The following is a 115,343-nucleotide window of genomic DNA, read 5'->3' on the forward strand; positions in this document are numbered from 1 at the left end:
TCCGCGTGTCGTACAGACGGCGGTTCGGGTACTTCTTGATCAGTCGCTGCTGTTCCGGCATTTCTCCGTCTCCTCGGCGGCGGTGTCTTCGCTCTGTGCGAAAAAATTATATCGCGCTGCGACATCGAAACCACGAAAAAACCCCGTCTTTCGACGGGGTTGCGTGATTTCGCGCATGACACGGCGCAACATCAGCACATGTGCAGGCCACCGTTGATGTTGATGGTCGCCCCGGTGATGTAGGCAGCCTTGTCGGAGGCGAGGTAGGCGCACAGGTCGCCGATCTCGTCCGGACGGCCGAGGCGCTTCATCGGCACGGTGTCGATGATGCCCTGGCGGATGTCTTCGCGGATCGCCATCACCATGTCGGTACCGATGTAGCCCGGGGCGATCGCGTTGACCGTCACACCCTTGGTCGCCAGCTCGGCGGCGAGCGCCTTGGTGAAGCCCAGCACGCCGGCCTTGGCGGTCGAGTAGTTGGTCTGGCCCGCCTGACCCTTGACGCCATTGACCGAAGAGATGTTGATGATGCGACCCCAGCCGCGCTCGGCCATCTTCGCAGAGACGTGGTGGGTGACGTTGAACAGGCTGTTCAGATTGGTGTTGATCACCGCATCCCACTGGCCCTTCTCCATCTTGGGGAAGAACTTGTCGCGGGTGATGCCGGCGTTGTTCACCAGCACATCGATCGGACCGACGTCGGCTTCGATCTTGGCGACCATCGCCGCGCACGACTCGTAGTTCGACACGTCGCCTTCGGCGGCGGCGAAGTCGAAGCCGAGGTCGCGCTGGGCGGACAGCCAGGCGTCCTTTAGCTCGAAGTTCGGCAGGCAGTTGGCCACGACCTTGAAGCCGTCCTTGGCAAGCGACTGGCAGATCGCCGTACCGAGACCACCCATGGCGCCGGTGACAAGAGCGATTTTCTTGGACATCTTGAAATCCTTCAGGAGCATTTGTAGAAACCGAGGCCGCCTGCGGGCCAGTACAGCCGGCACGCGCTTCGGTCGTGGATGCGGCAGCGCATCAGCCACCTCACGCGCGGATTATAGCCCCTGTTTCACAACTCATGTTGCGATGCAATAGCCCCATTCCCGCGCCCCGCGAGCACAAAAAAAAGCGCGCTCCACCGGAGCGCGCCACGTTGCGGAGCCGGAACCGGCCGCCGACGGGTCAGAACATGTGCTGGCCGCCGTTGATCGAGATGTTGGCACCGGTCACGAAGGCCGCCTCGTCGGAGGACAGGTAGGCCACCAGGCCGGCGATCTCTTCCGGCTTGCCCAGGCGAGACACCGGGATCTGCGGCAGGATCTTGGAGTCGAGGATCTCCTGCGGGATCGCCATCACCATCTTGGTGCCGATGTAGCCCGGCGAGATGGTGTTGACGGTGACGCCGTTACGCGCCACTTCCAGCGCCAGCGCCTTGGTGAAACCGTGCATGCCGGCCTTGGCCGCGGCGTAGTTGGTCTGGCCGAAGGCGCCCTTCTGGCCGTTGACCGAGGACACGTTGATCACGCGGCCCCACTTGCGCTCGACCATGCCGTCCATGACCTGCTTGGTCATGTTGAAGGCGGAGTCGAGGTTGGTGCTGATGACCGCATCCCAGTCGGCCTTGGTCATCTTCTTGAAGGTCATGTCGCGGGTGATGCCGGCGTTGTTGACCAGCACGTCGACCGGACCGACCTCCTTGACCACTTGCTCGACGCAGGCCTTGCACGAGTCGAAATCCGCCACGTCGCAGGGAACGGCCTTGAAGCCGTAGCCCATGTTGTTCATGGTCTGCAGCCACTCCTGGGCCTTGGTGTTGCCCGGGGAATGGGTCGTCACCACCTTGTAGCCGAGCGCGGCCAGCTTGATGCAGATCGCCTCGCCGAGACCGCCCATGCCGCCGGTTACCAGTGCAACTCTTGCCATCTTCTTCTCCTCTCCCTATGCGGGGTACTTTCGTAGTGCTGGACGGACCTTGAACACGACGGCAGCGACCGCCCGATCCGCTGCCGTCGAACACTGAAAACCTCCTCGTTCCGGGTCAGGAACGCTCCTTGACGTAGCGCCCCGGCGCCGGCTCGATCGGCTCGTACTTCGTGCTGCCCAGGCGTCCGCGCGCGGCCACCTCCTTGCCGCCATGGCCGCGCAGCCACTCGGCCCAGTGCAGCCACCAGCTGCCCTTGTGCTCGGCCGCGCTCTCGAACCATTCGTCGGGGTCGGCCGGGCGCACATCGGCGGTCCAGTAGCTGCGGCGATTCTTCGACGCCGGGTTGATCGCGCCGGCGATGTGGCCGCTTGCGCCGAGCACGAAGGTGGTGTCGCCGCCCAGCACGTTGCGCGCCAGGTAGGCGCTCTTCCACGGCACGATGTGGTCCTCGCGCGCCGCCATCAGGTAGGCCGGCACGTCGACCTTGCCGAGGTCGACCTTGTGCCCGAGCATCCTGAGCTTGCCCGGCACGCGCAGGTTGTTCTCGAGGTACATGTTGCGCAGGTACCAGGTGAGGAAGGGCCCCGGCAGGTTGGTCGAATCGGAGTTCCAGTACAGCAGGTCGAAGGCGACCGGCTTGTTGCCCTTGAGGTAGTTGCCGACCACGTATTGCCACACCAGGTCGTTGGCGCGCAGGAAGGAAAACACGTTGGCGAGTTCCTGCCCCTTGAGCACCCCGCCCTTGCCGATCGCGGCCTCGCGCGCGGTGACGCTCGCCTCGTCGACCAGGCAGCCGAGCTCGCCGGCGTCGGAGAAATCCAGCAGCGTGGTCATCAAGGTGAGGCTCGCCACCGGCTCCTCGCCGCGCGCGCGCGCCACCGCGAGCGCCGAGGTGAGGATGGTGCCGCCGACACAGAAGCCGAGCACGTTGGGCTTCTTGACGCGGGTGATCGAGCGCACCACCTCGAGCGCCGCGAGCGGTCCCTTGTCGAGGTAGTCGTCCCAGGTGTAATGGCCGCCGGTGTCGGGACGGGGGTTCTTCCACGACACCAGGAAGACCGTGAAGCCCTGCTCGACGACGAAGCGCACGAGCGAGTTCTCGGGCTGCAGGTCCATGATGTAGAACTTGTTGATGCACGGCGGCACGATCAACAGCGGCGTCTGCGCGACCTTCTCGGTCAGCGGCGCGTACTGGATCAGCTGCATCAGCTCGTTCTCGTAGACCACCGAACCCGGGGTCAGCGCGAGGTTACGGCCGATCTCGAAGGCCGCGTCGTCGGTCATCGAGATGCGCCCCTTCTCGAGGTCGCCGAGCAGGTTCTGGATGCCGCGCGCGATGCTCTCGCCCTTGGTCTCGACCGCGGTCTTGATGAACTCGGGGTTGGTCGCCGCGAAGTTACTCGGCGACAGCGCATCGATGTACTGGCGGGTGAGGAACTGCATGCGCGCCTTGGCGCGGCCGTCGGCGATCGGCATCGCGTCCGCCATCTGGCGCAGGAAGCCGGCGTTGAGCAGGTAGGCTTGGCGCATGTAGTCGAACACCGGGCTCTCGGACCACTCCGGCGCCGCGAAGCGCTTGTCGCCCGGCTCGGGCTGCACCACCGCGGGGCCTGCCGCCCCCGGCGTGCGCGCAAGCATGGACGACCACAGTTCGGCGTGCTTCTCGGCGAAGACCTTCTGCAGCGAGGCCATCACCTCGGTCTCGGGCATCGGCAGCTTCTGCGCCGCCACCCCCGAGGAATCCTGCATCGCCACATGCTGGCGTGCGAGCGCATCGAAGAAACCCTGCGCCATCGCCTGTCCCGCGGCGAGGATCGCCTGCATTCCCGGCGGCACCTGCTTGCCCGTCGTATCCGACATCCCTTTCTCCTGAGGCCGCGTCCGCCCGCTCCGGGCCGGGGCCGCGGTTTCCTGCCCTGTCCGTGATCCTCCGGCGCCGGCTCGCGGCGCGCGCTAGAATCCACCCATGTATCTGATCCCGATCGCCTGGCTCTACGTCGTCGTCCTCGTCGCCGCGGCGGAGGATTCGATCGTTGCCGCCGTCCTGACCTTCGTGTTCTGGGGGCTCGCGCCCCTGGCCTTGTTTCTTTGGCTGTTCGGCACCCCGGCCCGCCGACGTCGCCGCCTGCAGCAGGAGCGAGAAGCACTCGAACGCAACGATAGAGCCGAAACTGACGCCGATCAATAGCCGCAATCCCTAAGACGGTCATGCGAGACGGATCGCGGCAACGCCGCGCTCACGCGATCGCGCCGGGCCGCCCCTCCTCCAGCCAGATCAGCGCGGCGAAACGCCCGGTCGTCCCATCACGCCGGTAAGAATAGAAATGCGCCGGATCGGCCACGGTGCACACACTGCCGCCGTCGATCCGCCCCACGCCCGCAAGCGTGAGCCGTCGACGCGCGAGCGCGCAGAGATCGGCCAGCCACTTCCCCGGCACGCCACCCGCGACGAAGGCTGCGGTCGCGCCCGGGTCCGCACCGACGAAGGCCGCGCGCACGTCGTCCCCGACCTCGAAGGCCGTCGGCCCGATCGCGGGCCCGAGCCACGCGCGCACGCGCCCCGGCGTCACGCCCATGCGCTCCACGGTGCGCTCCAGCACCCCGGCGGCCAGGCCGCGCCAGCCCGCGTGGGCGGCGGCGACCACGGTGGCGTCGTCGTCGCAGAAAAGCACTGGCAGGCAGTCGGCGACCATGACCGCACACGCCCGCCCGCGCATGCGCGCCACGGCCGCATCGGCCTCGGGCACTCCGGCCGCGCGATCGGCGTCCGCCACCGCGCAGCCATGCACCTGCTCGAGCCACACCGGCTCGGCGCCGATCGCCGCACCCAGGCGTGCGCGGTTGGCCGCCACCGCGCGCGCATCATCGCCAACATGGCTGCCGAGGTTGAAGCTCGCCCATGGCGGCAAGCTTGCGCCGCCCTCGCGGGTGCTCACCACGGCCCGTACCCCGGGCGGCAGGCTCCACTGCGGGCACAGCAGGCCAGGGGCGAAAAAGCGGTAGCCGGGCGGCAGGCTCATCGCGGCGCTCCATGCAGCTCGTCCAGCAGCGCGGCGAAATCCGCCGCCAGCGGCACCTCCCAACGCATCGCCTCGCCGCTGCGCGGATGCGTGAGCCCCAGCCGGAAGGCATGCAGGGCCTGGCGCGGGAACGCATCGAGGCGCACATCGCCGCAGCGGCGCGCCCCATAAAGCGGATCGCCGACCAGCGCATGGCCGATGTGCGCCATGTGGACGCGGATCTGGTGGGTACGCCCGGTCTCCAGACGACATTCGACCAGGGTCGCACGCGGGAAACGCTCGGTGACGCGGTAATGCGTGACCGCCGGACGGCCGTTGCCGACGACTGCCATGCGCGTGCGCTGCGTAGGGTGACGCCCGATCGGCGCATCGACCGTGCCGCCGGCCGTCAGCGCGCCCTGCACCAGCGCGCGGTAGTGGCGCCCGACCGTGCGCGCCTGGAGCTGACGCACGAGCTCGGTCTGCGCGGCCAGCGTCTTCGCCACCACCATCAGCCCGCTGGTGTCCTTGTCGAGCCGGTGCACGATACCGGCCCGCGGCACCCCGGCGAGCGCGGGGTTGCGGTGCAGCAAGGCGTTGAGCAGGGTCCCGCTCCAGTTGCCGCTGCCGGGATGCACGACGAGGCCGACGGGCTTGTCGATCACCAGCAGGTCCTCGTCCTCGTAGACCACCGCGAGCGGGATGTCCTCGGGCAGCGCGGCGGTGACCTCGGGCGGCGGCGGCGCGTCGATCTCGACGCACTCCCCGCCGCACACCTTGCGGCGCGCATCGGGGCTCGCGCCATCGACGCGGATCCAGCCCTCCTTGAGCCAGCCCTGCAGGCGGCTGCGCGAATGTTGGGGGAGAAGCCGTGCCAGGGCCTGATCGAGGCGCAGCCCACCCAGTTCGACGGGAATCGTCAGCGCCTCCCACGCATCGGCGTCGTCGGCGGGAAGATCGGCTGGGAGGGCGGCTGGGATATAATCGGCGTGTTCATTCACGCGAGTGTCTTCGATGGCCAGGTTCACCCCCGGAAGTTTAACGGCAAAAGCCGCGCTGATTGGCGCCTTGCTGCTCGGCGGCTGCGGCCTCCTGCCCGAGCAGGTCGACGAGACCGCCGGCTGGAACGCACAAAAGCTGTATTCCGAGGCCAAGGCCTCGATGAGCGAGGGCGGCTACGATCGCGCGGTGACGCTATTCGAGAAGCTCGAGGCACGCTATCCCTACGGCCGCTTCGCCCAGCAGGCCCAGCTTGAGGTGGCCTACGCGTACTACAAGCAGGGCGAGCAGGCGCTCGCGCTCGCCGCGGCCGACCGCTTCATCAAGCTCCATCCCAATCACCCGAACGTCGACTACGCCTACTACCTCAAGGGCCTGGTCAACTTCAACGAAGACCTCGGCCTGCTCGCCGGCCTGTCGCGCCAGGATCTCTCCGAGCGCGACCCCAAGGGCGCACGCGAGGCCTTCGACAGCTTCCGCGAACTGGTCGAGCGCTTCCCCGAGAGCCGCTACGCCGACGACTCGCGGGCGCGCATGCAGTACCTGATCAACTCGCTCGCCTCGCACGAGGTGCATGTCTCGCGCTACTACTACAACCGCGGCGCCTACGTCGCGGCGATCAACCGCGCGCAGACCGCGGTGAATAACTTCCCGCAGGCACCGGCGATCGAGGAGGCGCTGTTCCTGATGGTCATGAGCTACGACAAGCTCGGCATGGCGCAGCTGCGCGACGACGCCGACCGCGTCATGCGCAAGAACTTCCCCGACAGCGTGTATTTCCGCGGTGGCCCGGAAGACACGCGGCCGTGGTGGCAGCTGTGGTGAGGGTCTGATCCCCCGATCATGCAGATCGGGCGGAGCAAGATGTAAAAAGGCGCCCTGCGAGGCGCCTTTTTACATTTCCAGTGCCGTCGCCGCGATGCACGCGTGCAGCTCTCCATCGCCGGATCGCGAGTCGCGTCGCTCCTGCAGGAGCACAGGAGCGACGCGACTCGCGCCGAGCGTGGACGACGCTCAGGCGCCGACCTTGGCCTTGAACTGCTGGCGATAGCGGTGCAGCAGCGGCTCGGTGTAGCCGCTCGGCTGGGCGCAGCCCTCGAAGATCAGCGCGCGCGCGGCCTGGTAGGCCACCGAGTCGTCGAAGTTCGGCGCCATCGGGCGGTACAGCGGGTCGCCCGCGTTCTGGCCATCGACCACCGCGGCCATGCGCTCGAGCGTGGCCTCGACCTGCTCGGCGGGCACCACGCCATGGCGCAGCCAGTTGGCGATGTGCTGGCTGGAGATGCGCAGCGTGGCGCGGTCTTCCATCAGGCCGATGTCGTTGATGTCGGGCACCTTCGAGCAGCCCACGCCCTGCTCCACCCAGCGCACCACGTAGCCGAGGATGCCCTGGCAGTTGTTGTCGAGTTCCTGCTGGCGCTCGGTCTCGCTCCACTCGGCCTTGGCCACCACCGGGATGGTGAGCAGGTCGTCGAGCAGCGCCTCGGCTTCCTTGTCGAGGTCGAGCTTCTCGATGTCCTGCTGCACCGCGGCCACGCTGACCTGGTGGTAATGCAGCGCATGCAGGGTGGCGGCGGTCGGCGACGGCACCCAGGCGGTGTTGGCGCCCGCCTTGGGATGGCCGATCTTCTGCTCGAGCATCGCGGCCATCAGGTCGGGCATGGCCCACATGCCCTTGCCGATCTGGGCGCGGCCGCGCAGGCCGGCGGCCAGACCGATGAGCACGTTGCGGCGCTCGTAGGCGGCGATCCACTTGCTGTTCTTGATGTCGCCCTTGCGCATCATCGCGCCGGCCTCCATCGAGGTGTGCATCTCGTCGCCGGTGCGATCGAGGAAGCCGGTATTGATGAAGGCCACGCGCGCCGGCGCGGCGGCGATGCAGGCACGCAGGTTGACGCTGGTGCGGCGCTCCTCGTCCATGATGCCGAGCTTGACGGTGTTGGCCGGCAGCCCGAGCAGCTGCTCGACGCGGGTGAACAGCTCGTCGGCGAAGCCGATCTCCGCCGGGCCGTGCATCTTGGGCTTGACGATGTAGATGCTGCCCTTGCGCGAGTTGCCACGGCGCTCGAGGTCGCGCTTGGCGATCAGCGTGGTGACCACCGCATCCATGATGCCTTCGGGGATTTCCTTGCCCTCGCCCCAAAGGATGGCCGGGTTGGTCATCAGGTGGCCGACGTTGCGCACGAAGAGCAGCGCGCGACCGTGCAGCTTTACCGGCTTGCCGTCGGCACCGGTGTACTCGCGGTCGGCGTTCAGACGCCGCGTCATCGGCTTGCCGCCCTTGTCGAAGGTGTCTTCCAGCGTACCGTCCATCAAGCCGAGCCAGTTGCGGTACACCACGACCTTGTCGTCGGCATCCACCGCGGCGACCGAGTCCTCGCAGTCCATGATGGTCGACAGCGCGGCTTCCATCAGCAGGTCGTTCACGCCCGCGGCATCGGACTTGCCGATGGCGCCGCTGCGGTCGATCTGGATCTCGATGTGCAAGCCGTTGTTCTTCAGCAGCACGGCGCGCGGCGCGGCGGCCTCGCCCTGGAAGCCGACGAACTTCTCGGCCTGCTGCAGGCCGGTGCTGGCACCGCTCTGCAGCTTCACCACCAGGCGGCCGGCCTCGACCGCGTAGCCCGCGGCGTCGGCATGCGAGGCACCGGCGAGCGGCGCGGCCTGGTCGAGCACCTGGCGGCCGAAGGCGATGACCTTCGCGCCGCGCACCGGGTTGTAGCCCTTGGTGAGCTCGGCGCCGTCCTTCTGCGGGATGGCGTCGGTACCGTAGAGCGCGTCGTAGAGCGAGCCCCAGCGCGCGTTGGCGGCGTTGAGCGCGTAGCGCGCGTTCATCACCGGCACCACGAGCTGCGGGCCGGCCTGCACGGCGAGCTCGTCATCGACGTTGGTGGTGGTGGCCTTGGCACCGGCGGGCACCGGCAGCAGGTAGCCGATCGAGGACAGGAAGGCCTTGTACGCGGCCATGTCGGCGATCGGCCCCGGGTGGGCGCGATGCCAGGCGTCGATCTCGGCCTGGATGCGATCGCGTTCGGCGAGCAGAGCGGCGTTCTTCGGTGCGAGATCGTGTACCAGCGCATCGAACCCGGACCAGAAGGCGGCAGCGTCGACACCGCTGCCCGGCAGGGCTTCTTCTTCAATGAAACGCTTCAGGTTCGCTGCGACCTGCAGACGCTGGACACTCACTCGTTCGGTCATCTTTCGCACTCACTGGCTCGGTTGTTGAGGAACACGCCCGCATGAAGGGGCGCATAACCTTTGAAGAATGCTTTCGATCGCGGCGTGGGTCAAGGGTGCGAAGCAAAAGTCCTCTATAAGACTTGCGCTATGGCTCGGCACGCCGCCAAAGCGGACACCATCGCATCGTCAGCCGCCCAAGTTCTGCATTTTATTGCAGAATACGCCCGCGAACTGCACTATTTGACATGCTGCCCGGTCGCGCATCAAGCGCGTACGCGCAGCGCCAGAAACGCACTCGAGGAGACAGACATGCAGATTCTTCAACCCGCGGGCTGGAAACGGCCGAAGGGCTACGCCAATGGAGTGGCCGCGAGCGGACGGATGCTGTTCGTCGCCGGCCAGGTGGGCTGGGACGCGGACGAGGTCTTCCGCAGCGAGGACCTCGTCGAGCAGATCCGCCAGGCGCTGCGCAACGTGCTCGCCATCCTGGACGCCGGCGGCGCGCGTTCGACCGACATCGTGCGCATGACCTGGTTCCTGGGCAGCGCCGCCGAGTACAACGCCCGCCTCGAGGAGATCGGCACGGTCTATCGCGACCTGATCGGCCACCACTACCCGGCGATGAGCGCCGTGCAGGTGGCTGGCTTCGTCGAGGCCGGCGCGAAGGTGGAGATCGAGGTCACGGCGGTGCTGCCGGACGATTGAGGAGGACGGACCGGGACGGGCGCAGCGCCGCCGCGGGCGGCGCACAACGCGCGGACGGGGCCTGCCGGGCCGCGCCCGCGTATCGAAGCATCACACCCCGAGGTGCTTGCGGATCAAGGCCGGCTCCTGGCGCACCTGTTCGCTCGGACCGTCGAACACCACCTCGCCCTTGACCAGGATCACCGAGCGGTTGGTCAGCGCAGTCACCGCCGAGTGGTTCTTGTCCACCACCACCGTGGCGATGCCGGTGTCGCGGATGGTGCGGATGACCTTCCAGATCTCCTTGACCATCAGCGGCGCGAGGCCCTCGGTGGCCTCGTCGAGGATCAGCAGGTCGGGGTTGGTCATCAGCGCGCGTCCGATCGTGAGCATCTGCTGCTCGCCGCCCGAGAGCTGGCCGCCGCCGTTGTCGATACGCTCGCCCAGGCGCGGGAAGGTCTCCATGACGCGCTCGAAGGTCCATTCGCGCCGCCCGTCCACGCCCGCGCGCGCCGCCATGACGAGATTCTCGCGCACGCTCAGGTTGGGAAAGATGCCGCGCCCCTCGGGTACGTAGGCCACCCCGGCGAGCGCGATGCGGTGCGGTTTGGCGCGCGTCATGTCGTCGCCGTTCACGCGCACCGTGCCGTGGCGCGGCCGCACCAGGCCGAGCATGCTGCGGATCAGCGTGGTCTTGCCCATGCCGTTGCGCCCCATCAGGCCGAGCGCCTCACCCTTGCGGATCGAGAAGCTCACCCCGTGCAGGATGTGGCTCGAGCCGTAGTAGGTGTGGAGGTCGCGCGCTTCGAGCAGCATCTCAGCCATGTTCATCCTCCCCGAGATAGGCCGCCTGGACGTCCTCGCTGTTACGGATCTGCTCGGGCGGTCCGGATTCGAGCACCGAGCCCTCGACCATCACGGTGATCGTGTCGGCCACCGCGAACACCGCATCCATGTCGTGCTCCACGAGCAGGATCGCGCGGTTCTGCTTGAGTTTGCGCAACAGCTCGACCATCTGCGCCGACTCTTCCGAGCCCATGCCGGCGAGCGGCTCGTCGAGCAGCAGGACACGCGCGTCGGTGGCCAGCACCATCGCGATCTCGAGCTGGCGTTGCTCGCCGTGCGAGAGCAGGCCGGCCTTGCGCAGCTCGCGCCCGCCCAGGCCCGCCTCGACGATCGCCGCCTGCGCGCGCTCGACGGTGTCGCGCGTCTTCATCGCATCGGTGAAGATCCGCCACGGCCGCGGCCTGCGCGACTGCGCGGCGAGCCGGCAGTTCTCCAGCACGGTGAATTGCGGAAAGATGTTGGTGCGCTGGTAGCTGCGGCCGATGCCGCGGTGCGAGCGTGCCGCCGAATCCAGCCCGGTCACGTCCTGCCCTTCGAGCAGGATGCGCCCCGCGGAAGGCGGCAGGTCGCCCGAGAGCATGTTGATGCAGGTCGACTTGCCCGCCCCGTTGGGGCCGAGCAGCGCATGCAGCTTGCCGCGCTCGAGCGTGATGCACACCTCGAGGTTGGCGGTCAGCCCGCCGAAATGGCGGGTCAGGCGGTCCGCCACCAGCATCGCCTCACTCATCGTCTTCTCCCCAATTGACCGTGCGGAAGATGCGTCGCGGCAGTCCGGCCAGTCCACTCGGCATGAACAGCACCGCGGCGACGATCACCAGGCCCATCAGCAGTTGCCAGTGCTTGGTCCAGTCCGAGAACATCTCCTGCAGGCCGATGAAGGCGAACGCGCCCGCGACCGCCCCCGCCAGGCTGCCGAGGCCGCCGAGGATGACCATCAGCAACACGTTGCCCGACTGATGCCACGACAGGTAATCGGGGGTCACGAAGCCGAACAGCACCGCGTACAGGAAGCCCGCCACCCCGGCCAGCGCACCGGCCAGGGTGAAGGCCGCAAGCTTGTAGCGCTGCGTGGCGTAGCCGAGCGACTTCATGCGGTGCTCGTTGCTGTGGATGCCGGCGAGCACGCGACCGAAGGGCGAGCGCAGCACGAAGGCCAGCAGCACGAACACCGCCACCATCGCGGCGAGGATGAAGTAGTACAGGTGCAGCGGCTCGTCGAGGTTGAACGGCATCCAGCCGAAGAGGCTGGCATCCGGCTTGACGTTGAGATAGATGCCGTCCGAGCTGCGCCCGAGTGCGGTGTCGTGGAAGATGTAGTAGGCCATCTGCGCGAAGGCCAGCGTCACCATGATGAAATAGATGCCCTTGGTGCGCAGCACGAACAGCCCGATGAAGAACGCCGCGGCGCCTGCCGCCAGCACCGAGGCCGCGAGCACGAACCACAGGTTGGCCGCCTCGTATTCGGGCGCGATCAGCGCGACCGTGTAGGCGGCGATGCCGAAATATGCGGCATGGCCGAGGCTCACCAGGCCGGTGAAGCCGACCAGCAGCGCCAGGCTCATCGCGAAGATCGACATCACGAGGATTTTCGCCACCAACTCGACATAGAAGCTGGATCCGATCGCCGGAAACAGCACCAGCCCTGCCAGCACGGCGAGCTTGAAAGACAGCACGACTCGCGGGTTCATCGCCTCACCCCTTCCTGAAGATGCCTTCGGGGCGCCAGAGCAGCACGACCGCCATCAGCAGATAGACCGCCAGTCCGGCGAGCTCGGGGAGCAGGATCGTGCCGAACGTGTCCGCGAACCCCACCAGCAGCGCCGCCACCAGCGCGCCCCACACCGAGCCGATGCCGCCGATCACCACGACCACGAAGGAGATGATCAGCACATTGCCGCCCATGCCCGGGTACACCGAGGAGATCGGCGCCGCGAGCATGCCGGCCAGCGCGGCCAGCGCCACGCCGAGCGCGAACACGGTGCGGTAAAGCAGGTCGATGTTCACCCCGAGCGACTGCACCATCTCGCGGTTGAACGAGCCGGCGCGGATCATCATCCCCAGTCGGGTGCGCTGCATCAGCCACCACAAGCCGACAGCGAGCGCGATGCACACCACCGAGATCACCAGCCGGTACACCGGATAGGAGAGGTTGTCGGAGAGCGCGATCGAAGCCGAGAACAGGTCGGGGATGGCCACGCCGTGGACGTCGTCGCCGACCGTGAGGCTGCGCAGCTCCTCGAAGATCAGGATGAGCCCGTAGGTCAGCAGCACCTGCTGCAGGTGGTCACGCTTGTACAGATGCACGAAGAGCAGCTTCTCGAGCAGCGCGCCGAAGCCGAAGGCGAGCGGGATGCCGAGCACGATCGCGAGCATCAGGTTGCCGGTCAGGCTGGTGAGCGCGAAGGCCAGGTAGGCGCCGATCATGTAGAAGCTGCCATGCGCCAGGTTGATGATGCCCATGATGCCGAACACCAGGGTCAGCCCGCTCGCCACCAGGAAAAGCAGCAGGCCGTACTGGAGCGCGTTCAGGATCTGGATCAGGAACGAGGTGAAATCCATGATTGAACCCTTCCCTCCCAGACATGCGGAACACGCCGGGATGCGATGGACAGACGGGTGGAAGCGGGCTGCGACGCGGAGGCGGAGGGCCCGCCACCGCCTCCGCGACGGAATCAGTTCATGAGCTTGCAGCCGCGCGCCGGGTCGGCGAGCTTGGGTGCGGCGACGCCGATCACCTTGTTCTGCCCGCCCTCGACCTTGCGCAGGTAGATGTCCTGCACCGGGTTGTTGGCCTTGGACAGGGTGAAGCTACCGCGCGGACTGTCGATGGTGGCGGCGCTCATCGCCTTCATGACCGCCTCCTTGTCGAAGGCTCCGGCCGGCGCGCCCGAGAGCCCCGCGGCGAGCAGCTGCGCACTGTCGTAGCCCTGCACCGCGAAGACGTCGGGTTGCGCCTTGTAGGCCGCGACATAGCCGCTGCGGAAGGACTTCTCCCTGGCGTTGTCGAGGCCGTCGGCGTAGTGCAGCGTGGTCAGCACGCCCTCGCCGGCGCCGCCCATGGCCTCCAGCGTGCCGTCGGTGAGGAAGCCCGGGGCGTAGAGCGGGAGGCCCGCCTTCAGGCCTGCCGCCTCGTAGTCCTTGACGAACTTCGCCGCCCCGGCGCCGGAGAAGAATACGAACACCGCATCCGGCCTGAGGTTGGCGATCTCGGTCAGGAAGGGCTGGAACTCCACGTTCGGGAAGGGCAGGTAGAGCTCCTTGACCACCTTGCCGCCGGCCTGCTCGAAGGACTCCTTGAAGCCGGCGACCGACTGTTCGCCGAAGGAGTACTTCCAGGCCAGGGTGACCACGTTCTTGTGGCCGCGTTCGGCGACCACCTTGCCCATCGCATTCGCCGGCTGCCAGGCCGAGAACGAGGTGCGGAACACATTCGGCGCGCACAGCGGACCGGTAAGCTCGTCCGCGCCCGCGTTCGGGATGATCATCAGGGTCTTGGAGTCACGCGCGACCTTGGCCATCGCCAGCGCCACGCCCGAATGCACGGTGCCGACCAGCACGTCGACGTTGTCGCGTTTGACCAGCTTGTTGGCATTCTCGGTCGCCTTGGCCGGATCGGACTCGTCATCGACGACGAAATACTCGACCTCGCGACCGCCGAGCTTGCCGCCCTGCTCCGCCACGTACTGCTTGAAGCCGTTGGTGATCGCGTTGCCGAGCGAGGCGTAGGTGCCCGTGTAGGGCAGCATCAGCCCCACCTTGACCTTGTCCGCCGCCTCCGCCGCGCCCTGCGCCAGCAACATGCCCAGGCCGAGCCCGAGCGCGCTCACTGCGAGGCGCAGCTTCCTGTCCTTTCCGACCATGTCCGTCTCCTCTCTTTTGATGGTGTGAACACGGGCGGCGCCCCCGAGCGCCGCCAAAGCACTAGATGCCGCGCAGCTTGAAACGCTGGATCTTGCCGGTGGCGGTCTTGGGCAGATCCTCGACGAATTCGATCCAGCGCGGATACTTGTAGGGCGCGAGCATGCCCTTGACGTGCGCCTGCAGCTCCTGCCGCATCGCCTCGCCGGGTCCGTAGCCGGGCTTGAGCACGACGAAAGCCTTGGGCTTGATCAGGCGTTCCTCGTCCTCGATGCCGACCACCGCCGCCTCGAGCACCGCCTCGTGGGCGATCAGCGCCGACTCGACCTCGATCGGCGACACGTAGATGCCGCTCACCTTGAGCATGTCGTCGCTGCGCCCGGAGTAGACGTAGTAGCCGTCGCGGTTGCGGTAATACTTGTCGCCGCTGCGCGTCCAGCCCTCGAGGAAGGTGGCACGGCTCTTCTCCGGCTGGTTCCAGTACTGCACCGCCGAGCTCGGCCCGGAGATCTGCAGTTCGCCCGGCTCCTCGGCCGCGGTGATCTCGTCGCCGCCCTCGTCGATCAGGCGCACGCGGTAGCCCGGCACCGGCGTGCCGCTGGTGCCGTACTGCACGTCGCCGGCGCGGTTGGACAGGAAGATGTGCAGCATCTCGGTGGAGCCGATGCCGTCGAGGATGTCGACCCCGATGCGCTCCTTCCAGCGCCGCCCCACGCCCTCGGGCAGCGCCTCGCCCGCAGAGGTGCAGGCGCGCAGCCGCTTCATCTCGCCCGCGGTCGGGCAGCCGGTGTGCGCGAGCATGCCGGCGTAGAGCGTGGGCACGCCGTAGAAGATGTCGGGCTGGTGCTCGCGCAGGCGCTTGAACACCGCATCCGGCGTGGGCCGCTCGGCCATCAGGATGGCGGTGGCGCCCACCGAAAGCGGAAAGGTGAGGCCGTTGCCGAGGCCGTAGGCGAAGAAGAGCTTCGCGGCCGAGAACACCACGTCCTGTTCGCGGATGCCCAGGACCTCCTGTCCGTACAGCTCGGCGGTATGGATGAGGTTGGAGTGAATGTGCACCGTGCCCTTCGGCGCACCGGTGGAACCGGAGGAGTAGAGCCAGAAACAGGGGTCGGTCGCACGCGTCGGCGCGGCATCGAGCTGCTCGGACTGCGCGGCGAGCAGCGCCTCGAGACCGTCGTCGTCGTCACCACCGGCGACGACCAGGCGCTCGAGCGTCGGCACGCGCCCGGGCAGCGCGGCGAAATTGGCCAACAGCGCCTGCGATACCACCGCCACACGCGCACCGCTGTCGGAGAGCATGTACTCGTAGTCGCGTTCGGTGAGCAGCGTATTGACTGCGATCGGCACCACCCCGGCCTTGATCGCGCCGAGGAACATCGCGGGGAAATCGATGCAGTCGAGCACGCACATCAGGACGCGGTCGCCGCGTGCCAGCCCGAGGGTGCCGAGCAACGCATTGCCACAGCGGCTGGCACGCGCCGCGAGCTGGTCGTAGGTGTAGCTGCCGGCATCGTCGATGTAGGCGACCTTGCTGCCGCGCCCGGCGACGAGGTTGCGCCCGAGCAGGTCGTCGGCGGCGTTGTAGGGATCCGGAATCACGATCCGGGGCGGCGTGCAGCCGTGATCTGCGGTGCTGAGGGTGTGCATCGTCCTGTCTCCATCCTGATCCCGGACCGTACCGACCGGCATGCACACGGAACGGTACGACGCGAGAGAACCTTGGCACGATCGCCGAGCGGACTGGCTGGGGTACCGCACAAGCCATCCAAAAAAGTGCACTAAAGTGCATCTTTCGGCGAGACATGCAAAAGAATACCCCCAATCCGGATGCTGTCAACCCTGCATCGCACCAAAAACAAGGAAATTCAATTATTTAGATAAAGTCTAAGGTGCAATATACTGCACTTGCCGCTATGCTTGAATGCACTCCCCGCACACCGGCCGGGAGCCTCCGATGTCACGCCGTTGACAGCGCATCGCCAGCGGCACCATAAACACGAATCTCCGACCTCCGCTCCGTAATGAACGACCAGAATCCGACCCTCGCAGCCTCCGACGCGCCTGTACCGGTCGCGCACCCGGCGGTGCGACCCGATCCGCGCAGCGACGGGGAGTTCCTGCTCGCGCTCGGCCGGCGCGTGCGCGAGACGCGCGACCGGCGTGGCCTGACTCGCAAGCAGCTGGCTCGCGACGCGGGGGTGTCGGAGCGGCATCTCGCCCATCTTGAGGCCGGCGAGGGCAACGTCTCGATCGTGCTGCTACGCCATATCGCCAGCGCATTGGGGCTGTCGCTGCCGGAGATGTTGAACCTGGGCGCCGAGGAGTCGGTCGAGCAGCGCCTGGTGCGGCGCATCCTCGAACAACTGCCGCGCCACCGGCTGGAGGACGTGGTCTTCCGGTTGATGCGCGACTACGGCCAGGAAGAGGCCGCGCGGCGCAACCGGATCGCCCTCATCGGCCTGCGCGGCGCCGGCAAGACCACACTGGGCCGCAGGCTGGCGGCCGAACTCGGCTTCCGTTTCGTCGAGCTCGATGCCGAGATCGAACGCGAGACCGGCATGCCCATGGGCGAGATCTTCGCCCTCTACGGCCAGTCGGGATATCGCCGCATCGAACAGCGTTGCCTGCGGCGCGCACTCGACAGCGGTGAACGCACGGTGCTCGCCACGGGCGGCGGAATCGTCTCGCAGACCGAGACCTACGACCTGCTGCTGTCGCGCTGTCTGACGATCTGGCTCCGCACCTCGCCCGAGGAGCACATGCAGCGCGTCAGCGCGCAGGGCGACCTGCGTCCGATGGCCGGTAGCGCGGAAGCGATGGAAGACCTGCGCCGCATCCTCGCCGCGCGTGAACCGCAGTACCTGCGCGCCGACCATGTGGTCGATACCTCGGGCCAGGGCGAGGACGAGAGCTTCCGCGCGCTGCGCGCCGCCGTGGAGGACCGCGGCCGCTGAGCGAAGGCGTCGCGCGTGATCGGCTTGATCGGCAAGACGTCGAGCCCGCCGGTCGCAAGCCTGTCGAGGGCATCCGCACCACCCGCACTCTCCTCGGACTCTCAACCCCGGCGCGCCAGCCACGCGATCGGCAACGAGTGCCGATCCGCACGCCGTGCCCAGGCCTCGCCCGTCGCCGCCAGCTGCCTGCGAACCGACCTGCTCGATCGGAGAACTGGGGAGTGAAAAGCTCCACGCGGGCAACACCCTGACTTGACAGGAAAACATGGCGGCACGTGACACAAAGAGCCATGAATGTCGGCGCTCAGGACGCTAAGACCCGATCGGCGTGGGCACGACACTCCAGACGCAAAAAAGCCAATCACCGCTAAGTGATTGGCTTTAATGACTTTTTTGGTTGCGGGGGCAGGATTTGAACCTGCGACCTTCGGGTTATGAGCCCGACGAGCTGCCAGACTGCTCCACCCCGCGTCGGAGAAACAGAACTATAAACGGTGAACTACGAGAAGGCAAGAACTTTTTGCGCCGCACAAGCACCGGAGGAATTCTGGTGCCGGCAATAGGAATCGAACCCACGACCTTCTGATTACAAATCAGCTGCTCTACCAACTGAGCTATGCCGGCAAGGCGGTGCGGATTATAGCGCAAGACGCCACTCAGCCATCGCGTCGGAGGAAACGCACGGGCAGCCCCTGCATGCACACGAACTTGCACGGATAACTGTTTATATATACAGTTGTTGCACAGTCGAAAAGCTCAGGAGACCACCATGCAAACCATCACTTCCAGGGTGCTGCTCGCACTCGGCCTGCTCGCCGGCCTGATGATCGGAACCGGCCATCCTGGCGGGGCGCTCGTGGTGGCGGTCGCGGCCGGGGCAGGGATCTGGATGGCGCGGGCCGACTCGGTACGGCGCGATCTGCGCCGAGCGTAGGCCCGCCCGGGTTCAGCGGCCGAACTTGCTCACCAGTTGCTGGAGCTTCTCGGTGCGGCGGCGTTCGGCCTCCTCGGCCTCGCGCTTCTCGCGCTGCTGCTTGGCCACCGCGGCGAAGCGTTCCTTCAGCGTGGTGGCCGCGTGCTGGCGTTGCTCTTCGGTAACCTCTCCGGAGGCGTTGCCGTCGAGGTCGAAGCGCTCGCCGCCACGCTCGACCGCCTTGAGGTACTTGGTCGAGGCGGTGTACATGCGCAGGGCGATGCGCAGGTTCTTGCGGTCGAAATCGGGAAAGCGGGCCAGGATGCTCGTGTCGATCTTCAGCGCCAACGGCTTGCTGTCGCGAAATGCCGGCGATTCGGCCTGCAGGCGTTTGAGGATGGCACGCGGTTCGATGCGCGGCTGCTTGGCCTGGTCCTGCGCGTTGGTGCTGAGGGGCGCGGGGGCGGCGGTTTCGGCTTGCTGAAGGGTCATTTCGGGGAGAACTCTGGTACGCGGATCGGTGTCTGAACAGCAGTCCGGAAACCTCGCGTCCGGAGCGGTGCCGCGAACTGTGCGAGTCGAGTGCTGTTCCGGCATTCTACCCCCGGTCCGCCGGGCTTCTGCCGGACGTGGTGATTTTTGCCACGGATCGCATCGGTCTGGCACCCAGGCATCGGATCGAACGGAACCGGCTTGCTGCCGCACCACACACCTCGGGGAAACATCATGGAAAAGCGCTGGCGCCGCCTGCCCGGCTCGCGCACCGAACCGGCAGGATTCGAACGCAAGGTGCTGGCGCGCCTGCCCATGGTCGCGCTCGTCGGCACCGCGGCCTGCGTGGCCGTGTCCCTGCTCGCCCGGCTGCACTGGTGGGGCGACGAGAGCATCGAGGCGGTGCGCGCGCTGCAGATGGTCGACATCTGGGTGCTGGCAGCGGTGATCCTGCATTGGACGGTGGTGTTCACCGTGGCGATCGGTGCCTTCATCGTGTTCGTGATGAAGGGCCCGGCCTACATCGCCGACCGCTACGAACTCCCGGACGCAGACGCCCCGCGCTGAATCCGCCGCGGGGCGTCTGCGTCCCTTGGTGGTGCCGCGATACGGCGCAAGCACTCAAGCCGCGCCGGGTGTGCGCCCGCCCTGCTCGGCCGCGGCGGGCGGGTGGTCGTCATCGACCTCTTCCCAGCCGGTGATCATCGCCTTGATGTGCGCGAAGATCGTGTGCCCCGTGGTCGTCAGATACACGTGGATGAAGAAGAACGCGGTGATCATGAACGCACCTGCGGTATGCACGAGCGCCACGCCCTCGAGCGAGAACATCTCGTCGATGCCGAGCTGCGCCCAGTTGCCATAGAACAGGTAAAGCAGGCCCGAGCCCCAGATCAGCGGCGAGATGAACGCAAGCAGCGCGAGATAGGCCAGGCGCTGCAGCGGGTTGTGCTTCTGCACCGTCGTCTTGCGGAAGGGATGCGGCATCTCCTTGAAGATCCCCACCGTGTAGTAGAGGACCATCGCCGACACGTTCTTCATCGACGGGACGTACTGCCGCCACTCGCCCGTGGTGAATTGCCAGAAGATCGTGAAGGCCCAGATCACCAGCAGCGTCCATGCCGCGATCGTGTGCGCATCCACGGCCTTCCTGAAGCCCAAAAGAGTATAGCTGCCGTGGATCTCGAAGCCGGTGATCATCATGACGATGATCAGCAGCGCCTGCGACCAGTGCCAGAAGCGTTCATAGCGCTTGTAGATGTAGATGCGGTTCGCGCTCATTTTCAGTGCCCCTTGCGACGGGTGAGGATGCGGGCGATGCCGTGGATCGAGCCGGCGCCGATCGCGCCGATGATCGCCAGCCCACCGAGGAGATCGACCCAGCCGTTGCGGTCGCGACCGGGCAGGTAGAGGTCGGTGATCCCGGCGAGGCGGCCGTCTTCCGAGCGGGTGTGGCAGTCCCTGCACTTGAGCGCGTCTTCCTTGGGCGCCACCATGTGGGTGATGAACCAGTTCATGCGCGTCTCGATGAAGCCGAACTGGCCGCTGTAGGGCAGGCCGGCGTAGTCCATGCCGGCCTTGATCGACTTGGCGTAGTCGAAGTTTCCCCAGAACGCGGTGTCGTCCTGGCCGTATACGTGGTTCACCACCAGAGTCTTGTTCACCGGGTCGTAGGGCTGCTTGCCGACCATCACCTTGAAGGGCCAGATGCGCGCGTTCGGGTCGCTCGCCGAGCCTTCGACGCGGTTCAGCTCGAGGATCTTGCTGTCGTCGATCTTGTCGGTGAGCGCGATCTGATGGACCACGCCGTTGTACCACTTGTAGGTCGGGCGCACGTTCTCGCCGTACTTGAAGTCGCCCTTTTCCGCCGAGTAGATCAGGTGGCCGTGGTCGTCCTGGATGAACAGCGGCTTGCCGTCCGGACCGCGCTTGCCGCCGGTCGACCAGTCCCACAGCACCTTGGTGGCGATGCCGCCGCGCGCGAACTCGGGGATGTGGCAAGTCTGGCAAGCCACTCGCCTGGCGTGGTTGTCGAGGCGCTCGTTCTTGTGCGGGCGAAGGTCGTGGCAGGACTCGCAGGTCGCGCGCTTGTGGTCCTCATGCTTCATGTCCAGGCCCTTGGTGTCCTTGGCGGTAGCCGCGTAGCGGCTGCCGGAGGGCTGGTGGGCGTTGAAGGTGTGGCAGTCCGCACAGCTCATGTTCTCGCCATCGGGCGACATGTGCACATCGACGTGTTTCGGCGGCTTGACCAGCGAGGAGTCGAGGTCGCCATGCTTGACCGCGTCGCCGCCACCGCCGTTGAAGTGGCACGCGCCGCAGTTGTGCCGCCCCGGCTTGCCCACCGCCTGCGCGATCCTGGCCAGGTCGGGCGGCTGCACGATCCTGCCGCTGCCCTTGGGCAGCTCGCGCGGCGCGTAGAGCGGATGGCCGGCATCGGTGGCGATCTTCTTGTAGGTCGTCGTCGTGTCGTGGCAGGCCAGGCAATCCACGTTGTTCTGGTTGGTGAAATCGTAGTTCTTGTCCGTCCACCCGTAGCCGGCGTGGCAGCTCGTGCAGCGCGGCTCGTTGGAAAGGATGGAGCCGCAGAAGTTGTTGGCCGCGTGCTGTTTGCCCAGCTTCTTGCCGGTGGTCGGGCTGATCGCCTCCCAGGTCCAGTGCACGCTCTTCATCACCTGGTGCCCGGCCTCGTTGTGACAGGCGAGACAGGCCTTGGTGACCTCCGGCCCGCTCTCGAACGGGCCCTGCAGTTCCTTGAACCTGCTGTGGTCCGCCGTGCTCGCCGCCTTGCCGCCGGCCGCAGCCACCGGAAGATCCCCCCCCTGCGGGCGTGCTTGCCGCACCCGCCATGATGCTCGTCGCGAGGATCAAGGCCCCGCCGATCCAGCGCCGCCAGTCGAATGTCCGCCTGCCCATTTTCCGTTCCTCCGCCGAGACGACCTGCTTTTCCAGTCTAGGCCAGCCAGAAATATAAGCATTTGATTAATATCTACGGATCGGCAGATCACCGGGGCTCGACTCCCTCCGTGCCCGCCCTCGGAACTTCCTCACCGAAAGCACGGGAAGTCCTGTCAGAATGCCGGAAACATGCGCCAGACCCAGGAATTTCCACCGCTCAACATGTCCACGCCCAGCAATCCCTCCGAGATCGCCCGCGAAACCCTGCGCCAGCTCGCGCTGCGCCGGATTGCCCCCACGCCGGACAACTACCGCAAGCTCTATCACGAGATCGCCGGCACCCGGCCCGACGACGACGCCCTGCCCGAAGCCTTCGTGCGCAAACTCGCCCGCCGCCTGCCGCGCGACAGCGCCGAGCGCCAGCGCCACGGCCACCAGCTCGACCAAGCGCTCGCCGACGGTCGCGACAAGGCCGCCGAGGCCGCACTCGAGCGCTACCTCGACAGCCTCAAGCTGGGCGAACCGCAGGCCTGGAACGAGCTCATCGGCAACCTGCTGCGCCAGTGGGAGGCGCGTCAGACCGGCTGGACCCCGGCGCGCAAGCGCGAGGCCCTCGACCGCGTGCTGGGCGCAGCCGACCCGGCGGCGCTGTACACCCGCCTGCAGGGCCTGCTCAAGAGCTGGACGCAGGCCATGACCGATGCCGATGCGCTCGCCGTCGAGGTGCCCGACGCGGCAGACGAACCCGACGCCAGCGCTTCGCCCCGTGCCGACGCAAGCACCGCAAGGCCCGCCACGCCCGCGCGCACCGCCGCTGCCGCGCACCCCCCTGCCTCCACTCCAGGCGTCGACTCCGCCACCATCGACGCCCTGCGCGAGCTCGTCACCATCAGCCTGGGCGAGGCCCTGCCGCCGCTGCTGGAGGAACAACCGCCGCTGCGCGAGACCGCCGCCACGCTGTGCGCCGAAGCTGCCAGTCGCAGCGAGGCCGCTGGCCTGCGCGAGGTCGGCACGCGCCTGCGCGCCTTCGCACACGAGCTCGAGCTGGCCGCCGCCGACGAGGCCGAAATCCGCGCCGGCATGCTCGAGCTGCTGCGCATGCTGCTTCGCAACATCGACGAGCTGGTGCTCGACGATCGCTGGCTCGCCGGCCAGATCGAGATGCTGCGCGAGATCGTCGACAGCCGTCCCGACCCGCGCAAGATCGACGACGCCGGCCGCCGCCTCAAGGAACTCATCCACAAGCAGGGCCAGCTCAAGCACACCCTGGCCCAGTCCCAGCGCCACCTGCGCGACATGCTCGCCGGCTTCGTCGACCAGCTCGCGCGCTTCTCCGAATCGACCGGCGCCTACCACGACCGCATCGGCCAGTGCGCCCAGCGTATCGCCCAGGCCAACGACATCACCGAGATCGGCCCCCTGCTCGACGAGGTCATGACCGAGACTCGCAGCATCCAGGACGAGGCACGCCGCTCGCGCGACGAGCTCATCGTCGCCCGCGGCGAGGCCACGGCGGCGCAGGAGCGCGTCGTCACGCTGCAGAACGAGCTCGAGGAAGCCAGCCGCCTGATGCGCCACGACCAGCTCACCGGCGCGCTCAACCGCCGTGGCCTCGACGAGATGTTCCAGACCGAATCCGCGCGCGCCCAGCGTCGCGGCACGCGGCTCGCCGTCGCGCTGCTCGACATCGACCACTTCAAGAAGCTCAACGACAGCCTCGGCCACAAAGGTGGCGACGACGCCCTGGTACACCTCGCCAAGGTCGTGCGCCAGCACCTGCGCCCCCAGGACGTGCTCGCCCGCTATGGTGGCGAGGAGTTCGTCATCCTGCTGCCCGAGACCGGCGACACCGACGCCCAACAGGCGCTCGTGCGCCTGCAGCGCGAGCTCACCCGCGAATTCTTCATGGCCGAAATGCAGAAGATCGTGATCACCTTCAGCGCCGGCGTCACCCGCCTGGCCGAGGGCGAAAGCCTGGAGAGCGCGCTGAAGCGCGCCGACGGCGCGATGTATCAAGCCAAGCAGGCCGGCCGCAACCGCGTGATGGTCGCGCCGCTACACGACTGAAAGCGCTCCGGAGCACACGAAACCCGCCGGCTTCGCCAAGGGCGCCGAGCCCGTGGCGAAGCCGGCGCGGCGGCGTGCTCAGCCCGGCACCTTGCTCCCTTGAGGAGTGCGCAGGCGCGCGGCGGCAAGGCCGACGAGGCCCAGCCCGAGGAGCGCGAGCACGCCCGGCTCCGGCACGGTGGGCACCTCGTTGACGCCGATGCGGACGCGGTAGGCGCCATCGTTGTCGTCGTAGGCACCGGGCACGCCATCGAAGCCGAAGCCGTCCGGGATCCCCAGGAACAGCCTCGTGGCGCCGCTCGGCGCGATGAACTCCTGGAAAATCGAGGACGTGGTCACGCCGTTGCCGATATAGAAGATCTGCCCGAGCCCGGGGCTCAGTGTCGTGAAGTTGCGGCCCAGGCCGGTCGTGCTGAAGTCGAGGCGCGCGGGTGCGCCAGCGCTGGGGATGCTGTTGTCCAGGAAGACGCCGACGAGTGCCCCCTCGGGACCGAAGTAGCCACTGATGCCGCCGAAGGACGAGAGATCGCTGCAGCTCGACCCCGCGCAATCGGCGTTGTTGCCCTCGGGGCCATAGAACGGCGCACCGACCCCGTTGAAGTAGCTGATGCCGCCGATCGAGGGATCCGCGAGGCGGATGACGTCGCCCGCAGCCACGCCGAGGTATGGCGGGAAGGTCTCCTGGATCTCCTCGGGCGTCGCCCCCCCGTGGCGTTGCATGCCGGTGGGAGAGCTCCAAGGCGCAGACGCCAGCGGAATCGTGATGTCCGTTCTCCCCGCCAGGAAGATCGCGTCGCTGCCGCGAACCGTGACATCGAGCACGGCCGCCTCTGCCGTGCCGGAACCGAGCGCCGTGACCAGCGCCGCAGTTGCAAGGATCGATGCGCAAGCCTGCCTCATGATTCGCTCCTCCCCGGTATCCAACACTCCCCGAAAAGACTCAAGCAAGAACCGAACCAAACCGTAAGCCGCTGATTTATCGACGACTTCCGTCGACACCCGTCTCCGAGTGTAAAAAAGACCGACAGCGCCACACCCCGCCCCGACGAGCCGCGCAGGCAAGCCTGTTCCTAGGACGCGGCTTCCGCATGTTGGCACGCGGACACCGCCAGCGGCTGCGCCAGCACGACCCCGCGCGCACGCAGCGCCGCATCGACGAGCCCGAGCACCTCGTCGCGGCAGACCGGCTCGCGGTCGTGCTGCGGCACCCAGTACTTCACCCGATAGGTGATGCCCCCAGGGCCATAGGACACCAGCTGCACCTCGGGCGGCTTGTCCTCGGCGATGCTCGCCGCATGCGTCAGCGCCGCGCGCATCAGCTCCCGCGCCTCGGCCACCGGCAGCGCGACCGGCAGGGTGAGCTCGGCATGGTCGCGATATTCCTTCTTCGGCGCGCTGAAATTGGTGATCCGCTGCCGCGAGATCTGGCTGTTGGGCAGGATCACGTAGGTGCTGTCCCCGGTCACCAGCCGCGTCGTGCGCCAGCCGATCTCCTGCACCCGCCCCTGGGCCAGGTTTTCGATGCGCACCCAGTCGCCGATGCGGAACGGCGCCTCGATCCCGAGCGCGATCCCCGACAGCGTGTCGGCCACCACGTTGCGGATCGCGAAGCCCAGCACCGCCAGCACCAGGCCCGAGCCGGTCAGGATCCCCGACAGGTCCTGGCGGAACAGCAGCGACAGCCCGCCCAGCGCCGCCAGCGCGAACAGGAACACCCGCAGCAGGTCCAGCAGCACCTTGGGCACCGGCTTGCGCCCCTTGCGCCGCTGCGACAGCCGCGCCGACGCGAGCGCGTGCAGCAGATGCGCGCCGGTGAACAGGGCGAGCGCGAGCGCCGCATTGCGCACCGGATCGAGCCAGGCCTGCACGGCATGATCGGCCGGCAGCAACCCGAACGCCCGCTCGGCATACAGGAAGAACAACACCAGGAGGAGGAGACCGACGCCGGCATGCGAGCCGGCGCGGGAGTACAGCGCGCGAACCATGGCAGGACCTTCGAGACGAGAGGAAAAGACACTCCACCGACCCCGGCCTGCCGATCCGCGCCGGCAAGGCGCTATCGAGGCCGGGGCCAGGCATGTGCCTGGTCGATGCACAAGGCGAATCTCGCGCGGCCGCAGCAGCCCATCACATGGTCTCCGGAAGTTCCTGGGGGTGGGTGGCCAGGATGGCCAATCGTTTCTATATGGGGATCGATTCCGCGTTTTCAAACGCAGGGCCCCGCCTGCCTCACCCCTGCGCTTGCGACTTGTTCTGTCGCTCCTCACGCGCAGCTTTCTCTCGGGCGGCCTCGCGCTCCTCGTCCAGCTTCTTCTTGCCGTAAGCGATCGCCATCTTCATGGCCACGACCATCACCCCACCGATCAGCACGATATACAGCAACGAAGCTCGATTGCCGGGGTCCGCCTCCGTCACTGCCGTCTTCGCGCCTTCCTTCTTCTCCTGCTGCGCGGGCACCTGCACGCTCGCCATCCCCCCTTCCTGTCCGGCGCCCGCGGCCATGGCCGTGCCACTCGAAAGGAGGACACAGAAACCGATCGACACTGCCATGATCCAATTCATCGAAATCCTCATTCGTCGATCTCGTCACGCGCTGTCCACTTTTCCAGCGAGCGGCGCCTCGACACATCGATCTGTCGAGCCTCTGGTCATTGTACTGAAGAACCCCGCCGGGACTCGGCACCCGAACAGCCCACCGCGGTCGACGCGCCGCAAGAATCTCTCCACGGGGAATCCCCACGACGCCCAAGGCAGCAGCCCCACGAGGACACCGACCATGAACCCGCTCGTCCGCATCCAGCCCCGCAGCGCCGACCTCGGCGACGGCATGCTCGTCCGCCGCACCCTCCCCAATCGCCGGCAGCGCATGGTCGGGGCGTGGTGCTTCCTCGACCACGCAGGGCCGGTGCAGTTCGAGCCCGGCAAGGGCCTGCACGTCGGCGCGCATCCGCACATCGGCCTGCAGACCTTCACCTGGCTGATCGAGGGCGAGGTGCTGCACCGCGACAGCCTGGGCAACGAGCAGCTCATCCGCCCGGGACAGGTCAACCTGATGACCGCAGGCCACGGCATCGCCCATACCGAGGATTCGCTGCACGACGGCGTGCGGCTGCACGCCGCGCAGCTGTGGATCGCCCTGCCGCCGGAGCACCAGGATTGCGCCCCGGCCTTCGACCACTACCCCACGCTGCCGCAATGGCGCGAAGGCGGCGCCGAACTCACCCTGCTCGCCGGCCGCTACGGCCAACGGACCGCGCCGGCGCGCATCCACTCCGCGCTGGTCGGCATCGACATCGCCTGCGACGAGGCGAGCGCGCTCACGCTCGCGCTCGACCCCGGTTTCGAGTACGGGCTGATGGCGCTCGTGGGCGATCTGAAGATCGACGGCGAGACGATCCGTACAGACGAGCTCGCCTACCTCGGCAAAGGACGCGGCGAGCTGCACCTGGCCCTGCCCGCAGGCGCGCGGGTGCTGTTCCTGGGTGGCGAGCCGTTCGACGAACCGGTGCAGATGTGGTGGAACTTCGTCGGCTTCAGCAGAGCCGACATCGCGCAGGCGCAGGCCGCGTGGGAGCGCGGCGACGAGCGCTTCGGCGCGGTCGGTGACGGCCGGGCGCGACGCCTCGTGGCGCCGCCTCTGCCATGGCGGGGGCCGGGCGACACGCGCCTCCCCCACACCTGAGCGCAGTCGAGGTCGAAACCCGGACTCCGGTCCGAGCGGTCGGCAAGCACCGCCCCCAGCCAGCCCTCGAGCCGGGCAGCCTGCGCGCGGTCCGCGCGCGTACGAATGCTGTCGAGTCTGCGACGCACGTCACCGACGATCCGGACCGACCAATGGAACATCGGATCGGCCGATCGCACTCGACCCCGTCGGGCGAGACGCCCGGGCAAGCGCGCATCGGAGTCCGCCTCGCCGCTCAGCGCTGGCCGGCGGCCTCTGCCCGGCCCGCCTGGCGCGCGGCCTCCTCACGACGCGCCGCCTCGATCACCTGCATCACCTCATCGACATCGGCGTGCCCGGCCTCCACCTCGAAGACCCCGGTGAGCGCGCTCTCGGGCTGCAGCTTGCCCGACTCGTACAAGGCCCAGATCTCCTTGCCATACGCGGTGTCGAGCAGGTCGGGGGCGAACTGCCCGAAGTAGGCGGCGAGGTTGCCGACATCGCGCTCGAGCATGGCGCGGGCGTTGTTGTTGGCCGCCGCATCCACCGCCTGCGGCAGGTCGATGATCACCGGCCCGTCGCGATCGACCAGCACGTTGTATTCCGACAGATCCCCATGGACGATGCCGGCGCACAGCATGCGCACGACCTGGCGCACCAGCTCGGCATGGAAGCGCCGCGCATCCGCCTCGTCGAGCACCACATCGTTGAGCCGCGGCGCCGGCTCGCCGTCCTCGTCGGCCACCAGCTCCATCAGCAGCACGCCCTCGTGGAAGTCGTAGGGCACGGGCACGCGCACCCCGGCCGCGGCGAGCCGCCGCAGCGCGTCGACCTCGGCGTGCTGCCACGCCGCCTCCTGCTCCTGGCGGCCGTAGCGCGAGCCCTTGGCCATCGCGCGCGCCTGACGGCTGTTCTTGACCTTGCGCCCCTCGGTGTAGTCGGCCGCCTTGTGGAAGCCGCGCTTGTTGGCCTCCTTGTACACCTTGGCGCAGCGCAGCTCGTCGCCGCACTGCACGACATAGACCATGGCCTCCTTGCCGCTCATGAGCTGGCGCAGGACGTGGTCGACGAGGCCGTCGGCCACCAGCGGTTCAATTCTGCTCGGGGTCTTCACGTGTTCGGGGTGCTCCGCGGGGTGTCGGGGTCCGTTGCCGCGCCCGGCCGGGCGGCCGCACGCAGGGTATCGAGATACAGCGCCTCCACCTGCTCGCGCGCCCACGGCGTGCGACGCAGGAACTTGAGGCTCGAGGCGATGCTCGGTTCGTGGTTGAAGCAGCGGATGTCGATCCGCCGCCCCAGGCCCGCCCAGCCGAAGCAGGCGACCAGGTCGGTCACGATCCGTTCGAGCGTCAGGCCATGGAGCGGATTCTTGGGTTGTGCTGCGGTCATCGGGTCTTCTCGCGTCGAGACTGACGGTTGTGCGGATCGCTTGCTGCAGGGGGAGTGACTGATACTCCGCGCTGGCGCGCGTTGTCAATCCGGGGTGTAACGGGCGGCAGAAGGCTGAAATGGGTCTGCGTGGTCATGTGTCGTTTTGCCCGTTGATGCTCGGGTCGCTCAGTAATACTGCCGGATATAACTGAACGCCTTCTCGAACAGCTCTTCGTCCGCGTGCAGCTTGTACTTGAACAAGGCCTTCCGCAGCGCCTTCTTCACCTCCCGTTCCCCCGCCTGCGTCCCCTGCCATCCCGGGAAGCGCACCAGGCGCACGATCTCGTCGATGTCCGTCACCACGCGCTCGACGATGATCGGCGTCTCGGGGGTCTTCACCTCGTTGAATAGCGCGGTCAGCGCGGCCTTGCCGCGGTCCTCGTCTTCCTCGGGAGGGGTCTCCCTTTCAGCCTGCAGGGTTTCCTTGGCGATCTGCAGCAGCTGCTTGAGGAAGTCGACGCTGTTGATCTGGCCGGACTCGAAGCGCTCCTTGAGCGCATCCAGCCGCTCGGATAGATCCTTGAACTTCGGATTGCCCTGGTGCTTGCGCAGCCGGCGGTTGAGCTTGATCTCGAGTTCCTTCGCCTTCTTCGGGTCAGGGTTCGACAGCACGGCCTCGAGCAGGTCGGCGTCGAGCACCAAGGTGTCGAGGTCGTCGCGGATGGCGTCGACATGCACGTTCTGGTGGATCAGCTCGATGGTCTTGGCGCCGAGCGAATGCCAGATCAGCTTGCCGTGGCCGCTCGACGGCTGCACCGACTGGTAGATCTGCGACAGCCACTTGTAGTCGGTCTCGTACTGTCCAAGCAGCGGGTCGGGCGACAGTGCTTCCCAGATGCGCGCGAGCACGCTGTATTCCGCGGCGAAGGCGTCGCGGGTGTCGTTGTTCGGCAGGCACTGCTGGGCGGCGATCAAGCCTTCGTAGCCTTGCTGGCTGCGGTCGACGCCGGGGAAAAAGGCGAGGCATTTCTGCATTGCCTCGGGCAGCTTGTCCTTCAGCTCCTGGATGTTGCTGATGACCTGCTTCACGCTCTGGTCGTCGAACTCCAGGGCGGCAGCCACGTCGTCGAAGATGCCCAGGTAATCGACGACGAGGCCGTGCGTCTTCTGCTCGGAATAGGTGCGGTTCACCCGGCAGATCGCCTGCAGCAGCGTGTGGTCGCGCAGCGGCTTGTCGAGGTAAATCGCCTGCAGGATGGGGGCGTCGAAGCCGGTGAGCAGCTTGGCGGTGACGATGATCAGCTTGAGCGGGTCGGCCGGGTCGCGAAAGCGGTCGAGCAGGCGCTCTTCCTCGTCGCGGCTACGGTCGTAGCGGGCGTATTCGGGACGCTCCTTGCGGTCGCCCGGCTGCACCGACATGACGATGTCGGTCGCCTCGGTGGGCAGCAGCTTGTCGAGCTCGGCCTTGAACAGCAGGCAGGACTCGCGATCGAAGGTGACGACCTGGCCCTTGAAGCCGTTGGGCTCGACCTTGCTCTGGTAGTGCTGGACGATGTCCTCGCAGATGCGGCGGATGCGCTCGGGCGTCTTCACCAGCACCGCCATCTTGGCGGCGGTCTTGGCGAGGTTGTCGCGGTCGAGGTCGGACAGGCCGCCGGTCAGGTCCTTGTAGGCCTCGTCGATCGCGGCCTTGTCGATGTGCAGGTCCACCAGCCGCGGCTCGAAGTGCAACCGCAGCGTGGCGCCGTCGCGGATCGACTCCTCGAAGCCGTAGCGGCTCAGGTAGCCCTTCTCGTCCTCGTCGGCGCCGAAGGCGTAGAAGGTGTTGCGGTCGGCGCGGTTGATCGGGGTGCCGGTGAGGCCGAACAGGAAGGCATTGGGCAGCGCCTCGCGCATCTTGCGGCCGAGGTCGCCTTCCTGGGTGCGGTGCGCCTCGTCGACCAGGGCGATGATGTTGCTGCGCTCGTTCAGCGCCCCGGCTTTCCCGTTTGGCGTTTCGCCGAACTTGAAGATCGTCGTGATGATGATCTTGCGCACGTCCTGCGCCAGCAGTTGCTGCAGCTTCTCGCGCGAGTCGGCCTTTTCCAGGTTGGGGATGTCGGCGCCGGTGAAGGTGCCGGTGATCTGGGTATCAAGGTCGATGCGGTCCACCACGATCAGCACCGTGGGGTTCTTCAGCCGCGGGTGCATGCGCAGCTTCTGCGCCGCGAACACCATCAGCAGCGACTTGCCCGAACCCTGGAAGTGCCAGATCAGGCCCTTCTTCGGCTGGCCCGCCAGCACGCGCTCGACGATCTTGTTGGCCGCCTCGTATTGCTGGTAGCGGCAGATGATCTTGATGCGGCGCTTCTTCTTGTCGGTGGCGAACAGCGTGAAGCTGGCGAGGATGTCGAGCACCACCTGCGGACGCAGCATGCTCTCCACCGACTGCCGCAGCGACTTGAGCGGATGCGTCTGGCCGCGCGCATCGTCCGCCTCGCCATCCAGGTTCCACGGCCCCCAGTCCTTCACCGGCAGGCCGATCGAGCCGTAGCGGAACTCCTTGCCCTCGGTCGCCACCGAGAACACGTTGCACACGAACAGCTCGGGGACGAACTTCTCGTAGTCCTCATGCACCTGCAGCGCGCCGTCGACCCAGCTGATGCACTTCTTCACCGGCGTCTTGGCCTCGATCAACACCAGCGGCAAGCCATTGACCAGCAGCACCAGGTCGGCGCGGCGCTCTGCGGGGCCAGCGCGGAAGGTGAATTGACGGGTGAGGACGAATTCGTTGCGCCCCAGGTCGTCGAAGTCGATCAACCGCACCGGCACATGCTCGTTGTTCGGCCCGAACGGCATCGAGCGTTCGCCGCGCATCCAGGCGGCCATTTCCTCGTTGGCGCGGATCAGGCCGTCGGAACGCACCGACAGCACGATGGCGCGCAGCTTGTAGAGGACTTCGTCGGCCAGATCGGGCCGGGCCGCGATTTCGGGGTTGAGGCGGATGAGGGCGTCGCGCAGCCAGGGTTCGACGAGGAGCTCATGCGGCTGGCGGGGGATGTCGGCGGGGGCTGCGAAGTGCCAACCAGTGCGCCTTGGCTTGCGGAGGTAGTTGGGAGAGGGCTCTTCGGCCTTATTAGCGAGGGGGTTGCCTAAGTCCGCCAGGAGGTCGGACAGGTAGGCCTCGACGGTGTTGGATTCAGTGAACATCTAACCTCCATCCAGCGCCGTTGCCGCAGCTTTTCTCGCAAAACTACGCGCCGTCTCGAGTCGTTCCAACTGCGCATTCATAGCTTTCCTGAGCGTACCCAGAGTTGCCAGAAACACTCGCTGGTCCTCAAGCGGTGGCACCCTCAGTGGCATATTGAGCAGATTGGCGCGATTTATCTTCTTCATGCTCGCGCTCGTTCCTGCAGCAATCCTCATGAGATATTCCCGTGCGGGAGTCGCTTGCATCAATGCTTCGAGGTAGCGAGGATCGATCAGGAAAGGGTTCGGCTTCAACCGCATCATTGTGTCGGGGAAAGAAACGTCATTTCGTTCGTCAGTGAAGATCCCCACGTATCCGACACGATCTGCTGTATTCGATCGAGATATCAGGAGGTCGCCGACAGCAAGCCTCGCAGCGAGCATTCTGCTGGTCGGCTCAACTGATTTGAAGTCTCCCGACACGTATCCGGTGCGGGACAATGATGCCAAGCCCAACACAAAGTGGCCGGTAACTGCGTCCCGCGGTGGCGCACTGCATCCACTCTCTGGAGACTGAAGCAACAGGCCGCTCAATAGGCAACTCTCTGACTTGCCGGGCCCTGCTCTGCCAACCAGAGTGTCTTTGTACGCTTGGAGGACATGCCTTGCGGCGTTAAGTGCATCTTCCGAACGCCGGGTACTTTCCGCGCACGCGTTGAGTAATTCAACTATTGCACCCTGAGCATCAAGTGGTGGTAGAGCAAAGTCCTGTACCGCTAAAGTCCTCCAGTTGATCGTCGGCGACAGCGACCCAACCGAGATCTCCACCGCCCGCAGGGCCTCCGCACTCGCCTAGCATATCGCCCGGATCCCCAGCATGCGCTCCCGCACCCCGTCATCCCACGCCGCCCCCTTGCGCTTGAGCCGAAGGCTGCTCTTGCGCGTGTCGGTCTTGTCGGCACGGATGATGTTGAGCGCGATCTTGCGCAGCAGCGAAAGGTTCTGCGGCGCGTTGTCCTTGGCCACCGTGCTGGCGTCCTCGCTGAAGCTGACATCGAGGATCCAATGAAGCCGGTTCTCCACACCCCAATGCGCACGTATCGCTGCGGCCAGTTGCTCGGCGCTCAGTGCGCGCGAACTGATGTAGTAACGCCGCTCGAGATCGGATTGCTTGTCGCCGACCACCCGCATCGAGTCGATGCGCCCGATCGTCACGCACTTGGGCCAGTCGGCCAGATCGACGATGCCCTTGGCCGAGAGCACCGAGGCGATCTGCCCGACGGTGCGGCCGTGGCCGCGCTCGACCAGCGAACTGCGGTCGACCGACTCGACGCCGTGCTGATCGATGAAGGCGGTCTCGATCGCTTCGAGCAGCTTGGGCTGGTTGCCCTTGACCATCAGCAGGTAGTCGCCTTTCTTCGCAACGATCTGTTTGGCAATGCTTTTCTGGCAGCCCATGGCGTCGATCGTGACCAGCAGCCCCTTGATCGAGAGCGCCTCCAGCAACTCCGGAATCGCGGTGATCTCGTTGCTCTTGGCGGCGACCTTCTCCTGGCCGAGCACCAGTCCCAACTCGGTGGCGAAGGCGCTGACCATGTGGATCGCGCTCTCGCCGCCGCTGCCCGAGCCGCGCACGGTCTTGCCGTCAATTGCGATCGTGCCGGCGAGGCCCGCATCGTCGCTGAGCGCACCGACCACGCCGCCCACCCAGCGCCGGAACATGTTCTCGAACTGCTTCGGATCGAGCGCACGCAGGATCCGCAGGAACGTCTCTTCGGACGGGATGCCGTTCTTGAGCACGAGGAAGCGGCGCAGCCACGCCTCCTTGGTGCGCGCCCAGAAGGTGATGTCCTCGACCGTGTCGCAGTCCGAGAGCACAGCGGCGATCAGGATCACCAGGATCTCCCGGAAGTCGTGCAAGGTGCCGTTGCTCGGCTTGCGCGGATCATCGATTTCGTCCAGATAGCTCATCAGGGAACCCCTTTGCGTCGCACTCACGCTCTTCGCCCAAAAGGCGAGAGTAGACGTGATTTTCGAAGGGTCCACAAGATGGCTGCATAAGGTGTTGAATGTGAACGAAGATTTTCAGGTGGCTATGCGATCAGGAAAAATGCATTCCGAGTGCGGAGACCCTGCCACCGCCCGATTCATGAACACGTCGCTCTGCATGAAAAACGGCAGGAACTCCGGCAACACGACGTCAGGCTTCGCCCGCAGCACCATGGCATGCGCCGAACAGATGCCATCGAACTCCGCTACCCCGAGCTTGCGCTGATACGCCCGGCGGCGCCCGAAGATGATGTCACCCTTGCGGAAGACGAGCTTGGTCGCCTCGACGTCGTCCGGACTACCCCAGCGCCGGATCTTCAGCGAATCGGAATCGAGGTGCTCGAGGCCGACGTAATGCTCCATGCCGGATTCGGAAGGGTTGTCGACCCGCTCGTTGACGTTGGTGGCGATCTGGTCAAAGCGCCACACCTTCCAGCCGGGCTTCAGTTGCTTCTCAGCCATTGTTCCTGTCCTCCGCGCCGGCGGCGACATAGGCCTGGTGCGGGTGTTTAGCGCTTTCGGGGTAGCGAAAGCGCAGCTGCCCCTCTCGCACCATTGGAATCAGGTGCTTGTTGCGCAAGTAGTGCCGGTCTTTGTTCAGAAAACTTGCAAGCTGGTCCACGCCCAAAGCCTGCCATGCGCACAGGCGCACAATGCCTCCACGCAAGGCTTCCGTGCTGACGCGGCCCTGTAGGGTTGCAAGCAAGGTTGCAAGCTCGAGAGGCAAGGTTGCATGCTTTGGGTTGCAAGCCTCCCCTGCTGGCGCACTTGAGCTTGGGTGGATTGCAAGCGGCGTGGGGATTGTTGGGCTGGCCAGTTCGTAATACGTGTGGCTGCCGCCTCCATGTTTTTCCAGCAAACCCTTGTCTCGCAGGCGGCGCAGCACGCGGCTGGCGGTCAGCGTGTCCAGCCCGCTGAAGTCGCGGCACGCCGTGTTGTCCACCGCACCGGTGGCGCGAGCGTAAATCAGCACCTTGGTTTCGTCGGCATCCAGCGGCTCGCTGCTCAGCGAGCGCAGCCAGGCGTGGTCGTCCTCGGTGAGCAGGTTGTGCAGGAAAAGCGTGACGCGGAACTCGTCCGACTCGCGGCTGGAGTGAAACTCGGGCAGCGTCAGTCCCGCCTCGGCGGCCAGCCTGCGCATGCTGCGGATGCCGGTGCCTTTGGCTTCGGCCAGGTTCAAGTCGTGGAGCACGGCGGACAGGGTGGGGTTGCGCAGCCGTGAGCCCGGAATGCCAAGCTCGGCCACGGGCTTGAGCGAGTGGCCGACGTTGCGGATCTCGATGCGGTTGCTGTAGCGGATGATCTGGATCGGGCTGTGCTGCGTGTAGCTGCGGTGCATCACCGCATTGGCCAGCGCCTCGCGGATCACCTTGCGCGGGACGATCGGCTCCTGGACGCTGTGCAGTTCGCCCTCGGGCAGATGAAAACCCTTGGGCAGCTCGTCGATGATGCTGGCTTCGGCCAGGGGCAGCGCCAGCAGCAGCGGCTTGCGGATCTCGATGGACTGGAAGCGCTCGTGCGGGTCCTCCATCCACTCGATGCCCGGCACGCGGATGTAGTCGATCTTGACCATCGGCAGCATGCGGCGCAGCGCCATCGGTTTGCCGAACAGCAGGATGCCGGCCAACGTGGGGCGCGGCTCGCCATCGACGCGGCGCACCGCGCCGAGCGCCTCGAGCAGATCGTCGTCACCGTAACCGAGCTCCTCGGCGCTGGCGTTCAAGCGGCTGCGCACGCGGCGGTATTCGGCCAGCGCGGCGGGGTCGAAATCGTCCAGGCGTGCATCGGTGAGAATGCTCTGGTCCGGCCCCTTCTGCGGGCGGGTGTCGCCGCGCAGCACCCACAGATCCTCGTCGGTGCAGCGCTGGTCGGTCGATCCGATGCGGCGGAAGGCTCCGCGCGGCAGGCCGGTGGCCTTGAGATAGACCGGCTTGTGCCCGCTATCCACCTCGGCCACATACACCACGACCAGGGTCTTGCCGTCGATACGCTCGACGCTGATTTCCGGACGCAATGGAAAACTGAGCATGCTCGCGCATTGCGAGGCCAGATCCTGCTGCAGCTTGTCGGGGTCGGGCACACCCTCGGGGCGATAAACGGTGTCGCCCTTGTCGTTGATCGACCAATCGACGCCGAGCAGCAAGTGGCCGCCGTCCATGCCGGGCTCGTTGGCAAAGGCGATGACGGTCTCCAGCACCGACTTGCCGACCTCCCGCGCACGCTTGGCCTCGATGCGCGGCGACTCGTCGCTGGCATTGAGCTCGTCGAGCAGTTCCTGCGCGCTACGCATCGCTTGCCTCCTTCGCCACGCCGAGCCCGTCCAGCGTCTCGACCAGCGCATCCATCTGCTGCCAGAACGCCCGCCCGCTCTCCTGCCAGGCGTCCCAGGCCTCGGCGAGGCTGGCCGGCTGGTCGCCGCCGGCCGCCGCGGCGGCGGCACTGGCCGACGGGCGCTTCACGTACAGCGGAATCGACAGATTGCCGGCGTTCTTGTGCAGTTCGGCGAGCGTCGCCACCCGGGCAAAGCCGGGCGCGTCGGCGAAGGCCTTGAAGGCACCGAGGATGCGCTGCTGGTGCTCGGGCTTGAGGAAGCTCTGCGCGCGCTCGCGCGTGACCTCGCCCACCGCGTCGATGAACAGCACCCTGCCCTGGCGTTCGGCCGGCTTGCGCCGGTTGCAGATCAGGATGCAGGACTCCATGGGGGAGTTGTAGAACAGGTTGGGACCGAGGCCGACGACCGCCTCCACCCAGTCCTGCTCGATCATCTTGCTGCGCATGGCCTGTTCCTCGTTGCGGAACAGCACGCCGTGCGGCCACAGGATGGCGCAGCGACCGCGGTCGGACAGGCTGCCGAGGATGTGCTGCTGGAAGGCGTAGTCCGCCCGCCCCTGCGGCGGGGTGCCGAGGAAGTTGCGGCCCCACTTGTCCTGCGTCCACGCCTCGCGGTCCCACTGTTTGATGGAGTACGGCGGGTTGGCGAGGATGACGTCGAAGCGGCGCAGCCGGTCACCTTCGATGTGGCGCGGCTCGGCGAGGGTGTCGCCGCGGATGATCTGAAAGTCCTCGACGCCGTGCAGGAAGAGGTTCATGCGCGCGATCGACGAGGTGATCAGGTTGCGCTCCTGGCCGTAGAGCTTGAGCGTGCGGTATTCGCCGCCCGAGCGCTTCACCTCGTCCAGCGCGGAGATCAGCATGCCGCCGGTGCCGCAGGTGGGGTCGTAGATGGACTCGTCCGCCTGCGGGGCGAGAAGCTGCGTCATCAGGTGGACGACGGTGCGGTTGGTGTAGAACTCGGCCGCGGTGTGGCCGGAGTCGTCGGCGAACTTCTTGATGAGGTATTCGTAGGCGTTGCCGAGCTCGTCCTCGGGCACGTTGGCGACCGAGAGCGTCTGCGTGGAGAAGTGCTCGATAAGGTTCTTGAGCGTTTCGTCGGGCAGGCGCTCGCGATTGGTCCACGGCGCGTCGCCGAAAATGCCGTCGAGCAGGTCCGGGTTGGCAGACTCGATCGCCCGCATCGCCTGCTGGATGGCGGCGCCGACGTTGCGCGGCGTCTGGCGCACGTCGTTCCAGTGCGCGCCCGCGGGGATCTGGAAGCGATGGTTCTCGGCGAATTTGGCATAGGACAGGTCGCCATCGGACTCGGCCAGCGCGACCTCGTACTCCTCGTCCCAGACGTCGGAGACCCGCTTGAAGAACAGCAGCGGGAAGATGAACTGCTTGTAGTCGCCGGCGTCGATCAGCCCGCGCAGCAACACGGCCGCGCCCCAGAGGTAGCTTTCGAGTTCTTGCTGGGTGATGCGCCTGCTCATTTCAGCCAGCCCCCTTCCGCCATGACCTGGGCGAGGCGCTCTTCGGCCTCGCGGCAGCGCTGGAGCGCGTCCTTGAAGGCGGCGATCGCCTCGGGCAGCGGCGGGATGTCTTCCTGCAGCGGCGGCAGCACGTAGCGCGAGATGTTGAGTGTCCAGTCCTCGGCCTCGATCTCGTCGAGTGCGACGACCCGCACCGCGTCCTGCACGTCCTGGAAGTCGCGATACCAGCCGAGGATCTGCGCGGCGTGCTCGGCTTCAAGATAGTTCTGCGCCCTGCCCCGCCGGAAGAGGCGAGAGGCGTCGGCGACCAACACCTTGCGCCGGCGCGCGGCGGGCTTCTTCTTGCGCAGCACCAGGATGCACGCGGCCAGACCGGTGCCGTAGAACAGGTTGGGCGCCAGACCGATCACCGCTTCGATGAGGTCGAGCTTGAGCAGCTTCTGGCGGATGCCGCCTTCGGCGCTTTTGCGGAACAGCGCGCCTTGCGGCAGCACGACCGCCATGCGGCCGGTGCCGTCGGCCATGGACTTGACCATGTGCTGCACCCAGGCGAAATCACCGCTCGAAGAGGGCGGCAGGCCGGCGAAGTTGCGGCCGAAGGGGTCGTTGAGCCAAAGATCCTCGCCCCACTTCTCCAACGAGAACGGCGGGTTGGCGATGACGCAGTCGAAGGCGGAAAGGCGGTCGCCATCGAAGAAGGCGGGGTTGCGCAGCGTGTCGCCGCGCACGATCTTGAAGTCCTCGATGCCGTGCAGGAAGAGGTTCATCCGCGCGATGGACGAGGTGGTGAGGTTTTTCTCCTGCCCGTAGAGCTTGCCCCACAGGCGCTTCACGTCGCCGTGCATCTCCTGCACGTGCTGCACCGCGGCCAGCAGCATGCCGCCGGTGCCGCAGGCAGGGTCGTAGATGGTCTCGCCTTCGCGCGGGTCGAGCATGTCGATCATCAGCCGCACCACGCTGCGAGGCGTATAGAACTCGCCGGCCTTCTTGTTCGTGGCGTCTGCGAACTTCTTGATCAGGTATTCGTATGCGTCGCCGAGCAGGTCGGACGTGACGTTGCCGTTGCCGAGCGGCAGCTTCGAGAAGTGCTCGATGAGATCCTTGAGCAGCGCATCGGACAAGCGCTCCTTGTTCGACCACTGGGCATCGCCGAACACGCCATAGAGCGTGTCGGGGTTGGCCTTCTCGATCTCGCGCATCGCGTGCTGCAGCGCCGCGCCGACGTTGGCAGCCTTGGCGCGGACATCGTTCCAGTGGCAATCCTCGGGGATCTGGAAGCGGTGCGACTCGGGGAACCACGCGAGCTGCTCGTCGCCCGTCTCGTCGACGATCTCCTGATACTCCTCATCCCAGACGTCGCAGATGCGCTTGAAGAAGAGCAGCGGAAAGATGTAGGTCTTGAAATCGGCCGCGTCGACCGGCCCGCGGAGGATGTTGGCCGACTCCCAGAGGTGCGATTCGAGCTGGGCGAGCGTGATGCTGGGTTGATGCAAGGCACGTACTCGCAGGTGGAAAACTGGGCTGGATTATCGCAGATGAGACGCGCACAGCAGGGGGTCAGGCCTTCTGGCTGCCGCGCAACCGCGGAACGACGACCTCCCACTGCTCGCACCTGACCGCATCCATGTACGCGGGCTCGGTTTCCTCCTTGTATCGCACGACGATGCCGGCGACCTCGCACCTCTCGGGCTCGAGCGCCAGCTTGAAGGCCTTTGCAGTGCGTCCGACCATGTTGCCGCGAAGGTCGAGGAGCACGTAGCGATCACCGTCGGCGCGCAACGCCAGCGGATCGCCGGGCTCGAGCCGGCTGATCGCCTCATGCACCGATGCACCGGGACGCTGCCGGCCGGCAAAGCCGATGTCGACATCGCCGAGGCTCAGCAACTGATACTGCACGTCCAGCGCTGGGTCATGATCGCCTTCAAAACGGCGGTGCTGCGTAGCGGCGCTGAGCGTCGTGACGAATGCGTTGCCGGGCTCGAAGTCGCACAGCGTCAACGTTTCCTCCGCCCGTGTCATGCCTACGTAGTAGAGCCTGCGGGCCTCTTCCATCTGCTCGGCCGACGCCTCCCAGTTTCCATCCAGCACGGCGACGTGGCGGAACTCGAGCCCCTTTGCCGAGTGCACCGTGCCGAGGAACAGCCCCGGGCGCGGCTGCTGCCGAATCTCGCGGGCGTAGTCGTAGAGCCAGTCGACCATCGTTCCCGGCGCAAGAAGGCAATCGCCATACTCGCTGCCGAGTTGCTCAAGCGCGGTCGCGAAGAAATCCCGCCAGACCGGATCCGCGGTCAGCTCGCTGGCGTGCTGCGCTAGCGCCGCAGCAGCGAGCGAAGGCACGGCAAGGGCACGCAGATGCGCGACCAGGCGGACGAAGGGACGCTGCCGGGTGAGCGGCAAGCCGTTCTGCTTGTCCGCCGCAAGGAAATACGGAATGCCTTTGCGCTCGCACAAGGCCTGCACCGGCCACAGGTAGCGGTGACTGCGCGCCAGCACTGCCACACCCTGCCAGTGATCCCGCACCTCCAGTGCCCGGAGCCGGTCCAACTCTGCGATTACAGCCTGGGCCTGGAGGTTGCCGCAGTTGCGGTCCGCCCCCGGAATGCGAAGCCGGAGCACGCTGCCGCGCCGCTCGGGATCGAGCGCTTCCCACGCGCCGCCCGCCGGCCCGGTCGCACGCGCCGGATCGATGCGGATGGGATGCTGCACCTTGAGCCGCGAGGCATTCTGGCCAATCAGGTGATTTGCGGCGCCGATGATGGCCCGGCTGGAACGGTAGTTCTCGACCAGATAGCTGATCTGCGCGTCGTATTCTTCGCAGAAACGTGCGATGTGGCGGTTGCTGCCGCCCCGCCATTGATAGATGTTCTGGTCGTCGTCACCGACGGCGAGGATGCACAGGTCACCCTCCTGTTCGTCGTGCCGCCCGGCGAGCGCGCTGACGAGCCGGTACTGGCGGTCGTCGATGTCCTGGTATTCGTCCACCAGAATGTAGCGATAGCCCTGCAACAGACGCTCGCGCAGATCGTCCTCGCCTTCGACCGATGCACGGCCTTCCAGCAGTTCCGCAGCGCGGTCGAGAACGGCATCCAGCTCGCCCTCTTCCACCTTGTCGCGGCGATCGAAACTGGTGCCGGTCAGCCGTGTTGCCGGCTCCCTGATTCCGCACAAATCTGGCGTCGTTAAACGGCGTCGTCGAGTGGGCGCCGGCGGCGCCGTAAACGGCACGAGGGCCGCGCGCGTCGGCCCTCGTTGTGCTGGGGGGCGGGGCTCGATCAGAACGACGGATCGTCGAACGGCAGCTCGGCCTGCGTGAGGCGGTCCTGGCGGTAGTGCTCGAACAGGGCGAGCTCGTAGTGCGCCCAGATGCGCTCGCGCAGATCGTCGAGCAGCTCGATCACGGCCCGGGCCTGCTCGGGCGTCCAGTCGGCGTCGATGAGCAGGTCCAGACCGCGCAGCAGCCCGGACGGCGGGTGGTCGGTCTTCATGCGGGACTCCGTGCGGATTTGCGTTTGCGGGCGTTGGTGGCGGCGCGCTCCTGGGCTTCCTTGTGGCGCCAGGACGGGCCCTTGAGGGCGATGATCTCGGCGTGATGGACCAGGCGGTCGATGAGCGCGACCACGCAGGCGGCGTTGGGGAACACCTCGGACCATTCGGCAAAGGACTTGTTGGTGGTGATGAGGGTGCTCTTTTTCTCGTGGCGACGGCTGATGAGCTCGAAGAGCAGATCGGCGTGGCGGTTCGAGTAGGAGAGGTAGCCGACCTCGTCGATCACCAGAAGCGTGGGGCTGGCGTAGTGGCGCAGGCGGCGGCGCAGCGCCGAGTCGGAGTCGAGCGCGGCGAGCTCGCCCAGGAGTTGGCCGGCGGTGGTGAAGAGCACGGTGTGCCCGCGCAGCACCGCCTGGTGGGCGATGTTCTGCGCGATGGTGGTCTTGCCGAGCCCGGAGGGGCCGACCAGCAAGGCGTTGGTGGCGGTCTCGAGGAAGCCGAGCGTCATCAGCTCTGCGATGGCGGCCTGGTCGCACTGCTCGGGCCAGCGCCAGTCGAAGTCGGCCAGCGGCTTGAAGCGGCCGATGTGCGCGCAGCGCAGCCGGCGCTCGAGTGAGCGTCGGGCGCGCTCGGTCTCCTCCCACTCGATGAGCGGGGCGATCCACGGGGCCTGGGCGCACTCGGCCCAGTGGCTCACCACGCCGTGCAGTTGCAGCGCGCGGGCGCGCGCGAGCAGCGGTTCAGGCGTCGTCATGGTCGTCCTCCAGCAGGCGGTCGTAGCCGGCCAAGGGGTGGGCGCGCACGGTGACGTCGCGCGTCTTCAGATGCGCGGGTAGCGGCACGCCCAGCGGCGGGGGCGCCTCGCGCCGGCGCTCGAGCGCCAGGCGTACCGCGTTGGGATGCGGCACGCCGCGCGCGAGTGCTTCGTCGACGGCGACGGCCAGTTCGCCCGCCCCGTAGCGATCGAGCAGGTCGGTGAGCGCACGCGTGGTGCGCCCGAGCGGCTCACCGCGCTCGGCGGCCTGGGCGAGCAGCGCCTGGCAGGCCGGCACGGCCGCCGTCAGGCGGTCGGTGGCGCGGTGGGCGCGGGCCGCGTGCTTGTGCGCGACGAGCGCCTCGAGGTGCGCGGCACACTCGATCTGCTGGCGGCGGTCGTAGCTGCGCGCGTGGGTGGCGATGACGTCCTCGCCGTCGAGGATGCGCACCCGCAGCGGGTCGGCGCACACGGTGAGGGGGCGCTGCACATGGGTGTGGGGGATCGAGTAGTCGTTCAGATCGAAGCGCACGTACGGAGTCTTGCCCGCCGACACCGCGCGCAGCTCATCGGTCGGGAACGGCGCCTCGGGCAGCGCGAGCAAGCGCTCGCGCTCGGCCGCGAAGGCCTCGGTCACCGTCATCGAGGCGTCCTCGGGGCAGCGCCGCGCGCCGGCGGCGCCCTCGCACCAGGCCTGGGCCTGCGCGTTGAGGTCGTCCAGATCGGCGAAGGCGCATCCGGCGAAGAAGGCCTCGCGCACGTAGCGGATCGCGCGCTCGACGCGCCCCTTCTCGTTGCCACGCGCCACCGCCACCGGGCGCGGCTCGAAGCGGTAGTGGCCGGCGAGCGCGAGCAGGGTCGGGTGGAAGCGGATCGCGTTGCCGCAACGCTCGAGCACCGCGCTCTTCAGATTGTCGTAGAGGGCGATGCGCGGCACCGCGCCCCAGCACTCGAAGGCGCCGACATGGCCGCGCAGGAAGTTCTCCATGCGCGCATCGAGGAAGAAGCGCAGATAGATCTGGCGCGACCACGACAGCACCATGACGAAGGCCATCAGCGGACGGCGTGCGCGCCCGATCGTCAGGTGCCCGAAGTGCCCCCAGTCGACCTGGGCCTGCTCGCCGGGCAGGGTGCGTAGCCGCAGGTAGGCCTCGGCGCTCGGGCGCGGGCGGTGGCGGGCGATCAGGTGGCGGAAGTGATCGGGGCGCCCGGGGTAACCGCGTGCGCGCACCATGTCGTAGAGCCGCGCGGCCGTAAGGCGCGGAAACTGCGCGAGCGTCTCGTGGAGGAAGGGCAGATAGGGGTCGATCGCCGAGGCGCGCTGCACGGGGCCGTGCCGGGGCAGGCCGGCCTGGGCGAGCACGCGCGCGACGGTGTCGCGGTGCAGCCCGAGCTGCACGGCGATGGTGCCGATGCGCCAGCGCTCGGCGTGGTAGTAGCGCAGGATCTGCGCTTCGTGTTCAGGGGACAGGGCCATGGCGGGGCGGACTCCGTTCGGATCGCGGACAGGGGCGCCGAACCGGGGAGTGCAGGAAGTCCTGACGCACGAACGGGGACAGCACACGGTGGCACAGGTGGCACTGCCCGCTCGCGGACGGTACGGACTCGGGCACGGTCGGCGCGGTCCTTACTTCAACAGGCGGGGCCGGCGGCGGGGAACCCTGATGCGTCACTTCCTGGCGTCGCGCGCGGTAGCGGCGCTGGCGTTGCGCGTGCGCCAGGCGCCCCGCAAAGCTCGCCTGGTAGCGCGTGCCGGCTGCCCGCAGCGAGGCCGCGCGGGCACGCTGGGCGCAGCCGGCGGCGCAATAGCGCTGCCCCCGATCACAGTGGCTGCAGATCAGCACTGCCGCGCGGCACGCGGCACAGAGATAGCGTCGTCCGGTCGACTCCATGGGCCTTGAGGCCCGTGGGAGACTCGACGCCAGCGCCCACTTCGTGAAAGACTACGGGCGCAACGACCGCGCAGCCTTGCGCGGGTGCGGGGCGCGACACTGGGGATGACTTGGCGGTTTGAGCCGGTGTCGCGCCTGCGTTGCCACAGGCCGAGCCCGATTGTGCGCGCATCGGCCACTCGGGTGCCAAACGCCCTCCCTCCCGATTGCACGAACACCCCGCCCGCCATCGGCGCGCCGGGGTCAGGGGCGTTTCCCAGTCGCCCTACGGGCGCCTTCCAACGCCCCTGACCCCATCAAGCAAACAGCCGCTATCCGCTCACCAGATCAAGGTCATGCTGTGCCGTGCCGGCGGTGGACGCCGGATTTGTGCGGGAATCGACCGCCGTTAACAAGCCGCATGGCCATGGCGTGATAGGTGAGCACAGTGATCCCGATCGCATCGTTGCCGACCAAGGCAAACAGGCGCTTGCGGATCTCGTTGGCCGCATGCCGGTTGAAGGTGAGCGCGATGATCGCCGCGGCCGGCACGCGCCGCACACGCAACAGGTAAGCGATGCGATGCACTACGACCCGCGTCTTGCCTGAACCCGGGCCGGCGAGCACGAGCCGGTTCTGGTCCCGGTGGTCCGTGACGATGGCCTTCTGCGTGGCGTTCAGCGCGTCGATGATCGCCTTCCACGAGCCCTCGCTGGTGGCAAGCTGCAGGATCTCTTCCTTGCCCGGAAAGTAGTGGCGCAGGAAATCGTCCTTGCTGCGGGTGAAGTAATGCATGACCAGCCGCAAGGCGTCGGCCATCTCCCTGAGCGCGATCTCGGCGTATTCGCGCATCACATGCACCTGGATGCGGCGCTCCCGGTAGTGCTCGTCCAGGCGCTGGAAGTCGTCCTTCACATAGCGCTGGCCCTGCTTGTCCGGGTTGATGTCGATCGTCATCGCCCGCCGCATCACGGTCATGCCGTGGTTGAGAGTCAGCACCTCCTGGTGGTGCAGGTAGAGCAGCACGTGCTCCAGCGCCTTGAGACGCTGTTCCGGCTTGATCGTGGTGGACAGTTCCAGGTCCGCTGCGAGGAGATGCTGAAGCTCGCCAAAGGTGGTCTGCACCAGCAAGTCCTTGCCGCGCTGCCCGGGTGGCAACTTGCCGAACAGGAAGGGCAGCACCGCCGCGGCGATGCGCCGCCGCTTGTCGCCCAGCCCCTCGACCTGCGACCAGCTGTATCCGCCGCGGATGCGCAGCTTGAGATGGTCGCGGTTGACCTGCCGGAGCTCGAAGCTGCTGCGCTGCTGGCTGTCGCCGTCGCGATCGAGCGCGAGACTGTGAAGCAGGCGGGAGACATGCAGGGGCAGCAGCTCGGCCTGGCCACAGCACTCGCGCAGGGCAGCCGTCAGCGGCGGCAGGTTGACGTCCTGCCACGACCCGTCGTCCGCGTCCGGCGCGAGCTCGCGCAAGACCTTGAACAGCGCCGCCTCCAGCGCCAGGCAGCGCTGCAGGCGCTCGCTCGACGCCCCGGCAATCCCGTGACGCAGGTAAAGCGTAAGCTGAGAATCGTTCTCCAGCAGGCCAAGCGCCTCGAGCTGCCTGAGCGCAGCGCTGACCTCCTCGTTCGTCTGCCCGGTCAGCAACATCAACTGGTCGGTATTGATGCGCTCGTCTGCGTCGGCTGAATACAGGTAGCGCAGGATCGCGCGGAATTCCTCGAGACGCCGGTGAGGCAGGCGGGCGTTGTCGAGCCGCTTTGCCGCCTCTTCCTCAGTCAGGCACAGCTTGGCGGGAAAAACCTTCGTGTGGTTCTCTTGTCGCCGTAGAAACTGCCCACGCTCCAGCCAGGCGATGGCGGTAACGACTTTGGTTTCCGCATCCCGGTCATCCGACTCGAAGCTGGTTTGGACGGTCTCGTCCTGCAAAATTTCGCCCGCGGTGATCACCACCTGTCCGCCCTTGCGCTTGGCGGCTTCGAATCGGAGCTTCTTCAGGATCTGCTGGATGTCCTTATAGCTCAGCCGTGAACGCTCGCTGAGCCCAAACTGGGTTTCGATGTCCTGCGGGTCGTAAAGCAAGACGCAACGGGCATCGTCCTGGTCCCGCCCGGCACGGCCTGCTTCCTGAAGGTAGTTTTCCAAGGAGCCGGGGATATCAGCGTGGACGACCAGGCGCACATCCGGCTTGTCCACGCCCATACCGAAGGCGTTGGTGGCGACGATCACGCGCAGCTCGCCACGAATGAAAGCGTCCTGGATGTCCTTCTTCTCGTGTGGCTGCAGTCCAGCGTGAAAATGCCTGCAGGTCCAGTTCTGCCCGATGAGGAAATCGGCCAACTCTTCCGCCTTCTTGCGGCTGGCGACGAACACCACGGCACCGCCCTCACGCCCCTCGAGTTCGTCGCGGAGCAAGTCGTGGGTGCGCGCAAACTTCTCGCCGGCCGCTACCGGAAAGACCTCGAAATGCAGGTTCGGGCGCTCGGGCGTGCCGATGAAGGACTTGAAGCGAACGCCCAACTCATCGAGGAAATGCTTGCGGATATCGTCCAGCACATCCTGCTTGGCGGTGGCGGTGAAGCACCCGATCGGGGCGAGCTCACCCTCGCCGGTGAACTCACGGATGAAACGCGCCGCGTAAAGGTAGTCCGGTCGGAAATCGTTGCCCCACTTCGACAGGCAGTGCGCCTCATCGAAGATCCAGGCACCGATCTGCCGATTGGCGATCGCTTTGCGAAAAGCGTTGTTTCGGAACTGCTCGGGCGACACCAGCAGCATGCCCACATCGCCCAACTGGATCTTCTCCAGCACGTCGGCCCGCTCGGGCATGGTCAACAAGCCGTTCAATGCGGCCGCACACTGGACGTTGCGCGCGAGCAGGCCGTCCACCTGATCTTTCATCAGCGACTGCAGCGGCGAGATGATCACTGTGAGGCTGCCGTTGCGGTGATAGCGATTCAGCGCCGGCAGTTGATAGCAGATCGACTTGCCGCCACCGGTGGCAAGCACGGCCAACACCGGCTCGCTTCGCATGCCGGCCAGGACGATGTCGTGCTGCATGCTGCGGCCTTCCGCCTCGTAGCGAAAATCGTCGAAGCCAAAGTAGCGCTTGAGTTCCCGCCGGGGGTCGTGCGTCGTGCGGCAGTAGGTGCAGCCGGGGTCGTCGCAAGGCCGATCGCGCAACTCGGCGATCAGCTGCCCCACCGCCGGGAACTGGTGGCGCACCCAAGGGGCGAGCACCGAATTACCACCCGACACCCGCAGCCATGCCAGCACGTAGGCGATCGGCCAATGCAGTTCGGGCCGTCGCAGATCGTCCTCTAGCAGACCTGTCAGCCGGGTGCGGCAGACCTTGAGTTCGCGCTCGAGCGCGGGGTCGGTCTCCGCCAGCAAGGCCGGCAGGCGACAGGCGACCTCCGCCAGCGACAAGGGAGCGCGCCGCGTGAGCGCAAACAGGAAATTACCCAGCCCCGCTCCGGTGCGCGGCGCGATCAAGGCCTGGTAGCACAGCAACTCCTCGGGATTCGCCTCGAACAGCTTGTCGAAACCGTTCTGCTGGTCGGCGAACAGCGTCAGTGTCGAGCGGCAGTCGGACAGCGGCGAGTTCAGGCTGTCGCGGATCAGCTTGTAGTCCTTGATCAGCCGGTGGTAGGGGTTCTGCGGAAAGGCGAGCGGCGACAGGTGCAGTGTGTCGATCACCGGAAGCTGCAGCAGCGCAGAGTTGGGCGCAACCTCGCGCAACACGGGCAAGTCATGAGCCAACACATTGTGCCCGAGCACGAAGCTCGCCCCCGCGGACATCGCATCGAGGCGGACGAGCGCCGCACGAAGCCCCGCGCCGGTATTCAGCTCGAGCGTTTCACCGGTATCCGGTCGCAATGCTCCGATCTTGATGATCTGCTGCCGGCCACCGTCTGCTTGCGGAACAGTCTCAAGATCGAAGATCAAGCACTTTGGCTGGAGGGTTTGCGGTGTCTGCGCCATCCGGAAATCTGTCGCTTGCTGCGTTTGGCCAACGCGACCTGAATGAGGTCGTCAAGCACGCAGCAGACGACAAACCGACTGCAGGAAGGGACGGAAGACCACTGCGGCGTAGTCCGCATGATAGCGGCACGGCTTTGCTATGCACTTGGCAATGGCACTACCCGGCACAACTTTGCCACACTGACTCAGCAAAAACCTGCCATACAAAGCAAAACAGCGCATCACACTGCAAAGTGTAATGTGCCGTTAAGCATTTCCTGGCACGAAATCAAGCATAAAGTGGCCAAGAACTACCGAACTCACGACCACAAACAGCCCGAAAAGCGGCCTACGGACGCCTCTTCCAGCCGTCCGCGACCGCCGGGAAAGCATATCTTGGCCAAACAGCACGAAATAAAGCAATTCGTGACCAAAAAAATCTCTTGGAACCGCAGGCACTTTTTGCTGCATCCGCCAGCGGCCTACCAGTAGCCGGGCCGCTTGGGCTCTGGCGCATCCAGAATGACGTCAGAAACCAGCACCAAGGGGTCCAGCCAGTCGGCCTTTGCCCGCGCCCAGGCAAGCCAGTCGGCCTGCTCAGCCGAAGGCCCACCCACTGCACGAAGTTGCCTTTCCTTCGCATCAGCAAAGGCACGAAGCTTTGCTGCTCGCTCCCAGTTCGCTGCATCGGCCTCAAGCGCCTCGAAGCGAGCGACTTCATCGGCATGGCGGGTCGTGAGGAACTCATAGCGCTCCACTGCGAGGCGGTAGGCCTCCTTGCGGCGTGCCTCCTCTTGCTCTTTGGCATGGATGTCCCTCGCCAGGACGATGACGCCACCGACGACCTCCCCGAGGCGACTTTCTAGCTGCGTTCTCGGTGTGTCGTTCCATTTGCGGGATGGCCAGCGCCCTACCTCTATCGTCAGGGTGCCTGTCGGAGTGTAGTCATGTTGTGGGATGCTTGGATAACTTGCAGCGTGGTCCCAGCGCGACCGATCCCAGTACCGCTTCCGGGCACGCTCCTCCGCAGGCGTAACCACATGCACACTGCGCTTGACGTGCTCGCTGATGGCGAAGGCCATCTTCGTACCGGTCTCCAACCACTTGACCCAGGTGGCCCCTTTTTCGGCATCGATTTCGAAGGAGAAGCCCTCTTTCTCGAGCGCCTTGATGAGCGCATCCGTCAGTGCAAGTGCTCGGTCGAGGGCGTCCTTGGTCACGGAAAGGTTGAGCACTTCCTTCGGGGCCGAGCGTAGCATAGTGCCCTCAGGCCAGCCTTCACGCCTGCGCAGCCGCTTCGATGTAGCCACCACGAGCGAGTGAGGGGTGCCCACTTCTTCGGGAGGAGGAAGTGGTGGGACTTCTTTCCGCACCCGAGCCGCCGTCTTTCTTGCAGCTTCCCGGACTGCTACCTTTTCAGACGGCAACTTGACCAATCCCGTGGGAACTGCGCCCGAGTGCTTCAGGGGGGGCAGGGGGACCCGGTGCATGACCTTACCCGCTTTGACTTTGGCCCAATACCCCCGACTTGGCAGGGGGATGGCCAAAGACCGGCATATCTTGGCGAGGCCGACGTCAGACAGCCCGTATCGAGGGGCGACAACGGACACCGGCTCAGTCCAGACCTCGTTGTAAAGCGTTTCCCGGTCAACAGGCTTAGCCGTACTCTCCATCTCAGATGCTCCCCTCGAAGCAAGCAATCACCACCCGCCTGATGTTAGCTGCCCTCCATCGCCCCCATCGGGTACGTCGTCGCCGTCCTGATTCGCCCTAGGGCGTAATCCCAGGGGATACGCTCTTGCTCTAACCTGAGCCGGGGACCCCATCGTCCAGTAATCAGACCTTCGAAGACCGAGCGCTCGGACGCGGTCAGGAGGGGTAGCTCGAGCAAGCTCGTCTGCGCCGGCTCCTCCACGCACAACCTGCGATAAGCCATCAGCGTGTGCTCGTCCATTAGGAGCGACTCAACGGCTGGCATTACCCCGCGGGCGACGTTCAGGATTGCGAAGCCATGGGTGTCAATATCTCCCCAGTAAAGGCCCCTGGCGTCACGTATCCAAGGCAGCTGAGAGAGCGTGCTAACCGCGTTGCCGAGCTTCATGAAGGCCACAACACCCTGCAAATCAGGTAGTGCCAAGCCTGTTTCCAGGTTCTCGACAATGAGGGCGGTGCTGGGATCCAGACTCAGGGCGGCCAGCTCTTCCGTAGGCGCTTCGAGGTCACGTAGGCCACCGACCCTGTGCCGCAGAGTCGGGCACAGTATGCGGATACGAACTCTATTGGGCTGCCGGCGAAGACCGCAGATGCTATGGAAATCGCCCTCGGGGATGACGGACCGCAGTTGACGTACCAAGTCCGCAATGAGCCCCTTCCGTTTTTCCAGCCACTTGGTATCGAGGCCCTCCACGGGTAACTGTCGGACCATAAGCCCTGACGCCGGGTTGCGTTCAAGCCAGTCGAGCAAAGCGAACAGCCGACGAAAGTCAGCATCGTCATACTCCGCCAGTACGTTGAAAAGTTTGCTGACCACCGCAGGACCGGACAGCTGAGGCCAACGGTCAGTGATGCTCTGATAGCGAAGCTCAACCTGCTCCCATCGCGAACCATCCCCCACGACTGCCGCCACCTCATGCGGTGTCGCGAACGCCAGGCTTGCGGGAAGTTGCTGCGTGCCCAGACGGCCCCACTGCCGGGACATCCAGGAAACGGAGCCACCTGAAGACCACTCTGCCCACGCTTGGACCCACCTCCTGACGCCTGCGGGGTCGGCGGTCACATCCTTCTCAGTCGGCAGACCAAGCGCCACGGACAGAGGCCATTGCCCTTCGCCGATGAGCCACGATTTCTGCTGATTGGTGTAGCGACGCTGAAGAAGCGCCCGTACATCCTCAGGTAACAGCAGCTTCTTCGTCATCGGGCGTATCCGAATTGAGCTTCAAGCGCTGCGCACCCTCGTCATAGTCAATGAGCACAACCGCCGAGTGCTTGCGGTCCTTGATGTGAACGAAACAGGCACCGCCAATGAAGGGCTCCAGCGTCATGACCGACTTCATCGGCGTTGCGACAATCATCTGGAAGCCAAAGGTTTTGAAGATGTTCATGGCCATCGACGTGAACTCCGCGTCAGCCTTGTCGAAAGCCTCATCGAGGACCACGGTCGAGAACATCGGCAACGCTCGGTCTTGGCCACCGAGCTGGTAACGTAACGCCGCAGCGAGACAGGTCGCCGCGAGCTTCTGCCGCTGCCCACCTGACTTCCCGGCACCACTTTGATAGACCTCGACTTCAAGCCCTGACGCATCGAGTTCCCGGGCGACAAATTCCACGTGTAGGCGGACATCCAAGACCAGGCCTCGCCAGTTCCGGTCGACCGTCTCCTGACTGGAAAAGCGCTTCACCAAGGCGTTCAGCACTTCAAAGCGCCGCTCCGCCATCAATGGGTCAGCGCTGAACGAGTGGCTCAACGACTCCTTGAGGCTCTGCTTGAATTGCCGCACATCGTCGAGCATGCGGTCCGTGGTCTCGATCACCAAGTGCGTCCCTGGGTTGTAGGGCGCAGTCTTGAGGCTCTCGTTGACGAGGTCCATACGGTCGCGAATCGCCTTTCGCTCCTGGTCCAACTGGGCTGAAAGACGGGTGAGATTCTGGTCGCTCTGTTCATGCAGGAGCCGAAGAAAGCGCTCTTCGTACTCGGGCAAACCGTCACCGATAAGACGCGCGAGCTTGGAGAAGAAATCGGGCGCACTCTCAATACTCGGGTCGAGCCCACCAGCCTCGGCCGGCCAGGTCGTTACGAACGTCTGAAAACAGCGTTCGACTTTCTTCTCGTGCTCACCAATGCGAGTGAGCAGGCCGGTTCGTTCGGCCCCGATGCCCCGTTCCAACCGCCCCACAATTTCATCAACGCGCTCCAACTCCATCGGGATGGGAATCTGCGCCAACCGCTCATCGAGTCCAGTGAGCTGAAAGGGCGTCAGAGCGACACTGAGAAGCGCCTCCTGAAGGCCGCTCAGCCGCTTTTCCAAGCTGGCAAGCACAGACTCCTTCGCACGCAAACCGCCCTCTGTCTCATTGGCGGCATTCACAGCATGCTTGTAGAGCCTGTCCTGTTCGACGACTTGGGCATCAAGCACCGCGAGGTCCGGATGCGCCTCTCGCTCCGTCTCGAGTCGCGACTGCAGGTCCGAGATGCGTTCGAGAACCGAACCGACATCAACCTCTGCCCACGTGAGGTTAGCCAACGTCTGGCAATGCATGAGCCGCTCTTCGTTCAACCGTCCGGCATCGACCAATGCCGTAAGCGCCTTCTTGATCTCTTCGATTTCACCGACAAGCGCCAAGGCCTGCTCCTGATACAGCTTGAGCTTGCGCGCGTTGTCGAACCCAAGCACCCATTGGCTCTTGTCACCGACGGGGCGGCGGTCATTCTTTTCGTGGCGGGTCGTGCTGTGTTTGACCTGCCCCTCACGTGTCAGCGCGCGGGGGGCACTTCGAAATGCCTGGACGCTATCGGCGCACTCATAATCGAAGTGCGTCTTCACCTCTTCAAGCAACCAGTCTCGATACGGCCCCGCAGCGAAGTTCAGCTTCTTGACAAGCGAGTTCGAAGACAGCGAGCGGCCGGCGGGGAGAAACTCCGTCATCCTCAGATAAACCAGACGCTCACCGAGGTGCGTGTCGTTGATGTACGCCGACACGGCGGAATAGTGCTTGTCCGACACCAACAGGGAGCGCGCGAATCCACCCAGCACCCGCTCAATCGCCCCCTGCCAATCCGCCTCCTCGGCTTTCACCTCGATGAGCTCGCCTGCGAACGGCAATCGTTCCTCCGGAATGTTGAGTGCCTTTGCCAGCCTCTCCCTGACGTCGAGCATTCTCGCGGGGATGTTCGAGCGCTGCCGTTCCATCGCCTCGATTTCCCGGCGCAACTCCTTGAAGTCGTTTTCTTTCCTGTCCCTAGCCTGGCGGAGCGCGTACTGCTTGTCCGCCTGCTGCTCACGCCACTCGGGCGCCGCATGGACCTGCTGCTTCGACTCGGCAACCAGACCGGCGAACGAGGTCGTGTCCTCCGGGTAAGCCCAGCCCATGGCTGCGCATGCGGCCTGCGCTTTCTCCCGCTTGGCAAGTCGCTCCCTCCTCTGGCCTTCGGCAGTGGAAATGTCGCGTGTCAGTTGCTCAATGAGGTTACCGCCCGCGCCAGCGCGCTTGTCCTGCAAGTCGCGCAGCTTTTCGAACTCGCGGCCCGCCAGCTCACCCAATCGCGCCGCTTCCGCCGCCTGTCCGACAATCTCCGCCTCGGCGAGGCGAATAGCCTCCTCGAGCAGGCTTTTCCGTTTCTGCTCGCGGTAAGGGTCGATGCCTGCGGAAAGCTCATCGAGCTCGTTCTTGGCGAGCCGCGCCGCCTCCAGGCGCTCGGCCTCATCCTTGGCGGGCTGCAGGGTCTCAATCTGCCGTCGCGCATCGACGACGGCACGATGCGCCTCGTTGAGCTCCTGGAATTGCGAAACCAGGCGGTCGGCAAGCTCGAAGGTTTCCGGCGCATCGAGCATGAAATCCCGCAAGAAGGTGTTCAGATCGCCCAGATTCTTCGCTGACTGGGTCTTATGCAGCAGCCTCAAGGCCCGCTCGTTCTCGATCCCTAGCAAATACCGGAAACGCTCCTGATACGCGCTGAACTCATCACGTACGAACGCATCGGGCAAGTCGAACTTGAACCTGCGCGTGTCGAAATCGCTTGCCGGGAAGAACTCGAGCTCACGCACATCAAACTCGCGCTGCAGGACCACATAGAGCTTTCTGGCGTCACGCGTGGCGGTGCTCTTTCCTCTCACCCACAGTACCTGGGCGAGGACAACCACTCGGCCCCTGCCGTCGCGGTAGGTCTCCGAAATCGCTGACCAGGTGGTATCGGGCCGTAGATACTGCGACACGTATTCGCCGGAATCCCCTGTCTGCTGGGACCAAGCCCCGCGGATGTAGGTGATGATGTTGCGGTCCCTGCCGTGGCGCTCCGCTTCGCGAGCCGCAACGTTGAAGTCCACCCACTTCGGCGGCGTCATCAACGCAGCATGCGCATCGAGGATGGTCGACTTGCCGGACCCAGACGGTCCCACGAACAAGTAGCCCTTCTCGGAGATGTCAAAAGTAAAAAGCTTGTCGAAGGTGCCCCAGTTAAAGGTTTGTATCCGCGCAAGTCGGAACTGGCTGGCCTCAGCGCCAGCATCACCAAAAAGGTCGGCCGTCGCGCTCATTTCGCTATTCATCGCCTTCACCCCCGGTATCGGATTCGGCCCCCTCATCCACCTCGTCATCCGCTGCCGACGTCCCAGTCCGCTGCGCCAAGGCTGCGTAAGTACGGGTGAGCGCCATGATCTCTTCTGCCGGAAACAACAACTTCAGGGTCGGGGAGACCTCGAAGCGGTCGTCCGCCCCGCGAATCTTCTGTAGCAAACTGAGCTTCTTCGCCTTCTCAATGGCCGCGATGCGCTGTTTCACAAAGCGCGCATGGTCGACGTTGTCATCCTTCTCATAGACGCTCAGATGCTCCAGCAGCTCTGGCAAGGAGACGACTGCCCGCTCACCCTGAGTGTCTGCTTGGGTGAGTCTCTGCCGCAGAAAGAGCACCAAGACCGACTCGAGGTAGGTCAAGTTTGCTCGCCGCAGCAACACAGGGATCTCTGTATCGTCGGCCGTAACCTGCCGCGTGAACGCGACCTTCTGCTCATGGTCGATGACGAGCTCAAGAAACAGCTCGTGCAAGCGCTCACGCACAACCACCTCGTCGCGCACCAGCACCGGCCAGAGCTTCGTCTGGCGTCGCCCATCGACCGCAGGCCCAAGAAGCAGCTGGACGAGTACCCGTCGGGTCTCCAACGGGAGACGTCCGCTGTCCCCTGGAAATGCCGCCCCGCTGTCGCCGCCGGAGGCTTCAGCCTCCGGGCAGAAACCGTCCGTACCAACCCCCATCGATGTCTCCACCTGAGGATCGTAATCAGTCGAGTAGCTCAAGGGCACGCTCCCTGACAAAGTAGATTGTGGGCACACGCCCCTTGCGGCTGATGCCATCGGCGCCGACCCAGCTGACCGTCTCCAGCTTGTCCGTCAGCTCGCCGTGCTTTGCCCCAAGCGCAACGTAACCCACGACGCTGCCAAACCCCTGTTCTGCCGGAAAGTGTTCGAGCACTTGCCCAATCGTCACCTGCGACATCGACGTGAGCATGACGCGCAGGTGCTCTCGTAGTGTTCGAAAGTCGATTTCGGACTGGCGCACCATGTCTTCGACGACATCGAGTCCAAGTTCGGAGGCCTCGGCCTCGGGCATCGACGCATCGGCAACGCTCAATGTCGGGTCATGCAGTTCCCACTGGCTGACCGAGCGGATACGGCTGCTGGTGAGGTTGAAGAAATAGTCAATGTGGGCGCTCGGCCGCACAGCAGGACGCGCCTGAAGTGCCGCTTGCTGGGCCTCCTTCAGCAGCCCATGGAGTCGGCGCTGCTCCTGGAATTCGCGACTCTGGACAAAGGTCTTGAGGCTGCGCGCGAACTGCTGGACAACGTCGTGCACACCTCCACCTTCGCTCATCAACGTCGCGGTCAGGTTCTGCAGGAAACGGCGCTCGCGCAATTCAAGTTGCTGCGCGAACGGGCGTGCGATGACCTCGTCGAGCGACTCGAGCAACACGGCTGACTGCTCGCCATCGGTGAGCAAACGCCAAAACGCAGAAAAGGTTCTGCCATGCTCACTCTCGGCGATGAGGTCCACCCCCGAAAATAGGGCCTCCAGCACCTGCCCCCGGCTTCCGTCACTCTCCATGAGGCTCTGCCTCAAACTCCGATTGAGCTTGTCGAAAGCATCACGCACGCTTCGGAAATCGTTCGCCAACTCCTCGGCCAGCGAGATGATTTCGCGGGCGCGCTCCAGGGCACGCTCATCGGGCAGCGTTTTCACACCACCGCGTTCGAGCGCTGCTATCTCCCGGTCAATGCGTTCCCGCTCCGCCGTCAGTGCCGCCATACGGGTTTTCGGATTGGTGTCGGTCTCTTCCGCGAGGCGGGACAACTGCTGCATGACGTTTGCCAGACGACTTTCAGTGGCGGAGGTGCGCGGCCGGAGGATGCCGTTGATGAACCGCAGTGCGACCGCTGCATCGGCGGTCAGCTCGAACTCTTCTTCGCTTGCGCCGGGGGGAAAACGCCTCGTCAGCCACCCCTCACCAATCCAATCTGCAACGTAGGCTTGTGCGGTCTGCGGGAGTTCATGTCCATGGTCACGCAAGAGCTCCATCTCGCGAGCCAGTCGCTCGTGGAACACTGAACTGGATAAGGTTTTGTCCTGGTCGAGCAAAAGGCTCTGGAGCAAGCCCATGACCAAAGGAGCTTTGTCTGCAGCAAGCAGCCGCCATAGCGGCTTGCCGCGTAACGCGAGTAAGGCGGCTGAAGTTCGAAGTGCCGTCATGAATCATGCTCCCTCGGAGCGAGGCCTCATTCCATACCAATCACTGCCGGACACGGGCGTCCTGTGAGCCAAGAATGTGTATCGCACCTGCTCCCGAAGCGGACAATATACCAAGTCCATACTGCAAGCCGCTTGCCGACGCCTACGCTGCCCTCATGGATGCAGCCAAGGATGCAAGTATGATGTGGCTCTTATCCTTCGCGCCCCAGCTGCCCGCATTCGCGACCGCGTGACCATGACCTTCGACCTCGAACCGCGACGCTCCGAACAATTCGTCGCGCTCCAACATCTGGTTCAACGCAAGTTGGGTCGCTGCCTCATCCGGCTGCAGCAATACGAGCGGCTCCTGAAGGCATTGGTCGCAGAGCACGACGTTTCCGGCCCTGCACATCGACTGATCGCCATCCGGGACTCGCGCATGGAGGGCCTGTCGAAGAAGACCCTTGGGCATGTCGTCGGAGCGCTGACCGAAAATCTGCTTACCCCGGACTCCATCGCTTCGGACGAAGATGGGGACAACGACCACTCGGCAGAAGAAAATGCCTTTGTCCTTCGCGCCAGGTTCAGGGTCGAGTTATCGGCAAAGCGCCATGAGGAGACGGTGACTGCCCTCCGCGCGCTCGTCGACCTGCGTAACGAACTGGTTCATCACTTTCTCGAGAAGCATGACATCTGGAGCGAGAGCGGCTGCATCACGGCCCAAGCGTATCTGGAGGCCTGCTATGAGCAGGTTGATGAGCGTTACATGGAACTCCAGGCATGGGCAAAGGCCAGCGTGGAGGCGCGCGAGTACATGGCGAGCTTCATGCAAACGCCCGAGTTCAGGGAATTTCTACACCACGGCATCCTGCCCGGAGGGGCCGGGGTCGAATGGGCTTGCAGCACCATCGTGAGACTGCTCCGTGAGGCCGAGGCCGGCCTCGCGCACGACGGTTGGACATCCCTGAATGACGCCATTGCCTTCCTCCAAAAGGAACATCCCGAGCACACCCCACGACGCTACGGCTGCAGCAGTTGGCGGCAGGTTCTGCATGAATCGGGGCAATTTGAAGTACGGAAAGAGCAGGCGGGCCCCGGCTTACCCACGAGGGTGTGGTTTCGGTCCGGCGGCATCTGATGACAAATTACTCTAGCTCAACTCGCCACCCCCCAGTCGGATGAGAACATGGCTGCATGTCACTGACGGTTCTCGATTTCGCGGCGGCGAGCCCGTTGATTGCAGACGTCTGACGCGTGGTGTTTGAGTGGCGTCTCTGCTTGAGTGAGGCTGGCCTTCCTGCACAGCGAGGGATAAGTTGCCCCCGCGCTTGGATCCACAAACAACACCTCGACGGCTCCCGTTCCGAAGCCGAGATCCGCAGCAGAAGCCGGTGACTGGCCAGCGACAGCTGTTCAGTGCTCAGTTACATCGCATTAGAATTAAAGCCCACCTGCATCACTGACGACCGATGAAAAATACGCCTCGGCAGCTTCTGCACAACCTTTTGGATTACATACGAGAGCAGGCCAAGAACGTCGATCCGAAAGGGTTTCGGCTTTCAGCTGCCAAGGGCTTCCTTCGTCGTCGGCCCGAACTCGCAGGCCTCCCGGGCGTCACCTTCGACCTCAAGGTCGAAGGTGACCACACGTGGCTCCAGGTTGAACGATTGGATGCACGCAGACCACCAGCGCCTCCTGAGCATGCAAGTGACCTGCTTGTAGTTGGCGCCGACCCGTTCGGTGCCCCGCCAGTCGTGAGCGAGGCAGGCATCAAGTCGCGCATCACCAGGCTTCGAGAACGGAGACCGGACGATACCTTTGAGGCCGCAGCCGCCGAGATACGCGCCACCGCAGACGCAACCCTGAAAGCATACTCGCCTATCTGGCAGGCCTGGGCTGAGGGCGAACGGCCTCGTAGGAAGACGATTGCGCTGTACGCTGAACTGTTCGCCCTGAAGCACCAGCTCGAGGCGGAAGAGACTGCTCGGCCTCAAGAGCTCGTGTGGGGCATCGGCGTCGCCAGTTGGAACATCCCGGTCGACTCGGACAGGATCGCGTTCGAATATCCGCTAATCACTCAGGCGCTCGAAATCTCCATCGACGAACGCACCATGATGCTTGAGGTGCGCCCTCGCTCTACCGATACTCGCGTCGAGTTGGACGGTTTCACTGCTTGCGCCGTCATCGGAGCGGCCGAACTCGAGCTCGCGGCAAAAGAACACCTGAAGCGGCCTGGCGCCGCGCCAGTGACGCCTTTTGATGCATCGACCTACGGTGACATCCTCCGGCTCGTCGCCAGCAACATGGACAGTGGTGGGCAATATCGGGAAGTGCAGGGAAAGGCTGAGCCCGTCCCACCCCCTGGCTCGAACCTCATCGTCACAGACGAGTGGGTCCTTCTCTCACGCCCCCGGTCCAACAATTACCTGTTTGACGACCTCCGACGCCTTCAGGAAAAGCTCGAGGCCGGCGTAGAGATCCCTTCGGGCCCACTGTCCCTCGTTTCTCCCCCTTCAGATGAGCCGGTCCGCCATTCAGAGATTCGCTTCCGCGGACTATCGACCCGCGGCTCGGGGAGTGGTGGGGGTGCTGCAAGTACGCAAGAACTGTACTTCCCGCTGCCCTACAACGACGAGCAAGTCACCATCATCCAACAGCTCGAGCAGTCCCCCGGTGTGACCGTCCAGGGACCGCCGGGCACGGGCAAGACTCACACAATCGCCAACATCATCTGCCACTACCTCGCGAGCGGGAAACGCGTGCTGGTGACCTCGCGCGGAGAGCAAGCACTTGAGGTGCTGCAGTCGAAGATTCCCGAGGGTGTGCGCAAGCTCACGGTCTCGCTGCTCGCAAGCGACCGAGAGGGTGTGCGGCAATTCCAGGCATCCATCGAGGCGATACAACACCAGATTTCACAGCTGAACCCGGCACTCACCCAACGCGAGATTTCCGAGCGCCAAAGTGCCATTGACCGCGCACACGAGGAACTCGCGCTAATAGACCGGCGCGTAGACGAGATAGCTGCCACGCAGTTGCAAGAGATCGAGGTGGACGGCGTCCCGCAGCGCGCAGCGAAGATGGCCGAATTGGTCCTCTCCGGCCATGAACATTTCGGCTGGTTCGACGATGTCATCGACCTGGACGCCAAACATGCTCCCCCTCTGACGCAGGAAGAGGCAAGCCAGCTGAGAGAGTCCCGAAGGATCCTGCGCGACGACCTGTGCTATGTGGGCGTTCAGCTACCTGCCACGGACGCCCTGCCCAGCGTGGCCGACATCGCTCGACTGCACGAGATTCTTGTCAGAATGCGCCGGCTCGAATCTCGTATCAGAAGTGGCGGGCTTCTTCCTCTCAAGGCAAGTAGCCCCGAAGTACTGCAGGCCGCTCAAGACTTGCTCGCACGAATCGACGCTACGCTCGAAGTCGTCACTGGTCTGGAAGGTCTCGGTGACGCTTGGCCCTTCGCGCTCCGTGAAAAGTGCCGACATGCCAACTTCAAGGCTGAACGCGAGGCCTTGGAGTCGTTGTTCAATGACATCGACACTTTGATTGAAGCACGCGCAGGTTTCTTGAAACGCCCAGTCGATTTCCCTGAGCGCGGACTCACCTGCCAGAAGACGAAGGAAGCCGTTAAGCGCGCCGCCGAGACGGGCAAGCCTTTTGGCTTTATCGCATTCGGGGCGAGCGATGCCAAAGAAAATGTGGGGCAGATTCGGGTTTCGGGCCTTGTCCCACAGTCGACGGCCGATTGGCAACATGTAGACCGGTATTTACAGCTGCACCAGGAAATCCTGTCGTTCCAGGTTCGCTGGAATAACTTTGCGGATGACCTCTCGCTACCACGGCTCGAGGGCGGCGTTGCCAGCCTCCGAAGGATCGAGTTGATCGCGAGCGCCGCGAAGAACGCGCACAAACTGGCGACGGAGCATGACGCCCAACTGGTGGCGAAGGCGCAGGAGGTCTTCCAGCGCGCCCCGCTCAAGGCGCTCACCAGCGATTCAACCGAGCTGCGCTCGGTCCGTGAGCAACTTGACGACCACCTGACAAATGCGACGCTGGCTCAGGCGACTGTCCAACTCGCAACCCTGCAAGAAAAGCTCGTGGGCACGTCAGGGCCGGTTATCGACACGCTCAGATCGTTTGTCCTTCGCGAGTTGGGCAAGGTCGACCTCGAACCAGAGCGCGTTGCGGCAAGGTATGCGGAGTTGCTGGCAGAGCTTCGTCGCCTCGCGGAGCTCGGCACCCATTTGTGCCGAGTGAACGACTACGCTAGCCGCATTGAACGAGCGGGTGGCGTGAAGCTCGCGCAGCGAATCCGGACCGAGGCTGTCGGCATGGCTGGGGAAGACCCAGTCTTTCCTCCGACATGGCGAGAAGCCTGGAACTGGGCACGGGTACGGGCCCACCTGCAGTCGATTGAAGCACGCGAGGAACTCGTCAGACTGTTCGCACGACGCAAAGACCTGGAAAACGGGCTGGCGCGCCTGTATCAGGAGCTCGTTGCAAAATCGGCGTGGCTCTCAACCAAGCGTAACGCAACGCAACGAGTCCTCCAGGCGCTGGCGGGCTACGCTTCCGCCATTCGCCGCATCGGCCAGGGGACCGGCCCGAATGCCACCCGTTATCGACGGGACGCGCGCGAGGCGATGTTTGAAGCCGCTGGCGCAGTTCCGTGCTGGATCATGAGTCACGCCCGAATCTCCGAGGCGATGCCGGCCGATATTGGCGCTTTCGACCTCGTCATTGTCGACGAGGCAAGTCAGTCCGACCTGTGGGCGCTGCCGGCGATTCTGCGCGGAAGGAAGATTCTCGTGGTCGGCGACGACAAGCAGGTCTCGCCGGATGGCGGGTTCATTGCGAGTGCCACAATTAACAATCTGAAGGCGCGCTTCCTGTCGGACCAGCCGTACGGCAACGACATGACGCCGGAGAAGTCCCTGTACGACCTGGCGGCACGAGTGTTCGCGGCGAACCAGGTAATGCTCAGAGAGCATTTCCGTTGTGTCCCGGCCATCATCGCCTACTCGAACCGTACCTTCTACAAGGACAACATCCAGCCACTACGCATTCCGAGCGCTCATGAGCGCATCGACCCTCCCTTGGTGGACCTTTACGTCCCACATGGCATGCGAGATAAGCACAGCTGCAACAAGGCGGAGGCTGAAGCAATTGCCGAGGAGATTGCTGCCATTCTCGACAACCCAAGCCTCGTAGGTCGCACGATTGGCGTTGTCTCTCTGCTCGGCATGGAGCAGGCAAAGCTCATTGATAGCGTCGTACGTCAGAGGTGCGACGCGGCCGAACTCCTGCGCCGCCGGTTTGACTGCGGCGACGCACGGACCTTCCAAGGGAGCGAGCGCGACATCATGTTCCTTTCCATGGTGGTCGACAGCAAGAGCTGCAAGGCACTTTCCGGCACCATGTACGACCAGCGCTTTAACGTTGCCGCGAGCCGCGCCCGCGACCGCATGTACCTTGTCCGTTCGCTCAAAGTCTCGGACCTGTCAGACAAGGACCTGCGTCTCACCCTCGTAAGCCATTTTGACAAACCGCTCATTGCCGATGAGCAACCGGCAGAACTCCTCATTGACCTGTGCGAGTCGGGATTCGAGCGCGAGGTCTTTACGAGGCTCTCGGAGCACGGCTATCGGGTCATTCCCCAGGTCAAGGCGGGCGCATACCGTATTGATATGGTCGTCGAAGGTGCGGGAGACGCCCGCCTCGCCATTGAGCTCGATGGCGACGACTACCACGGACCGGACCGGTGGGCCAACGACATGGCCCGCCAACGCGTTCTTGAACGCGCAGGCTGGGTCTTCTGGCGGTGTTTTGCGTCGACCTGGTCACTGCAAAAGGACGAAGTCTTCGCAGAGCTCCTCTCAAGGCTCCAGGCGATGGGTATCGAGCCGATTGGGGCGATGGAAAGAGTACCCTCGCTGGTCGAAAAGCGAACCTGGACACGTTCAGACGGGGAGCGCTACGGGGCCGACGATCCCGCCGCTTACGTCCTGGAGGACGCAATCGCTCAAGCGAACCGCGAGAACGCCGCGGCGGCATCTCCGACGGAAACCGATGCGCCTCGTTCACCCGAGCCGGCGCACAGCGATGCCCTACCGACAACTACCGAGAGCGACATCGCCTACCTGATCACCGTACAGCAGTACGAGGGCGGACCGTGGTGGACGCGAGCATTCCCTGCGCACCACACCCTTGTTGCTCTTCGTCAGGCAAATGGAGGTCGGCGCGCCTCATCAACCCAGGACGCCGCCGCCGCTGTCAGTGCTCACGTAGATGCAGTCCTCGACGAGTTGCTGGAGAAGAAAATCGCTCCGGCCGCCGAAGCCGCTCACCCTAAACGTGAGGAGGCGATTCGCATTGCGACAGAAACAGTGAAGGCGTCAGGGTGGAAGGCCGTCCTGGTCGACTGATGCGATCAGTGCGCAACCAACACCATCAGATCTGGCGCCCACTTTCCTGAGTTCGGCAGGCGCCTCAGCGCCCAAGCTCGTCGCGCCTCGGCCGATGGGAACAGCGACGGATCTTGCTTTACCACGTCGAGGAGCTCAGAGAAGGTGCGTGCGTCTCCCTCGAAACTTTCTACCAGCGAACATTTCAGTTCTGGATCGCCATTGCCGCGCAGGAGCTGTAATGTTCGCGCTGCATCGGCTTGCCACAACCATGATGCGCCGAAGCTGTCTGGGGCACTCACCAACGGCAGCATTGCGTCAAACAGGGTCTTAGACGGATCTGGCCTGATCCTCATCCAGAAATCCAGTTTTTCTGCAGCTGTTGCCCTGGCCGCGATTTCTCTGCAGAGCTGGATCTGAAGACTGGGCGAAAGCTTGTTGAAGTTAGATTTCAGCACCCCCAGCCCCAGGGGGCTCAAACACAGGAGCAGCTCATCTGGGGCGACGAAGTCGATCAAATGCTCCCTCAGCCACTCCCAGATCAGCGACAGCATCATGCGAGGCCCTTGTGACAGCTCGCCGTAGCAGTTGAAGATCGAGGCCGCTATTCGCGCAGGCTCGCGACCCGGCTCCCGTGCCACGTCAATGAGCACGCGTAGCCAGAAGAGAGGGTCTCGACTGTCCAGTATCTCCTTCCACCACCCAGCCTCAGCTTCTGCCGACTGTGTCCCCGCAAATCGCGCGACCAGGTAGGGGATGAGCACACCGGGGGGACTCGCTGGGACTGCAGCGAGTCGTTCCACCACCGCTTTGGAGCTCTGCAAGATCGTTTTGACAATCTGTCGCCGCGGGCTCCTCGCCAGGCTTTGCCAGTCAAGCATCCAGGAAACATCAGAGAAATTCACCTCATCCAGATCGAACCACCCTGGGAAGAACGAGGCCCAATACTCCGGAATCTCAAGCCGCGGGCGCGCCATCCCAAGGCTCACCGACCAACAAGCACCAATCCACAAGTCCGGAAGCGCCCAGCCAATAGTCATCGAGCTGGGAGTATCCGGTACGACCCCAACCATCCGAGTCAGCACAATCTCCACAATGGAGCGAAGGCCTTCTGGCACGGCCTGTCGACTTAGGTCGCGGGTACTCAACGCACAGAAGATCGCTTCACTGGCACCGACGCCGGCTGCGTCGTCCTGGTACTGAACCAGGACCTGCGTCGCGCAAGCGGCAAGCTCCTCGATTGACAGCAGAGCCAACGCGCGCTGAACCGTAAGAAACCTGTCCGCGTCGAAACACAGCGCCCCCCAGTGCGGGCGTGACTCCCGGGTGATCAGGCGCTGCAGGCGTCCACGAGTGACGAGCTCCACGACAAACCGCGGCGCCAAGGCAACTCGCCCCTGCTCGTCATGCGCCACAAAGACGGTGTCTACAAGGTCCAATCGTGCACGCTCGGTCGCGCGCTCTTCGAGCGTCCGAAACAGACGTAGTCGCTCATCCTCTTCACTCTCCGAGCAGAGCTGCCTGATTAGCCTCGACGGAGTGGAAATCAACCTCTTCCAGTCATCCGGGCCGATACGCCCCCCCCAGGGCAGACCGGGGTCGTTGAACCAATCCCACGCCACGTCTGCAAAAGCGAGGCAGCTCTCGGCATCATCTTGCGCAATCTGCCGAAGTAACTGCTCGCCCGCCTCTGTCGCCTCCAGGTCGGGCAGTCCCGCCACCCCCACGTGGTGGACAACGCGGCACAGCCCCATCAGGTTTCGGGGTGTATCGAACAGCGAATCGTCGCCAAATGCAGCAAGCCAAGTCTCCAGTGCCGACGCGTCGAACGAAGAGTTGGAGGCCGGTGATAGTCGCGCTCCAACCCATTTCAACAGTCGCGCCCTCCAGTCTCGGCGCAACTGCCATGCGTACTCCTTCCAGGTGCTATCGGAATCGATATCAGACAAAGGCATATCTTTGTGGCGCCAATAGGCGCCACCCTGCCCGGCGCGCGGCATCGCGAAAGGAGCACAGACGAGTACTGCCTTGGATGCCCGCTTGAGTAGCGCAGAGACATCCCTCTCACCCTGACTCTCATCGACCTTGATGCAAATGGCGGAACGTGTCAATGACTTTGCGTCACCGTGCTTCATGAATTTACTGTGGAAGCCGGGGTGTTCGAGTCGTCGGTTTGCTCCGTTGCGGGTGGGTTGATCCAGGCTGCGGTCGGCAGCGCTGGGGGTTCGGGGCGGCGCCCCTTGAAGCGCTTGGGGTTGGCCAAGAAGGCGGCGTCCAGCGCGTCCTGTCTGAGCGCACGAGCGGCGAGCGCCTGGCCATAGTGGACGCTGCTCGGGGTCATGTAGCCGATGCCCGAGTGCCGGTGCTCGGTGTTGTACCAAGTGAAGAAGGTCTGGCAGTGGGCGCGGGCGTCGGCGAGGCTGCCGAAGCGCGCGGGGAAGTCCGGGCGGTACTTCATCGTCTTGAACTGCGATTCCGAGTAGGGATTGTCGTCCGAGACGTGCGGACGGCTATGGCTCTTGGTGATATCCAGATCGACCAGCAAGGCGGCCACGGGCTTGGAGCGCATGCTGGCGCCGCGATCGGCGTGCAGCGTCAGGGTGCCGGGCGCGATGTCGTGGCGGGACACGGACTCGGCGATCAACTGTTCGGCCAGTTCGGCGCTTTCACGTTCGGCGATCAGCCAGCCCACGACCTGGCGGCTGAAGATGTCGAGGATCACGTAGAGGTGGAAGCAGGTCCATTTGGCCGGCCCCTTGAGCTTGGTGATGTCCCAGGACCAGACCTGGTTGGGGGCGGTGGCCAGCAACTCCGGTTTGACGTAAGTCGGGTGGGTGAGCTGACGCCGGCGTTCGCGCGTGCCGCTGTCGGCGGCGAGCGCCCGGTACATGGTGCGCACCGAGCCCAGATAGCGCCCCTCGTCGAGCAGCGTGGCGTGGATGGCCGCCGGCGCCGTGTCGCAGAAGCGCTCGCTGTTGAGCACCTCGAGCAGTTCCTTCCGCTCGGGGGGTGCGAGCGCCAGCGGCGGACGGGGCCGTGCCGCGCGGCAGGGGTGCGGTCCGTGAAGGGCTTCGCGGTGCGCGCGTGTGCGCGCCCGGCCCGGCGCACCGCGCCAGAGGCCCACCGCCCGGCAGGCGGCGGCCATGCCAAGGGTCGGGGCGAGTTCGTCGGCGCCGCGCATCATGACTTGTCGTGCGTGTTGTCGATCGGACTGCCCAGCAAGGCAGCAACTTTTTTTTGGACCTCGATGACCAGGTGCGCCTTGTCGAGCTGGCTCTTGAGGCGCTCGTTCTCGCGCATCAGCTGCGCGATTTGGCGCGCTTCGGCGGCGGCGGGATCCGGCTTGGGGCCTCGTTTTTGCGGTGCCAGTGCAGCCAAGTCGGCGGCCTCGCGCTGGCGTCGCCACGTGCTCAGGCTCGACGAGTAGACGCCCTCGCGGCGCAACAGCGCGCCGATCTCGCCGGGCTGGGTGCAACGGTCGGCCGCGTCGAGGATCCGCCGCTTGTCGGCGTTGGAGAACTGCCGGCGTCGGGCGCGCGGCACGACCTCGGTGTCCGCACCGGGCTGCGTGGTCGGCGCCGCCGATCCGCTCGTCTCTTCAGTCGCCCTACGGGCGCCTTGCGAGACGAGCGGATCGGCAGAGGTCTTCAGAATGTGCATCGATGCCTTGGGTTGAGTGGTGGTCGTCATGCCTACCTCGTTGCTCACTAAATGGTCAGGGGTAGGTGACGCAGGTCATATTGGCACAGGGGGTGGGCTCTCGCGCCTGATGCAAGAGTTTTACGTCCGCAAGACATCTGGCCTCAACAGCCTTGTAGGCCGTTTGTCGCTTCAGTTCTGCCCAATAAACGTCTCTCCCCGTACCTGGCGGAAAGTGCAACCAGAAGACGCCCTCAAGTTCGGCCGTTAGTCCTGACTGAACACCAAACCACGGTCGCAGCGCCACATCGTCAGACTCGAACTCGCCTAACGCGCAGGCAGCCTCACGCGTGAGATCCAAGCCAGGGAGTTCTGGGAAATTCTCGAACTCGAGCAGTCTTTTCTGCTTGCGCGGCGCCTCCAGTCTTAAGTCCTCGCGACGGCACCGAAGTATCGATACCAGCGCATCAATGAACGCCGGGCGCTTGAGCCACCACTCGGCCTCGTCCTTGCTCAGCAGGCCGAGCTTGGCGCTTACTGAGCGCGCTGCGGGCCACTTTTCGGTGGTTTTCACCTCACACAAACGGCGCGCAAGCTCGTCGAGCGACTTGATGCCTTGTTCCTGCATCAGGGCAATCAGCGGGGCAGTCATACGGTCTCCTGTAGAGGACTCGAGCATACGACAGCCGCCCCACTATTGCATCTTTTTGTGCAACGGTGCATTGCATTGCAATGCGCTGCATTTTCCATTGCAGGCTCTGGCGACGCCCCCCGATGATGAGCACTCCAAAACACATCAGGAGTACCCAACATGGAAATTCAATTCGTCGGCCCCCTCGGAAAAGTGACCGGTTCATGCGCCTGGCTTCGCGATGAAGGCAGGAAATGGAGCTTTTTGGTGGACTGCGGGATGCAGCAAGGCGAGTACGACGCCCCGCGCTGGAACCGAGGCGAGCTCTGGCCCTTCAAGCCAAGCGACATTCAGTTCGTCATCCTGACCCATGCTCATATCGACCACAGCGGGCTGCTTCCCGAGCTGTATCGACAGGGCTTCAAGGGACAAGTCTTCTGCACCCGCGCCACTCGTAAGATCGCAGAGGTCCTTCTGCGCGATGCGGCACGCTTCAGCGCCACCCCCTATGACGAAGGGGATGTCGACCGCATCCGTTGGAACGACAGAAAGCTCAAACACGGGAAAGCAACGCCACTGGATACGGTGTCGGCGCGCGTCTAAAACTACCCAGCGGTGCGCGTTGAATTTTACCCAGGCACTTTAGTTGCCCGTCATGCAGCAACTGCTTTTCAGTTTAGTCGAGTTACCGTTCGTGAGTGTGCGCAGAGAAGCCCGCGAAGGGCGTAGCCCGAAGCGGGCTTCTCTGCGCGGGCGCCGGGATCAGAACGGCTCGTCCTCGGTGAGGGGGCCGCGCTTGCGCTGCTCGCGGTCCTTGATCCGCGACCGCGCGCTGGCCGAGCTCTGACGGAAGCGATAGGACTCGTTCCCGGTCTCGACGATATGGCAGTGATGGGTGAGCCGGTCGAGCAGTGCCGTGGTCATCTTTGCGTCGCCGAACACGCTGGCCCATTCACCGAAGCTCAGGTTGGTCGTGATCATCACGCTGGTGTGCTCGTACAGCTTCGAGAGCAGATGGAACAGCAGCGCTCCGCCGCTCTGGCTGAACGGCAGGTAACCCAGCTCATCGAGAATCACCAGGTCCATGCGCAGCAGCGAGAAGGCGAGCTTGCCGGCTTTGCCGGCCGCCTTCTCCTGCTCGAGCAGATTGACCAGATCAACGGTCGAGTAAAACCGCACCCGCTTGCCGTGCTGGGTGATCCCCGACACCCCCAGGGCCGTGGCCAAATGCGACTTGCCTGTGCCGGTGCCACCGATGAAGACGACGTTGTGAGCCTGCGCGGTGAAGTCGAGTGTGGCGAGTTCCTGAATCAACGCCCGCTCCACCTTCGACTGCTCGAAGTCGAACCCGGCCAGATCCCGATGCACCGGGAAGCGGGCCGCCTGCAGTTGATAGCGGATCGAGCGCAGGTGACGGTCGGTATGCTCGGCCTCGAGCAGGTGCTCGAGCAGCCAACCCGAACTCTGACACCCGAGATCACTCGTGGACACCAGCTCCGCCCAGGCGTCGGCCATCCCGTACAGGCGCAGGGCTTTCAGTTCGGCAAGCACATCACGCATGGCTCACCTCCGCACGCAGCCGGTCGTAACGCTGCGGGTCCGCCACCGGTGTTTCGCTCAGGGTCAGTACCGTGTCGACGGTCGGCGTGGCAGGGGCCGACTTCAGGCGATTGAGCACGTTCTCGATGTGCTCGGGGCTGGGGCGGCCCGCTTCGAGCGCCAACTCCACCGCCACGATGACCGCCCCCAGGCCATGCTGAGGCACGGCGGCGAGCACCTTCGCCATGACCCGATCTCCGCCTTCGCGCTTGAGCAGCAGTGCGCGCAGCGTCTGCAGTGGCGCGGGCATGTCGGCGAAGGGTGCGCCGTTCCTGAGCGCACCGGGCTTGCGCTCGATCAGCGGCAGATAGTGCTGCCAGTCGTAGCGCGCTTCGTTGCGCGTGAAGCTGCGCACGTGACGGGCCACGACGGTGTCGTGCGCGACGAGCTCGATCTGCTCGGGATACACCCGGATGCCGACCATCTGACCCACCAACTCACACGGCGCTGAATAGCGGCAGCGCTCGAACGTAACCAGGCAGGTGCTCGAGACCTTGCCCAGCGTCTCCACGTAGCCGTCGAAGGGCGTGATCATCGGCATCAGGCTGGGCTGCTCCTGCTCGAGCATCTCCGCCAGGCTGAGGTCGTACTCCGGATGTTTGAGCTCCTGCCACAGGCTGCGACACTTCGCCAGCAACCACAGGTTCAGCTCGGTGAAGGAACCAAAGCGCGTCTCGGCCGCCTCTTGCCAGATCCGCCGTCGGCTGTCCTGCACGTTCTTCTCGACGACGCCTTTCTCCCAACCGCTGGCAACATTGCAGAAGTCCGCTTCGAACAGGTAGTGCGAGGCCATCGCCGCAAAGCGTGTATTGACCACCCGCGCCTTGCCTTTCTTCACCCGGTCGACGGCCGTCTTCATGTTGTCGTAGATCCCGCGCCGGGCCACGCCCCCGAGCGCAGCAAACGCCCGCGCGTGCGCATCGAACAGCATCTCGTGGCTCTGCGTCGGATACGCCTGCACGACAAAGGCACGGCTGTAGCACAGCTTCAGGTGCGCCACGAGCACCTTGCGCCACACCCCACCGATGACCAGATGCTCCTCGCTCCAGTCGAACTGGTGCGCCTCTCCCGGCTCGAACTGCAGCGGAACGAAGGCCTTCGTGACCGAGGCACCGCCTTCGGCCCTCCAGCGCCGGATGAACTCGGTGACGCGGCTGTAATCGCCGTCGAACCCCTGCACCTGCAACTGACCAAACAGCTTCAGCGCCGTGCGTCGGTCCCGTTGCGGTCGCCGCGCATCGGTCTCCAACATCTTGACCAACTGCGCCGCGTACGGCGCGATCTTGGTGTCGACGACCTTGCGTCGATACTTCGGCTCAACCCCCTCGGGCGCCTTCAGCCACTTGCGGATCGTCTTGCGCGTCAGCCCCGTGCGACGCTCGATCTCCGAGAGCGTGAGCCCCTCCCGGTAGTACAGCCTTCTGACCTTCCCCAGCAGATTCATGGTGATCATCTCCTCGGTTCCCCGCTCCTCGACGGAAGCGGCGGAGGTTAATCACCTGGGTACTTTTCAGCGCGCAGACCCCGCGAAATCTGGGTAGTTTTCAGTGCGCGTCAACACCTCGAGATATGAATGCGAGATAGACCCAAAGAAATCCGAAAAATCAAACTCTGCAACGAAAGTTCTCGATGAATCCTGAAGGTCTATTGCAATGTCCTGAATCGCAAAATGAACATTCCTGTCATTTCTATACGCATAAGAGAACGAGCTAAATCGATGCTTATTCTTAGATAAAAGGTGAGTATAGAATAGACGTGAAACTGCAGCATCGGGAATCTGATAGATGGAAATCTTTCGAACCCCGCCGCCTTTCTTCGGAATCTTTTCTATAAATGGCTCATTGGGCACATAGTCCCCATTAAATATCTTCCTTGCGATAGACTTAGCGATGCTTGCAGCCCTTCTCCGCACGTAAAATGGATTATGAAGCGGATTGTTTTCCCAACACTCAGGCTTCTTGACAACCTTCTCGGGAACGTCGGCTATTCTCTCTTTTCTTCTAACGAACTCAAGATGAAGGTTATTGTGGTAATCTTGATAGCGCTTTATTAATTTTAGCGCCTCTGATTCGATACTGCTCTTTATGCGCTGCTCTAGGTTCATGTCGGGGACTCACGTAACAAAAAGCCCGAGCTTTCGCTCGGGCTCTCCACGGAACCAACCTCGCAAAAATAATTATCCAACCTCTTCTGTGGCACTGTGGATAAATGCCACAGCCATCGAAGGGCTTTCACCCTTTCTAGGGGCTCCGTTCTTCCCCTTAGGAAGTTATAGCACGATAGCATTTATCAGCGCAAATGTCCAGTGGGTACTGAGCTCTCTGGTTAGGCCACGGCTCGTTCCCGAATCCCCTCCAGCACCTGCACAATCTGCGTGACCGTTGCCGGCGGGAACACCCCCAACGGCCCCTGCGCATTGATGTCTGTATACGGCGACTCGAACAACCGCCCCGGCTCCATCACCCCGTTCTGCGTCAGCTCCTCGACCACGAGATTGATGAACTCAATTTGGTTCGGCGTCGCCGTAGTGCCACCGATGAAGTCGCTGAAGGCCTGGATCGCTGTCTCCCGGTCGAGCCCCACCAGTGAGCGGATGAAGATGCCGAGGCCGTGGCTTTTCTCCCTCGCTTCGCTGATGAGCTCTGGCGACCCGCCAGCCTCCAGCAGCATCTTTTCCAGCTCAACAAGGTCAGTCGGGGTGAGAGGCTGATTGCGACGCAGCCGCTGCAGCGCCAGGTGTGACTCGTGAGCCCGCAGGAAGGCGCGTGCCTTGTCCTTGAACTTCGCCATGTTCAGGCCAGCCGTCACTTGCGGGAGGTCGATGGTGGAAAGGTCCCCAATCTCGTCCTCGAAATCCGTATAGACGACCTTCTTCTCCCCCTTGGGGATGAGCTTGACCAAGGCGCGTAGCCGGCGGCGAACCGTTTCGAGCATCGGTACGGTCACACCTTCCCACCAGTCTTCACTGGCGACCGCCTGAATGAGCACCATCTCCGCGTTGATAGCCGGAATCGCTGACTGCTCTTCCAGGGCACTGGCCAGGGCTTGAATCTTCTCCTTCAGACCGGTGAAGGCGGCCAATGCCTGCAGCACCGAGAGTTGGGTGCGCAGCACCAGCATATCGAAGCGCTTCGCCTCCTCGTCTTCATCGACGAGCTCGGTCGGAAGGCCCGCGACTCGATTGGTCAGCACATCAAAGTCATCTGGCCCCAGCACCTGCCACGCTTCGGATTTGGCGTATTTCTCGACGTACTGGCGGTGCGGTCGGACGACGAAGTTGTCCTGGTTCATCGCAGCCACGTTCTCATGCAGCATCGCGGCCGTCTCGGCCCGCAGTTGCGCTTCTGTCAGGTGCCCACCGTACGGCGCGGCGACCTGGTCGCTGGCGGTTAGCCCCCGGGTCAACTTGGCATCCAGGCTGGAGATGAGTTGCAGCCGTGCTCCGAAGAGCCGCTTGCTAAGGGGCTCGGCGGCCGAACTCTCGACGAAGTTCGGGTTCTGGCTGAAGAATTCCAGGTTCTGGCAGAAGTCGAAAATGTAGAAGCTCTGCTTGTCCTCGCCCGGGCCGAACAGGTCCTTGCACAGGCGGGTGCCACGCCCGACCATCTGCCAGAACTTCGTCTTCGAGCGAACAATCTTGAAGAAGACCAGATTAACCACCTCGGGTACGTCGATGCCGGTGTCGAGCATGTCGACCGAGATGGCGATATGCGGCATCTTGTCCTTGGCCGAAAAGTCGTCGATGAGGCTCTGGGCGTATTCGGTCTTGTAGGTCACCACCCGTGCGAAGTGGCCCTTGTAGTGCGGGTAGTTGGCATTGAAGCGCTGGGCGATGAAGTCAGCGTGGTCGTTGTTCTTGGCAAAAATGATGGTCTTGCCCAGCCGGTCGCCTCCGGCCACCTTCTGCCCCTGGGTCATCAGGGTCTCGAGCACCTTGTCGACGGTGTCCGTATTGAACAGCCACTTGTTCACGGCCTCGGCATTCACCTCGTCCGGCACCGTCCCGTCGTGGCTCCACTCGAGAGCGTCCCAGACTTCCTTCTCCTCCTCGGAAAGGTCCTCGTACTTGATGCCTTCGCGCTGGAATTTGAGCGGCACCGAGATGGGGACCGGCGGCACCAGGTGCTTGTCGGCCACGGCTTCGTCGAGGCCGTAAGCGTCGGTCGGCACGCCGGTTTCGAGGTCGAACAGACCGTAGGTGTTGTGGTCGATTTCGTCCTTGGGCGTGGCGGTAAGCCCCACCAGCAGCGAGTCGAAGTAGTCGAAGATGGCGCGGTACTTCTGGTAGACGGAGCGATGCGCCTCGTCGATGATGATGAGGTCGAAGTGACCGACGCCAAAGCGGCGCTGGCCTGCGTTTTCCCCATTCGAGGCCTCGTCAATCAGGCCCATCATCGTCGGGTAGGTCGACACATACACCCGCCCTTCGGTGGCCTTGTCGGTCACCAGGTTCACTGGCGCCGAATCCGGCAGATGCGCCTTGAAGGCATTCACCGCCTGATTGACGAGCGCCACCCGGTCGGCGAGGAACAGCACGCGCTTGGCCCAGTTGCACCGCATCAGGATGTCGGCCAGTGCAATCACTGTCCGGGTCTTGCCGGCACCGGTCGCCATCACCAGCAGCGACTTCCTCAGCTTGTCGGTCTCGAAGCTTTCCCCGACACGGCGCACCGCCCGCGTCTGGTAGTAGCGCTCGATGATGGCGCTGTTGATGACGGCTTCTGACAGCTTCTTGCGGCTGTTGCGCCGCTGGATGAGGAGCTCGAGCTCAGCCTTCTTGTAGAACCCCTGCACCGCGCGCGGCGGATAGGACCTGTCGTCCCATATCCAGTGCTCGTAGCCGTTCGAGTAGAAGATGACCGGGCGCTGACCGTATTGCGCCTCCAGGCAGTCCGCGTAGAGCTTGGCCTGCTGCTGCCCGACCGTGGGGTTCTTGGTGGTGCGTTTCGCCTCAATCAAACCGAGCGGCTTGCCGTCGTCGCCCCACAGCACGTAATCGACGTAGCCCTTGTTTTCGGCATTGGGCATCCCGGTGACTTCGACTTCGAAGTTCTTGGCCGGGTCGAGATGCCAACCGGCTTCCTTCAGTAGCGTGTCGATGAAGAGCTTGCGGGTCTCGGCTTCGGAATAGTCGTGCGTATCAGGCTGGGCCGTGTTGGCCTGCCGTATCGCGGCGAACTCTTCGCGCAGGCGACGCAGTTCCTCATCCAGTGCCGCCCTTTCGGACAGCAGGGAAAACAGCTTCTCGTCCTTAGCCCGTAGCTCGACCTCAAGCTTTTGCAGTTGCTCGACGGTTTGCGCCGGCAGTGCGGACGCGGTTGGCAGCAGCTTGATGTCGAACCGCTGACTTGGGTTCGGACGGGCGACGCGCCCGTAGGTGCGCGCAAGCCAGTAGCAAAAGTGGAAAAGCTCGCGGGTGGTATTCACCGCGTCGGCAGGCGCCATCTTCTTGGCGCTGTGGACCGCCATGTTGCCCAGGTCCTTGATGAGCCGGGCTTTGGTGAAGAGCGCATCGCCGACCGTCTGGCGGAAGGTCGGCTCGTGTATCAGCGCGCTGAGATTGTCTTGATAGGGCAGCTTCAGCGACTTGTCGTGCTTGTAGAGCCAGGCGACACCCAGTTCCAGCGTGCGGCGCGCATAGAAGCAGGATGCTCGGGCATCCGTATTCGCCAACTCCTCCGCCTTCGACGCCGACTCGAAGAGAAAGGCCCACTCGGGAAGACTGAGGGCTCTATGCCCTTTCCAGTGGAAATTGACTCAACAACAAACCGTGTGATCGGTGGTACAACGCCCCGATCTTGACCGCACCCGCACCCGCACCCGCACCCGCACCCGCACAGACCATGAGCTCTCCGATCGAAGCCCTCTTCACCACCGCGCTCGGCCTGCAGCCGCCCTGGTACGTCGCCAAGGTGGACCTCGACACCGCGAAGCGGCGGATCGACTTCGAAGTCGAGCACGCCGGCAAGCGCGTGCCCTGTCCGGCCTGTGGGGCGGCGCATCAGCCGGTCCACGATCGAGTGCGGCGCAGCTGGCGTCACCTGGACTTCTTTCAGTTCGAGGCGTGGCTCCATGCCGACATCCCGCGCGTGCAGTGCTCGGGCTGCGGCAAGACCACGCAGCTGCCGGTGCCGTGGGCTCGCGAGGGCAGCGGTTTCACGCTGCTGTTCGAGGCGCTGGGCCTGTCCCTGTGCAGCGAGTTGCCCGTGCGCCAGGCCGCCGCCCAGATGCGCGTCGCGCCCAAGCGGCTGTGGGGGCGGATCCGCCATTACGTTCACGGTGCACGCGCTCGGGATGACATGTCGGGCGTGCGCTACGTCGGCATCGACGAGACCAGCGTCAAGCGCGGGCACGCGTACATCACCGTGGTGCATGACCTGGAGGCCAAGCGCCTGCTGTTCGCCACGCCCGGGCGAGACCACGCGACCCTGCAGGCCTTTGCCCAGGACCTGCGCGCGCACGGTGGCGAGCCGGAGCGGATCGAGCACGCCTGCATCGACATGAGCGCGGCCTACGCCAAGGGGATTGCCCAGGCGCTGCCCACGGCGCAGGTCAGCTACGACCGTTTCCACGTCGTGGCCCTGGCCAATACGGCGATGGACGAGGTTCGCCGCGAGGAGATGCGCAGCGCCGCAGCCGCGGTCCGCGCGGCGGCCGGTACGGGAAACAAGAAGACGCTGCGCCAGCTGTTGTGGGCGATGCGCAAGAACCCGCCGCAATGGACGCCGGCACAGTGCGACGCGATGAACTGGCTGCAGCGCTCGGGCCTCAAGAGTGCGCGGGCGTGGCGGATGAAGCAGGGCCTGCGGCTCGTCTACCGCGAGGCGGCGGCGAGCAACTGCGAAGAGGTCGCCCGCGGGGCCTTGATGAAGTGGATCAGTTGGGCCCGACGCTCTCGCCTGGAACCCTTCAAGCGGCTCGGCGCCACGGTCAAGGCGCATCTGGGCGGCGTGCTCCGCGGCATGCTCGACGGGCGCAGCAACGCCTACGTCGAGGCGATGAACGGGCAGCTTCAGCAGACGAAGACCGCCGCCCGAGGCTTCCGCAACCTCGACAATTTCATCGCCGTCGCCTACCTGCGCATGTCCAAGCTCGAGCATCTACCGAAGAACCCCATGGTGCCGGCGATCCCCCGCGAATACGGGCGCTACCGTCATGTTTGTTGTTGAGTCAATTTCCACTGGAAAGGGCATAGAGCCAGACTGAGGAAGGCGAAGTTGCTCATCATGCACTCGCGTTCGGCATAGCCGACGAAATCGCTTCAATTAGGGCCAGCTTCAGGCTTTCTGGATAATCATCCTCGTACAACAGTGCGGAAATAAACTCTCGGAGCAGGTCTTTGCCAATCACGTTGTCGGCGACATAAACGGCAATGTTTTCCATCTCAAGGACAAAGCGCCTGACCACGTAGGCATAGCCGTTGAGCTCCAGAAAGTAAGCGCCAAGACCGATTGAGGAGCGTTTGTTTCCGTCGTTGAAAGGATGATTCTTATTAATGGAAAAGACGAGATGAGTCAGCTTGTCCACCATTTCAGGATAATAAAGGTCGTTCTGAATGTGAATCAGAACGCTTTCAAGCTGCGCAACATTTTTTACGCCAGGCAGGCCGCCCGAATTTTCAATTATCCACCTTTGCGTATCAATCGCGTGGGCAACATCGAAGTAGAGGTACCGTAGACCTTCGTGTTCATCCATGCTCAGCGGTCCTTCAAGCGCTTGAAGACTGCAAGCGTGGCTGGGTCGCTGAGTCGCTCTTCAAGCGACTTGCTGGTATCGCCCAGGAAGCGGTCGAAATCTGCCTCAGGTATCGACTGGATATAGGCCTCCAGCTTTTGATGCAAGGCATCCCTGAATCCAAGGTCACGGCTCGCCATCTTTGCCCTTGCATCATGAATCAAAGGCTGGAATAGCGGATGACCCTGAAAACGGATAAACAAGGCCTCAGCTTCCTGAAGAGTGAGTTTTCCTCCCTTGCCTTTGGCAGCCTCGGCAAGCTCATGGGCAAACCCATTCTCATAACTTGCGATTAGATTGAGGACTTCTGCGTACATCGTTTCGCGGATGCTTTCTTTTTCTGCAAGATTCAAGACCTTTCGATACTCGGTTGCGTTTTCCTTGAATATGCTCTGATAGATTAAGTTGCTGAAGCGCGCGTACTTCCACTTGTTTTCCACCACATGTAAGTCAAGTGCGTCAGTGAACTGCTTCCGGTAGCTCTGTTCCTGAAAGGCTGCGGTCAGGTACTGGTCGTCACGCTGATTGATGAACTTGGTATGCCCCCCCGTACGCTCGACCAAGACGTCCATCACGATGTCAAGAAGCCGGTTACGGATGGCCTTGGCTCGGTCGCTCTCAGTCAGCAGCATGGCCAGGTTCAGCACCGCACGGAAGCTGAACACCCCCAACACGGGCGCCTTGTTACCCTCATCAGTGAGGGAAACATCAACCAACACCTTGAATTCTCTGAGAGTTTTCCCCTTCAGAATGCGGTAACCATTGGCCTTCAGCTCCTCACCATGGCTGGAGATGTACCGCTCCACAGTCGCGTCACTAATGCCAAACAGCGCCGTCACCTGTTGCTTGGTGAAGAGCGTTTCTGCATTGAACACAACGCCACCCAAACCCAAGTGCTGCTCCGCAGCTTGCAGGGCATAGCGGTTGTTGAGGATGTTCTGGCGCTGGTGCTGAGAGGTCGTTAGTTCACTCATAAGGTGTTCTCGCTCACACACACTACCCGCAGGGAGGTTACCGTCCTCATAGCTTGGCTTTCTCCCGGATAAAGCTGTTCATCCGCTCCGCCAGCGCGACCCGGCGCTGCTGAAGGAAGTCTCGATAACGCGCCGTCGCCCAGAGCTCAGGGTCGGTCGGCACACACTGACTGGTCAGCGCCTGCGCGCCCTGCTTGTCTACGATGTTGGCCAGGTAATCGGTCGCCTCCTTGTTGCTGATGCGCCGGTTGGTCTGGCCGGTGATGAAGGCCATGTTGGAGATTTCGTTGATTTCACCGGTCTCATAGCCCTGCGCCTTGAGCAGCGACTTCGGGATGATGTGGTGCCACTGGATGAAATGGAGCTTGCCCTGATGGGTCAGCGACAACCCCAGGCCGCTGTACCAGTCCTTGGCGCCCGAGGCCTTCAACGCCAGGTAGGCCAGCGAGAACAGAGGGCTGTTCACCCCGCGGCCCGCCAAGTCGCCCGGCTCCACATGCAAGCGGCCGAACTGGCGCTTGACCGGCTCCATCAGCTTCCCAATGTCCTGGTCGCGGAAAACAATGGCCAAATCCTCGTTCAGCAGGGTTTCGGTCGAGCCCCGCGAATACCGACCACGCGCGTTGGCCACCAGCAGCCAGTGCAGCAGCTTGTTCTGCTCGTCGGCGGTGAGCTTGTTGTCCTTCACCCGGCTCACAGCCGCGAGCGTATGGATGAACATCGGCGAGGACAGCAAGGATTCATCCTCGATGCCAACATTGGTGCGCAGGAAGTTGATGGCGTAGCGCAGTCCTTCCTTGGCCTGCTCCCAGCCCGCCTTGAGCTTGTCCACCGGCGTGCTCGCCACCGAGCGGAACAGACACTGCTGAGTGGCGAAGACGACGATGGCCCGCACAAGATGGCCAAGCTCAATCGTGAACCAGCTCTGCTCGCACTCCTCCTGGAAAGCCTCGAGCTCCTTCAGCAGATTCGGCCAGCGCGAAGTCATCTGTGCCAGCGCCAGGTCCGACGAACGCAGCTTCGCACCCAGCGAATTCACCCGCACGAAGATTTCCGTGACCTCCTCGTAGCTCATGGCACGTTCGAGCACGTGGACCACGTATTGGTAGTCCTTGATGGCACGCAGCTTCTTCAGGCGGTCGGAATACTTCTGGTAACGCGGGTCGTCGAGGTCCTTGATACCCGCTTTCTTCAATATATCGGTGTCGTTCGCCGTGCCGAAAACATGGCTCACCGACACCCAATTGGGTTGCGACAGCAGGTTCTTGCTCGCCACCACGAAGGTGCGGCGGTTGAGCTTTTCCTGCAGGCCCTGTTCAGCCTCGTCGGACTCCTCCGCCTCGTCACTCACTTCGTCGTCCGGGGTGAGCGGTGAAGGCTCATCGGTTTCGACCTCGGTGTCGTCGGTGGGCGGCCCCTCGGGGTGTTCGAGGTTGAACAGGATGTCGATGGGGCGCTTACGGCCACGGACTGACACCATCTCGCCGCCCAACACGGCAGTCAGCGAGGTCAGGCGCTGCTGGCCGTCGAGCAGTAGCTTGCGGCCGGCGAAGGCATTGGTTTCCTGCGCGATGGCGAAATCGCGCGTCGGCACCGGCTCTTCGGTCTCCCACATCAGGATGGAGCCGCTGGGGTAGCCACGGTAGAGCGAGTCCAGCAGGTCGCGGACGCGGGTGGCTTGCCAGACGTAGTGACGCTGGATTTCAGGCAGGCGCAGCTCGCCGCGCTTATACATATCTACCAGCGTGCCGATGGGGATGTTTTGCTGTTGCATCGTCAGAGTTCTCCGCGGAAGGCGCGGTGTTGAAGTGAAGAAAAAAGCTCATCGAGAAGAGCCAAGGCCGACAGCTGTTTGCTCTTCTCGCTTCCAACCGCTTCGACCCTCTCCGCGAATCGCCGCTGGCGTTCAATGGAGGGAACCGGCATCGGCAATCGACGCAACCCCGGCCCGCTGAAATTTTGTTGTGCTGCCTGACGGGACTGAGCAAAGATGAGCGACTGCACGGATTCACTCTGCAGCACGGAAAATGCGTACTCAGGCAATATGCGACTCTGAAATCGCATTCTTATGAAGTATGCCCCTGCAATGCACACAGGGTCACGTTCCTTTATTAGAGCAACCTTGCCGACCGTTGCTCCGGTCCGCGCGAAAACGACGTCTCCCGCACGCAAAGCAAACTTGTCCCGAGTTTCTTCGTCGACTTCCATCCGCGGCATTGAATCGAAATCCAAGCTTCCGGCAGCATCTAGGTCCGTGATTCTGACGATGCGAATCCCTTCGGGGGAATATGCCTCGTTGTGGAAACGGGGCCCGTATTGCATCTCCTCAATACCGTCACCCAAAGTCCCCGCAGTACACCCCTTGGGCGACGTAACGGGGTCCCCGAACATCTCGATGAAAATCCCCCGCTGCAGCTCATCCAGCAGCGCCAACGCTTTCCGCCGCTTGGCGCGCAGCGCATCGGCTTGGTCGAGGATGGCGGCAACGCGGCGCTGCTCTTCCAGACGGGGGAGGGGAATCCTCAGACTCGACAAGAAAGTTGCGGGAACTCGTCTCTGCCCGCCACTACCAGTCATCCGCCGCTCACCCTCGACACGAATATCTGCCTGTCTCAGGAGGTGATGAAGGTATCGCCCATCAAGGAGACTCTCCTTCGGGCGAATAACGTGAAACTCCGTTGAACCAAAGCCATTCGGATGTGGCAGGTGCGCCTGCGCAATCTTCCCGTTCTCGAAGCATGGCGTGATTTTCGCGACCAGAACGTCGCCGTTTCGAAAAGGCGTATAGCCCTTCGACACCTCTGAATAAGCCCTTGTCTCAGTTGACACAACTCGCGCCTCCTCAGCCGACAACGAAGCCATCGGCACAAAGGAAACAAGCTCTGTCTGTTGAAGGGGGTCGCTCAGCCGAGGGTTGATAGAGGCCACGTCCCCAAGATTCACCATCACCCCAACATCTCCTCAAGCGCCTTCATCCCCACCTGAATTTCCTCCTCCAGCTTGGCCAGCTTGGCGAGAATCTCCCTCGGCGGCAGGTGCTCCACCGCCTCGTGCACCACTTCCTTGTAGCGGTTGATGGAGAGGTCGTAGCCCTGGGCGGCGATGTCGGCCTTCGGCACACAGAAGCTCTGGTCGGTGCGCGAGCGCTGCCGTTCGGCTCCGTCCCGCTGCTGCCAACGTGCCAGCACATCCGGGAGGTTGTTCTTGACGTGCTCAGCATCCGAGAGCGGCAGCAGCGGGGTCACGCCGAGCTTCTCCTCGGGCAATAGAGGCTGACGCTTGTCGTCCAGACTCCTGCCGTCCGCCAGCATGTCGTAGAACCAAACCTGGTCGGTACCGCCAGAGTCGGTCTTGGTAAAAATCAGAATTGCCGTCGACACACCGGCGTAGGGTTTGAAGCAGCCAGAGGGCAGCGAGATGACCGCATCGAGCTTTTGCTCCTCCACAATCATCCGGCGCAGTTCCTTGTGCGCCTTGCTGGAACCGAAGAGCACGCCGTCCGGCACGATGACCGCCGCGCGCCCGCCGGGCTTCAACAACCGCAGGAAGAGCGCGAGGAACAGCAACTCGGTCTTCTTCGTCTTGACCAGCGCCAGTAAGTCCTTGGCAGTGTTCTCGTAGTCCAGCGAGCCCGCGAACGGCGGATTGGCGAGGATGAGCGAGTACTTCTCCTCATCGCCAGCGTGGTCCTGCGCGAGCGAATCCTTGTAGCGGATGTCCGGGTTATCGACGCCGTGCAGCGCCATGTTCATGCTGCCGATGCGCAGCATGGTGTTGTCGAAGTCGTAGCCGTGGAACATGCCGTGATGGAAGTGTTCACGGGCTGGGGCATCGTTGAACAGCGCCGGATGCTTCTCGCGCAGGTATTCCCCCGCAGCCACCAGAAAGCCGCAGGTACCACTCGCCGGGTCGCAGATGACGTCCTTGGGCGCGGGCGCAGTGAGCTCCACCATCAGCTTGATGATGTGGCGCGGCGTGCGGAACTGGCCGTTCTGACCGGCTGCGGCAATCTTGCCGAGCATGTACTCGTAGAGGTCGCCCTTGGTGTCGCGGTCCTCCATCGGCACGTGGTCGAGCATGTCCACCACCTTGGCCAGCAGGCCAGGCGTCGGGATGGTGAAGCGGGCGTCCTTCATGTGATGGCTGTAGGTCGAGCCATCGCCGCCACGGGTACGCAGGAAGGGGAAGACGTGCTCGCCCACCACCTCGAACATTTCCGCCGGCGCGAAGTTCTTGAACCGCGACCAGCGCAGGTCATCGTAGGCCCGCCCCTTGGGGTCCGTGCCTTCGGGAAAGATGCGGTTCGTCATCGGCCGCTTGAGGAGAGTCGCCTTGCTCTCCTCCAGGGTGTGCCCGTCATCCAGGCGGCGGATGAACAGCAAGTAGGTAATCTGCTCCAGCACCTCCATCGGGTTCGAAATCCCGCCCGACCAGAAGGCGTTCCATACGGCGTCGATTTGGCTACGAAGTTCGCCAGTCAGCATTCAATTTTTCCTGTTCTTCTCGTCGCGCACCCCAGTCGTGCGCATGCCGCGGATGCATTGCAGCAATGCTATCCGCGGGGTTTATGTCAATCAAGTTAGTTAATGCAGGCGCGATGTTGGTTGCAGTGACGCAGTTGCTTGCATCTCAGCCCTTTAGCGCGATGCCGTCACGCACATCGCGCGGCTGCCAGCGTGCAAGGTACACGGTCACGTGCGAGTCGGTAAGCTCAAACGCAGCCACCCGGAACCCCTCAGGGACGTCGTCGTGCTGTAGTTGCGCCAAGGCACGCTTCAGGCGACGCCTGAACTCACGCAGGTCACATACCGAACCACTCCAGCTGCGAAGCGCTACGATACTCAGGGGGTATGGAACGGCATGCGTGCTGTAGTAGCTCGCAAGCCAAGCGGGAAGACCAGAATGGTCGTGCAGTGCGGCTTCGCTCACCGCACTCCAGCTGGCCGGGCCGAAAAGTGCCGCAAGCTCAGCAGGGATTCGGAAAGTCACAAGATCACTGCCACGCTGTGCGCTGTGATTGTCTGACAGAACCAACGCCCGTGTATCGTCGTCGAGTTCGAGCAGCCGGCAGGCTGGCAGGTCATTGCCCTTCAAGCGCACGCGCAGCCACGCATCATCGAGGCGACCAAGACTTTCGAGGACGGCTGCGTGTACATTCCGGCCGAAAGCCACTTGCAGCTTCTGCGACAACTGCCAAACGCTGACGCAGATCCAGTTCGGCCTCGTTCCGACGCACAGAGGCTGATCGGCCGGCATGCAGCTCAGGCATGCTGCAAGAACCCTTCTGTCGTAGCCCCTCATCATGCGGCCCGTTAGGCGAATCGATGCGTCACCTTGCGTCGGCACGTTCTGGTCAGTCACAAAGAGAGCTGCTGCGTTGGCGCTCGACCACAACGCAGAGCGCAGCAAGACGTTCGGCAGCGCAACCGTGTCTGACCGCGAAACCGGCAAGTAAAGTGCCTTGTCGCGCTGAACAGCACGATGCTGACGGGCGCGCAGCAATTCAATCTCAGAAGCATTGTTCGGAAGCACGAGGACGGGCTCTTGCTGTGCGTTGAGCTGCCGCAACTGACTGTTGGCAACCGAATCCAGTGTTTTTGAGGCCGCGAGCGTCTCCGCTTGCGTCGTGTCATCAAGCGCTAGACCGGCAGTTCGACGCACTGCCGCCGCCTGCGCCTTGAGCTCAAGAACGCCTTCAATAGTGGGCCGCCGCCTAGCCATGCGCGCCCTCCACTGGCTTCAGCGAGGCTGACATCAGCGCATCGCCCATCAAACTGTTTTTCTTCATAACCGCTTGTCTCCGTTCGGTGGGCGCCCCTGCGCCCCTCACGGAGGTATAGCGGCGGCCGCGATGTTCAGGCGGCTTCAAGGCTTGAAAAATGACAATGCGCTTTACGTCAAGACACAGCGTGCTTGACCGCCGCCCAAAGTCGTCAAGACCGCACCCCACGAAAACGCCGCCCTCAAGACACCGCTAAGGAGCCCGAGACAGCGAGGAAGCCTTTGCTAGCGAACGCTTTTCTTACGTTCTTATCCCTATAGCATCCTCCCTAATCGCTAATCCGCTAATCACCTCCTTCCGCGCGGAGGCACTCCACGTGGTCCCCACCAGGCTGTCGATCTAACGCACGATGCCCGTCAAGAGTGCCCATGCTTAGCGACGACGCGAGGGTGTCCTTTGAAAAATCGGGAGCGATCAACTACGCTCCACTGAGCTACCGCGGTAGCAATGCGTGTGTGGGGGAGGTACTCAACCGGGGCTGTCAGCTCCAAGTCGCCATTTTGTGAACGGACCACGAAATGGCGACTGGATATGAAGACACACCCCCGAGTAAATGCGGCTCACGCCGCAACGGCCAGAGGAAGCAGACGCAAGCGCATTGCGCACGGACGCGGCGCCTTCGGTCGCCATCGGCGACCCCTGGCTGTTGGACGCACACCGCAGAGTTGCCATCACGGAGTTGCGTCACGACTCCCGCTCTCGCAGTTCGATCTCGTAGTCCAGCGCTCGCAAGCACGCCAACAGAAAACCGGCAGTGAAGTTCGCGCGGTTGATGCGCCGGTTGATGGCCGCCGCACTTCTGTTGATCCCCTGCGCGCGAAGCGCTTCCGACAGCTCTCTGTAGCCCCAGCCGCGCCGCATCATCGAGAGCTTCAGGAGTTCGCTGGCTTCCGCGTTCCACGTTCCGGTCGCCTCGGACTCACTGGCGAATCGCCTCCCTGCGGACAACGGCCACCCTGGCTGTTTTGTTCCGCTTTCCATCTTCAAATCTTCCTTAGTTCCAAGGCTTTTCTTGAAAGAGTCAATTTTGACTCCTCAACCACCTGCCTGCCTATACCTCCACTCAAGCCAACAAGGGAGGTAAAGCATGCTTGAAACATCGGAGCGGGAGAGATTGCTCGACCGCATTGGACTACCGCCAGCCGGACGGCGGCTCGTACTGGATGCCGCCAAGTTCGCGCCCGTACGAGCCGTTGCGTCGAAGGGCGGCGGCAACGTCTTGACGCCCTATCAGAGTCGCAAGATGCAGCGGACTGTGGAAACGGAAAGCCGCCACCTTGAGTTCCCCGCTGCGGTCAGCCTCGAGCACGACCCGAAGGTACTTGAGTATTTCGCGCAGCCCTGCCGCCTGAAGTTCGAGCTGGCGGACGCCGATGGAGAAATCCATGCAGTCGACCACACGCCCGATTTTCTCATCATCACCGAGCGAGAAATCTGGCTCGAGGAATGGAAGCACTGGAAAAAGCTTGAAGGCGTGGCGCGGCGCCAGCCCTGGCGGTATCAGCTCGACCCCAGCGGTCGTTGGTGTGCTCCCGGAGTCGAGCAGTGGCTGGCCGACCGTGGCATTGGCTATCGCATTCACACAGAGCGCGACATTTCCCAGCGTCGCATCGAGAACACGCTGCTCCTCGAGGACTATCTGGACCCCGCCGCGCCGCCCTGCCCCATCGAAGTCGCCCTAAAGGTGCGCGACGCGCTGGAGCGCGACGCAACGCTGTACCTAGCGGAGCTCTACGAAACCGTTGAGTGTCGCCCAGACGACGTCTTCAAACTGATTGCCGATGGTCTCGTGGTCGCTGAAGTCGATGATGTGTCCCTCGCCGAACCGACGCGCTGCCGCGTATTCCGCGATACGGCGGTCCGCGATTTCGAACGAGCACGACAACTCCCGCCCCCGTTCGCACTCCCTGGCGCGCTAGACATTGCAGTGGGCACCCGCCTCACGTACGACCAGAAGCCGTACACACTCATCATGGTCGGCGGGTCGAAAGTCGTTCTGCAATCCGATGACCACCAGTCGGTCGAGATCTCGCTCGACACGCTGGAACTGCTCGCCCTGCAAAGGGATGTCGTGATGGCCGAGGGTTCGGTCCAGGGTGCTGCACCCGCCCGGCTGTCGGACTTCACCGAAGCCGAACTGCGGATGGCATTGGAACGTCGCACCGAGCTCGAGAACCTCACCAAGCCCAACCGGACGCAGCGGCGACTGTTGAAGGCTCTCGCGATTGCCAAAGTGGCAGGAACTGACCAGCTCGTCGCACTGGTCCCGCGGCTACGGGATCGCGGCAACCGCACGCCACGTCTCAACACTGAGCAGGAGAACGCCCTCGAGCAGGTCATCCGTGAGGAGTACCTGACCAACCGCGCCCCCAACGCCAAGCACTGCCATCGCGTGCTCACGGTGCTCTGTAACAACTTGGGCATCAGGCCCCCGTCGTACCCCACCTTGATTGACCGCATCAAGGCCCTGTCACAACAGCAGGCAGACCGCGCGCGACATGGAAACCGGGTGGCGTATCAGAACAGCGAATTCGTGAATGTTCTGTACGCCGACACGCCGATCCACGGTTCGCGTGCCTTCCAGTACGTGCACATGGATCACACGCAGGTCGACATCGAGCTTGTTTCCCAGCGAACCGGAAAGGTTCTCGGCCGCCCTTGGTTGTCGCTGGCGATTGACGCGTTCACTCGGCGGATTCTGGGCATCTACCTGACGTTCGACCCGCCCTCGTACCGGTCGAACATGATGTTGTTGCGCGATATCGTCCGACGTCATCGGCGGCTGCCACAGTTCATCGTCGTCGACAACGGGGCTGACTTTCGAAGCGAAGACTTCAGCCGCTTCGCCGAGCTGATGCACATCCACATCCGGTACCGGCCGGCCGGTCGCCCGCGACACGGTACCGTGATGGAGCGCATCTTCGGCCGCGTTCACTCCGACTACGTTCACAACCTCGCGGGCAACACCAAAGCCCTGAAAGAAGTCCGCAAAACCACCGGCAAGTTCTTGCCCTCACGCCTTGCCGAGTGGTCGCTGTCCTACCTGTACTACGGCCTCGAGTACTGGGCCTTCAATTACTACGACACGGCTGAACACGCCGCAGTCGGACTGAGCCCGCGCGAGGCATTCCAGCGCAGCGTGGATTCATCGGGGCTGCGCGCCCATCGCCTCGTTACGCTGACGCCGGACTTTCTCATCCTGACCTGCCCGACCGTAGGGCGGAGAGGTGAGCGCACGGTGGACAGGCAACGTGGCGTGAAGGTGCATAACCACTACCTGTACTGGTGCCCCGAGTTCCGCGATCCCAAGCTACACGGCACGAAGGTTCCGACTCGCTACGACCCGTGGGACGGCTCCACAGTCTATGTCCAGATCGACAAGCGCTGGGTTCCTGCTCGCTGCAAGGCGTTGACCGCCCTCGGACAGCTCACGGAGAAGGAGCGCGAGTTCATCACCACGGAGATGCAGAGCCACTTCCGGCTGTCCGACCGTGATGAGCTGTCAACGCAGCGGCTCACCGAGTTCATGCGTGTTTTCACCCCGACAGGCGCAATGGAGCTGGCACTCGAGCGCCAGCAGGAGAACCGGGACCTGTACCAGGGGCTCGGCATTGGGGCCATCTTGCCCCCGAGCACCATTGCTCGGACGCCTGTCGACGATCACCGAGTCACTCGGGTCAGCTCAGCGGCGCCGAATGCGGCCGCCTTGCCGGTTGGGCTGCTACCGCCCCCGCCGCACGAGGCGGCAACGAGCGAGTTCGTGCAACCCGACACCCCCGACTTTGAAACCTTCTGATTGAACCTAAAAAATGACCATTCAGACTCCAAATAGCTTCACACCAAGCGCATCACCGATGAGCGGCCAGCGCATCCGCCATCCCCGCATTGCGGCCACTATTGAGGAGTGCCGGCTAATGCTGGACGCCGGCGACAACGCGAACCTCATCGTACTGTGCGGCCCAACGGGGGTCGGCAAGACAACGCTCGGCGACTTTCTCGTCGAAGCCGAACTCACGGCCGAAGCAACGACGCTGTCCCAGGATCCGGGCTACATGCCGGCGATTCGCCTTGAGGCACCGGCGTCTGGCGAACGCGACTTCTCCTGGCGCCTGTTTTACCAGCGAATGCTCGATGCACTCGAGGGCGAATTGGATGCACCGCGCACTGCCTACGGCATCGACCCGGAAAGCGGAAAGGTTGTGCGCCCTGTGGGTCCGCAAACCAACCGCCTCTCGGGTTTGCGCACGGCCGTGGAGCGTTCCCTGCGCAATCGCGGCACGCGATTCGTTGTCGTCGATGAGGCGGCGCACATGATGCGCCAGTGTCATCCGAGCCGGCTCGTCGAACAGTTCAATACGCTCAAGTCACTCTCGAACGAGTACCACGTGCAATGGATTCTCCTCGGCTCATACGACCTCTTCGAACTTGTCTCACTGAGTGCGCAGCTTGCGCGACGGACGCACGTGATCCATTTCGGCCGCTACCGAGAAGACGTCGCCGAGGACGTCCGCTCGTTCCGTGGCTGCCTGAAGAAGCTGGGCGAGAGCATGCCAGCCTTGAAGGAGCTCGACCTCTTGCGTTACGCCGAGGTGTTCCACCAGAACACCCTGGGGTGCGTCGGCACGCTGCGCACGGTGCTTGTGCGACTGAACCTGCTGGTCGCCGAGAAGGACTGGTCGGAGGACACGTTGTGTAAGGCGCTCCTCACCGAAGCTCAGGTTACGCAGATCATGCGTGAGATCGTGGAGGGCGAGGAACGCATTGCGCCGGGCCTCAAGCGCAATCTGGCCGTGCAACAGCCCCAGACCGGTCGGAGGGTTGCGTGATGAGCACATTGCACAATCCGCGCTCGACGCTGCACGCCCTTGAACCGATGGGCCGCGGCACTCCTGAAGTCGAGAGCCTGACGAGCTATTTCTGTCGTCTCGCCTATTCTCATGGTATTACCGCGCAGAAGCTGGCTGACTGGGTGCTCGCCCACTTCGAGCAGTCCGTGTGCGAGAAGTATGGCTGGCATCAGCGGAGCTTCTCCAGCATGTCGCCGGAGAGCGAGCAGTGGGCAGCGTGGCTGGCAGCACTCACGGGAGTCGGCTCGCTCGACCAGCATACGCTGGCGCCGTGGCGCACAGTACTGGGTGTTCCCGGACTCGCACCGAAATCCGACCGTTGGTGCCCGTGCTGCCTGGCCGAGGACAGGGAGAGTGGCGGCGAGCCTTACCTCCGCTTGGCCTGGGATATCGCCCCGGTCACGGTCTGCGTGCGCCACAAGGTTCAGTTGGCCACGACGTGCCCGCACTGTCATCGCGCCAATGTGCGGAATCGGTCAGCGGTGGTTGTTCCGGGCTACTGCACGTCGTGTGGTGGGTTTCTCGGCGATGCCGAAACGGAACCTGCTACACCCGAAGCTTTGTGGACGGCCCGCCAGGTGGGCCTGATGTTGCAGGCGCCCCCCAAGGTGGCTTCCGAGGGATTGGTTCCTTTGCTGGAAACGGTGATCAAGCGCATGGCAGACGGCCGAGCGAGTGCATTCGCGAGCCGCTATGGCTTCTCCAAGAGTGGCATCTCCCATTGGCTCAACAAGGGTGGGATTCCCACGTTGAAGGCGTGGCTCACCATCGGCCTGCACGGAGGGATTGGGCTCGACAAACTTTTTGCTGGCGACGTCGACGACTGGGAACTGCCGCTCACGCCGATCCAGATGTCCATCGAGCTACCCGAGTCGCCTCGTGCAGGCATCAAGTCGCGGGAACTGGACTGGGACAGCATCCGTGCTAAGTTGCAGGCGATGCTCAAGGAGCCGGTGGCGGTGTCGGTCCATGAAGCGAGTGAACGCGTTGGCGTCGACCGCAAGAATTTGTACTTGCGTGCCAACATCGAAACCCGAGCGCTCGCCGACCGCTATCTGCGCCACCGCGCTTCAATCGGCGAGCAGCGACAGGCTCGACTCCAGGCACAGATTGGCGACGTCCTCGATGAGCGCCTAGCGGCAGGTTACGAGGGGATGAGCGCACGCGACATCTGGAATCGACTCGATACCGAGGCGCAGTCAGTGCCCGGCATCTTCCGTCACATCAGCCAGGTCATAGGCTCTCGGCGCACCTGAACCGCACCAAACCACCGCCGAAAATGAAAACGGGACCGAACGGTCCCGTTTTTTTCAACCTACATTCCGAGCAGCGCGAGCTTTCGCGACCTGCTCGAAGAGCAAAACCCGCAAGCCTACTATGCTGCACCCAATAAACCAAAATGTGGCCTATCGGGAAATCAAGCATAAAGTGACCTGGTGGCCACTTTATGCTTAACGGCACATAATGCGCTGTTTTTGCTAGGAATTCTTGGTGGACCGAAGGAGGATCGAACTCCCGACCTCTGCATTGCGAACGCAGCGCTCTCCCAGCTGAGCTATCGGCCCTGAAAGAGCGCGCATTATAGTGAGACCCCGCGCGAAAGGGAAGTGCCTTGCGCACATTTGCGCCGTTCGAGGCTACGTGTGTCCTTTGCAGGAGCGACGCGAGTCGCGATCCGGCGGTGGGGCGGTGATGAGGCGTCGGTGAAGGCTCGGAGGCCGTCATCGCGACTTGCGTCGCTCCTACGTGTGCCCTTTGCAGGAGCGACGCGAGTCGCGATCCGGCGGTGGGGCGGTGATGAGGCGTCGGCGAAGGCTCGGAGGCCGTCATCGCGACTTGCGTCGCTCCTGCGGGGCAGGTAGCGCGAGGGCGCGGCAGGGCTAGTCAGTTGCGCCGGAGCCGACGGCGGCGCGGCCGAGGCGGTCGGCGACGGCGCGCCAGCCGGGGCCGCCGGGGAGCGCTTCGATCAGGATTAAGTCGGCGCCGACGCCGTCGAGGGCGCGCAGGCTGGCGTACAGGCCCTGGGCGTAGGCGGCGGGATCGGCCGGCAGGCTGCGCCAGCTCAGGCGGGCGTCACGCGGATCGGAGGTTGAGTGGGCGAGCACTGCGACGCGGCTGCCCTCGCCCGCCAGCGCGGCGGCCTCGTCGGCGAGCAGCGCGGGCTCGACCAGGCGCAGCGGGGTGCGCGGGGCGTAATGGGCGGCGAGTGCGCCGGAGACGCGCGGAGCGGGCTGCGCTGCATCGGCTGCGGCGTTGGGGGCGGCGGCTTCCGCGAGTCCGGACGCGTCGCCGCACTGCCCTGCCCGCGCGGAAGCGGTTTCCGCGACCGACTCGCCCGGCACCCGCGGCCGGCGGCCGATGACGCGCGCGATGTCCTCGGGCGTGATCGCGCCCGGGCGCAGGATCTCCGGCACGTCGCGCGAGAAGTCGAGGATGGTGGATTCGATGCCGACCGCGCAGGCACCGCCGTCGAGGATCATCGCCACGCGCTCGCCGAGTTCTTCATGCACATGCGCGGCGGTGGTGGGGCTGATACGGCCGAAGCGGTTGGCGCTGGGCGCGGCCAGCCCGCCGTCGAAGGCCCGCAGCAGGGCGAGCGCGACCGGGTGCGCGGGCACGCGCACGCCGACCGTGTCCTGCCCGCCGGTGACTTCGTCGGGTACGTCGGGTGTGCGCTTCAGGATCAGCGTCAGCGGGCCGGGCCAGAAGGCGCGCGCGAGCGCGAGCGCGTCCTTGGGGATGGCGGCGGCCCACTGCGGCAGGTGCTCGACCGAGGGCAGGTGCACGATCAGCGGGTGGTCGGCGGGACGGCCCTTGGCGGCGAAGATTTTCTTCACCGCCTCGGGGTCGAGCGCGTCGGCGGCCAGCCCGTAGACCGTCTCGGTCGGCATGCCGACGAGTTCGCCCGCACGCAGCAGGGCAGCAGCCTCGGCGATCGCGGCGGGCGTGGAGGATTCGATGCGGCCGCGCCGTCCGGCCCCGGGGGTACTCATCGGCCGGCGCTCACTCGTCGCGGATGCCGATCGCGGCACGCGCGGCGAGCGCGCGCTCGAGCACCACGGCGGCATCGTCGCCGATCACCACGAAATGGCCCATCTTGCGCCCCGGGCGGGCGTGGTGCTTGCCGTAGAGATGCAGGCGCAGGCCGGGCACCGCGTGCAGCACCGACCAGTCGGGCTCGCGGTAGGCACCATGGCCCTTGCCATCCTCGTACCACAGCTCGCCAAGCAGATTCACCATCACCGCCGCCGAATGCTGGCGCGGAGTGGCCAGCGGCAGGCCGCACAGCGCCCTCACCTGCTGCTCGTACTGGCTGGCGTCGCAGGCGTCGATGGTGTGGTGGCCGCTGTTGTGCGGGCGCGGGGCCATCTCGTTCACCACCAGCTCGCCGCGGCAGACGAAGAACTCCACCCCCAGCGTGCCGACGTAGCCGAGCTTGCCGGCGATGCGCTCGGCGATCTCCTGCGCGCTCAGTTGCGTACCCTCACTGGGGAAGGCCGACGCGCGCGCCGGCGCGATGGTCACGTCGAGGATGCCGTTGCGGTGGCGGTTCTCGCCGGTCGGGAAGGCGCGCACATTGCCCGCCTCGTCGCGCGCCAGCACCACCGACACCTCGTAGTCCAGCGCCAGCATCTTCTCCAGCACGCAGGGCTCGCCCTTGAAGTGCTGGAAGGCGGCGAGCGCCTCGTCGCGGTCGGCGACGCGGGACTGGCCCTTGCCGTCGTAGCCGAAGCGGGCCACCTTGAGGATGGCGGGGAACAGCCCGGCATTGGCTGCGCGCACGTCGTCCTCGCTGCGGACGACCGCGAAGGGGCCGTGCGGCAGGCCGTTGTCGGCGAGGAAGGTCTTTTCGGCGATGCGGTTCTGGCACACCGCGACCGCGCTCGCCGCCGGGTGTACCGGGATGAACTTGGTCAGGTAGTCGAGCGTGTCGGCGGGGACGTTCTCGAACTCGGTGGTCACCGCAGCGCATTCGTTGCCCAGGCTGTCGAGGGCGACGTAGTCGTCGTAGGCGGCGACCAGGTGGCGGTCGGCGACGAGGCCGGCGGGGCTGTGCGGATCGGGGTCGAGCACCCAGACCTTGTAGCCCATCTCGTGCGCGGCCGAAACGAAAAAGCGGCCGAGCTGGCCGCCGCCGAGCATGCCCAGGGTGGCAGGCGGGAGGATCATGATGCGACGCTCAATCCAGGGTCATGTCGAGCACCGCCTGGGTCTGGCGGGCACGGAAGTCGGCGAGCTTGTGCGCCAGCACGGCATCCTCGACCGCGAGCAGCGCCACCGCGAAGAGGCCCGCGTTGGCCGCGCCCGCCTCGCCGATGGCGAAGGTGGCGACCGGGATGCCCTTGGGCATCTGCACGATGGAGAGCAACGAGTCCTGCCCCGACAGCGCCTTCGACTGCACCGGCACACCGAGCACCGGCAGCGTGGTCTTGGCCGCGACCATGCCCGGCAGGTGGGCCGCACCGCCGGCGCCCGCGATGATCGCCTTGAGCCCGCGGCTGCGCGCGGCCTCGGCGTACTCGAACATCAGGTCGGGGGTGCGGTGGGCGGAGACGACCTTGGCCTCGAAGGGCACGCCGAAGTCTTCCAGCATCTTCGCGGCCGCCTTCATCGTGGGCCAGTCGGAGTTGGAGCCCATGATGATGCCGACGACGGGTTGGGTTTCGTTCATCTCGCAGTCCTCACTTGCCGGCCGCGAGCTTGCGATCGCTCGCGGCGCGTTCGGCGGAAATCACGGTGTTTTCCAGCAGCATGGTGATGGTCATCGGCCCCACGCCGCCCGGCACCGGGGTGATCGCGCCGGCGACTTCCCTGGCCGACTCAAAATCCACGTCGCCACACAGCTTGCCGGCGTCGGGGCCGTCCTGGAGGCGATTGATGCCGACGTCGATCACGGTGGCGCCCGGCTTGATCATGTCGCCGGTGACGAAGCGCGGCTTGCCGATCGCCGCCACCAGGATGTCGGCGCGGCGGGTGTGGAAGGCGAGGTCCTTCGTCCTGGAGTGGCACACGGTGACGGTGGCGCCAGCGTTGGTCAGCAGCGTGGCCATCGGCTTGCCGACGATGTTCGAGCGCCCGATCACCACCGCCTCGGCCCCCTGCACCGGCGTGCCGCTGGACTCGAGCATCTTCATGACACCGTGCGGCGTGCACGGGATGAAGGCCTCGCGGCACTGCGACAGGCGGCCGACGTTCTCGGCGTGGAAGCCGTCGACGTCCTTCTTGAGGTCGATCGCCTCGAGCACCGCGGTCTCGTCGAGATGCTTCGGCAGCGGCAGCTGCACCAGGATGCCATGCACCGCGGGGTCGGCGTTGAGCTCGGCGAGCTTGGCCATGACCTCGGCCTGGGTGGCGGTCTCGGGGTAGTCGAAGCGCAGCGAGCGGATGCCGGCCTTCTCGCAGCCGGCGACCTTGTTGCGCACGTAGACCGCCGAGGCCGGGTCGGCGCCCACCAGCATCACCGCCAGGCAGGGTTGCACGCCAAGCGCCGTGAGCGCGGCCGCACGTTCGGCGATTTCGCCGCGCACGCGCGCGGACAGCGCGTTGCCGTCGATGATGCGAGCGGTCATCCTTCAAGCCCCCGAAAAAAACCGCGATTTTACAGCATCGCGGCGGCGGCGGCCCGTACGGCGGATTCGGGTCGGCATCGTGCGGCCAATGCGGCCCGCCTCAACGCCCTCCGCCGAACGGCGGGCACTTGAGGCCGAGGGCGGTGATGCGGCCCTTGTCGCCCATCTCGCGCACCGTGAGCGCGAAGGCACCGATGTCGACGCGGTCGCCGACCACTGGCGGGCGGCCGAGGCGGACGGCGAGCAACTCGCCCATCGCCAGCTCGCGCTCGGCCTCCGCGATGCGCAGGCCGTAGGCGTCGGCGAGGTCGCTCGCACGGCTGTCGGGGTCGACCACGAACTCGCCGAAGAAGCTGGCGTTGGCGGTGAGTTCGCCGCGACTGCCGGCGAAAGTGCGCGCGAGCTGTTCGGAGATTTCGTCGGGCGCGATCATCCACACCGAGTCGCCAGGACGCAGGCGGGTGTCGGGGGTCAGGCGGTGCAGGCTGCCCTCGCGCACCAAGGCCACGCAGCGCACGTCGTGGCCGGGATGGTCGGTGCCGAGCTCGTCGGGATGGCGCCCGTCGGCCTTGGCGCCGGCCGCGACGCAGAACTCCAGCATGTCCACCGCCGCCGCCTCGCCCACCCACACCTCGCGCTTGTCACGCGGCTCGTCGCGCGGCGGCACCTCGACACCCAGCCAGCGCGCCGCCAGCGGCACGGTCGCGCCCTGAACCAGCAAGGACAGCAGCACCACCGCGAAGGCGACGTTGAACAGCAGTTGCGAATCGGGCACGCCCATCACCACCGGCACGATCGCGAGCACCACCGGCACCGCGCCGCGCAGGCCCACCCAGCTCACGTAGAGGAGCTCGTTGCGCGGATAGCGGAAGGGCAGCAGCCCGATCGCCACCGCCAGCGGCCGCGCCACCAGCATCAGGAACACCGCCATCGCCAGCGCCTCGGCGGCATGATCGATCATCTTCGACGGTGTCACCAGCAGCCCCAGCACGACGAACATGCCCGCCTGGGCGAGCCAGGCCAGGCCGTCCATCACCCGCAGGACGTGCTCGGTGGCATGGCTGCGGCGGTTGCCGACGACGATGCCTGCCAGGTACACGGCGAGAAAGCCGCTGCCGTTCAGCAGGTTGGTCGCCGCGAAAACCAAGGTGCCGCCGGACAGGATCAGCAACGCATACAGCCCGTCGGGCAGCGCCAGCCGCATCATCAGCCGCGACAGCACCCAGCCCCCGGCAAGGCCGAGGATGGCGCCGAGTCCGAGCTGGCTCGCCAGCATCCAGACGAAACTGCCGAGCGTGGCGGTCTCGGGCTGCAGCAGCGTGCCGACCATGGCGGTAACGAGCAGGATCGCCATCGGATCGTTGGCACCGGACTCGATCTCCAGCGTGGCCTGGACGCGCTCGTTGAGGCGGACGCCGCTGTTGCGCAGGAGCGCGAACACCGCGGCCGCATCGGTCGAGCCGACGATCGCCGCGAGCAGCATGCCCAGCCGCCAGTCGACATCGAGGAGCCAGGTGGCGAACACGCCGAGCAGGGCCGCCGTACCGATCACGCCCCAGCTGGCCAGCACCGCGGCCGGCCTCAGCGCCACCCGGAAGCTGCTCACCCGCGTGCGCAGGCCGCCGTCGAGCAGGATCACCGAGAGCGCCGCCTGCGCGATCAGCGAGGCGATGAAGAAGTCCTCGAAGACGATGCCGCCCGGCCCGTCCTCGCCGGCGAGCATGCCGACGCCGAGAAAGAGCAGCAGCAGCGGCAAGCCGAGCCGGGCGGAGATGGTGCTGGCGAGCACGCTGATGAACAGCAGCAGGCCGGTGAGCAGGAAGAGCGCGTTGATTCCGGTCATGCGGCGGCGGGGTCCAGCCGGTTGGAAGGGGCTTTCGGCAAAACGGGGCGATCGCACACGGCACACCCCCACAGCGGAGCCGCCCGGGTGGAAGAAAGTTCCTGCGCATGCGGGCGCGGAGATCGCCCGTCGGCACGCGCCGGGGTCAGCGCGGAACGGCGCCGGGTTCGAGTACCACCACGTGCTGGACGAGTTCGGCGAGCGAATGCGCGCCCATCTTCTCCATCACGCGCGCGCGATGCACCTCGACGGTCTTGATGCTGATGCCGAGCACGTCGGCGATCTGCTTGTTCAGCTTGCCGACGATGATCAGCTCGAGCACCTCGCGCTCGCGCTGGGTGAGCAGCCCGAGCCGGCGCGCGGTGTCGGCCTCCTGCAGGCGGCGGTCGCGGGTCTCGCGCTCGAGGCGCAGGCACTGCTCGACCACGCGCAGCATCTCGCGCTCGCCGAAGGGTTTCTCGACGAAATCCACCGCGCCCTGCTTGAGCGCGGACACCGCCATCGGCACGTCGCCGTGGCCGGTGATGAACACCACCGGCAGCCCGCAGCGCCGCCGCCCGAGCTCCTCGAACACCTCCAGCCCGCTCATGCCCGGCATGCGCACGTCGAGCAGCACGCAGCCGGTCATCTCCGGCGTGCAGGCGGCGAGGAAGGCCTCGCCCGACTCGTGCACCGCGACCGCGTGGCCGTTGGCCTCCAGCATCCAGGCGAGCGAGTCGCGCAGGGCTTCGTCGTCGTCGACGACATGTACGATCTGGTCAGGCGCTGCGGGCACTGCGCTCAATTGCGGACTCCGTCGGCAGGGTAAACGTGAATATGGTACCGCCTTCGGGGTTGGCGTCGACCAGCAATCTGCCGTTGTGGAACTCGACGATCGAGCGGCAGATGTTGAGCCCCATGCCCATGCCCTCGGCCTTGGTGGTGTAGAAGGGCGTGAACAGCTGCGCCCTGCCCTCCTCGCTGATGCCGTGGCCGCGGTCGATCACCGCGACCTCGACCGCGTCCGCGCCGACGGTGCGCACCCGCACCGTCAGCACGCGCGCCTCGGGCAAGGCGTCGGCCATGGCGTCGAGGCCGTTGCGGATCAGGTTGAGCAGCACCTGCTCGATCATGATGCGGTCGGCGTACACCGGCGGCAGCCCGGGCTCGAGCTCCGTGTGGATGCGGATGCGGGTGCGGTGGGCGTCGATGTCGGCGAAGCCGATCGCGTCCTCCAGCACCTCGACGAGGTCGACCGCGCAGCGCTGCGGCTCGCTCTTCTTCACGAACTCGCGCACGCGGCGGATGATCTTGCCGGCGCGCTCGGCCTGGAAGCTCGCCTTCTGCATCGCCGCGAGCACGTCCTCGGTCCTCGCCTTGCCCGACTGCAGCCGCGTCACCGAACCGGCGCAGTAGTTCGCGATCGCCGCCAGCGGCTGGTTGAGCTCGTGCGCCAGCGTCGAGGCCATCTCGCCCATGGTGATCAGGCGCGAAGTGCGCTGCAGGCGCTCCTCCTGCTCGCGCGCCACCGCGGCGGTCTGCTTGCGGTCGGTGATGTCGGTGGCGATCCCCATGCGCACCACGCGCCCGTCCACCCAGCGTGTGGCCTGCTCGCGCACGTGGTACCAGCGCCCCGACTGCGGGTGCAGCAATTCGCCGTCGAAGAGCTCGCGCGGCACGTCGGCGGGCGACAGGTTGCGCGGATCGACGCGGTAGTCGCCGCGCTCGGGCTGCGGCACCGCCACCCCGCGCACGGTGCGCCCGACCGCGTCGAAACCATGGATGCGCTTGAAGGCGAGGTTGGCGAAGAGGATCTCGTCGGTGCGCGCGTCGGCCACGAACACCGCGGCGTCGAGGCCGTCGAGCACCGCCTCGAAGCGCTCGTGCGCCGACTCGAGCGCGGCGCGCACGCGCTTGGGCTCGGTGATGTCGGTGATCGAGGCCATCCAGCCGGTCTGCCGGCCGGTGAGGTCGATCAGCGGGGAAAGGTAGAAGCGCGCATCGAAGCGCTCGCCGTTCTTGCGCAGGATGCGCATCTCGAAGCCGCTGCGCGGCGCGCGCCCCGACAGGGTCATCGACAGGTTGCGCTCGCATTCGGCGAGCTGCTCGGGTGGCCAATAGGGAAAGGGCGGCCCGGCGCCGACGAGCTCGTCCTCGTCGAAGCCGATCATGCGGCAGAAGGCGGTGTTCACATAGATGATGCGTCCCGACAGGTCGATCGCGCGCAGGCCGGTGACGACCGAGTCCTCCATCGCCTTGCGGAAGGCGGACTCGGCGCGCAGCGCGTCCTCGGTGGCCTTGCGTCCGGTGACGTCGTGCGCCACGGCGTAGACCAGACGCTCCTCGCGTACCGGGTTGATGCTCCACATCAGCCATTTGTAGCTGCCGTCGGCACAGCGGCAGCGCGTCTCGAAGCGCACCGGTTCGCCGCCGGCGAGGCGGCGCAACATCGCCAGCGTCTCGGAAACGTCCTCGGGATGCACGAAGTCGATCAGCGAGCACCCGGGCAGGCTCCGGGGGTCGTGCCCGAGCACGCGCTCGAAGGCCGGGTTGCAGCGCCCGAAACGACCATCGAGATCGATGACGCACAAGAGGTCGAGCGAAAGGTCGAAGAGCTGGTCGCGCTCCTTCTCCACCCGCACCCGGCGCTGCACGTGGCGGCGCAGCGTCCACAGGCTCCACAGCACCAGCAGCGACAGCCCCACGATGAGCACCGCCGGCAGGTAGCGCAGCACCGCCCCACCGGGCCGGAAGGCCATCGCCTGCAGCGCGAGGCCGTTGCCCGGCGGATCGAGCGCGAGGGTAAGCGAGAGCGCCTCCTGCGCGGGCGGCAGGGCCGAGCTGAGGGTCAGCACGCCGCCATCGCGGTCGAGCACCGCAAGCCGGTATTTTTCGGCAAAGCGCGCCGGCACCAGCCGGCTCAGCATGCGCTCGATCGAATACACGGCGACGATCGCACCGAGCGAATCGCCGCGCCGCAGCACGGGCGCGTACACCTCGATCACCGCGCTGCCGCGCGCGTCGATGTAGGGCCGGCCGTAGGTCAGGCGGGCGGACAGGGCGCTGTTCTGGAAGGCCTCCACCTGGTCATCCACGAGGATCTCGCCGGCGAGCAGGTCACGGGTGTCGAAGGGCGCCGACCAGGCGATCACGTGCTCGCGGTCCACCCAGGCGAGGTTGGCGAGCGCGGGGTTGATCGCCAGATGCTCGTTGGCGCGCAGCTGGAAGTCGTCGTGGTCGAGCGTGCCCGCCGACAGGTCGCGCGCGAGCTGGACGAGAAACTCCTCGGTGGTGAGCATGGCGCGCCGGATCGACTGCTCGGTCCACTGCAGGTCGCGCGCGAGCGCGTCGCGCTCGACCGCGGTCTCGCGCGCCTGCAGCAGCCAGACGACCGCGAGCATCGACAGCGCGAGCACGGTCACCGCGAGATAGGGCATGGCCCAGTACCAGCGCGACAGGGTCGCCCGGGCGGCGGCGGAGGCTTGCATGGAGGATGGCCGGACGAGCGGCGCGGGGAGGCGGATCGGGAGCAGGATTGTTGTCGAGCGCGACCGCCCGCGTCATCCGGTGTAACCCTGATCGGGGGACGCATACCCGGTGTGGATGCGGCAGCGCAGCAGACGGCGATGGGGTTTCCGCCAATTTGTGCGCTTGTTCACGCTGCCTACAGTGCAAGGATGAAACCCTTCCTCGCGCTGCTCGGGCGCGCCTTCGTGACGCTTCTGCTCCTGGCGCCGCAGTTGTCGGCACAGGCCGTCCCGGCAGAGGCCGTGGGCGCGGGCGCACGCCCGAGCGGCGGCGAGCGGGCACCGATCCGGGTGGGCGTGTCGGGGCCCTTCTCCGGTCCGTCGGCGCCGATGGGGCTGTCGATGCGCGAGGGCATCCGCATCGCCGCCGAGGAGCTCAACGCCGGCGGCGGCCTGCTCGGTCGGCGCATCGAGCTCGTCGAGCGCGACGACGAGGCGAGCAACGAGCTTGGTGCGCAGATCGTGCGCGACTTCATCCATCGCGAACGTGTCACCGCCGGACTGGGCATCGTCAATACCGGTGTCGCGCTCGCCAGCCAGCGCCATTACCAGATGGCGCGCATCCCGGTGATCACCTCGGTCGCCACCGGCTCGCTGATCACCAAGCAGTTCCAGCCCCCCGATTTCACCGAGAACTACGTGTTCCGCGTCTCCGCCAGCGACACCTTGCAGGCCGCGGTGATCGTCGAGGAGGCTGTCGGCCGGCGCGGCCTGACCCGGCTCGCGATCCTGCACGACGCCACCAACTACGGGGTGCTGGGAAGCCAGGATCTCATCGCAGCCCTGGGCACGCGCGGGCGGACCGCGGTGGTGGTCGAGCGCTTCCAATTGCGCGAGACCGACATGCGACCGCAGCTCGAACGCGCACGCGCCGCCGGTGCGCAAGCCGTGCTCACCTATGGCATCGGCCCCGAGCTCGCCCACATCGCCAACTCGATGGCCCGCCTCGGATGGCAGGTGCCGATCATCGGCAGCTGGACGCTGGCCATGTCGAGCTTCATCGAACTCGCCGGCCGCAACGCCGAGGGCGCACGCATGCCACAGACCTTCATCGCCGAGGCACGCAGCCCGGCGCAGGCGGCCTTCCTCGCGGCGTGGGAGCGCGCCACCGGCAGCGTGCGTATCCCGGTGCCACCGGCGGCCGCACAGGGCTACGACTCGATGCAGCTGCTCGCCGCGGCGATCCGCCAGGCCGGCAGCCTCGACGGTCCGCGCATCCGCGAGGCGCTCGAAAACCTGGATGCGGAGGTCGATGGCGTGATCATGCGCTATCGCCGCCCCTTCTCCCGCGACAACCACGAAACCCTGCGCAGCGCGCGCCAGATCCACCTCGGCGAGATCCGCGACGGCGCCGTGGTGTTCGCCCACGAGGCGGCGCCGGAGAGGCCGGGACCATGAGCGCGAGCGATCAGGGAGCCGATTTCGTGTTCACCAGGTGAAAACATATTGCACATTGCGAAAAGACGTTTTATATTTTGAAACGCTGACCGTGCGGCAGCCGGCATGGTCGTGCCCGTAACCAACAACCCGCCTGTCCCGCCAGACAGGAATCGCCAACTGAACGTCATGAGGAGACAAACCATGACCGGAATCAGCACCGTTCTCCCGCAAACCGACACGGATGCGCAGGAAACGAAGGAATGGCTGGACGCGCTCGCCGCCGTCGTCGAACACGAAGGCCCCGAGCGCGCCCACTACCTGATCGAGACCCTGATCGCCACGGCGCGCCAGGAGGGGGTGAACATCCCCTACTCGGCCACGACCGAGTACATCAACACGATTCCGGCCGAGCGCCAGCCGCCCTACCCGGGCGATCCGGATCTGGAGATCAAGATCCACTCCTACATCCGCTGGAACGCGATGGCGATGGTGGTGCGGGCGAACAAGGACACCAACGTGGGCGGTCACATCGCCTCCTTCGCCTCGGCGGCGGCGCTCTACGACGTGGGCTTCTCGCACTTCTGGCACGCGCCCTCCGAGGCGCACGACGGCGACCTGATCTACTTCCAGGGCCACTCGGTGCCGGGCGTGTATGCGCGCGCGTTCATGCTGGGCCGTCTGACCGAAGAACAGATGGACAGCTTCCGCCAGGAAGTGGGCGGCAAGGGCATCTCGTCCTACCCGCACCCCTGGCTGATGCCCGACTTCTGGCAGTTCCCCACCGTGTCGATGGGCCTGGGTCCGCTGTGCGCGATCTACTCGGCGCGCTTCATGAAATACCTGGCCAGCCGCGGCCTGATCGATCCGGCACGCGCGCAGCAGCGCAAGGTGTGGGCCTTCCTGGGCGACGGCGAGACCGACGAGGTCGAATCGCTGGGCGCGATCGGCATGGCCGGCCGCGAGGGCCTGGACAACCTCGTCTTCGTGATCAACTGCAACCTGCAGCGCCTCGATGGTCCGGTGCGCGGCAACGGCAAGATCATCCAGGAGCTCGAGTCCGAGTTCCGCGGCGCGGGCTGGAACGTCATCAAGGTGATCTGGGGCACGCACTGGGACGCGCTCTTCGCCCGCGACAAGAAGGGCATCCTCAAGCAGCGCATGATGGAGTTGTGCGACGGCGAGTATCAGACCTTCAAGGCCAAGGACGGCGCCTACGTGCGCGAGCACTTCTTCAACACGCCCGAGCTGCGCGCGCTGGTGGCCGACTGGACCGACGAGCAGGTGTGGAACCTGAACCGCGGCGGCCACGATCTCTTCAAGATCTTCTCCGCCTACAAGGCCGCCAACGAGCACAAGGGGCAGCCCACGCTGATCCTGGCCAAGACCATCAAGGGCTTCGGCATGGGCCAGGCCGGCGAGGCGATGAACATCTCGCACCAGCAGAAAAAGATGGACGTCGAGGCCATCCGCCGCTTCCGCGACCGCTTCGGCCTGCCGGTGCCCGACGACCAGCTCGAGGCACTGCCCTACCTGAAGTTCGCCGAGGACTCTCCCGAGCACAAGTACCTGCTCAAGCACCGCATGGACCTGGGCGGCTTCCTGCCGCAGCGCCGGCGCAAGGCCGCCGCGCTCGAGATCCCGGGCCTGGACACCTTCGCCGCGCTGCTCAAGGCCTCGGGCGAGGGCCGCGAGCTGTCGACCACCATGGCGGTGGTGCGCATCATGAACACGCTGTTGAAGGACAAGCAGATCGGCAAGCATGTCGTGCCGATCGTCCCGGACGAAAGCCGCACCTTCGGCATGGAGGGCATGTTCCGCCAGTACGGCATATGGAACCAGCAAGGCCAGAACTACGTGCCGGAAGACCATGACCAGCTCATGTTCTACAAGGAGAGCAAGACCGGCCAGGTGCTGCAGGAAGGCATCAACGAGGCCGGCGCGATGGCCGACTGGATCGCCGCGGGCACCGCCTACAGCGTGCACAACGTGCAGATGATCCCGTTCTACATCTTCTATTCCATGTTCGGCCTGCAGCGCACCATGGACCTGTGCTGGGCGGCCGCCGACCAGCGCACCCGCGGCTTCCTGATCGGGGGCACCGCCGGGCGCACGACCCTGAACGGCGAAGGCCTGCAGCACGAGGACGGCCACAGCCTGATCATGGCCAACATGATCCCCAACTGCATCAGCTACGACCCGACCTTCCAGTACGAGGTCGCGGTGATCGTGCAGGACGGCCTGCGCCGCATGTTCGCCGAGCAGGAGGACGTGTATTACTACATCACGGTGATGAACGAGAACTACGAACATCCCGAGATGCCGGTTGGCGCCGAGGCCGACATCCTCAAAGGCCTGTACCTGTTCCGCCAGGGCGGCCAGGCCAAGACCCCGCGCGTGCAGCTGATGGGTTCGGGCACGATCTTCCGCGAGGTGATCGCCGCCGCCGAGCTGCTCAAGGCCGACTGGGGCGTGGAGTCGGACATCTGGGGCGCGCCCAGCTTCAACGAGCTGGCCCGCAACGGCCACGACGTCGAGCGCTGGAACCTGCTGCACCCGATGGAAGAGCCGCGAAAGACCCACGTGCAGCAGAAGCTCGCCGGCTTCGCAGGCCCGGTCGTCGCCGCCACCGACTACATCCGCATGTTCCCCGAGCAGATCCGCGCGCAGCTCGACCGCACTTACGTCACGCTGGGCACCGACGGCTTCGGCCGCTCCGACACCCGCGAGCAGCTGCGCCACTTCTTCGAGGTGGATCGCCACTGGGTGACGCTGGCCGCGCTGAAGGCGCTGGCCGACGAGGGCACGATCGGCCGCGACAAGGTCGCCGCGGCGATGGTCAAGTACCAGCTCGACCCGTCCAAACCGAACCCGATGTCGGTCTGAGCGCGCAAGGAGACTGAGAACATGAGCCAACTCATTGAAGTGAAAGTACCCGACATCGGCGATTTCGACGCGGTGCCGGTGATCGAGCTGTTCGTGAAGGTGGGCGACACCATCAAGGTCGACGACGCGATCGCGACGCTCGAATCCGACAAGGCCACCATGGACGTGCCGTCCTCGGCCGCCGGCGTGGTCAAGGAAGTGCTGGTCGCGATCGGCGACAAGGTGTCCGAGGGCACGGTGCTGATCAAGCTCGAGGCGGCGGGCGCCGCAGCGGCGGCCCCGGCGCCGGCTGCGGCCGCCGCACCCGCGTCCGCTGCAGCCCCCGCTGCCGCACCTGCAGCGGCGCCCGCTCCGGCAGCCCCCGCGGCGGCCGGTGGCGGCGTGGTCGAGGTGGTGGTGCCCGACATCGGCGACTTCGACGCCGTGCCCATCATCGAGCTGTTCGTGAAGGTGGGCGATACCATCAAGGTGGACGACGCGATCGCCACGCTCGAATCGGACAAGGCGACGATGGACGTGCCGTCGTCGGCCGCCGGCGTGGTCAAGGAAGTGCTGGTCGCCCTCGGCGACAAGGTCGGCCAGGGCAAGGTGCTGATCAAGGTCGAGACGGCCGCTGCGGGAGCAGCGGCAGGCGCGAATGCAGCGCCTGCGCCCGCTCCGCTCGCGGCAAGCGCCGCTCCTGCGGGCGCACCCGGCGCCGCCCCGCTCGCCGACGGCGGCCCGAGCGCGAGCGCCCCGACCTCGATGCCGGTCGCCTCGCCCGCCGCCCCGTCTGCGGTCACGCTCGGTGGCAAGGTGCATGCCAGCCCCTCGGTACGCGCGTTTGCGCGCGAGCTCGGCGTCGATCTCGGCCAGGTCAAGGCCACCGGTCCCAAGGGTCGTATCCTCAAGGAAGACGTCGCCGGCTTCATAAAGGCGGCGATGACGAGCGGCGTGGTCCCGGGCAAGACCCCGGCCGCCGCCGCGGCGGGCGCGAGCCTGGGTGGCGGGCTGGATCTGCTGCCGTGGCCCAAGGTCGACTTCGCCAAGTTCGGCGAGATCGAGGTCAAGCCGCTCTCGCGCATCAAGAAGATCTCCGGCCAGAACCTCGCCCGCAACTGGGTGATGATCCCGGCGGTGACCTACCACGAGGACGCCGACATCACCGACCTGGAAGCCTTCCGGGTGCAGATGAACAAGGAGTACGAGAAGTCGGGCAAGAAGCTCACCATGCTCGCCTTCATCATCAAGGCCTCGGTACGCGCGCTGCAGGAGTTCCCCGAGTTCAACACCTCGCTCGATGGCGACAACCTGGTCTACAAGAAGTACTTCAACATCGCCTTCGCGGCCGACACCCCCAACGGCCTGGTCGTGCCGGTGGTGAAGGATGCCGACAAGAAGAGCGTGTTCGACATCGCCGCCGAGACCGGCGCGCTCGCCAAGAAGGCGCGTGACGGCAAGCTCGGCCCGGCCGACATGTCGGGCGCGTGCTTCACGATCAGCTCGCTCGGCGGCATCGGCGGTACCTACTTCGCACCCATCGTCAATGCGCCCGAAGTGGCCATCCTCGGGGTGAACAAGTCGGTGATGAAGCCGGTGTGGGACGGCAAGGCTTTCGTGCCGCGCCTGACGCTGCCGATGTCGCTGACCGCGGACCACCGCGTCATCGACGGTGCGCTGGCCACCCGCTTCAACGTGTACCTCGCGCAACTGCTGGCGGACTTCCGCCGGGTGATGCTCTGACACGGTGAGGAGTGAGGCGTGAGGGGTCGGGGGGCGAAAAGCTCCTCCCCTCGACGCCTTCCTCTTCCGGAAACTCCTCACGAGGTGATGAAGATGAGTCAAATGATTGAAGTGAAGGTGCCCGACATCGGCGATTTCGATGCGGTGCCGGTGATCGAGCTGTTCGTGAAGGTCGGCGACAGCATCGCGGTGGACGATGCGATCTGCACGCTGGAATCCGACAAGGCCACGATGGACGTGCCGTCCTCCGCCGCGGGCGTGGTCAGGGAAGTGCTGGTCAACCTGGGCGACAAGGTCGGCGAGGGCGCGGTGCTGATCCGGCTCGAAGCCGCCAGTGCCGCTGCAGGAGCGGCGCAAGCCGCGAACACGGCGCCTGCCTCCCCGCCGGCCTCCGCACCTGCACCCTCCGCGGCTTCCGCCGCTCCTGCGGCCACGCCGAGCGCCGCCCCGGCGGCGGCGAGCCACGCCGGCGGCGCCGACGCCGAATACGACATGATCGTGCTCGGCGCCGGCCCGGGCGGCTACTCGGCGGCCTTCCGCGCCGCCGACCTCGGCCTCAAGACCGCGATCATCGAGCGCTATTCGACGCTCGGCGGCGTGTGCCTGAACGTGGGCTGCATCCCGTCCAAGGCGCTGCTGCACGTGGCAGCGGTGATCGAGGAGGCAGAGCATGTCGACAAGGCGGGTATCGTCTTCGCCAAGCCGAGCGTGGACGTCGATGCGCTCAGAAAGCACAAGGACGGCGTGATCGGCAAGCTCACCGGGGGGCTCTCCGGCATGGCCAAGGCGCGCAAGGTCGACATCCTGCGCGGCTACGGCAGCTTCCTCGACCCCAACCACCTCGAGATCGAGGAGACCACTGGCGCGAGCCAGGACAAGACCGGCACGAAGAAGGTGGTGAAGTTCAGGAACTGCATCATCGCCGCCGGCTCGGCCGCGGTGCACCTGCCCTTCCTGCCGCGCGACCCGCGCATCGTCGACTCCACCGGCGCGCTCGAGCTGCGCCAGGTGCCGGGCAAGATGCTCGTGATCGGCGGCGGCATCATCGGCCTGGAGATGGCCACGGTGTACTCCACGCTGGGTGCCCGCATCGACGTGGTCGAGATGCTCGACCGCCTGATGCAGGGCCCGGACGCCGACGCCGTCAAGGTATGGGAGAAGCAGAACGCCCACCGCTTCGACAACATCATGCTCAAGACCAAGACCGTCGCCGTCGAAGCGAAGGAAGACGGACTGTGGGTGAAGTTCGAGGGCGAGAAAGCCCCCGCCGAGCCGGTGCGCTACGACATGATCCTGCAATCGGCAGGCCGTTCGCCCAACGGCAACAAGATCGGCGCCGAGAAGGCGGGCGTGATCGTCGGCGAGCGCGGCTTCATCCCGGTGGATGCGCAGATGCGCACCAATGTGCCGCACATCTTCGCGATCGGCGACATCGTCGGCCAGCCCATGCTCGCCCACAAGGCAGTGCATGAGGGGCACGTCGCCGCGGAAGTGGCAGCCGGCCATAAGGCGGCCTTCGACGCCACCGTGATCCCGGGCGTGGCCTACACCCATCCGGAAGTGGCCTGGGTCGGCTACACCGAGGCGCAGGCCAAGGCCGAGGGCAAGAAGGTCGATACCGCCAAGTTCCCGTGGGCGGCCAGCGGGCGCGCCATCGCCAACGGCGCCGACTACGGCTTCACCAAGCTGATCTTCGACGCCGAGACTCACCGCGTGATCGGCGGCACCATCGTCGGGCCGTCGGCCGGCGACATGATCGGCGAGGTGTGCCTGGCCATCGAGATGGGGGCCGACGCCACCGACATCGGCAAGACCATCCACCCGCATCCGACCCTGGGTGAGACGGTGGGCATGGCCGCCGAAGTGGCCCACGGCAGCTGCACCGACCTGCCACCGATGCGCAAGAAGTAAGCATTCGCGGGCAGCAGAAAAAACCCCGGTGCCGCTGTTGCGGGACCGGGGTTTTTTATCGTCTGAAGAATGACTCAGAACTTGTAGTTGATGCCCGCGTAGATCGAACGGCCCGCACCCGGGACCGGCGTGCCCCACAGCGGAACCGCGCCGACCGGGTTGCTGGTCATCGTCGTTCCCTGGCCGACATAGGCGCCGCCGAGCGGCAGGTAGTAGAACTTGTCGAACACGTTCTCCACGCCGAAGTCGACGCGCACCTGCTTCCAGGAATAGCTCGTCCGCAGGTTCACCAGGTTGTAGCCCGAGGTCTCCTGCTCGTTGCGCACCGCCGAGATGTCGTCCTTGGACTGTGCGGCGAACCACTCGAGCGCGTTGTCCCAGCCACCATGCTGGTGCGTCAGCGTGAGCTTCACGTTGAGCGGCATGATGTTGTAGAGGTTGTCGCCGGTCTCGCGGTTCTTGCCGTCGGTGTAGTTGAGCACCCCACGCAGCCCGAATTCGCCATAGGGCGTGCTCGCCAGCGGCATGCGGCCCGAGAGGTCGATGCCGTACAGGCGAGCCGACTGGTTGGCGAGCTGCAGGAAGACGAAGCTGTTGGTCGCGGAGAGATTGGCGGCCGAGCATGACCCGCCGAGACTCGTCGGACAGCGTACTGCATCGATGTAGTCGGTGACCCGCGAGTAGAACGGCGTCGCCTTCAGCTCCCATTTGCGGTCGATCGAGTGCCAGCCGAAGGTCGCCGATACGGTGCGCGCCTTCTCGGGCTCGAGGTTGATGTCGCCGATGTAGCCGTTGCCGTCGCCGAACCAGTTCACCATCAGCATTTCCATGCCGCGGCTGTACCAGCTATAGCGCTCGTAGAGGCTGGGCGAGCGCACCTTGCGCGCGAAACCCACCTCCACGTCGAGCGTGGGATCGACGGTGTATTTGGCCAGCAGCGTCACATCCCAGTTGTTGTCCGTGCGTTCGCGATCAGCGCTGTTGAAAGCGGGCACGAGCATCGTGGCAGGGGCCACAGCGTTGTTATATGCCTGCACGGGACCGGTATCGGTCTTCACGCGCTCGTAGCGCACGCCCGCCAGGGTGGTCCATTGCGCACTCGGCTGCGCCTCCCACTCCGCGAAGACCGCGTTGCGATCGCGCTCGCCGTCGTTGATGTTCCAGAAGGTGTTCGGCCACATCCCGCCGCCCGATGCCGGCCACCAGTCGTCGAGACGATAACGCTGGATCTCGGCGCCCACGCGCAGAAGGTCGGTCGCCGAAAGATCCACGTCGCCCTTGAGCGCGAAGCCCGTGTTCTTGCTCTCGGTGTTCATCGGCATGCCCGCTGCGCAGGACGGGCTGAGCGGCGAACACGGCGTACCGTTGAGAACTGTCGGGCCTCCGGAGCCGATGATGACGTCGTTCGCTACGCTTCCCCCATACCAGTAGCGTTTGTCCGCACCGAAATCCATGAAGTGCTCGACCTTCTCGTGGTAGGCGCGCGCCTCGAGCCTGCCCCAGTCGTACTTGCCCTGATAGCGCAGGTTCACACGCTTCTGGTCGTTCTCGAGCATGTCCATGCGCTGGTTCGGCCACAGCTCATAGGGGATGTCCTGCAGGCCGACCTTGGCCTCGAACAGGTGGTCGCCGCCCTTGAAGGCGAAGCCGAGTTCGTGGTTGCGGCTCTTGTAGGCGGTGGAGCCCACTTCGTCGAGCGCCAAGGTATGCCCCACCCGGCCCGTCGCCGTCCGCGTCTTGAACGCCCGCGCGGCCTCGTAGTTGTCGCTCTCGGCCGTCGAACCCGCATAGCTGACGCTCAGCGAATCACTTGCGAAAGTGGCGCCGAGATTACCGCCGCGTGCATTGCCGTTGCTGCGGTAAAACGCCCCGACCTCACCCGTCATCAGCGTCTTGCCGTCCTCGGCAAACACCGGCGCCTTGGATTCGGCAACGATGGTGCCGGCGATGCTGTCGCCGCCGACGCTCACCGGCGAGATGCCCGGATAGACCTCGAGCAGGCCGACATTGGAGGGGTCGAGGTAGGACAGTGCCGGGTTCATGTGGTTGGGACAGGCCGCGATCAGGTCCATGCCGTCGACCTTGATGCGGATGCGATCGTCGGCCAGACCGCGAATCGACGGCAGGCTGGAAACCCCGCCCGAGCCGTAGAGACTCACGCCCGGCACATCGCGAAGAAGCGACGCAGCATCACTGGTGGCGGGCTTCAGAGACTGCAGTGCAGGGGCGTTGACCACGGTTCCGCTGTTAGTGGCCGCGGCCTCGGGCGCTGTGACGATGACGCGCCCGAGCGTCGTCTCCTGGGCAAGGGCGAGCGCCGGCAGCGCAAGGGAAATCGCCACGGCGAGTGGCAGACGTCGAAAGTTCTTCTTCATGATGAGTGTTCTCGTTGATCGGGCCTTCCGCCGGACCCACACGGATCGCAGGCATGAGAACGCCCTGCCGATCGCCCGCGGGCGATCGGACATCGATTCGATTGTCGAAAAGCAAACTCGCGGGCCGCGGCGGTCAGGGCGGCCCGAATGCACGTCGGTGGATCGCTGTGATCCCCGAGGCTCAGTGCTTGCCGTGCTGCATCTTCATCGGCGCATTGAGCGGACGTGCCGGCGCGGTGAGCTCGATGGTCTGGCGGCTGCCATCCTTGTTCTCGACGGTCAGCGTCACCGGCACCTGGTCACCCTCCTTCACCTGAGCCTTCAAATCCATCAGCATCACGTGGTAACCGCCAGGCTCGAGTTCGACGTCCTTGCCGGCAGGGAGGTCGAGCCCGGGGATGCGGTTCATCTTCATGACGTCCTTGTCCATGAGCATCTCGTGGATCTCGACCACGCCAGCGACCGGCGAGGCGGCGGACACGAGGCGGGCGTCGGTGTCGGACTTCAGGCGCATGAAGGCCCCGGTGGCCTTCTGCGCGGGCACGGTGGCGCGCACCCAAGGCTCGGCGACGGTGACTTCGGCGTGAGCGACGGCGCTGCCGAAAAGGGCGAGGGCGGCCAGCAGCGGTGCGGCCAGGAACGACTTTTGCATCGTGGATCTCCGATCGTTGGAGGATTGCGGTCCGCACGCGACGTGCCGGCGCGCTCCGGCAAAGGCAGCGAAGAACGCGGGTTTGCGTGCGAAGGGCTCGCACGACCGGCAGGCCGGCGGGCGAGGAAGGGACTTCGGGCGGGGGAAAGGACCGCTACGGCGAACACGCGCGGCGTTCGCGCGTGCGCAGGGTCAGGCGCGCGCGGGCGGCGCGCGCGGATGCGCGGACGACCACGCGAAGAGCGGTCGCGGGGCGACGAGGAAAAGCGTGGGGAGTGGCGTCCCGCCGGCGACGGCGAAGGAAGGCGAGAGGTCGGCCGCGGGCGCCAGCACGTTGCCGAACTGCGCGAGACAGTAAGGACACTCCTCGAGCGGGAGCGAGGACGGGTGCGAATCGGAGTCGGCGTTCATCGCACCGACGTCACCATGGAAGGCGGCCTCGTCGACACTCAGTTCCACCCACTCCATCCCGACGGCAGAGCAAATCTGCACGAGGTAGCGGCCGTTGTCGTCGGGCCCCATCGCGCGGCTCGCTGCCGGCGCCAGCGCACTCAACGCCATCGCGAAGATCGCGATCCAGACGTGAAGACGGTGACGAAAGCGCTGCATGGGGGGATCGGATCCGTGGAAGCCACAACAACAGCGCGGATTCTACCGGATCGGTCCGCGCTTGAATTGATCGTGGTCAGGTTTGCACCGGCTGCCGGCCGATGCATTCGCGAGCGCGCACCCAGGCGACGAAATCCGTCAACGGCAGGGCCGGGGCATGCAGGAAACCCTGGATGTAGTCGCAGCCCATGCCGGCGAGCAGTTCGGCGGTGCGACCGTCCTCCACGCCCTCGGCAGTGACCTCGATGCCGAGACGGTGCGAGAGGTCGATGATCGCGGCGGCGATCTCGCGGTCGCGCGCCGAGGCGAGCAGGTCGATGACGAAGCTGCGATCGATCTTGGCCTCCTGCACGGCGAGCCGCTTGAGCCGGCTCATGCCCGAGAAGCCGGTGCCGAAGTCGTCGATCGACAGGGCGACACCGAGCTGGCGCAAGCGTTGGAGCACCTCCGAGACGCTGCTGCCCGAGCGCTCGTCCATCATGCTGGTCTCGGTGATCTCCAGACACAGCCGGCCCGCCTCGAGGTTCCAGGTCGACAGGGCCTGGCCGATCAGGTCGGGCACCTCGGCGTCGTAGAGGTCCGTCGCCGAGAGATTGATCGAGATGTCGATCTCCAGGCCTTCCATGCGCAACTCGTGCAGGACCTGCGCCGCCTGCTGGAACAGCCAGCGATTGAAACGGTGACGCAGGCCGAAGCGGTCGATCAGGCCGATCACGACCGGGGGCGGCACGAATTCGCCCGCGCTGTTGCGCCAGCGCAGCAAGGCCTCGGCGCTGCGGCACTCCGTGCTGGCGAGGTGGACCTTGGGCTGCAGCCAGAGCTCGAGCTCCGGCCCCCCGGAAAACGCGGTACGCAGGTCGCGCTCGAGCAGGGCGACGTTGGGCGCGCTGCGCTCCATCGAGGCTTCGAAGAGCAGGCTGCCGCCGTCCGCACGCCCGGCGACCAGACCGGCGATGCGTGCCGACTGCAGCAGGTGGAAGCCGTCCTTGCCGTGGTCGGGCGACATCGCCGCGCCGCACACCACGCGTACCGGCAGGTCGAGGCCGTCGACCACCAGCAGGCCATCGTTGAAGGTCTGCTCGAAGCGCAGCATGCCGAGTGTGAGGACCGCACTGCTGGCCACGCTCGGCAGCACGATCAGCCATTCCTTGCCATCGACCGCGAACAGGCGGTCGCGACTGCGCAGCTGGGCGCGGATCTGACGCTCCATGGCGCGCTCGAAGCGGCGCAGGTGCTCGAGCGGGAGGCGATAGAGCGCCGCATCGGGCTGGGCATAGAGCGAGATGACCCCCACTCCCCGGCCCTCGGTCGCGATCTCGGCCATCCGCGCCGAGACCTCGGTGAGCGCGGAGAGAAAGCCGTTGGGGATCAGCGAATCCATGTTCAGGCGAGGAAGAAGTCGTTGGGATCGATGCCGAAGGCGTTGGGCGGCAGCGCCTGCAAGATGCGATAGGGCTCGCCGTCGGCGGTGTCGGGCTGCATCAGCAGGTCGAGGGTGCGCGGGAAGCGCTCCACACTCTTGTCGGGGGCGAGCAGCACGAGCACACGCGGCTGCAATCGGCGCACCTGGTTCTGTTGGATCACCACGCCGACCTCGCCGCTGTTGAGTTCGACCAGGGTGCCGATCGGATAGAGGCCGATGCACTGCAGGAACTGGTCGACCAAGGTGTCGCGGAACTGCGTGTTGCGCAGCTGGTTCAGCGTCTCCATGGCGCGCTGGCTGGAGACGGCCTCGCGATAGACGCGGTCGCGGGTCATCGCGCAGTAGGCGTCGGTGATGCCGGCCATCTCCGCCGGCAGCGGGATGCTCATGCCTTCGAGCCCGCGCGGGTAGCCGGTGCCGTCGAAGCGCTCGTGGTGCGCAGCGATGGTCGCCAGCACCTCGGCGTCGAAGTCCCGGTGCGCCTGCAGCAGGCGCACCGTGTGGGTGACATGGGCCTTGACGTGCTCGAACTCACGCTCGTCGAGCGGCCCGGGCTTGCTGAGCAGACCGTAGTCGATCTGCACCTTGCCGATATCCTGCAGCAGGCCGGCGAGGCCGAGCTGATGCACCTGCTTGCCGCTCAGGCCCAAGAAGCGCGCGAACACCATCGCATGCACGGAGACGTTCACCGCGTGGTCGTAGGCGTACTGGTCGGTGCGCTTGAGGCGGGTGAGCCAGAGCAGTGCGTCGGGGTTGCGCTGCACGCCGGCGGCCATCTCGCCGACCAGGCCGCTGATCTGGGGGACGTCGATGGCGACATTGCTGTCGATCGCGAGCTGGGTCTCGCGCAAGGCCCGGAACACGTCATCGACGATCGGTGCCGAGTAGAGCAGCTCGGACTCGAGCCGGCTGCGCCCGTCCTCGATGCGGATGCGCGGGACGTGCGGCTGACGGAGGGTGTGGATCTTGCCTTTGAAGCCGCGCGCGACCTTGATGAAGCGCTGCGCCCCGACACGCGATTCGGTGACGTCGGGGTGCTTGCGCACGAACCCGTCCGCGCCACGCAGGGGCGCGTCCTTGTCGAAGACCTTGGCGCTGTACTGGTCGCCGATCGAGCGTGTGCGATCGATCGTGACCGAACGGCAGTAGTGCTGCAGGGCCCGGAGCTGGTCGACATTCTCCAGCAGGAAGCCCTGCATCATGAATGGTGTCTCGGTCCATGGACGATCGATAGCGACGACGAACATGCCGATCTTCAATTCGCGCGTCGAAATCGTCTGGTTCAATCCATTCCCCCGCAATGCTGTCCGCCACCGTGACCAGCCGGAACCTCTTAACGGCTGACGCTTCGGCGACTTGAGCGGAAACTCACATCGCGTTACCCGGATCGCGTGGTCCCTGCAATCAGCCGAGCCACAAGCGGGCATTGCGGAACATGCGCAGCCAGGGCGAGGCGTCGGGACTGTCCGTGACCAGCCACTGCGGCGCCCACGACATCTGCAGGGTCCGCGCGGTGCGCTCGGGGTGCGGCATCATGATCGTGAAGCGCCCGTCGGCAGTGGTGAAGCCCGTCACACCCTCCGGCGAGCCGTTGGGGTTGGCCGGATAGGTCTGTGCCGGATTGCCGTGGTTGTCCACGTAGCGCAGCGCCAGGAGGGCGCGCTCGCGGTCGGCCTCGCTGTGGAACACCGCCCTGCCCTCGCCATGGCTGACCACGATCGGCATGCGGCTGCCGGCCATGCCCTGGAGCAGGATGGAGGGGCTGTCTGCGACCTCCACCATCACGAAGCGGGCCTCGAACTGTTCACTGCGGTTGCGGTGGAAGGTGGGCCAGGCTTCGGCGCCGGGGATGATCGGCGCGAGGTGGGCCATCATCTGACAGCCGTTGCACACCCCGAGGGCGAAGGTGTCGCTGCGCCCGAAGAAAGCCGCGAACTCGTCGCGCAGGCGGGGGTTGAACAGGATGGACTTGGCCCAGCCCTGCCCGGCGCCGAGCACGTCGCCATAGGAGAAGCCGCCGCAAGCTGCGAGGCCATGGAAGTCGGCCAGGTCGATGCGACCGGCCTGCAGGTCCGACATATGCACGTCGACCGGGGTGAAGCCGGCACGCTCGAAGGCTGCCGCCATCTCGAACTGGGAGTTGACACCCTGCTCGCGCAGCACGACGACCTTGGGACGCGCAGTGCTGGCGATGAAGGGCGCCGCCACGTCCTCCTTGACGTCGAAGGACAGCGCCACCGACAGGCCGGGGTTGCCGGCGTCGGCGAGCGCGTCGAATTCCTGCTGCACCGACTCGGGATCGTCGCGCAGCTTGGCGACGCGATAGCTGGTCTCCGACCACGCCTGCAGCAGCTCGACCCGGCTGGCGGCAAACACGAGTTTGGCGTTGCGGCGGAAGCGGATCTCATCCTTGTCGTTGGGCTCGCCGATGAAGTGGTAAGCGAGCCTGGCCGCGCGCAGCACCTCGGTGATGCGGGAGCGGTCGTCGCGGCGGATCTGGATCACCGCGCCGAGTTCCTCGGCGAAGAGACCGGCGAAGAGGCGGTCGTCGAAACGGCCCTTGAGCGTGTCCGGCTTCTTCTCCAGACCATCGACGTCCATCATGTAGGGGTCGTAGCAAACGGTATCGAGGATCAGCGACAGGCCGCACTTCGCGGCGAAGGCCATCTCGCACACGGTGGCGAAGAGGCCGCCATCGGAACGGTCGTGATAGGCCAGCAGCAGGCCGTCGCGGCGCAGTCGCTGCACGGTTTCGAAGAACGCTGCGAGCTGGGCGGGATCGACATCCGGCGCATGCTCGCCGACTGACTCGTAAGCCTGGGCGAAGGCCGAGCCGCCGAGGCGGTTCTTGCCGTTGCCGAGGTCGATCAGCAGCAGCTCGGTCTCCACGCCTTCATGCAGCTGCAGTTGCGGCGTGAGCGTGCTGCGGATGTCCTGCACGGGGGCGAAGGCGGTGGCGATCAGCGACAGCGGAGCGACGACCTGCTTGTCCTCTTCGCCATCGCGCCAGGCAGTGCGCATCGACAGCGAGTCCTTGCCGACCGGGATCGACAGGCCGGCGCTGACGCAGAACTCGGACACGGCCTTTACGGTGTCGTAAAGACGCGCGTCCTCGCCGCGGTGGCCGGCGGCAGCCATCCAGTTGGCGGAGAGCTTGACGTCGCCGAGCTTCTCGATGTCGGCGGCGGCGATGTTGGTGATTGCCTCACCGATCGCCATGCGGCCCGATGCCGGCGCATCGACGCAGGCCAGCGGCGTGCGCTCGCCCATCGCGAAGGCTTCTCCGCGGTAGCCCTGGAAGCTCATCGCGGTGACCGCGACGTCGGCCACCGGCACCTGCCAAGGCCCGACGAACTGGTCGCGCGCGGTGAGGCCGCCGACCGAGCGATCGCCGATGGTGATCAGGAAGCTCTTGCTGGCCACCGCGGGCACGCGCAGCACGCGCATCCCAGCCTCCTGGAGATCGAAGCCGGTGGTGTCGAAAGGCGGCAGAT

General features: G+C 65.0%; 84 protein-coding genes and 3 tRNA genes (2 of these 87 only partly in view). 19 read left to right on the forward strand and 68 right to left on the reverse strand.

What is annotated here, in order from left to right:
• From phaR to TMZ1T_RS14985, 4 genes are all read right to left on the reverse strand, one after another.
• Nucleotides 1–61, reverse strand: the start of a protein-coding gene (phaR, locus tag TMZ1T_RS14970) for a polyhydroxyalkanoate synthesis repressor PhaR (RefSeq protein ID WP_004266001.1). Its footprint begins 533 nt before the window's first position; the window shows 61 of its 594 coding nt (coding positions 1–61); its start codon is at nucleotides 59–61; its stop codon lies beyond the left edge, outside the window.
• A 130-nt stretch (nucleotides 62–191) separates the two neighbouring features.
• Nucleotides 192–932 carry a beta-ketoacyl-ACP reductase gene (gene phbB, locus TMZ1T_RS14975; RefSeq protein ID WP_004266003.1) on the reverse strand — a complete coding sequence of 247 codons (741 nt, stop codon included), beginning with the start codon at nucleotides 930–932 and terminating at the stop codon, nucleotides 192–194.
• Between the two features lie 238 nt (nucleotides 933–1,170).
• Entirely contained in the window at nucleotides 1,171–1,911 is a 741-nt protein-coding gene (gene phbB / locus TMZ1T_RS14980) for an acetoacetyl-CoA reductase (protein ID WP_004266007.1), read from the reverse strand.
• Nucleotides 1,912–2,026: 115 nt separating this feature from the next.
• Nucleotides 2,027–3,772 (reverse strand): PHA/PHB synthase family protein, encoded by a 1,746-nt coding sequence (locus tag TMZ1T_RS14985; protein ID WP_004266009.1) that lies wholly within the window; start codon nucleotides 3,770–3,772, stop codon nucleotides 2,027–2,029.
• 106 nt (nucleotides 3,773–3,878) lie between these two features.
• On the opposite strand from TMZ1T_RS14985, the gene TMZ1T_RS14990 reads away from it, so the two are divergent.
• Nucleotides 3,879–4,100, forward strand: a complete 222-nt coding sequence (locus TMZ1T_RS14990) for a hypothetical protein (protein ID WP_004266012.1) — start codon at nucleotides 3,879–3,881, stop codon at nucleotides 4,098–4,100.
• Nucleotides 4,101–4,149: 49 nt separating this feature from the next.
• Here TMZ1T_RS14990 and pgeF read toward each other — a convergent pair whose 3' ends face one another.
• Nucleotides 4,150–4,932: a peptidoglycan editing factor PgeF gene (gene pgeF, locus TMZ1T_RS14995; RefSeq protein ID WP_012585819.1), complete on the reverse strand. Its 783-nt coding sequence runs from the start codon at nucleotides 4,930–4,932 to the stop codon at nucleotides 4,150–4,152.
• Nucleotides 4,929–5,912 carry a 23S rRNA pseudouridine(1911/1915/1917) synthase RluD gene (rluD, locus tag TMZ1T_RS15000; RefSeq protein ID WP_012585820.1) on the reverse strand — a complete coding sequence of 328 codons (984 nt, stop codon included), beginning with the start codon at nucleotides 5,910–5,912 and terminating at the stop codon, nucleotides 4,929–4,931. Before rluD ends, pgeF begins: the two co-directional genes overlap by 4 nt.
• A 13-nt stretch (nucleotides 5,913–5,925) precedes the next feature.
• On the opposite strand from rluD, the gene TMZ1T_RS15005 reads away from it, so the two are divergent.
• On the forward strand, nucleotides 5,926–6,735 hold the full coding sequence (locus TMZ1T_RS15005; protein ID WP_012585821.1) for an outer membrane protein assembly factor BamD: 810 nt from the start codon (nucleotides 5,926–5,928) through the stop codon (nucleotides 6,733–6,735).
• A gap of 189 nt (nucleotides 6,736–6,924) precedes the next feature.
• Here the strand turns inward: TMZ1T_RS15005 and TMZ1T_RS15010 are convergent, their stop codons facing one another.
• Entirely contained in the window at nucleotides 6,925–9,108 is a 2,184-nt protein-coding gene (locus TMZ1T_RS15010; RefSeq protein ID WP_004266022.1) for a malate synthase G, read from the reverse strand.
• A 291-nt stretch (nucleotides 9,109–9,399) separates the two neighbouring features.
• Here TMZ1T_RS15010 and TMZ1T_RS15015 point away from each other — a divergent pair, with 291 nt between their 5' ends.
• Nucleotides 9,400–9,795, forward strand: a complete 396-nt coding sequence (locus TMZ1T_RS15015; protein ID WP_012585822.1) for a RidA family protein — start codon at nucleotides 9,400–9,402, stop codon at nucleotides 9,793–9,795.
• A 90-nt stretch (nucleotides 9,796–9,885) separates the two neighbouring features.
• Here the strand turns inward: TMZ1T_RS15015 and TMZ1T_RS15020 are convergent, their stop codons facing one another.
• The 6 genes from TMZ1T_RS15020 to TMZ1T_RS15045 form a co-directional block, all read right to left on the reverse strand.
• Nucleotides 9,886–10,599: an ABC transporter ATP-binding protein gene (locus TMZ1T_RS15020; RefSeq protein WP_004266027.1), complete on the reverse strand. Its 714-nt coding sequence runs from the start codon at nucleotides 10,597–10,599 to the stop codon at nucleotides 9,886–9,888.
• On the reverse strand, nucleotides 10,592–11,347 hold the full coding sequence (locus tag TMZ1T_RS15025; RefSeq protein ID WP_012585823.1) for an ABC transporter ATP-binding protein: 756 nt from the start codon (nucleotides 11,345–11,347) through the stop codon (nucleotides 10,592–10,594). The genes TMZ1T_RS15020 and TMZ1T_RS15025 overlap by 8 nt, the downstream gene beginning before the upstream one ends.
• Nucleotides 11,340–12,308 (reverse strand): branched-chain amino acid ABC transporter permease, encoded by a 969-nt coding sequence (locus tag TMZ1T_RS15030; RefSeq protein WP_004266032.1) that lies wholly within the window; start codon nucleotides 12,306–12,308, stop codon nucleotides 11,340–11,342. Before TMZ1T_RS15030 ends, TMZ1T_RS15025 begins: the two co-directional genes overlap by 8 nt.
• A gap of 4 nt (nucleotides 12,309–12,312) precedes the next feature.
• Nucleotides 12,313–13,179 carry a branched-chain amino acid ABC transporter permease gene (locus tag TMZ1T_RS15035; RefSeq protein ID WP_004266034.1) on the reverse strand — a complete coding sequence of 289 codons (867 nt, stop codon included), beginning with the start codon at nucleotides 13,177–13,179 and terminating at the stop codon, nucleotides 12,313–12,315.
• 113 nt (nucleotides 13,180–13,292) lie between these two features.
• Entirely contained in the window at nucleotides 13,293–14,480 is a 1,188-nt protein-coding gene (locus tag TMZ1T_RS15040; protein ID WP_004266037.1) for an ABC transporter substrate-binding protein, read from the reverse strand.
• 61 nt (nucleotides 14,481–14,541) lie between these two features.
• Nucleotides 14,542–16,128 carry a benzoate-CoA ligase family protein gene (locus tag TMZ1T_RS15045; protein ID WP_004266041.1) on the reverse strand — a complete coding sequence of 529 codons (1,587 nt, stop codon included), beginning with the start codon at nucleotides 16,126–16,128 and terminating at the stop codon, nucleotides 14,542–14,544.
• Nucleotides 16,129–16,502: 374 nt separating this feature from the next.
• Here TMZ1T_RS15045 and TMZ1T_RS15050 point away from each other — a divergent pair, with 374 nt between their 5' ends.
• On the forward strand, nucleotides 16,503–17,435 hold the full coding sequence (locus tag TMZ1T_RS15050; RefSeq protein WP_004298145.1) for a helix-turn-helix transcriptional regulator: 933 nt from the start codon (nucleotides 16,503–16,505) through the stop codon (nucleotides 17,433–17,435).
• A gap of 394 nt (nucleotides 17,436–17,829) precedes the next feature.
• On the opposite strand, the gene TMZ1T_RS15055 is transcribed toward TMZ1T_RS15050, so the two are convergent.
• Together TMZ1T_RS15055 and TMZ1T_RS15060 are read right to left on the reverse strand one after the other, a co-directional pair.
• Nucleotides 17,830–17,906: transfer RNA gene (locus TMZ1T_RS15055), tRNA-Met, on the reverse strand.
• A gap of 77 nt (nucleotides 17,907–17,983) precedes the next feature.
• Nucleotides 17,984–18,059 (reverse strand) — tRNA-Thr (locus TMZ1T_RS15060).
• A 145-nt stretch (nucleotides 18,060–18,204) separates the two neighbouring features.
• On the opposite strand from TMZ1T_RS15060, the gene TMZ1T_RS21365 reads away from it, so the two are divergent.
• The gene (locus tag TMZ1T_RS21365; protein ID WP_004298146.1) at nucleotides 18,205–18,369 is read left to right on the forward strand and encodes a hypothetical protein; all 165 of its coding nucleotides are present in this window, start codon (nucleotides 18,205–18,207) and stop codon (nucleotides 18,367–18,369) included.
• Between the two features lie 12 nt (nucleotides 18,370–18,381).
• Here TMZ1T_RS21365 and TMZ1T_RS15065 read toward each other — a convergent pair whose 3' ends face one another.
• On the reverse strand, nucleotides 18,382–18,840 hold the full coding sequence (locus tag TMZ1T_RS15065; protein WP_004298148.1) for a ProQ/FINO family protein: 459 nt from the start codon (nucleotides 18,838–18,840) through the stop codon (nucleotides 18,382–18,384).
• A gap of 234 nt (nucleotides 18,841–19,074) precedes the next feature.
• On the opposite strand from TMZ1T_RS15065, the gene TMZ1T_RS15070 reads away from it, so the two are divergent.
• Nucleotides 19,075–19,407 carry a hypothetical protein gene (locus tag TMZ1T_RS15070; protein WP_004298149.1) on the forward strand — a complete coding sequence of 111 codons (333 nt, stop codon included), beginning with the start codon at nucleotides 19,075–19,077 and terminating at the stop codon, nucleotides 19,405–19,407.
• Nucleotides 19,408–19,461: 54 nt separating this feature from the next.
• Here the strand turns inward: TMZ1T_RS15070 and TMZ1T_RS15075 are convergent, their stop codons facing one another.
• Together TMZ1T_RS15075 and TMZ1T_RS15080 are read right to left on the reverse strand one after the other, a co-directional pair.
• Nucleotides 19,462–20,118, reverse strand: coding sequence for a cytochrome b/b6 domain-containing protein (locus tag TMZ1T_RS15075; RefSeq protein ID WP_004298151.1), 657 nt, complete (start codon nucleotides 20,116–20,118; stop codon nucleotides 19,462–19,464).
• A gap of 2 nt (nucleotides 20,119–20,120) precedes the next feature.
• A complete protein-coding gene (locus tag TMZ1T_RS15080; protein ID WP_012585824.1) occupies nucleotides 20,121–21,641 on the reverse strand; it encodes a tetrathionate reductase family octaheme c-type cytochrome in 1,521 nt (506 codons plus the stop codon).
• Between the two features lie 280 nt (nucleotides 21,642–21,921).
• Between TMZ1T_RS15080 and TMZ1T_RS15085 the strand changes: the two genes are divergently transcribed.
• Complete coding sequence (locus TMZ1T_RS15085; protein WP_083768704.1) at nucleotides 21,922–23,799, forward strand: GGDEF domain-containing protein; 1,878 nt, start codon at nucleotides 21,922–21,924, stop codon at nucleotides 23,797–23,799.
• Between the two features lie 78 nt (nucleotides 23,800–23,877).
• On the opposite strand, the gene TMZ1T_RS15090 is transcribed toward TMZ1T_RS15085, so the two are convergent.
• From TMZ1T_RS15090 to TMZ1T_RS15100, 3 genes are all read right to left on the reverse strand, one after another.
• On the reverse strand, nucleotides 23,878–24,798 hold the full coding sequence (locus tag TMZ1T_RS15090; RefSeq protein WP_231570781.1) for a PEP-CTERM sorting domain-containing protein: 921 nt from the start codon (nucleotides 24,796–24,798) through the stop codon (nucleotides 23,878–23,880).
• Nucleotides 24,799–24,869: 71 nt separating this feature from the next.
• Entirely contained in the window at nucleotides 24,870–25,784 is a 915-nt protein-coding gene (locus TMZ1T_RS15095; protein ID WP_004298158.1) for a mechanosensitive ion channel family protein, read from the reverse strand.
• A gap of 244 nt (nucleotides 25,785–26,028) precedes the next feature.
• Entirely contained in the window at nucleotides 26,029–26,361 is a 333-nt protein-coding gene (locus TMZ1T_RS15100; RefSeq protein ID WP_012585826.1) for a hypothetical protein, read from the reverse strand.
• A gap of 214 nt (nucleotides 26,362–26,575) precedes the next feature.
• Here TMZ1T_RS15100 and TMZ1T_RS15105 point away from each other — a divergent pair, with 214 nt between their 5' ends.
• Entirely contained in the window at nucleotides 26,576–27,481 is a 906-nt protein-coding gene (locus TMZ1T_RS15105) for a pirin family protein (protein ID WP_012585827.1), read from the forward strand.
• 235 nt (nucleotides 27,482–27,716) lie between these two features.
• Here TMZ1T_RS15105 and TMZ1T_RS15110 read toward each other — a convergent pair whose 3' ends face one another.
• The 19 genes from TMZ1T_RS15110 to TMZ1T_RS15195 form a co-directional block, all read right to left on the reverse strand.
• Nucleotides 27,717–28,574: a PA4780 family RIO1-like protein kinase gene (locus tag TMZ1T_RS15110; protein WP_004298165.1), complete on the reverse strand. Its 858-nt coding sequence runs from the start codon at nucleotides 28,572–28,574 to the stop codon at nucleotides 27,717–27,719.
• Nucleotides 28,571–28,849, reverse strand: coding sequence for a VF530 family protein (locus TMZ1T_RS15115; protein ID WP_004298167.1), 279 nt, complete (start codon nucleotides 28,847–28,849; stop codon nucleotides 28,571–28,573). The genes TMZ1T_RS15110 and TMZ1T_RS15115 overlap by 4 nt, the downstream gene beginning before the upstream one ends.
• Nucleotides 28,850–29,017: 168 nt before the next feature.
• Nucleotides 29,018–32,020, reverse strand: coding sequence for a type I restriction endonuclease subunit R (locus TMZ1T_RS15120; RefSeq protein WP_012585828.1), 3,003 nt, complete (start codon nucleotides 32,018–32,020; stop codon nucleotides 29,018–29,020).
• Nucleotides 32,021–32,371 carry a restriction endonuclease subunit S domain-containing protein gene (locus TMZ1T_RS21610; RefSeq protein ID WP_315968366.1) on the reverse strand — a complete coding sequence of 117 codons (351 nt, stop codon included), beginning with the start codon at nucleotides 32,369–32,371 and terminating at the stop codon, nucleotides 32,021–32,023.
• Nucleotides 32,372–32,851: 480 nt separating this feature from the next.
• Complete coding sequence (locus tag TMZ1T_RS15125) at nucleotides 32,852–33,970, reverse strand: ISAs1-like element ISTha1 family transposase (RefSeq protein WP_004265615.1); 1,119 nt, start codon at nucleotides 33,968–33,970, stop codon at nucleotides 32,852–32,854.
• A 114-nt stretch (nucleotides 33,971–34,084) separates the two neighbouring features.
• Complete coding sequence (locus TMZ1T_RS15130; RefSeq protein ID WP_012585829.1) at nucleotides 34,085–34,510, reverse strand: restriction endonuclease subunit S domain-containing protein; 426 nt, start codon at nucleotides 34,508–34,510, stop codon at nucleotides 34,085–34,087.
• Nucleotides 34,503–36,389 (reverse strand): ATP-binding protein, encoded by a 1,887-nt coding sequence (locus TMZ1T_RS15135; RefSeq protein WP_315968371.1) that lies wholly within the window; start codon nucleotides 36,387–36,389, stop codon nucleotides 34,503–34,505. The genes TMZ1T_RS15130 and TMZ1T_RS15135 overlap by 8 nt, the downstream gene beginning before the upstream one ends.
• On the reverse strand, nucleotides 36,331–37,857 hold the full coding sequence (locus TMZ1T_RS15140; protein WP_012585831.1) for a type I restriction-modification system subunit M: 1,527 nt from the start codon (nucleotides 37,855–37,857) through the stop codon (nucleotides 36,331–36,333). Before TMZ1T_RS15140 ends, TMZ1T_RS15135 begins: the two co-directional genes overlap by 59 nt.
• Nucleotides 37,854–39,350, reverse strand: coding sequence for a type I restriction-modification system subunit M (locus TMZ1T_RS15145; RefSeq protein WP_012585832.1), 1,497 nt, complete (start codon nucleotides 39,348–39,350; stop codon nucleotides 37,854–37,856). The genes TMZ1T_RS15140 and TMZ1T_RS15145 overlap by 4 nt, the downstream gene beginning before the upstream one ends.
• 64 nt (nucleotides 39,351–39,414) lie before the next feature.
• Complete coding sequence (locus TMZ1T_RS21180) at nucleotides 39,415–41,025, reverse strand: UvrD-helicase domain-containing protein (RefSeq protein WP_049766916.1); 1,611 nt, start codon at nucleotides 41,023–41,025, stop codon at nucleotides 39,415–39,417.
• Nucleotides 41,026–41,129: 104 nt separating this feature from the next.
• The gene (locus tag TMZ1T_RS15155; RefSeq protein ID WP_004359146.1) at nucleotides 41,130–41,342 is read right to left on the reverse strand and encodes a hypothetical protein; all 213 of its coding nucleotides are present in this window, start codon (nucleotides 41,340–41,342) and stop codon (nucleotides 41,130–41,132) included.
• Entirely contained in the window at nucleotides 41,339–42,097 is a 759-nt protein-coding gene (istB, locus tag TMZ1T_RS15160) for an IS21-like element helper ATPase IstB (protein ID WP_011254920.1), read from the reverse strand. The genes TMZ1T_RS15155 and istB (TMZ1T_RS15160) overlap by 4 nt, the downstream gene beginning before the upstream one ends.
• Nucleotides 42,084–43,574, reverse strand: a complete 1,491-nt coding sequence (gene istA, locus TMZ1T_RS15165; protein ID WP_012585351.1) for an IS21 family transposase — start codon at nucleotides 43,572–43,574, stop codon at nucleotides 42,084–42,086. Before istA (TMZ1T_RS15165) ends, istB (TMZ1T_RS15160) begins: the two co-directional genes overlap by 14 nt.
• A gap of 748 nt (nucleotides 43,575–44,322) precedes the next feature.
• A complete protein-coding gene (locus tag TMZ1T_RS15170) occupies nucleotides 44,323–47,913 on the reverse strand; it encodes a RecQ family ATP-dependent DNA helicase (RefSeq protein WP_261788970.1) in 3,591 nt (1,196 codons plus the stop codon).
• A gap of 497 nt (nucleotides 47,914–48,410) precedes the next feature.
• Nucleotides 48,411–49,163 carry a hypothetical protein gene (locus TMZ1T_RS15175; protein ID WP_041589887.1) on the reverse strand — a complete coding sequence of 251 codons (753 nt, stop codon included), beginning with the start codon at nucleotides 49,161–49,163 and terminating at the stop codon, nucleotides 48,411–48,413.
• Nucleotides 49,164–49,645: 482 nt separating this feature from the next.
• On the reverse strand, nucleotides 49,646–50,842 hold the full coding sequence (locus TMZ1T_RS15180) for a DUF3322 domain-containing protein (protein ID WP_012585834.1): 1,197 nt from the start codon (nucleotides 50,840–50,842) through the stop codon (nucleotides 49,646–49,648).
• Entirely contained in the window at nucleotides 50,817–54,191 is a 3,375-nt protein-coding gene (locus TMZ1T_RS15185; RefSeq protein ID WP_012585835.1) for an ATP-binding protein, read from the reverse strand. Before TMZ1T_RS15185 ends, TMZ1T_RS15180 begins: the two co-directional genes overlap by 26 nt.
• Nucleotides 54,184–54,936, reverse strand: coding sequence for a DUF4194 domain-containing protein (locus TMZ1T_RS15190; protein ID WP_261788971.1), 753 nt, complete (start codon nucleotides 54,934–54,936; stop codon nucleotides 54,184–54,186). Before TMZ1T_RS15190 ends, TMZ1T_RS15185 begins: the two co-directional genes overlap by 8 nt.
• Entirely contained in the window at nucleotides 54,920–56,383 is a 1,464-nt protein-coding gene (locus tag TMZ1T_RS15195; protein ID WP_012585837.1) for a DUF3375 domain-containing protein, read from the reverse strand. The genes TMZ1T_RS15190 and TMZ1T_RS15195 overlap by 17 nt, the downstream gene beginning before the upstream one ends.
• Before the next feature lie 235 nt (nucleotides 56,384–56,618).
• On the opposite strand from TMZ1T_RS15195, the gene TMZ1T_RS15200 reads away from it, so the two are divergent.
• Complete coding sequence (locus TMZ1T_RS15200; RefSeq protein ID WP_012585838.1) at nucleotides 56,619–57,500, forward strand: OST-HTH/LOTUS domain-containing protein; 882 nt, start codon at nucleotides 56,619–56,621, stop codon at nucleotides 57,498–57,500.
• Between the two features lie 331 nt (nucleotides 57,501–57,831).
• The gene (locus TMZ1T_RS15205) at nucleotides 57,832–62,790 is read left to right on the forward strand and encodes an AAA domain-containing protein (RefSeq protein ID WP_012585839.1); all 4,959 of its coding nucleotides are present in this window, start codon (nucleotides 57,832–57,834) and stop codon (nucleotides 62,788–62,790) included.
• Between the two features lie 5 nt (nucleotides 62,791–62,795).
• Here TMZ1T_RS15205 and TMZ1T_RS15210 read toward each other — a convergent pair whose 3' ends face one another.
• From TMZ1T_RS15210 to TMZ1T_RS15225, 3 genes are all read right to left on the reverse strand, one after another.
• On the reverse strand, nucleotides 62,796–64,904 hold the full coding sequence (locus TMZ1T_RS15210) for a hypothetical protein (protein ID WP_012585840.1): 2,109 nt from the start codon (nucleotides 64,902–64,904) through the stop codon (nucleotides 62,796–62,798).
• Nucleotides 64,901–66,429, reverse strand: a protein-coding gene (locus tag TMZ1T_RS15215; protein ID WP_407083909.1) for an IS3 family transposase whose coding sequence is annotated in 2 segments (ribosomal slippage) — nucleotides 64,901–65,976 and nucleotides 65,976–66,429 — 1,530 coding nt in all. Because the reading frame shifts where the segments join, the coding sequence is not laid out codon by codon here. Before TMZ1T_RS15215 ends, TMZ1T_RS15210 begins: the two co-directional genes overlap by 4 nt.
• 55 nt (nucleotides 66,430–66,484) lie before the next feature.
• Nucleotides 66,485–67,060: a hypothetical protein gene (locus TMZ1T_RS15225; RefSeq protein ID WP_012585843.1), complete on the reverse strand. Its 576-nt coding sequence runs from the start codon at nucleotides 67,058–67,060 to the stop codon at nucleotides 66,485–66,487.
• 159 nt (nucleotides 67,061–67,219) lie between these two features.
• Here TMZ1T_RS15225 and TMZ1T_RS15230 point away from each other — a divergent pair, with 159 nt between their 5' ends.
• Entirely contained in the window at nucleotides 67,220–67,642 is a 423-nt protein-coding gene (locus tag TMZ1T_RS15230; protein WP_012585844.1) for an MBL fold metallo-hydrolase, read from the forward strand.
• A 159-nt stretch (nucleotides 67,643–67,801) separates the two neighbouring features.
• Here the strand turns inward: TMZ1T_RS15230 and istB (TMZ1T_RS15235) are convergent, their stop codons facing one another.
• The 4 genes from istB (TMZ1T_RS15235) to TMZ1T_RS15245 all read right to left on the reverse strand — a co-directional run bounded on the left by istB (TMZ1T_RS15235) (nucleotide 67,802) and on the right by TMZ1T_RS15245 (nucleotide 74,311).
• The gene (gene istB / locus TMZ1T_RS15235) at nucleotides 67,802–68,599 is read right to left on the reverse strand and encodes an IS21-like element helper ATPase IstB (RefSeq protein WP_004265643.1); all 798 of its coding nucleotides are present in this window, start codon (nucleotides 68,597–68,599) and stop codon (nucleotides 67,802–67,804) included.
• Nucleotides 68,592–70,082: an IS21 family transposase gene (istA, locus tag TMZ1T_RS15240; protein ID WP_012585845.1), complete on the reverse strand. Its 1,491-nt coding sequence runs from the start codon at nucleotides 70,080–70,082 to the stop codon at nucleotides 68,592–68,594. Before istA (TMZ1T_RS15240) ends, istB (TMZ1T_RS15235) begins: the two co-directional genes overlap by 8 nt.
• 66 nt (nucleotides 70,083–70,148) lie before the next feature.
• Nucleotides 70,149–70,742: a reverse transcriptase domain-containing protein gene (locus tag TMZ1T_RS20650; RefSeq protein WP_083768705.1), complete on the reverse strand. Its 594-nt coding sequence runs from the start codon at nucleotides 70,740–70,742 to the stop codon at nucleotides 70,149–70,151.
• Nucleotides 70,743–70,963: 221 nt separating this feature from the next.
• The gene (locus tag TMZ1T_RS15245) at nucleotides 70,964–74,311 is read right to left on the reverse strand and encodes a DEAD/DEAH box helicase family protein (protein ID WP_012585846.1); all 3,348 of its coding nucleotides are present in this window, start codon (nucleotides 74,309–74,311) and stop codon (nucleotides 70,964–70,966) included.
• A 170-nt stretch (nucleotides 74,312–74,481) separates the two neighbouring features.
• On the opposite strand from TMZ1T_RS15245, the gene TMZ1T_RS15250 reads away from it, so the two are divergent.
• Entirely contained in the window at nucleotides 74,482–75,807 is a 1,326-nt protein-coding gene (locus tag TMZ1T_RS15250) for an ISL3 family transposase (RefSeq protein ID WP_004265459.1), read from the forward strand.
• A gap of 55 nt (nucleotides 75,808–75,862) precedes the next feature.
• Here the strand turns inward: TMZ1T_RS15250 and TMZ1T_RS15255 are convergent, their stop codons facing one another.
• The 7 genes from TMZ1T_RS15255 to TMZ1T_RS15285 form a co-directional block, all read right to left on the reverse strand.
• Complete coding sequence (locus TMZ1T_RS15255; RefSeq protein WP_012585847.1) at nucleotides 75,863–76,333, reverse strand: type II toxin-antitoxin system death-on-curing family toxin; 471 nt, start codon at nucleotides 76,331–76,333, stop codon at nucleotides 75,863–75,865.
• A gap of 2 nt (nucleotides 76,334–76,335) precedes the next feature.
• Complete coding sequence (locus TMZ1T_RS15260) at nucleotides 76,336–77,346, reverse strand: hypothetical protein (protein ID WP_012585848.1); 1,011 nt, start codon at nucleotides 77,344–77,346, stop codon at nucleotides 76,336–76,338.
• A gap of 46 nt (nucleotides 77,347–77,392) precedes the next feature.
• Complete coding sequence (locus TMZ1T_RS15265) at nucleotides 77,393–79,120, reverse strand: DUF262 domain-containing protein (protein ID WP_012585849.1); 1,728 nt, start codon at nucleotides 79,118–79,120, stop codon at nucleotides 77,393–77,395.
• Between the two features lie 2 nt (nucleotides 79,121–79,122).
• On the reverse strand, nucleotides 79,123–80,292 hold the full coding sequence (locus tag TMZ1T_RS20655; protein WP_083768706.1) for a restriction endonuclease subunit S: 1,170 nt from the start codon (nucleotides 80,290–80,292) through the stop codon (nucleotides 79,123–79,125).
• Entirely contained in the window at nucleotides 80,292–81,830 is a 1,539-nt protein-coding gene (locus TMZ1T_RS15275; protein WP_012585851.1) for a type I restriction-modification system subunit M, read from the reverse strand. Before TMZ1T_RS15275 ends, TMZ1T_RS20655 begins: the two co-directional genes overlap by 1 nt.
• A 145-nt stretch (nucleotides 81,831–81,975) precedes the next feature.
• Complete coding sequence (locus TMZ1T_RS15280; protein WP_012585852.1) at nucleotides 81,976–83,067, reverse strand: hypothetical protein; 1,092 nt, start codon at nucleotides 83,065–83,067, stop codon at nucleotides 81,976–81,978.
• A gap of 745 nt (nucleotides 83,068–83,812) precedes the next feature.
• Complete coding sequence (locus tag TMZ1T_RS15285) at nucleotides 83,813–84,109, reverse strand: DUF6471 domain-containing protein (RefSeq protein WP_012585853.1); 297 nt, start codon at nucleotides 84,107–84,109, stop codon at nucleotides 83,813–83,815.
• A gap of 106 nt (nucleotides 84,110–84,215) precedes the next feature.
• Here TMZ1T_RS15285 and TMZ1T_RS15290 point away from each other — a divergent pair, with 106 nt between their 5' ends.
• From TMZ1T_RS15290 to TMZ1T_RS15300, 3 genes are read left to right on the forward strand one after another with little or no spacing between them, the layout of a single operon-like run.
• Nucleotides 84,216–86,924 carry a Mu transposase C-terminal domain-containing protein gene (locus tag TMZ1T_RS15290; RefSeq protein WP_012585854.1) on the forward strand — a complete coding sequence of 903 codons (2,709 nt, stop codon included), beginning with the start codon at nucleotides 84,216–84,218 and terminating at the stop codon, nucleotides 86,922–86,924.
• 13 nt (nucleotides 86,925–86,937) lie between these two features.
• On the forward strand, nucleotides 86,938–87,954 hold the full coding sequence (locus tag TMZ1T_RS15295) for an ATP-binding protein (protein ID WP_012585855.1): 1,017 nt from the start codon (nucleotides 86,938–86,940) through the stop codon (nucleotides 87,952–87,954).
• Entirely contained in the window at nucleotides 87,954–89,231 is a 1,278-nt protein-coding gene (locus TMZ1T_RS15300; protein ID WP_012585856.1) for a TniQ family protein, read from the forward strand. The genes TMZ1T_RS15295 and TMZ1T_RS15300 overlap by 1 nt, the downstream gene beginning before the upstream one ends.
• A gap of 233 nt (nucleotides 89,232–89,464) precedes the next feature.
• Here the strand turns inward: TMZ1T_RS15300 and TMZ1T_RS15305 are convergent.
• The 8 genes from TMZ1T_RS15305 to TMZ1T_RS15340 form a co-directional block, all read right to left on the reverse strand.
• Nucleotides 89,465–89,540: transfer RNA gene (locus TMZ1T_RS15305), tRNA-Ala, on the reverse strand.
• 315 nt (nucleotides 89,541–89,855) lie between these two features.
• On the reverse strand, nucleotides 89,856–90,968 hold the full coding sequence (locus TMZ1T_RS15310) for an L-threonylcarbamoyladenylate synthase (RefSeq protein WP_004298179.1): 1,113 nt from the start codon (nucleotides 90,966–90,968) through the stop codon (nucleotides 89,856–89,858).
• Between the two features lie 10 nt (nucleotides 90,969–90,978).
• A complete protein-coding gene (locus tag TMZ1T_RS15315; protein WP_004298181.1) occupies nucleotides 90,979–92,145 on the reverse strand; it encodes a 5-(carboxyamino)imidazole ribonucleotide synthase in 1,167 nt (388 codons plus the stop codon).
• Nucleotides 92,146–92,155: 10 nt separating this feature from the next.
• The gene (purE, locus tag TMZ1T_RS15320) at nucleotides 92,156–92,647 is read right to left on the reverse strand and encodes a 5-(carboxyamino)imidazole ribonucleotide mutase (protein ID WP_004298182.1); all 492 of its coding nucleotides are present in this window, start codon (nucleotides 92,645–92,647) and stop codon (nucleotides 92,156–92,158) included.
• A gap of 10 nt (nucleotides 92,648–92,657) precedes the next feature.
• Nucleotides 92,658–93,545 (reverse strand): bifunctional methylenetetrahydrofolate dehydrogenase/methenyltetrahydrofolate cyclohydrolase FolD, encoded by an 888-nt coding sequence (gene folD, locus TMZ1T_RS15325; RefSeq protein WP_004298184.1) that lies wholly within the window; start codon nucleotides 93,543–93,545, stop codon nucleotides 92,658–92,660.
• A 100-nt stretch (nucleotides 93,546–93,645) separates the two neighbouring features.
• Entirely contained in the window at nucleotides 93,646–95,388 is a 1,743-nt protein-coding gene (locus TMZ1T_RS15330) for a potassium/proton antiporter (protein WP_004298187.1), read from the reverse strand.
• A 145-nt stretch (nucleotides 95,389–95,533) separates the two neighbouring features.
• Nucleotides 95,534–96,172 (reverse strand): response regulator transcription factor, encoded by a 639-nt coding sequence (locus TMZ1T_RS15335; RefSeq protein ID WP_012585857.1) that lies wholly within the window; start codon nucleotides 96,170–96,172, stop codon nucleotides 95,534–95,536.
• Nucleotides 96,147–98,855, reverse strand: coding sequence for a PAS domain S-box protein (locus TMZ1T_RS15340; protein WP_012585858.1), 2,709 nt, complete (start codon nucleotides 98,853–98,855; stop codon nucleotides 96,147–96,149). The genes TMZ1T_RS15335 and TMZ1T_RS15340 overlap by 26 nt, the downstream gene beginning before the upstream one ends.
• A 189-nt stretch (nucleotides 98,856–99,044) precedes the next feature.
• Here TMZ1T_RS15340 and TMZ1T_RS15345 point away from each other — a divergent pair, with 189 nt between their 5' ends.
• From TMZ1T_RS15345 to lpdA, 4 genes are all read left to right on the forward strand, one after another.
• Nucleotides 99,045–100,292, forward strand: coding sequence for an ABC transporter substrate-binding protein (locus tag TMZ1T_RS15345; RefSeq protein ID WP_004298192.1), 1,248 nt, complete (start codon nucleotides 99,045–99,047; stop codon nucleotides 100,290–100,292).
• Nucleotides 100,293–100,475: 183 nt separating this feature from the next.
• On the forward strand, nucleotides 100,476–103,157 hold the full coding sequence (gene aceE / locus TMZ1T_RS15350) for a pyruvate dehydrogenase (acetyl-transferring), homodimeric type (RefSeq protein WP_004298194.1): 2,682 nt from the start codon (nucleotides 100,476–100,478) through the stop codon (nucleotides 103,155–103,157).
• 21 nt (nucleotides 103,158–103,178) lie between these two features.
• The gene (aceF, locus tag TMZ1T_RS15355; RefSeq protein WP_012585859.1) at nucleotides 103,179–104,879 is read left to right on the forward strand and encodes a dihydrolipoyllysine-residue acetyltransferase; all 1,701 of its coding nucleotides are present in this window, start codon (nucleotides 103,179–103,181) and stop codon (nucleotides 104,877–104,879) included.
• 93 nt (nucleotides 104,880–104,972) lie between these two features.
• The gene (gene lpdA, locus TMZ1T_RS15360) at nucleotides 104,973–106,790 is read left to right on the forward strand and encodes a dihydrolipoyl dehydrogenase (RefSeq protein ID WP_012585860.1); all 1,818 of its coding nucleotides are present in this window, start codon (nucleotides 104,973–104,975) and stop codon (nucleotides 106,788–106,790) included.
• A 74-nt stretch (nucleotides 106,791–106,864) separates the two neighbouring features.
• Here the strand turns inward: lpdA and TMZ1T_RS15365 are convergent, their stop codons facing one another.
• The 6 genes from TMZ1T_RS15365 to purL form a co-directional block, all read right to left on the reverse strand.
• Nucleotides 106,865–109,165: a TonB-dependent receptor gene (locus TMZ1T_RS15365; RefSeq protein WP_012585861.1), complete on the reverse strand. Its 2,301-nt coding sequence runs from the start codon at nucleotides 109,163–109,165 to the stop codon at nucleotides 106,865–106,867.
• Nucleotides 109,166–109,346: 181 nt separating this feature from the next.
• Nucleotides 109,347–109,817 (reverse strand): copper chaperone PCu(A)C, encoded by a 471-nt coding sequence (locus TMZ1T_RS15370; protein ID WP_012585862.1) that lies wholly within the window; start codon nucleotides 109,815–109,817, stop codon nucleotides 109,347–109,349.
• 192 nt (nucleotides 109,818–110,009) lie between these two features.
• Nucleotides 110,010–110,426 (reverse strand): DUF2946 domain-containing protein, encoded by a 417-nt coding sequence (locus TMZ1T_RS15375; RefSeq protein ID WP_004317831.1) that lies wholly within the window; start codon nucleotides 110,424–110,426, stop codon nucleotides 110,010–110,012.
• Nucleotides 110,427–110,502: 76 nt separating this feature from the next.
• A complete protein-coding gene (locus TMZ1T_RS15380) occupies nucleotides 110,503–111,807 on the reverse strand; it encodes a GGDEF domain-containing phosphodiesterase (RefSeq protein WP_012585863.1) in 1,305 nt (434 codons plus the stop codon).
• A gap of 2 nt (nucleotides 111,808–111,809) precedes the next feature.
• The gene (locus TMZ1T_RS15385) at nucleotides 111,810–113,135 is read right to left on the reverse strand and encodes an HD-GYP domain-containing protein (protein ID WP_012585864.1); all 1,326 of its coding nucleotides are present in this window, start codon (nucleotides 113,133–113,135) and stop codon (nucleotides 111,810–111,812) included.
• Nucleotides 113,136–113,253: 118 nt separating this feature from the next.
• Nucleotides 113,254–115,343, reverse strand: the 3' portion of a protein-coding gene (purL, locus tag TMZ1T_RS15390) for a phosphoribosylformylglycinamidine synthase (protein ID WP_012585865.1). It continues 1,846 nt past the right edge of the window; the window shows 2,090 of its 3,936 coding nt (coding positions 1,847–3,936); its start codon lies off the right edge, out of view; it ends in the stop codon at nucleotides 113,254–113,256.

The organism is Thauera aminoaromatica (assembly GCF_000021765.1).
GTDB classification, from domain to species: domain Bacteria; phylum Pseudomonadota; class Gammaproteobacteria; order Burkholderiales; family Rhodocyclaceae; genus Thauera; species Thauera aminoaromatica.

Bases quoted from the DNA above. Each gene is read 5' to 3' on its own strand.
- TMZ1T_RS15310 (WP_004298179.1), bottom strand. From the start codon at position 90,968: ATGAGTACCCCCGGGGCCGGACGGCGCGGCCGCATCGAATCCTCCACG.
- TMZ1T_RS15265 (WP_012585849.1), bottom strand. From the start codon at position 79,120: ATGCAACAGCAAAACATCCCCATCGGCACGCTGGTAGATATGTATAAG.
- TMZ1T_RS15375 (WP_004317831.1), bottom strand. From the start codon at position 110,426: ATGCAGCGCTTTCGTCACCGTCTTCACGTCTGGATCGCGATCTTCGCG.
- istB (WP_011254920.1), bottom strand. From the start codon at position 42,097: ATGACGACGCCTGAACCGCTGCTCGCGCGCGCCCGCGCGCTGCAACTG.
- TMZ1T_RS15340 (WP_012585858.1), bottom strand. From the start codon at position 98,855: ATGCAAGCCTCCGCCGCCGCCCGGGCGACCCTGTCGCGCTGGTACTGG.
- TMZ1T_RS21365 (WP_004298146.1), top strand. From the start codon at position 18,205: ATGCAAACCATCACTTCCAGGGTGCTGCTCGCACTCGGCCTGCTCGCC.
- TMZ1T_RS15290 (WP_012585854.1), top strand. From the start codon at position 84,216: ATGCTTGAAACATCGGAGCGGGAGAGATTGCTCGACCGCATTGGACTA.
- istA (WP_012585845.1), bottom strand. From the start codon at position 70,082: ATGAATCTGCTGGGGAAGGTCAGAAGGCTGTACTACCGGGAGGGGCTC.
- TMZ1T_RS15095 (WP_004298158.1), bottom strand. From the start codon at position 25,784: ATGGTTCGCGCGCTGTACTCCCGCGCCGGCTCGCATGCCGGCGTCGGT.
- TMZ1T_RS15285 (WP_012585853.1), bottom strand. From the start codon at position 84,109: ATGGAAAGCGGAACAAAACAGCCAGGGTGGCCGTTGTCCGCAGGGAGG.
- TMZ1T_RS15070 (WP_004298149.1), top strand. From the start codon at position 19,075: ATGGAAAAGCGCTGGCGCCGCCTGCCCGGCTCGCGCACCGAACCGGCA.
- aceF (WP_012585859.1), top strand. From the start codon at position 103,179: ATGAGCCAACTCATTGAAGTGAAAGTACCCGACATCGGCGATTTCGAC.
- TMZ1T_RS15225 (WP_012585843.1), bottom strand. From the start codon at position 67,060: ATGACTGCCCCGCTGATTGCCCTGATGCAGGAACAAGGCATCAAGTCG.
- TMZ1T_RS15025 (WP_012585823.1), bottom strand. From the start codon at position 11,347: ATGAGTGAGGCGATGCTGGTGGCGGACCGCCTGACCCGCCATTTCGGC.
- TMZ1T_RS14990 (WP_004266012.1), top strand. From the start codon at position 3,879: ATGTATCTGATCCCGATCGCCTGGCTCTACGTCGTCGTCCTCGTCGCC.
- TMZ1T_RS15045 (WP_004266041.1), bottom strand. From the start codon at position 16,128: ATGCACACCCTCAGCACCGCAGATCACGGCTGCACGCCGCCCCGGATC.
- TMZ1T_RS15120 (WP_012585828.1), bottom strand. From the start codon at position 32,020: ATGTTCACTGAATCCAACACCGTCGAGGCCTACCTGTCCGACCTCCTG.
- TMZ1T_RS15115 (WP_004298167.1), bottom strand. From the start codon at position 28,849: ATGACCGCAGCACAACCCAAGAATCCGCTCCATGGCCTGACGCTCGAA.
- TMZ1T_RS15380 (WP_012585863.1), bottom strand. From the start codon at position 111,807: ATGGATTCGCTGATCCCCAACGGCTTTCTCTCCGCGCTCACCGAGGTC.
- lpdA (WP_012585860.1), top strand. From the start codon at position 104,973: ATGAGTCAAATGATTGAAGTGAAGGTGCCCGACATCGGCGATTTCGAT.
- TMZ1T_RS15210 (WP_012585840.1), bottom strand. From the start codon at position 64,904: ATGAAGCACGGTGACGCAAAGTCATTGACACGTTCCGCCATTTGCATC.
- pgeF (WP_012585819.1), bottom strand. From the start codon at position 4,932: ATGAGCCTGCCGCCCGGCTACCGCTTTTTCGCCCCTGGCCTGCTGTGC.
- TMZ1T_RS15300 (WP_012585856.1), top strand. From the start codon at position 87,954: ATGAGCACATTGCACAATCCGCGCTCGACGCTGCACGCCCTTGAACCG.
- TMZ1T_RS15260 (WP_012585848.1), bottom strand. From the start codon at position 77,346: ATGAGTGAACTAACGACCTCTCAGCACCAGCGCCAGAACATCCTCAAC.
- TMZ1T_RS15345 (WP_004298192.1), top strand. From the start codon at position 99,045: ATGAAACCCTTCCTCGCGCTGCTCGGGCGCGCCTTCGTGACGCTTCTG.
- purE (WP_004298182.1), bottom strand. From the start codon at position 92,647: ATGAACGAAACCCAACCCGTCGTCGGCATCATCATGGGCTCCAACTCC.
- istA (WP_012585351.1), bottom strand. From the start codon at position 43,574: ATGGCCCTGTCCCCTGAACACGAAGCGCAGATCCTGCGCTACTACCAC.
- TMZ1T_RS15370 (WP_012585862.1), bottom strand. From the start codon at position 109,817: ATGCAAAAGTCGTTCCTGGCCGCACCGCTGCTGGCCGCCCTCGCCCTT.
- TMZ1T_RS15250 (WP_004265459.1), top strand. From the start codon at position 74,482: ATGAGCTCTCCGATCGAAGCCCTCTTCACCACCGCGCTCGGCCTGCAG.
- TMZ1T_RS15295 (WP_012585855.1), top strand. From the start codon at position 86,938: ATGACCATTCAGACTCCAAATAGCTTCACACCAAGCGCATCACCGATG.
- TMZ1T_RS20655 (WP_083768706.1), bottom strand. From the start codon at position 80,292: ATGGTGAATCTTGGGGACGTGGCCTCTATCAACCCTCGGCTGAGCGAC.
- TMZ1T_RS15130 (WP_012585829.1), bottom strand. From the start codon at position 34,510: ATGGCTGAGAAGCAACTGAAGCCCGGCTGGAAGGTGTGGCGCTTTGAC.
- TMZ1T_RS15155 (WP_004359146.1), bottom strand. From the start codon at position 41,342: ATGAAGACCGACCACCCGCCGTCCGGGCTGCTGCGCGGTCTGGACCTG.
- TMZ1T_RS15195 (WP_012585837.1), bottom strand. From the start codon at position 56,383: ATGACGGCACTTCGAACTTCAGCCGCCTTACTCGCGTTACGCGGCAAG.
- aceE (WP_004298194.1), top strand. From the start codon at position 100,476: ATGACCGGAATCAGCACCGTTCTCCCGCAAACCGACACGGATGCGCAG.
- TMZ1T_RS15365 (WP_012585861.1), bottom strand. From the start codon at position 109,165: ATGAAGAAGAACTTTCGACGTCTGCCACTCGCCGTGGCGATTTCCCTT.
- TMZ1T_RS15040 (WP_004266037.1), bottom strand. From the start codon at position 14,480: ATGGTCGGAAAGGACAGGAAGCTGCGCCTCGCAGTGAGCGCGCTCGGG.
- TMZ1T_RS15275 (WP_012585851.1), bottom strand. From the start codon at position 81,830: ATGCTGACTGGCGAACTTCGTAGCCAAATCGACGCCGTATGGAACGCC.
- folD (WP_004298184.1), bottom strand. From the start codon at position 93,545: ATGACCGCTCGCATCATCGACGGCAACGCGCTGTCCGCGCGCGTGCGC.
- TMZ1T_RS15015 (WP_012585822.1), top strand. From the start codon at position 9,400: ATGCAGATTCTTCAACCCGCGGGCTGGAAACGGCCGAAGGGCTACGCC.
- TMZ1T_RS15140 (WP_012585831.1), bottom strand. From the start codon at position 37,857: ATGAGCAGGCGCATCACCCAGCAAGAACTCGAAAGCTACCTCTGGGGC.
- TMZ1T_RS15050 (WP_004298145.1), top strand. From the start codon at position 16,503: ATGAACGACCAGAATCCGACCCTCGCAGCCTCCGACGCGCCTGTACCG.
- TMZ1T_RS15075 (WP_004298151.1), bottom strand. From the start codon at position 20,118: ATGAGCGCGAACCGCATCTACATCTACAAGCGCTATGAACGCTTCTGG.
- phbB (WP_004266003.1), bottom strand. From the start codon at position 932: ATGTCCAAGAAAATCGCTCTTGTCACCGGCGCCATGGGTGGTCTCGGT.
- TMZ1T_RS15085 (WP_083768704.1), top strand. From the start codon at position 21,922: ATGCGCCAGACCCAGGAATTTCCACCGCTCAACATGTCCACGCCCAGC.
- TMZ1T_RS15315 (WP_004298181.1), bottom strand. From the start codon at position 92,145: ATGATCCTCCCGCCTGCCACCCTGGGCATGCTCGGCGGCGGCCAGCTC.
- TMZ1T_RS15280 (WP_012585852.1), bottom strand. From the start codon at position 83,067: ATGGCTAGGCGGCGGCCCACTATTGAAGGCGTTCTTGAGCTCAAGGCG.
- TMZ1T_RS15100 (WP_012585826.1), bottom strand. From the start codon at position 26,361: ATGAATTGGATCATGGCAGTGTCGATCGGTTTCTGTGTCCTCCTTTCG.
- TMZ1T_RS15200 (WP_012585838.1), top strand. From the start codon at position 56,619: ATGACCTTCGACCTCGAACCGCGACGCTCCGAACAATTCGTCGCGCTC.
- istB (WP_004265643.1), bottom strand. From the start codon at position 68,599: ATGCGTGATGTGCTTGCCGAACTGAAAGCCCTGCGCCTGTACGGGATG.
- TMZ1T_RS15010 (WP_004266022.1), bottom strand. From the start codon at position 9,108: ATGACCGAACGAGTGAGTGTCCAGCGTCTGCAGGTCGCAGCGAACCTG.
- TMZ1T_RS15065 (WP_004298148.1), bottom strand. From the start codon at position 18,840: ATGACCCTTCAGCAAGCCGAAACCGCCGCCCCCGCGCCCCTCAGCACC.
- TMZ1T_RS15030 (WP_004266032.1), bottom strand. From the start codon at position 12,308: ATGAACCCGCGAGTCGTGCTGTCTTTCAAGCTCGCCGTGCTGGCAGGG.
- phbB (WP_004266007.1), bottom strand. From the start codon at position 1,911: ATGGCAAGAGTTGCACTGGTAACCGGCGGCATGGGCGGTCTCGGCGAG.
- TMZ1T_RS15005 (WP_012585821.1), top strand. From the start codon at position 5,926: ATGGCCAGGTTCACCCCCGGAAGTTTAACGGCAAAAGCCGCGCTGATT.
- TMZ1T_RS15125 (WP_004265615.1), bottom strand. From the start codon at position 33,970: ATGAGCTATCTGGACGAAATCGATGATCCGCGCAAGCCGAGCAACGGC.
- TMZ1T_RS15330 (WP_004298187.1), bottom strand. From the start codon at position 95,388: ATGACCGGAATCAACGCGCTCTTCCTGCTCACCGGCCTGCTGCTGTTC.
- TMZ1T_RS20650 (WP_083768705.1), bottom strand. From the start codon at position 70,742: ATGAACCTAGAGCAGCGCATAAAGAGCAGTATCGAATCAGAGGCGCTA.
- TMZ1T_RS15185 (WP_012585835.1), bottom strand. From the start codon at position 54,191: ATGAATAGCGAAATGAGCGCGACGGCCGACCTTTTTGGTGATGCTGGC.
- TMZ1T_RS15020 (WP_004266027.1), bottom strand. From the start codon at position 10,599: ATGGCTGAGATGCTGCTCGAAGCGCGCGACCTCCACACCTACTACGGC.
- TMZ1T_RS15035 (WP_004266034.1), bottom strand. From the start codon at position 13,179: ATGGATTTCACCTCGTTCCTGATCCAGATCCTGAACGCGCTCCAGTAC.
- TMZ1T_RS15180 (WP_012585834.1), bottom strand. From the start codon at position 50,842: ATGACGAAGAAGCTGCTGTTACCTGAGGATGTACGGGCGCTTCTTCAG.
- TMZ1T_RS15255 (WP_012585847.1), bottom strand. From the start codon at position 76,333: ATGGATGAACACGAAGGTCTACGGTACCTCTACTTCGATGTTGCCCAC.
- TMZ1T_RS15105 (WP_012585827.1), top strand. From the start codon at position 26,576: ATGAACCCGCTCGTCCGCATCCAGCCCCGCAGCGCCGACCTCGGCGAC.
- TMZ1T_RS15135 (WP_315968371.1), bottom strand. From the start codon at position 36,389: ATGCGCTGGTCGAGACGCTGGACGGGCTCGGCGTGGCGAAGGAGGCAA.
- TMZ1T_RS14985 (WP_004266009.1), bottom strand. From the start codon at position 3,772: ATGTCGGATACGACGGGCAAGCAGGTGCCGCCGGGAATGCAGGCGATC.
- TMZ1T_RS15230 (WP_012585844.1), top strand. From the start codon at position 67,220: ATGGAAATTCAATTCGTCGGCCCCCTCGGAAAAGTGACCGGTTCATGC.
- TMZ1T_RS15205 (WP_012585839.1), top strand. From the start codon at position 57,832: ATGAAAAATACGCCTCGGCAGCTTCTGCACAACCTTTTGGATTACATA.